Here is a 115,343-nt window from a genome sequence, read left to right as displayed (position 1 = left end):
CCAGTGCCAGCCGGCAGCTCTTTGGCAAGAACGGACATTTGTGGAGCTGCCTCGTCTGTGGCCGATTGGGGGATGCGCTGGTTTTAAACCTGCCAGGTCCGTTTGTCGAAGCCAGCGCAGCGATTGAAGCATTTGTGAAAAACGCCGCGTCAGACGATTTGGAAAGGATCAACGCAGCCATGGCGGAGGCTGTGAGAAAGCAGTACCCCTGATGAATGATTACAGGGTACGTCTGTATCAGACCTGTCTGTATCAGATGCCGGCAGCTGTTGGCATCTGGTGCAGGGCAGGGGACCTGGAGGGCCTTGATGAGCATTTCAGGCGGAAGCTGACAGCGTATAGAGGGAAAGACGTGCGGTGTATTACGGACCCGGTAGCACTCGATCAGTACCTGGCAGACTATGTAACCTGGCTCTGCCCCGTTTCCGTCGTGGCGGCGGCTGCTAATATAGCGGCCTGGCATAATGGACCGCGGACAGGCGGCATTATCGGATCGCTGGGAGGAGAAGTTCATGCCATTGACGAACATATGGTGGAAATCCTTCCTCAGGTCTGGTGCCTGTCGTATTCCGGAGGCCCGGGACTGCTGTTGCAGGGAAGCCGGCAGGCAGCCTGGAAAGTACGGGAATTTCTGGAATATCCGGGCAAGCAGTATACCTGCGATGAAATACGGGCGTATTTAAAACAGCAAAAAGTTGTTACTTATTTGTACGTTACCGATGGCAGTGGGGGAGAGGGAATCCTTGCCGGTGGCGATGGGCAAAAAGAAGAACGGATTTGTTTATCTAATAACAACAAATTATTCTAAATAAAAACTATATGATTTATAATTGGAACGTATGCAAGACAAATTGTTCGTGATGATCGTGAAGAAAGAGAGATGAAACGTGACATGTTAGATTTGAAAAAGCAGGAACTGCCTCATCTCATACGGGTACGGCAGCATTTTCCGACAGATTGCATCAGTGATATTCCGGCTGCTGTGCGGCAGGAACTGGATAAACTGACGCTGAATGATAAACTGCGCGATAAACAGATTGCCATTACGGCTGGCAGCCGGGGGATTGCCAATATTGCGACTATCATCCGCAGCATCGCTGACTATGTCAAGACAAAGGGAGGCCATCCCTTCATTGTTCCTGCCATGGGGAGCCACGGTGGTGCAACGGCCCAGGGGCAGATCGATGTATTGAAAGGATATGGCATTACGGAAGAAACGATGGACTGCCCTATCCGTTCATCCATGGAAACGGTATATCTGGGAGAAACGGAAAATGGTGCACCCGTATATTTTGACAAGAATGCCTATGAATCGGATGGCATCATTGTCTGCAACCGGGTTAAACCGCATACTGATTTTTCGGCACCCAATGAAAGCGGCATCGTAAAAATGATTGCCATCGGCCTGGGCAAGAAGGACGGCTGCTCGGCCATGCATGCCCATGGACTGGCCCAGTCTATTGCCCAGTCCTGCAAGGTATCGCTGGAGAAAGCCCCCATTCTCTGCGGTCTGGCTATCGTCGAAAATTCCAATGATCAGACATACCTCCTCCAGGGTGTGCCTGTAGAAACGTATATCGAAACCGATGCAAAACTCCAGCTTCTGGCCCGCAGCCTCGTGCCACATCTGCCGGGAAGTCAGTATGATCTGGTTGTCGTAAAGGAAATAGGCAAGATTTACAGCGGTACCGGGATGGATACTAAAGTCATCGGCCGCATCCGTGTTCGTGGCGTAGAAGAACCGACGAGTCCGGATATTCATATGCTCGTTGCTCTGCGCATGAATGAACATTCCTATGGAAATGCGTTAGGCATCGGCCTGGCCGATATTACGACGAAAGGTCTGGTCAGCCAGATTGACCGGGAGTCTATGTATTCCAACCTCATTCCTACGACGTATCTCGAACGGGGGAAGATTCCTGTATACTTCGACACGGAAGAAGAAGCAATCAGCCAGGCTTATGCGCTGGCCAATCCCGGACCGGATGGACGCATTGCAATCATAGAAAACACGCTTCACGTACAGGAGTTGTTGGTCTCGGCTCAGGTAGTGAAAGAAAATCCGGAACTGGAAGTTTTGGAACAAGATGTGCCTGTTGCATACACACCGGACGGCATACTCGATGTGTAACGAATGTAGAGTGACCTGATTCATCTATTCACTGGAGGTGTCATATCATGAATGATGGGAAACAGATTTCGAAAGTTAATGTCGTAGGGGCGTTATCCATTGCGGCACTCATGTTCAGTAGTTATGTAGGGCCGGGGTTTGCCGCAGGGACGCAGACCGTTGCCTATTATCTGAAAGCCGGTTCGGCAGGCGTCATCTGGGGACCACTCCTCGTCGGAATCCTTACTTTTGTCTGGTGCTGGCTGACCTTTGAATTCAACCGGATATACAAACCAAAAGATTATCGCGAACAATCCGATATGATTTATAAAAATCCGGCTGTACGGCAGGTACTGGGAATATTTAAAGATATTTTCTCCATGGTTCAGATTTTCCTCGTAGCCGCCGGCATGATTTCTGGTGCCGCTATTATTCTGGAACAGACTTTTGGTATTCCTAATATGATCGGAACCCTTCTCTTTGGCGTTTTCATGATTGGTTTTACGTTGAAAGGCGCGAATCTGGTCATGAAACTGGGCAATACCCTGACTATTTTGATCATTGCCATCATTATTTTCATTTTCTTCATCAGTATCGGCATCTGTTGGCCGGCTGCAGACCAATTCATCGAATCGGGTTCGACTGCTGCTGATTATGGTCTTACGACGGGTTATGCCTGGGTCATCGTTTTCTCGTCGATCATTCTCTTTACTTGTGGTGCCAATGCGGCTGTTCCGTCCTGCCTGGTAACCATCCGGAGCAAGAAAGATACCTTCCTGGCTGCTCTCGGTACGGCTGTTCTCTGCGGTGGCGGTACGATGCTCTGCACTATTTTGTTTGCCGCTGGTATGCCTCATATCACAAAAGAAAGCATCCCCATGCTGTATCTCCTTCACGATATCGTTCATTCTGCTGATTGGACACGGTATCTCTATGTAGCCATTGCCGTATCGGCTATGCTCAGTACCGGTGTTGGACTGTTGTTTGGTATCAGTGAACGGTATCAGCTCCTGGCAGCACGTCACAATATCATGGCCAATAAGACAGCTTTTTATCGCCGTGCTGTCATCGGCGTCATCGTTACTCTCATCAGTGTTGCATTCAGCCGCCTGGGTATCCTGACCATCGTTGCTAAAGGCTATGTCGCTTTTACGCTTATTTCGGCACCGTTCCTGATTTACATTCTTTTCCTGGCCGTTCCCTGGAGAATCTACAAAGACAAACAGGATGGCACCTATCCGGAACAGAAATAACTTCGTGTGGCTATAATTTATACTATCATATCAGTTAAGGGAGGAAGTCACTATGCCGTCACTTCACATTGAATTTTACTCAGATGTTCTACGTATTGATACGGGAATCGAGGTTATTTATCCACAAAATTGTACCCGGACGCCGGAACCGCTGCGAGATGTCATCAAACCGCCGTTCCCCGTACTGTATCTCCTCCATGGCATCATGCGTGACCAGACGGGATGGATCCGCTTTACCAACGTGGAACAGTATGTCATGGATATGGGTCTGGTCGTCGTCATGCCTACGACAGGCCGCGGCCATTATATCAACCAGCCGCATGGTTACCGGTATTTTGATTATATTACGCAGGAACTGCCAAAAGTCATCGGCAATATGTTCCAGGTATCGCAGAAACGGGAAGATACGTTCATTGCCGGCCTCTCCATGGGTGGCTATGGCGCTCTCCATGCCGCTGCCCTCTGCCCGGATCAGTATGCGGCTGCAGCCAGCCTGTCCGGTGTCGTAGATATCGGAGTCATGTATGAATCAAAGGAACTCTATTCTGATGCAGAACGACTCATGACTTTTGATAATAAAGATCCCCGGGGCGGTGAAAATGATCTGGTCGTAGAATTCCAGAATGCCGTCAAAGCTGGTAAAAAACTGCCGAAAATGGTTTGCGCCGTAGGCAATCAGGATTTCCTCCATGATTATAATATTGCCTTCTACAATAAAGTCAAAGACCTGACAGATATTGAACTGTGGACGGAAGACGGCGACCATACGTGGGATTTCTGGGACCGCAACATCAAGCGCGTTCTTCAGTGGCTGCCCATTAAACAGCGTCTGGATGACTATAAACCGCAGTTTGTCGTAAAATAAGAGGAAGGGGTGAGCAGCATGGGCCGGAATGATGACAACAAAAAAGGAATTGTCCTGTTTGGTGGGACATTCAATCCCATTCATCAGGGTCATATCCGGCTCTGCTGCAGTGCCTGGAATGCGGTGCATCCCCGTCTGGTGATTCTTATGCCGACCCAGCCTTTTTATAAAGAACTGGATACGGATGCGGCGCAGTGCATTGAAATGTGTCAGAAAGCGGTGGAAGACCTGCCTTTTCCCGTAGCTGTCGATGGCTATGAGATTCAGCAGGGGAGTACATGCCGCACCTATGATACGCTTTGTGCAATGAAAGAGAAGTTTCCTGACGATCCGCTTTACCTGCTCATGGGATCTGATACATTCCTTTCCTTCAGTTACTGGTATCGTTGGCAGGAATGTGGACGGATGGCGAGCATTCTCGTCGGGATGCGCAAAGGGGATGACCGGGAACAGATAGAAATGGTAAAATGCCGGGTGGAAGAAGAAGGCCTCACGGTAAAGCTGATGGATCATCAGGCCGATGCTATTTCCTCTCACGACATCCGCCAACATCAGGAAAAACAGAAGGATGAACTGGCACCGGCTGTCTATGCGTACATCCGGGAACATCATCTCTATGGAAATGATGGGTAACGTTAAATACAAAGAAACGAGAGCTGTCACAATAGGTGAGGGCTCTCGTTTTTTGATAGTAGAGGATAGACGGGAATGAAAAAACCTGCTGCATCGCAGCAGGCTTTTGATATATTTCTATGCAGCTTATTTTGCGAAATAACGGGCGAGGAGGCCATCGAATACACGGCCATGACGAGCTTCGTCTTTTGCCATTTCATGAACTGTATCATGGATAGCATCATAGCCGAGCTGTTTAGCCAGCGTTGCAATTTCTTTCTTGCCAGCGCAGGCACCCTGTTCAGCGAGGGCACGCATTTCGAGGTTTTCTTTTGTATCAGCTGTTACAACTTCGCCGAGGAGTTCAGCAAATTTAGCAGCGTGTTCAGCTTCTTCAAAAGCGATGCGTTTGTAAGCTTCGGCAACTTCCGGATAACCCTGGCGGTCAGCAACACGGCTCATAGCGAGGTACATGCCGACTTCAGAACATTCACCGGTGAAGTTGAGGCGGAGACCTTCTACAACTTTTTCATCGAGGCCTTTGGCAACGCCTACCTGATGTTCGTCAGCATAGGTTTTCGGTCCTTCCGGAACGAGAGTGAATTTTTCTTTCGGAGCACCGCACTGAGGACATTTTTCCGGAGCATCATTGCCTTCAAAAACGTAACCGCAAACGCCACATACAAATTTTTTCATAATTGTTACCTCCTGATCATATCAAACATAATTATATAATGGGAATATCTTAAATATCTCGTAACAAATAACTATTATTTATTACGAACACATTATAACAGGTTACCGGGATAAATGCAAGAGTTAATCTTCTTTTGTGCTCCAAGTTTTCCATTCTTCCATCCAGTTTTTCAAGGCTTTCTGGGGAAGGGTATAATCACAAAGTGTTGATTTAAGAGCTTTTCTCAATTCGTCTTCCTTATCACCTAAGGGATAAATGGATTTATATTCATCATATACATCCCAGAAGTCGCGCATGTGGAGATTGGCATACGTACTGCCATAGATTTTGAAACACGTATCGCACAAGGTGATAAAAACGGCTTCTTCATCGTGCTGATTTGCATCGTCAAGACCGCAGCAGCGGGTATAGAGACGAATCTTGTTGCCAAAGAGACGGCGCAGGTAATCATACACATCAGAAACCATTGTAGGCTGTAACTGCAGGAGCTGACAGCCGGGAGCAAAATAAATTGGGTACTGGGCAATGTTGTCAAACGTATCCATAATTGACACCTCTTTTTAATTAATATTTTTTATTTGTTATTTACAAATATTATAACACGAATCACTGGGATTTGCAATAAGCGTTCTGTGTTTCTCCGTAAAATTTAGGGTAAAAAGTCAGGAATACATTATTTTAAAGAAAATTTGTATGTTATTAATAGCATTTTTTTGATGGGACAGAGGGCTATTTTTATTTGGTTGCTATGAATTCTATGAATATATCCTTGGTGGTATCTAAAAATAGATTTGGCACAAAATATTTTTTTTATAATTTCAATGTGTATAAAACAGTATATAGACAGTTGTAATAATATGGACAAAATTGAACAAGTTCATTTCAAAATGATATTCAACACAGAGGATTTACGTTTAACGTATATTTTTGTCAATGCATGATAAACGATAAACAATAATAAATAATGATGAACAATATTGAACACAGTAAACATAAATGAACAATGAACAAATGGGATAGGATTTTACAAAAAAGCATGTTAGACATAGAATACAGGCATGAAACGGCACGACATTCATGTAACATTTGCGAAGTTCTGTGCCATATTTTTTAGAAAAGAGGTTATTCATAATGGGTAAAGGTATTTTGGATGGAATTGTAGTTCTGGATTTGACCCGTGTATTAGCTGGTCCGTATTGTGGTATGTTCCTGGCTGATATGGGAGCCACCGTCATTAAGGTTGAACGTCCCGGGAAAGGTGATGACAGCCGGGCCTTTGGACCGTTCCTTAACGAACAGAGCTGTTACTATATGAATCTGAATCGTAATAAATATGGCGTCACCTTGAATTTAAAAGCTCCGGAAGGCAAGGAAATCTTTAAGAAGATGGTTGCTAAAGCCGATGTAGTCATTGAAAACTATCGTCCCGGCACTATGAAAAAACTGGGCCTTGATTATGAAGTCTTAAAGAAAATTAATCCTCGTATTGTTTACGGCGCCTGCTCCGGTTTCGGTCAATATGGTCCTTATAGCCAGCGTCCCGGATACGATATCATAGGACAGGCTATGGGTGGCCTTATGAGCGTAACTGGATGGCCCGGAGGTGAACCGACACGCTGTGGTACGGCTATGGGTGATGTCCTTGGTGGCCTGAGCTTGACAGTAGGTGTACTTGGCGCAATTGTTCATCAGATTAAGACGGGAGAAGGACAGATGGTCGATGTTTCCCTTGTTGACTCTGTTGTTTCTTCCTTGGAAATCATTACACAGATTTACCTGGCTACAGGCCGTATTCCAGAACGTATCGGGAATCGTTATGAATCTACATATCCTTATGATTCTTTCAAAGCAAAAGATGGCAGTGTAATTATAGGCTGTGGCAATGATAAACTTTGGAAATTGATGGCTACTGAAATGGGTCAGCCTGAACTCATTGATGATCCTGATTATAAAGCTGTTAAAGACCGTGTAGCTCATCATGAACAGTTGAAGGTAATCGTAGAAAACTGGACAAAAGACCAAACTGTTGACCAGGTCGCAGATCGTCTGACAAAAGCTGGCGTTCCTTCCTGCCCGATTATGACGATTGACAAGATTGTTAAAGATCCGCATATCGTAGGAGCACGTAAAATGTTCGTCGATGTGGAACATCCTGTAGCAGGTCACACGACATTAACCGGTGATCAGATTAAATTCAGCGATTGGGAACAACAAGTTCGTATGCCTGCACCTGTTCTGGGACAACACAACGAAGAAGTATATAGCAAATTCATTGGTTTGACAGAAGATCAGATTGAAAATCTCAAGGAAAAGAAAGTACTTTAAAAATCGGTGTATCCGGGGCTGCTGTTTTGATACGGTAGCCCAATGGATACTACAATATGCAGAAAGAAGGTTTATTCATGTCCAAAGTAAGAATTTGTGAAGTCGGTCCCCGCGATGGCTTCCAAAATATCAAAGAGTATATCTCTGTAGGAGATAAATTACATATTATTGATGGGCTGATTCAGTCTGGCGTCACGTATATGGAAGTAACATCCTTCGTTTCTCCTAAAGCTATTCCTCAGTTGAAGGATGCCAAAGAAATCGTCGGAACCTGTTTGAAAAAATATCCAGACGTTGAATTTATGGCATTAATTCCTAACCTGAGAGGGGCTCAGACAGCTGTTGAAACGGGAATTAAAAAGGTTGCTTATGTTGTTTCGCTGAGTGCTAGTCATAATAAGGCAAATATTAACCGGACTCATGAACAGTCCTATAATTCATTAAAAGAAATTATGGAAACATATCCTCAACTCGATATCTGCCTTGATCTTGCTACTGCATTTGGCTGCCCGTTTGAAGGAAAATTCCCGACAAGCCGTGTCGTTGAATTTTTGAAAGACTATGTTGATCTCGGCGTCAAAGAAGTATGCCTCTGTGATACTATCGGTATTGCAAATCCGGCTCAGGTGCGGGAAATCTTAAAAGCATTACAAACCTCTTATCCGCAGCTTAAATTAGCTGTTCATATTCATGACACGCGTGGTATGGGACTGGCTTGCACATTGGCAGCTATTGAAATGGGCGTAACTGACGTTCAGTCTACACTTGGTGGTCTTGGTGGTTGTCCTTTTGCTCCGGGCGCTTCGGGTAATCTGGCAACGGAAGATCTGGTTTATATGCTTAATGAAATGGGCTTTGACACAGGAATCGATTTTGAAAAAATTCTGAATCTGGCAAAGGAAGAAATAAAATTGATTCCGTCTGGCGTTTATAGTGGACATCATATTCATATCGATAAAACGTCTAAATGTTTCCGATAGGAGGGAGAATCCACTATGGATTTAAAAGTGGCATTGCTGCTGGTTCTGGTTGCTGTTATCGTTATTGGCTTCATTAGAAAGATTAATGTCGGCTTGTTGGCCATTGCAGCTGCTTCAATAGTAGCTTATGCTTCTGGTGCTTTTAAGGCAAAAGCCGTTATTTCTGGATTCAACTCATCATTATTCGTTACTTTGATGGGTGTTACGTTGTTATTTGGAGTCATTCAGTCTAATGGATGTCTGGATCTTCTTTTAAAAAAATTAGCATATCTGTTTCGTAAACAGGTTTGGTTTATTCCCATTTTATTATTGATAATCGGCTTGGCTTTCGCTGCTGTTGGACCAGGCTGCGTACCTGCATTAGCTGTCGTTGTAGCGTTGGCAATTCCATTGGCAAAACATACAGGGTATAATCCACTGATGCTCATGCTGATTGGGGAAATGGGAACGTTCTGCGGCCGTTTTACGGCCATCACGCCGGAAGGTATCCTCATTTCATCCATTATGACTCCTCAGGGATATCCCGATATAGCCTGGCCAATGATTAAAATCGTTTTATTGGGTGTGTCCATCCTTTCTGTCATAGTATATATTTATTATGGCGGTTATAAAATCAAGACGGCAAAGAATGTAGAACAAATGACGAAAGGCGATTCTTTTACGTCTAAACAGTTAATCGCTTTGGTCAGCATCCTTGTCATGCTTGTCGGTGTCATTGGATTAAAGATGAATGTAGGGCTCGCGTCATTTATTGTAGCCGTTTTTCTTCTCCTCATCGGCATTGGCGATTCCAAGGCAGTTATGAAAGAGTTGCCTTGGAATACAATGGTCATGGTTTGTGGTGTTGGCGTACTCATTACGTTGATTATCAGTTCCGGTGGCGTTGATTTGGTAGTCGATGTTTTGTCTTCTGCGATGACTGCTTCTACAGCTGCGCCGATTATTGGCTTTGTGTCGGGATGCCTTTCCTGGTTTTCGTCGGCATTGGGTGTCGTATTCCCGACAGTAATGCCGCTCATTGGCGGGATTGCTCAGAATGTTCCCGGTTCTTCCGTTGAAGAAATGGTTTCAGCTGTTGGGATTGCCGCTTCCGTTGCAGGACTTAGCCCGGCGTCTACCGGCGGTGGCTTGATTATGGGCGCTTTCCAGGGGGATCCTGAATTAGCAAAAACAAAAAGTGCGGACCGTTTATTTATTGAAGTGTTTGCCTGGTCGGTTTTCTGCGTTGTATTCCTGTCAATCCTGGCATTTACAGGCATTTATGGTCTCTTGATTTAATGATATGGCAAGTGCATAAATGGAACGGGTTCATCATATGTTGCTGAACCCGTTTTTTATTGCTTGCAGTGTACATGAAGGGATGTTTCGATTACTGAAGTCGGTGCTGCTTAATTATATTCCTTTTATTGTCCTTCTATATGGATTGTTCGTCGTAGCTGGTGGTATTCGTTGTCAAAGGTACTTTGGCAGGCATGCCGAAAATCAATTCTTTGCTTATTGGGACGGCACTTGCCAGCTGGATTGGCACGACGGGGGCTGCTATGCTGCTTATACGCACGGTCATTCGTGCCAATGAATGGCGTAAAAAAATTCAAAAGGTACATGGTGTTGAATTGGGAATCAATCAACCTTGGCAAATATTCTGGGCAGCAGATGCCTTATCATCGTTCCTGGATAATACGCCGACATATCTGGTGTTTTTGTAGACGGCCGGTACACTCGGCGCAGTGCAGGGAATTTCCACATCCGTTGGGACAGTTTCTCAGATCATGTTGGAAGTCATTTCGGCTGGCGCCGTTTTTATGGGGGGCAATACTTATATTGGATATGCACCTAATTTTATGGTTAAATCTATTGTAGAAGAAAACAATATTAAAATGCCGAGTTTCTTCGGCTATATGGGATGGTCCTGTGCTATTTTGATTCCTGCATTTCTTATCGATGTGATGTTGTTTTTCTTTAAAGAAATAGGGAATCACAATGATATCAGGGTAGTAAAAAGGAGATGCCGATAAAGACATCTCCTCTTCAATATATTTTGATATATGTTTGTTTCTACCTATGTTACAATAAGCTATGGGGTCGAACACGGATGAATCTCTATATAGGAGTGTGAAACATTGTACTATGAACCAAATATTATTTATCTCTCCTTCAGAACAAGGCGCAAATAAAGCACGGGATATCATATTCAGACACCATATGAAAGTTGATGTATGGGTTGGTTCTTGGGAGAATGCAAGAAATTATGCAGAACAGGCTATTAAACAAGGAGTAAAAGTTATTATTAGTCGTGGTGGTACGGCTGCTTTATTGCGCCATTCTTTAGATACAGCAATCATTAAAGTGCGTTTTACTAGTGCTGCTTATCTGGAAGCGTTTGAACGCCTGCGTAGTGTAGAAGGAAAGATTGCTTTTTTTGTGCTGGATACGATGCCTGGCTTTATTTCTCATTTTTGCAAGCTTCTTAATATTGATGCTTGTTACTATTCATATACAGGAGATCAGGATGTAGAAGAAGCTGTAAAAAAAGCAAAAGCAGATGGCTGCCATTTTGGTGTAGGGGGTGTTTTAGCAAAAAATTATGCCCGTATATATGATTTCAGTTACTATACACTGGAAAATACAGAAGATGAAATCGAATTAGCCCTTGACTCTGCCCAACAAACGTTATCATCTATTATTCAAGAAGAAAAACACCACCGGGAACTACAATTGAAACTGGAACAGTACGAAGCGGTATTAAATTATACTCATGATGGTATTTTGGCTATTAATAAGGAAGGCAATATTGTTGTCGTCAATAAACAGGCTGAAGAAATACTTCCATTAAAAAATAAACCATATGAGGGTAAATATATTGAAGAAGTCTTCCCAGCATCTAAACTTTCGTCTGTTTTACGAACTGGGGAAAAAGAAATGGACGAATTGATGAAGGCTGGAAATGTTATTATTAATACAAATCGTATTCCTATTATGATTGATGGAAAAATAGAAGGAGTTGTAGCGACATTTAAAGATGTCGATTCTATTCGCAATAGTGAGCAGAAAATACGCTCTAATCTTCATAAACGAGGAATGGTAGCACGCTATCGCTTTTCAGATATTGTTGGCGAATCTAAAGCCATGAAACGGGCTGTTTATATGGCCAAAAGCTTCGCTAAATATGATGCTAATATTCTGATCCAGGGAGAAATCGGTACAGGAAAGGAAATGTTTGCTCATGCTATTCATCATGAAAGCCAAAGACGCAACCACCCATTTCTGGCGGTGAATTGTTCTAATATCTCAGCAGATCGGTTAACTAGGCAACTCTTGGGTCGGGAAAAAGAAGGCAAATTATTTGGATCTCCTGAATCTCAGGAAGGTGTTTTTGAATTAGCTCATGGTGGTACTCTGTTTTTAGATAAAATTGATGAAGCACCATTGGAAGCACAGTCAGTAATCCTGCGTATTCTGGAAGATAATGAAGTTTGCCGTATTAATGGACGTCATGCCATATCTGTTGATGTGCGGATTATTGTTTCTGCCGGGAATAGCCTGCAGAAAAAAATGAATGAAGGAGAATTTTTGGAAGAATTATACTATAAAATCAGCGTTCTTTCTTTGGAAATTCCGCCGCTTCGTAATAGAGAAGCTGATTATTTGCTCCTCAGTGAAGATTTATTTCACCGGTATTTTGGTTCCGAATATTATATGTATGAAAGTAAAATAAGAAAAATTGAAGAATACATGCGAAATTATATCTGGAAGGGAAATATCCGGGAGTTACAAAATTTTGTCCAGCGTGTAAGTGTTTTATTAAAAAATGCGATGCCTGTTGATGAAATTATGCTGACTATGCCAGAAAACAGCACGATGAATGATACCAGCATAGACGTTAAAATGAATAAGTGGTCCCGGGCTCATGTAGTTGATGCGTTGACTGCCAGCAAATTGAATATTTCAAAAGCTGCACGTATGTTAGGCTGCAGCCGGGGGACTCTGTACAAAAAAATGAATGAATTAAATATCAAAATATCAAATATTGAATAAATAAAGCTATATATCTCTGTCATAAGTTATTTTTCATTTTTATATCAAAATTTACATTGTAGACTGGGAAGAAATACTATAAAATGAAAGAGCTTGTAATTGTAACCGTATTTTATAAGGAGATATAGCGTGAAGAAAATAGGGCTGAGTACACAGATTTTTTTGGGATTGGCACTGGGTGCGCTCATGGGGTATGTGGTTCCTGATCTGGCAGGTCATTTAAAGCCGTTTGGCGATGCGTTCCTGCGGATGATCAAGATGATTGTCGTACCGCTTATTTTCAGCACCCTCGTTATGGGGATTGCCGGGACTGGCGATTTTAAGAAACTGGGACGTCTGGGCGGAAAGGCTATTATTTGGTTTGAATTTGCGACGACCATTGCCCTGGCTATTGGTTTATTTGTCATGAATGTGACTGAACCGGGTGTAGGCGTGCCTATATCGGCGGCGGTTGGAACGGAAGAAGCAGCTGCTGCCGGCCAGCACAGCATCGATATGGTGCAGTATGTACTTCACATTATCCCCACGAATGTTGTCGATGCAGCGGCACGGCAGGATATGCTCCAGATTATTTTCTTTGCCTGTTTCTTCGGCGTTGCCGTCGCTCATATTGGAGAAAAGGGGACGCTCATTGTCAATTTCTGTCAGAGTGTAGCAGAGGCTATGTTCAAAGTGACTAACTATGTCATGCATTTTGCCCCTCTGGGGGTCTTTGCCATGATTGCGTATACTGTAGGCAGTTATGGTATAACTATGCTGATCCCACTGGGAAAACTGATTCTTTCCGTCGCCGGGGCCACGGCGTTGTTTATTGCCGTTGTAGCCACGATTGCCAGTGTATTTACAAAAATTAATTTTTTCCACCTGATTCTGGCCCTGAAAGATATTCTTTTCCTTGCCTTTTCTACTGCCAGCAGTGAAGCGGCTTTGCCCGGCGCGATGAAACGTCTCCACCGTCTTGGCGTACCCGAAGCGACGGTGACTTTCGTCATGCCGACGGGATACTCTTTCAATCTCGATGGCTCGACACTGTACAGCTCGGCCGGAATCTTGTTTATCGCCCAGCTTTATGGCATCGCCATGCCTATCGAGCAACAACTTCTGGTCATGGTGACGCTCATGCTTTCCACCAAAGGCATTGCCGGTGTCCCCGGTGCCGGCATTATCGTCGTCGCCGCGACAGCTGCCGCCTTCAACCTGCCCACAGAAGGAGTAGCCATTCTCCTGGGAATTGACCGCATCCTCGATATGATCCGGACCATCTGTAACGTATGTGGCAACTGCATGGCAACGGTTGTCGTATCCTGCTGGGAAAAAGAACTGAATAAAGATAAGTTTAATAGATTATATAAAGAATTTAGAGAAGAAAAATTGTAAAATAATAGAAATATAGGCTGTCGCATCGTTGCAAAACCAACAGACAAGAATTTGTGCATCTGATATACTACGCATTAGAGGTGATATATCATGAATTTGCAGTATAGTCCCAATAAGATCTGGATAGAGAATGAAGAAGGAAAGACCGTCGGGGAAGTTGATTTTTTCCAGGACGAACAGGGCGATTATGACATCGTCCATACGGAAGTCGATGATAGTATGCGCGGTCAGGGAGCGGCTGGCCGTCTGGTTCAGGCAGCGGCTGATTATATCCGCAGTACGGGGCATCAGACCAAGGCTTCGTGCTCCTATGCATCCCGCTGGTTCATGCGTCATAAAGACTACAGTGACGTATATCTTCCCTGATTTTTATTGACAGCCCTGCGGAGTACGTGTAAAATAATGTTCGTTAAGCCATATCGACAGTTCGCTTGTACCATCCTGTCGTAAAACAAAACCAGGACTGTTTATTTGTGTGAGACAGCTCTGCTCTGGCAGGGCTGTTTTTTTATAGGAGTACAGCCATGTATTATTTAAAGACAGAACAATCATTTGATGCGGCTCATTTTCTTAAAGGGTATGCAGGAAAATGCCATAATCTGCACGGTCACCGCTGGCGGGTCATCGTAGAAATCCGGTCGGACAAGTTGCGGACTGATGCACAATGCCGCAGTATGGTAGTGGATTTTTCTGACTTGAAAAAGAGTCTGAAAGATATTTGTGATTTCTATGACCATAGCCTGATATATGAAACGGGGTCTCTGAAGGAAACGACTGTAGCCGCCTTGAAGGAAGAAGATTTCTGTCTCCATGAAGTGCCTTTCCGGCCGACGGCAGAGGAGTTTTCCCGCCATATTTATGAAACGATGCAACAGCAGGGATATGATGTTTCCCGCGTAGATGTATACGAAACGCCTAATAATTGTGCGTCTTATGGAGGCTGACATGAAGGTAGCAGAGAAATTTATCAGTATCAACGGGGAAGGGAACCGGGCAGGTGAGTTGTCTGTATTTGTGCGTTTTCAGGGATGTAATCTCCGCTGCAGTTACTGTGATACGTCATGGGCCTATGAAGCGGATTGTCCCTATGAAGAACTGACACCCGATGAAATCGTGGAGTACGTCCTGTCTACGGGCGTGCATAATGTTACGCTCACTGGTGGGGAACCGCTGCTGTCTCAGGGAATCGCTGAATTAATAGAAAAACTCCTGGCACAGCCAAAAATCCGCGTAGAAATTGAAACGAACGGCGCTGTAGACCTGCGTCCATTCTGTATGCCTGCGCGGCCTGTCTTTACGATGGATTACAAATTGCCTTCCAGCGGCTGGGAACGGGCTATGAAAGTGGAGAATTTTTCTGTCCTGGAAAAGCAGGATACGGTGAAGTTTGTCTGCGGCAGCCAGGAAGACCTGCAGCGGGCGTGGGAAGTCATACAAGAGTACAGGCTGACAGAACGATGCCATGTGTATCTCAGTCCAGTATTCGGTTCGATTGAACCGGTCGATATGGTTGCTTTCATGGAAACACATAAAATGAACGATGTGCGTTTACAAATCCAGATACATAAGGTTATCTGGGATCCAGAGAAACGGGGTGTCTGATATGATTGATACCAAAGCGATAGAAGAACATGTACGGGGGATTCTCATTGCTCTCGGAGAAAATCCCGACCGGGAGGGCTTGGTGGAAACGCCGAAACGGGTAGCCAAAATGTACCAGGAAGTCTTTGACGGCATGAATTACACGAATCATGAACTGGCACAGATGCTGGATAAGACCTTTGCAGAAGATACGACCAGTGCAGGCAGCAATCAGGTCGTCGTCATGAAAGATATTGACCTTTTTTCGTACTGTGAACATCATATGGCCCTCATGTACGATATGAAAGCGACCGTTGCCTATATTCCCAAAGGCAAGGTCATTGGTCTTTCTAAGATTGCCCGCATCTGTGACATGGCCGGGCGGCGGCTGCAGCTTCAGGAACGGCTGGGCCGTGATATTGCCGATATTCTGGGAGAAATCACAGGCAGTACGGATATTGCTGTCCTCCTGGAAGGACGGCACAGTTGTGTCAGTGCCCGGGGAATCAAGAAAACGGATGCGAAAACGCGTACGGTCGAACTGCGGGGCCGTTTCAAGGAAGAACCGGCATTGCAACTCTACCTGCGATAACAAATGAGGCAGTGGCAAATGAGCATTAAAAGCTATGTTTGCCGCGGCCTCTCTTTTGTATACGTGAACCAGAGACGATTCCTACAGGAAATTTTCCCGGAATAAGACTAAAAATTTCCTATAGGATAGTCGTGTTTAATGGTATACTAAAAGAAAAGAATGGTTACGAAATAACATGTAATTTTAGCTTGTAAGGAGTGATTGATAATGAAATGGAAAGAACCGCTGTCGATTCATCATCTTATGCTGACGAACCGTATCGTCATGCCGCCTATGGCTACCCGGGCTGCTTCTCATGGCTACATTGATGAAGAAATATGTAAGTATTATCAGAAACGGGCAGAAAAGGGCTATCTGGGTCTGATCATTACGGAGCATATGTATATTGATAAGCAAGGAAAAGCCGATCCGAATCAGATTTCCATTTCCCGCAATGGCGATATTGGCGGCCTGCGGCAGCTGACCCGGTGTATCCACCGCGAAGGGAGTACGCGTGTGTTTGCTCAGATTAATCATGCCGGTTCTATTGCCGATCCCATTGTGACGCGGCAGCAGGCTGTGGGCCCGTCTCCTGTACTACATCCCCGTCAGAAACAGAGCCAGGTCCTGCCACGGGAGTTATCTGTCGAAGAAATACAGGTACTCGTAGCAGAATATGCCGCCGCTGCCGGCAGAGCCAAAGCGTCCGGATATGACGGCGTGGAAATCCATGCGGCTCATGGATATCTGCTGAACCAATTTTATTCACCACTTACCAACCACCGTAACGACGCCTATGGCTGTGACACGCTGGAAAAACGTGTTCATTTCCATTTGCAGGTCATCCATGCTATCCGTATGGTCGTCGGTACGGCGTATCCGCTGGCTATCCGGTTTGGCGGATGTGACTATCAGCCGGGCGGCAGTACAATCAATGATGCCGTGGAAGCAGCTAAATTGTTTGCAACGGCTGGGGTTGATCTGATTGATGTATCAGGCGGCATGAATTTCTTTGTCCGCCAGGATCATACAGAACCGGGTTATTTCCGCGATATGTCTTCCGCTATCCGTCATCATGTTTCCGTACCGGTCATCCTGACTGGTGGGGTACAGACAGTGGAACAGGCAGAAGACCTTCTTGTCACGGGAGCGGCTGATATGATCGGGGTTGGCCGGGCCATATTACAAGATGCGGAATGGCCGAAACGTGAATTAGGAAAATAGTATAATATAGATAACATGACAGGCTGTCCGATGAGGGCAGCCTGTTATATTATCTATATTATATTGTTGCTTTTTTAATGGATAAGGCAATGCGTTTCCGTTCTGTATCTACAGAAAGAATCATACAGTCTACGATATCGCCGACGTGTACGATATCTGTCGGGTGATGGAAGGGATGATTGCATAATTCTGACCGGTGGACGAGGCCGGGCGTTTTAAGGCCGATATCGACAAAGGCACCGAAATCGACGACGTTGTGGACCGTACCGCGCACGATAGAACCGATTTCCAGTTCATCCAGGGACAGGACGTGGCGTCGTGTCAGCGGTTTGGGGAAGTCGCTGCGCACATCCCGGCCGGGTTTCCGCAATTCTTCCAATATGTCACGGACTGTTGGTTCGCCGGCATTGAGGGCCGATGCCAGTTTAGGGGCGGCGTTCATTTGCAGACGGCTCTGCAAATCCTGCAGGCGGGCCGGGTTCTTCAGATCTTTCAGAGTAAATCCGTACTGACGCACGATTTTAGCGGCCAGATCATACGATTCCGGATGGACAGACGTATTATCCAGTGGCTGGGTACTGTCTTTGATGCGTAAAAATCCGGCACACTGGGTAAATGTCGCCGGACCCAGCCGGTTGACATTCATCAGTTCCTGGCGGTTGTGGAACGGGCCGTTTTCATTGCGATAGGTGACGATGTTTGCAGCCGTAGCTGAGGTCAGGCCCGATACGTGCTGCAACAGAGCAGCTGAAGCCGTATTGAGATCGACGCCGACATAATTGACAACCGATTCGACGACTGCATCCAGTGCTGCCGTCAGGGATTTTTGATTGACATCATGCTGATACTGGCCGACACCGATGGACTGGGGGTCGATTTTGACCGATTCTGCCAGCGGGTCCTGGATGCGGCGGGCGATAGAAACGGCTCCGCGTATCGTGACATCCAGATCCGGTAATTCCTCACGGGCCAGTTCCGATGCCGAATAAACCGAGGCGCCGGCTTCGTTGGTAATGAGATAGCGGCATTTCAAATGCTGTTCATGGATTAAGCGGGAAACGAACTGTTCCGTCTCATATGAGGCCGTTCCGTTACCGATGGAAATGAGGGTAACTTCGTGCTCCCTGATCATGTGGGTCAGAGCATCGGCGCTTTCATGACGCTGTTTTTCCGAGCCCGTAAGGTGATAGGTCCCGTAGGCCAGCACGGCACCGGTAGAGTCGATGACAGCAGCTTTGCAGCCTGTGCGGTACCCCGGATCGAGACCGAGAATGGTCTGACCGGTAAAAGGAGGCTGCAGGAGCAGACTGCGCAGATTAGAGGCAAAGACCTGAATAGCCTGTTTTTCTGCCTTTTCTGTAAGTTCATTGCGGATTTCCCGTTCTATCTGGGGACAGATGAGACGTTTATAGCTGTCGGTGGCGGCGCTTTCCAGTATATCTTTATATGGAGAGGGGCCTTTGATGATCATCTGGCACAACCGGCTGATATATGCGTCGGTACGGACTTCCAGATTGACTTTCAGCGCTTTCTGGTTTTCCCCGCGGTTAATAGCCAGGATACGATGACTGGGCAGGCGCCGGATGGCTTCGTGAAAATCTCTATAGGCGAGATAAATCCGTGATTTTTCCTCTTCTTCCTGTAGCGAGCAGGTGAGTTTGCCGTCATGCCAGAAGGCGTTACGTAAAAAACGGCGGTATGGGGCGAGTTCGGAGCAGCGTTCGGCAATAATATTAGCAGCGCCCTGGATGGCATCCTCTACGGTAGGCACATCTTTGGTCAGATAAGCTTCTGCTGCTTTTTCCGGAGCTGGCCCGTGTATATCCTGATTCCAGAATAAATCAGCCAGAGGTGTCAGGCCTGCGTCGCGGGCCATCGATGCTTTCGTACGCTTTTTAGGCTTAAAGGGCAGATATATATCTTCTACGTCCTGTAACAGCCGGGCTTTTTCCAGCTGGCTTTTGATTTCATTGCTCCATAATCCCTGATCCATGATGGATTGGCGTACCGTGTCCTTGCGGTTGCTGAGTGTTTCTTCGTATTCATACTGTTCCTTGATCTGGCGCAGCTGTTGTTCATCCAGGGTCCCCGTTGCCTCTTTGCGGTACCGGGCGATAAACGGGATGGTATTGCCACTGGCAAACAGGTCTAATGCGGTCCGGACCTGTCCCGGGCGGATATGCAGGTCAGAAGCTATCTGATGGATAATCATTTCTTCATTCATGCCGGTCTCCTTTCTTCCTAGTACTATATTATGAGTGGAAATAGCTGTTCCGTCAACGTCTGATTTGACAAAGGGGCGAATATAATGTATATTTTTCGTATTATTTAGAATCTTTGTATTGCCATTTCAACAAATAACGGTTACAATATAGTAGAAGCGCAATTTAAAAATCATACTCATTTAATAGCATTCACAGGTGAAAAATCCTTGTTAATGGAGAAAGGAGGATTATGTCTATGGATATTGCTGCAGTATTACGGGAAAACGGCTATAAAGTCACGCCACAGCGTCTGGCCGTGTATGAAGTAGTCAACAATAATACGACACATCCCAATGCAGAAGCCATTTATAAAGAATTACAGCCCAAATATCCGTTCATGAGTCTGGCGACGGTATATAAAACGATGGAAATTTTTGCAAAAATCGGTGTCGTACAGGTGCTGCAGTGCGAAGAAGATGCGCACCGCTATGATTTTAACACCAAGCCCCATGCCCATATCCGCTGCACCCGCTGCAACCGCGTCATGGATGTAGATGTGGAACGGGATAAGCTCGCTGATCTGGCTCAGACACAAACGGGCTATCGGGTAGATTCTGTCAATGTATCCTTTACGGGAATTTGTGCAGAATGCCAGAATGAAGAAACGGGATGCCAGAACGAAAAAGAAAATTAATAGGATAAGCAGGCAGGCTGGGACGAATTGGTTTCGTTGCAGCCTGTTTTTGCATAAAAGGAGAAAAGGCTATGCTTCATATAGGATGTCATTTATCTGTTTCCCAGGGATTCCTGCATATGGGTGAAGAAGCCCTGTCGATCGGTGCCGATACATTTCAGTTTTTTACACGCAATCCCCGCGGCGGTAGCGTCCGGCCTCTCGATACGGACGATATGGCAGCGTTGAACCGGCTGATGGCGGAGCATCATTTTGCTCCTATACTGGCTCATGCACCGTATACGCTGAATGGCTGTTCGAAGACGGAAAAGACGCGGATTTTTGCCAGAGAAGCTATGGCTGATGACCTGCGCCGTCTGGAATATCTTGATCATTGCCGCTACAACTTCCATCCAGGCAGCCACGTCGGACAGGGGGCGGAAACAGGAATAGATTTTATTGCTGATATGCTCAATACGTGCATGTTCAAAGGCCAGAAAACGACGGTCCTGCTGGAAACGATGGCCGGCAAGGGGACAGAAGTAGGCCGCAATTTTGAGGAAATTGCCGCTATCATTGAAAAGGTGGAACTGCAGGACAACATCGGGGTCTGCCTCGATACCTGCCATGTCTTTGACGGCGGATATGATATCGTTCATCATCTCGATGACGTGCTGACTCAGTTTGATACGCGTATTGGCCTGTCCAGACTGAAAGCCATCCATATCAATGACAGTAAAAATGAACTGGGAAGCCATAAAGACCGCCATGAAAAGATTGGTGAAGGCCATATCGGCATCGAAGCGTTTACGCAAATTATCAATCATCCGGCATTACGGCAGCTCCCCTTTTATCTGGAAACACCGAATGAACTGCCGGGATATGCTCATGAAATTTCACTTCTGCGAAGTTTGTACAAGGAATAAGAGGTGACGACATGCGCATTTTACATACGGCGGACTGGCACCTGGGAAAGATGTTTTATGGCGATTATCTGACGGATGAACAGGAATACGTGCTAAAAGAACAATTTCTGCCACTGTTGAAAGACGAAGGCATAGAGGCCGTCGTCCTTTCCGGGGATGTCTATGACCGCAGCCTGCCGCCGGCTGCTGCTGTGGAATTGTTTGATGAAATTGCGACAAAGGTGACGGCGGAACTTCATATTCCTTTTCTGGTCATCAGCGGCAATCATGATAGTGCGTCCCGCCTTTCCTTTGGCAGTGCCCTTCTGGCCCGGCAGGGACTGTATATTGCTGGTGATCTGGACAAGCTGACGGGGCCGGTCATCCTCCGCGATGATGCGGGACCAGTTGCCTTTGTGCTGCTTCCCTATGCCGAACCGGCTGATGTCCGCCATTTTCTGAGTGATGAAACCATCCACGATCATCAAAAGGCATTGGAAGCACTCTGTGCATTTCAGTCCAGAGGATGTGATGACATGCGGGCTGTCTGCGTCAGTCATGTCTTTGCCTCTGGCGGGGTAAGCAGCGATTCCGAACGGCCTCTTTCTATCGGTGGTACCGATATGATCGACAGTGCAGTTTTTGACCGCTTCCAGTATACCGCACTGGGGCATCTTCACGGGCCGCAGCAGGTGGGACGGCCGGAGGTGCGGTATGCCGGGAGCCTGCTTAAGTATTCCTTTAGCGAAGCAACACAAAAAAAAGGGGCTGTCCTCGTCGACCTGGCTGATAATGGACAGGTCAGCAGCCGGTTTATTTCCTTTACGCCACGCCATGATGTGCGTATTCTGAAAGGTTCATTCCACGATATTATGGAACGAGAAGATGACCGGACCGGTGATTATGTATTGGCACGTATCGATGACACCGAACCGGTCCTCGATGGCATGGCCAGACTGCGCAAGAAATATCCTAATGCCATGGCACTGGAGGCCCCGCGGCGCCGTATTTCAGACCATGCCGGTGACCGGGATTTCAATATCCGCGGGACGACAGAAGAAGAACTCTTTTCCAGTTTTGCCGGTGCCATGAGGCCGGAACAGCCTTTGTCGGAAAAGGAAACAGACTGTCTGCATCAGCTTTGGGACGCATTGCGCAAAGAAGAAGGAGGAGGGATTTTATGAAGCCCGTTTATCTGGATATGACTGCCTTTGGCCCGTATGCAGGCCGGCAGGTCATCGACTTCCGCCTTCTGGGAGACCGGCAGTTGTTTCTCATTTACGGACCGACTGGCTCAGGGAAAACGACGATTCTTGATGCCATGTGTTATGCCCTGTACGGAGAACTGAGTGGCGGTACAGAAGGACGCAACGGAGCGCATATGCGCAGTGAATATGCGACACCAGAAGAAGTGACGCAGGTAGCGTTTACCTTTACGATTGGACAAAAATTATATCGCGTCGAACGGAGCCCGGACCAGGAAATCGCGAAAAAAAGAGGAACGGGTACGCGGCATGTATCTATGAAAGCTGCCCTTTACGAGCTGAATACACCGGATGGGGACATATTGGTGACCAGTAAGAATGTCTCCCAGAAAATTGAAAAACTCCTGGGATTTAAATCGGACCAGTTCCGTCAGGTCGTCCTCCTGCCCCAGGGGGATTTCCGGAAATTGCTCCTGGCCAATTCATCAGACCGGCAGCGCATCATGCAGGTGCTGTTCCATACCCAGCGCTATGACCGGCTGCAGGCACTGGCCAAAACCATGCATGATGATGTCAGCCATGCCTATGAAGACCTGAAGAAAAAGATTGAGCAATATTTGTCACTGACGGGAGCCGCTGATGAAGCAATACTGATGCAGACCATTGCAGATAAAACAGCGCAGGCAGGGGAAGCAAAGGAAAAATCTGGCCGGGCTGTCCGCCAGCGCGATGATTTCCAGAAGGAAGTCCAGCAGGCCGAGGCTGTTGCCAGCCACTGGAAAGCATGGGAAGATGCCAAGGTACGGCTGCAGCAGCTTGAAACGCAAAAAGAGACTATGGCCGCGGAAGAAAAGAAGCTGGATTTATTGGAAAAAGCCCGCCTGCTCAGTGAACCCTGCCGTACTCTCGATGATATCCAGAAGCAGGGCGTAGAGGCTTCGAAAGAATGGGAAACGCTTCAGACAAAGGCGACGGCTGCTGATACAGAACTGAAACGGCTCAATGGGCAGGAAGAGGATATGAAGGCCGGTCATGATCAATGTGAAACAGATAAAGCGGAAGCCATCCGCCTGGAAAATCTCGTGACAGAAGCCGATTCGTATGCCGCATTGAAAGAAGAACAGCATAAAGCGTCCCTGCAGGCAGCGGCTTGTGAAAAGGCATGGCATACAGCCGACCAGACACGGGAAATGGCTCAGAAAAAATTGGATATGGTCCGCAAGACACGGGATGCCCTGTCGGGCCGGGAAGGCGAGTATGAAAAGGTAAGGGCAAGGACTAAACAGTGGAAGCTCCGTGCCAATCAGGAAAAACAGATAGAGAATCTGAAGAACAACTGGCAGGATACGGCAAAGAAACAAGAAGCAGCTGCCAGCCACCTGAAAAACGTATTGCAGAAGGCCGTTCAGGACAAAACGGATTTTGACGCCGTGAGTGCCATGTTCCTTCAGGGGCAGGCCTTTGTCCTGGCGGAAAATCTGCACGATGGAGATGTCTGCCCCGTATGCGGGGCCGTATCCCACCCCAAACTGGCAGTCAAACCAGCTGATTTCCCGGAAAAGGCCGATGTCGAACGCTGCCGGAAACGGGCGGAAGCAAGCGAACAGCAGCGCCAGCAGGCGGAACAGGACGAACAGGTCCTGTCTGCGCAGGCGCAGGAACAGCAGCGCCAGTATGAATTGCTGCGGCAGCAGTATCCCGAAGACGGGACGAGTGCCGACTGGTCCCGCCGGGCAGAACAGTCGGCTGCAGAAGAAGCTGTTCTTCTGAAAGAAATCGAACAGGCACGGCAGCTTGCACAACAGCTGGAAGAGAAAGAAAAAACGGTGACGCAGCAGACGGCAGTGACAGAACAGGCCCGCAAGGATTATGAGGAAGCACGGCTGTACCGGACGAAGGCGGAAGAAGCCCTGGCCAGAGCAGAACGGACACTTCCTGAAGAATATCGCAATCCTACTGTGTTGAAAGGGAAAATACAGACTCTCCGTCAGCAGCTCGCTGCCTTTGAAAAGAAAGAAAAAGACTGGAATGCGGCCAGACAAAAGCAGGAACAGGAAAAGGCCCACTGGAGCGGACAGGCCCGGATGAAAGAAGCCCAACGGGATGAGCTGCGCCAGAAATATAAGAAAGCGCTGGAAGAATTAAAGGCACAGGCTGGTCAGTGCGGATTCCGTGATATGAATGAATGCCGGGCTCTGCAGAAAGAGTTGCAGCAGATTGAACCGTTAAAAGAAAAACTGACTTCCTATGGAGCATCTCTCCAGCAGACACGGGGACAGGTCCTGCAGGAAGAAAAGATGATTCAGGGCAAGACAAAACCGGATATGGAAACATACCGCAAGAAGCTGGATGCTTTGAATCAGGCCTGCCAGGACTTGTCCCGGCAGCAGGCCGCACTGGCTGCAGAACTCCGCCAGCTTACGAACTGTGCCAGTCAGATTGATGCCTGGCACAAGAAACAGACTGAGTTGAGTGAACACTATAAGACAGTGGGAGCTCTCTATGATCTTATCAGCGGCAGGACGACGGGAATTAATTTTGAACGGTACGTCTTAGGAGCGCTCCTCGATGAAGTGCTCCAGGCGGCGAATCAGCGGCTGCAGAAAATGAGCCGCAACCGCTATGAACTGCAGCGTTCCCACTCTTGGGATGACCGCCGGGTGCGTCAGATCGGCCTCGATATTGAAGTCTTCGATGCCTATACGGGATATGCCCGTCCGGCCAATACGCTGTCCGGCGGAGAAACCTTTCTGGCCTCCCTGTCTCTGGCACTGGGGCTGGCCGACGTAGTGCAGGCTTATTCCGGGGGCATTCACCTGGATACCATCTTCATCGACGAAGGATTCGGGACGCTGGACCCGGAAACGCTTGATTTTGCCCTGAAAGCGCTATTGGAACTGCGTCAGGGCGGACGCCTGGTAGGGATTATCTCCCACGTAGGTGAACTGCGGGAACGCATTGATACCCGCCTGGCTGTCAAAAAGACCGATTGCGGCAGTGTTGCCTCCTTTGAACTCCTCTAGACTATCTTGAATGGCAGACTCTTTTGGTATATAATTCTTTATATCCGCAAAAGAGGTAGTATTTAGCCGTTATTGGGGGATGGGGGATTTATACAATGTCATTAGAAAAAGTAAAGGCTTATTTTGCACAATATGGTATGGAAGACCGGGTGCAGGTATTACATGAATCAAGTGCTACTGTCGATCTGGCCGCAGCAGCCCTGCACACGGAAGGGAAACGTATTGCCAAATCCATGTCGTTTTATGGCGACGATGATTCGGCGTTTCTCGTTATTTTTGCCGGCGATGCCCGGGTAGACAACCGCAAATTCAAAGACACATTTCACCGCAAGGCGTCTATGGTCAAACACGATGACGTAGAACGTCTCATCGGCCATCCCGTCGGCGGTGTGTGTCCCTTTGCCGTCAATCCCGGTGTAGATGTATATCTGGATGAATCATTGAAACGGTTCCAGACGGTATTTCCCGCCTGTGGTACCGGAAATAGTGCCATCGAACTGACACTGCCGGAATTAGAAACCTACTCTCATGCCAAAGGCTGGGTCAATGTAGGTAAAGGCTGGGAAGAAGCGTAAGGAGGGAATATCATGACATTTAAATTTGCTCATACTAATTTCAATGTTCTCGATTTGGACAGAAGCCTGAAATTTTATAAAGAAGCCCTGGGACTGGTAGAACAACGGCGCATCGAAAATCCTAACTTCACCATTGTCTATGTCGGCAATGATGCCAGTGATTTCCAGTTGGAACTGACCTGGCTCAAAGACCGGAAAGAACCGTATAATCTGGGTGAAAATGAATTCCATACGGCGTTCCGGGTACAGGATTTTGATGCGGCTCATAAGAAACATGAAGACATGGGCTGTATCGTCTTTGAAAATAAGGCCATGGGGATTTACTTCATTGCCGATCCGGACGGATACTGGCTGGAAGTCATCCCTGTACGCTAAAAACGTAACAGGATAATCGAATGCGACAGCGAGAAAGACAACCTCTGGCAGCAGCCAGAGGTTGTTAGCGTTTATGAAAGGGGAATAAGATGTATAGACCGGAGCTTTTTATTTTTGATATGGATGGTCTTATGTTCGATACGGAGCGGATTTCCGTACCGTGCTGGCGGGCCATTGGCCGTAAATATGGTATAGATATGGAGGATTCATTTTTTGATACCATATTTGGCATGAATAATGCGAAAATAAAAGAAATATTTTTGCAGACCTATGGGGCGGACTTTCCCTATGATGCATTCCACGATGAGAAGAAGGCCATGCAGCTGGCAATCTATCATGAAAAGGGTGCCCCGGCAGAACCGGGCCTGCAGGAATGCCTGGATTACGCGCGACAGGAAGGTATCCGCTGCGCAGTCGCTTCTTCCTCTGCAGAAGAAACGGTACGGCTGCTGCTTCATAAAGCCGGATTGGAGTCCTATTTCTGCCATATCCAGAGCGGTGATGCCATGGCTCACAGTAAACCCGCCCCGGATATTTTCCTGGCAGTCTGCCGGGCTCTGGGCATACGACCGGAGCGGGCTCTTGTCCTTGAAGACTCGGGAAATGGCCTGAAAGCCGCGGCGGCAGCTCATATCCCGTCTATCTGGGTACCCGATCTGGTCCGTGTGGAACCCGCTGTGGCTGCAACGGCCTGGCATACCTGCCAGACACTGGCAGACGTGCCGCCGCTGATTCAGAATCTGCCTGTGTGGAAAGAGAGTGCGAACTAAATGAGTGAACAACGTCAACATCTGATGATAGGGCTGACCGTATTTCTGGGGATGCTGGCAGCCATTGCCCCACTTTCAACAGATATGTACTTGCCGGGACTTCCGGCCATGATGGCCGATTTCGGTGTCGTACCATCTATGATACAGCTGACGCTGACGGCGTCCATGGCCGGCATGGCTGCCGGTCAGATCATAGCCGGTCCTGTCAGCGACGATGCAGGGCGGCGGAAGCCGCTGTTTCTGGGCATGGCCGTCTTTTCCCTTTCGTCCGTCGCCTGTATTTTCTCTCCGACAATCTGGCTGCTCTTAGTGTCCCGGTTTATCCAGGGGTTTGCCGGCGGTGCCGGCATCGTCATTGCCCGGGCCATTGCCCGTGATGTCTGCCGTGGAACGGCTCTGACCCGGCTCTTTTCCATGCTCATGCTGGTCAATGGCATCGCCCCTATCCTGGCTCCGGTCATAGGCGGACAGATTTTACGGTTTTCCAGCTGGCGCGGCATATTCTGGCTGCTCGTCATCATTGGCCTGGCGCTGGCAGTCTGTGCTCTCTTCATGCCGGAAACGCTTCCCATCCGTAAGCGGATCCATGGCGGACCGCTGGCAGGCGTCCGGAGCTTCGGCAAGTTATTCCGCGATACGTATTTTATGGGACACTGTGTCATGCAGTGTTTTGCCTTCGCGGCGTTTTTCGGATATATATCGGCTTCTTCTTTCGTTTTCCAGAATATCTATGATGTGACGCCTCAGACATTCAGTCTGATTTTCGGCATCAACGGCATCGGTCTCATGATCAGCGGCGGCCTGACAGGACGGCTGGCCGGTCGCATTCCCGACTGGAAGATGCTGCGCTTTGTCCTATTGGTGGCGGTGGTAGGCAGTATGGCCCTGCTGACAGGATTCTTCCTGCACTGGTCTGTCTATGCTATTCTGGTCATTCTTTTCTTCACGGTGGCGACACTGGCCTCCTTATCGACTAGCAGCTTTTCTATGGCTATGCAGGCACAGGGAAAAAATGCCGGCAGCGCTGCGGCACTCATCGGCTTTTTCTCCATGATTTCCGGGGCAGTCATGGCTCCTGTCGTAGGAATCGCCGGCAGCTATACGGCAATCCCCATGGGCATTGTCATGGCTATAGGAGAAATAGGGGCTCTCGTATCGTTTTATCTCTTTATTTATCCAAGCCATAAGAATAGAAGAGATACAAAAGATGTGATACAATAAATGTATCAAGTTGTTTGAGGTGATAACATGAATACAAAAGCAGAAAAATTTAAAGCCTATATCGACAAGGTGGATCCCAAAGCCTTTACCGTGAACGAAATGAAAGACGACGAACGCCATTCCGTTGCTTTCCAATCGGGTATTGAAGTCAAAGGCCAACGGCTGCCGTTCCTGGTACTTATTGACGACAGTATCTATGTCATGCTGCGCATTTTCGTCGCAACCGGAGTCGTCAATGATGGGAATAAGGCTGCCATTTATGATTTCATCAATCAGGGTAACAAAGAATACAAAGTATTCAAATTCTACATATCGGATAACGGCGATATCGTGCTCGATATCTGTCTGCCTGCTACCGATGATGCCTTTAATCCGCAGCTCGTCGATGCCATGATTCGTCAGGTCGCCTATCCCTATCTGAATGATAACCTGACCAGTATTCTGGAAAAAGTATAACAGTGAAATAGAAAAAGGAATGCCCCATGATAACCTACGTTTTCATGGGGCATTCCCTTTTTAACATCAAACGTCAAACATCAAACATCAAACATCTTTTATCTCAGCTGCGGAGTGAATCCATATATGCCAGATATTGTTCTTTTGTCATGCGTGGCTTATAGTCTTTCAGGATGTCTTCCAGGCCAGCAGCGTTGTCATAGAGAAGGTCGATGACGGTCATTGCCATTACTTTGGTCGTCTTGATATACGCGGCCTGTTTCTGGAACAGTTCAAATTCGGCACTGTGAAGGGCTCCGTGGACACAGCCTACATGAGGGTGGATACAGGGCATGAGGTTGCAGATATCGCCGACATCGGTACTGCCGGCATTGAACGGCGGGTTCGTATCGACGTGGTCCTTGCCGAAAATAGCGTCGGCGTTGGCTTCGCAGATTTTGCCCAGAGCTTTATCCTGTTCCATGGGAAGGTAACCCGGCATATCCTTGATTTCACAGGTAGCACCGATGGCGTCGGCACCGGCACGAAGGGCGCGGTTGATGCGGTCGTTGTAGAATTTCATGGCGTCGGCCGATGCGGCGCGGACGTAGCTTTCCATGCGTACCAGATCGGGCACGACGTTGACCAGATCGCCGCCGGAGGTGATAATCGGATGGAAGCGGACGTGGTCTTTTTCCTGGAATGTTTCTCTCAGGGCATTGACGCCCATGATGCCCAGCATGCAGGCATTGAGTGCATTGATACCCAGATGAGGCTGTCCGGCTGCGTGCGCTGCCTTGCCGTGGTATTCAATGAGTTTGGTGATGAAACCGCTCATGCCGCCGTTGAGGATGATATTGCCTTCCGGGTCATCCGTCGAGTAGGCATGCATTTCCATGGCGGCATCTATATCATCGAATCCGCCCTGAAGAATGATTTCCTGCTTGCCGCCGAAGAAATGGATTTTCCCTTCATCCATGAGCTTCTTGCGGTATTCGATTTCAATACATTCTTCACTCGGCACGGCAAAGAAGACGACATCGCCACCGAGATAATCCATGGCTCCGGCATCTTTCAGCGCCATGGCGACGCCGAGCATATCGGAAATCTGGATGAAATGACCGCAGCAGTGAGCCGCGCCGGTTACTGGATCGGCTGACGGATGGCGGCGGCAGACGATAGAATCGAGTTCCCCCATGACGGCGACAGTACGCTTGGAGTTTTTGCCCTTCAGCCGGCCTTTGACACCGGTGATGGCCCAGCCTGTCGTATAAGGAATACCCAGTTTATCCATGGCTTCCTGGACTTTGGCTGATGTCTTTGTTTCTTTGTAACCCAGTTCAGGTTCATCGAATACAGACGTTCCGAACGACATGATATCTTCGGCGCGTTTATCAATGGCATCGCAGACTTTCTGTTTTAATTCTTCTTTGGTCATAGTAAAGCCTCCTTTTTAAACCTAAATGACACCTTCAAGATGGAGCATGATTTCTGCCATAATCGTCGCGCAGATAAATGTGCCCGACGATACCATCAGGGCAACGGGGACGATGCGCCAGGACAGTCTCTTGAATGCGGGGATATCTTTACCGAGGGACAGACCGCCATACGCCAGGATAGGCGTGCAGGCTGCCAGGAAGTTGACATTCTTGGTGATGGTCGTAATCCATTCGGCACCGGGGATGCCCGGAATAGAAATGACGACGGCGACAATGGAGACCCAGAATACATTGGGCAGCTTGTTCAGTACCGGGACGTGGGCGATGAGGATGCCGACAAAGCAGATGGCAATGATGATCAGGATACCGAGCCAGTCGTCGAGAGGATTGACTTTGAAACCGACGAAGTTAGCTACGAGGGTGAGGACGCCGGTGATGAAGAGGATGAGCAGGTCATCGCCCAGGGTAGATCCTTTTTTTGCTTCCTGTTCTTCCGTTTCTTCTTTTTTGATGTCTGCTGCGACGGCTTCTTCATTCTGTGCCATCGTTTCTTTTGTCTTGGCATCGGCCTGTTCTTCTTCGGTTACTTCATCTTTCCGTTTCCGGCCTGTAACGAGTTCATATACCTTGATGGTGACTGGCAGGGAAATGAACAGAGAGAAATAAATCCCGATGACCGATGTCATGAGGTTGGCAGCCCCGGCAAAGGCAGTGATTTTCTGTACTTCATCGGGAAATACGGCGACGATGGAACCAACAGAGGCGGCCATCATGCTGGCTGAACCGATGCCGCCGCCCATGGCAAGTGCATAGGGATGGAAGATTCCCGTGCGGGATACGATGCCGGCGAGAATGGAAATCCAGAGAGCCCCAAAGAGAGTTCCGCAGATGTACATACCCATGACGCCACGGCCTTCAGGGGAGAAGATGCCGAATTTTTCGGCGATGATAGCCACATTGGCTTCCCGGTCGATGGAGTAGCAGGCACCGATGGCTTCCCGGCCCATTTTCAATAAAATAGCCGTAGGAAGGCCGAAAATCAATGTGCCGAAGAAATGGCCGAATTCCTGCATGATCAGGGCCAGACCGGAATTCAGGAGCAGATGAAGGTTCGGGCCGATGCCCAGACCGATTTTGGCAATCAGGAAGAGCATGGTGATGCCCATGAGATTGCCTGCACGGGTCATCTGTTTTTCATTCAGGATGTGGAAGGATGGATAGGAAATGATACCGCCCAGTACCAGTGCATAGAGCATTGGCAGGAAGATGACGAGTCCATGTTTCTGGATGCCGATAAATTCTGCCACGATGACGAGCAGCAAGGCAAACACATGGATTTTCCAGTTTTTAATAAGGTCCAATTTAGTGCCTCCTAAAACATAAGATAAAAACATGAAAACATATATATAAATAATAACGGCTGCCTTGTCGCAACCGCCATTATTCTACAATATAATGTACCAGAATGCAATTGTATTTTTACGATAGACAGCATGCATGTCATACATTCCGCGCGGCCAGTGTATCTAACGGTTCATTCGTGCGGATGAATGATGTTTGTGGGTTTTCTTTTAAAAATGCCAGTGCATAGGATATACAGGCCGTTGTGCCGTAGACGAGAGCGTCTTCATCGAGGTCGAATTCCGGTGTATGATGATTGCCACCAGTACCTTTTGACGGGTTAGCAATGCCTGTAAAGGTGAGAACTCCCGGATAGAGCCGGGTGAGGATAGCGAATGTTTCCGATGCCATCCACGGTTCGCACTTTGTCAGTATATCATTTCCCAGGGAGGCCGTTATGGCTTTTTCTGCCAGGGCCGCGCAGGTTTTGTCGTTGTGGACCTCATATAATGGTTTGGGTACGGGACCGCTGGTCCAGCTGCAATGGTAGCTGGCACAGGTGTGGTCCAGGAGATGATAAAATTCATCATAAAAGGGTTTGCCAGCTTTATCGTAATCAAAATAACGGCAGGTACCGCCAAAGGTCAGCTCCTGGGGGACGACATTCTGCAATTCACCGCTGTGGAGGCTGCCGATAGAGACGGCCAGGCACTGGCGTGGCGGGACAGCGCGCAGGCGCAGTCCCTGTAATTCCTGATTAAAGGCGGAAAAGCAGTCGATGGGACTGTGGCACAGGTCCGGACGGGATCCGTGACCTCCCTGTCCGTGAATGGTAATATCGAAACGGAACCCTCCCGCCATGGGGGCATCGGGACAGATGGCGATTTTACCCGTCGGGATATCCCAACGCAGATGAGTGGCGTAGCATCCATCGATGTGATAGCCGCTCTTTGTTTCCAGCCAGGGAACGATGTATTCCATAGCGTGTGAGTCTTCTTCTCCTTGTTCGAACAAGCAAATGATGGTGCCGGACCAGGTATCTTTACATTCATGCAATATCTTTGCCGCTACCAGAAGCATGGCGATGTGACCATCATGACCGCAGGCATGCATGACACCGGGAATCTGGGAGATACATGTCCTTTTTTGAGAAAGATTCATTGCTCCTTCCTGTACGGGCAGGGCATCAATATCGGCGCGGAGCAGCAAGGTGGGGCCCGGCTGTCCGCTTTCCAGGATGGCGGCGATTCCCCCTTTTTCAATGGACTGGGAGGGAATATGCCAGCCGCTCAGTTTTTCTTTTATATATGCCAGAGTCTTCGTTTCCTGCCAGGAAAGTTCCGGGTATTCATGACAGTGGCGACGGATTTCGACGAGCAGGGGGAATTGCGTTTCTACTAATTTTTTTATATCCAGAGACATGGAATAACCTCCTTATAGTATAATTTTTCTACATTATAGCATATTTAAACAGTAATACAAGACGGAACATGAGATTTCCTTATAATGGACCTGCAATGCGGTCTGGGATAACCTTGTAATTTTCAGGCATATCATAGTATAATTAAGTATTCTGATAATATATTACAGAATTATAAGCCGGGAAATGAACTGGAATCCTTCTGTTGTAGGAAATGGGGTGTAGCTGTTGAATCCAATTGTACGGCGCGTTCTGCGTGCTTTTCGTGATGCCGGTTTTGAAGCGTATATCGTAGGCGGGGCTGTGCGGGACCTGTTGATGAAGCGGCAGCCTCATGACTATGATGTGACGACATCGGCGAGGCCGGAGGAAATCCGTGCCATAGCAGAAAAAGAACACTGGCACACCGTAGAAATCAACGGAGAAGCCTTTGGCATCGTCGTCCTGGTCGTCGATGGACTGACTATCGAGACGGCTACATTCCGGGGAGAACGGTATGGAACGGACAGTCACCGGCCAGAAACAGTCTGGTACGCTTCCACGCTTCGTGAAGATGTGATGCGCCGCGATTTTACCATCAATGCCCTGGCTATGGATGACGAAGACCATATTTATGATTATACAGGTGGTCAGAAAGATATCCGTAAGAAACGTCTGGTTACCGTAGGCGACCCGCGGCGCCGGTTCAGTGAAGATGCCCTGCGCCTGTTCCGGGCCTGCCGGTTTACGGGACAGCTTGATTTCCTGCCGGTAAAAGAGCTGCTGCGTGCTATGCCGGCGGCATACGACCGTGTACGGGGATTGTCGCTGGAACGGGTCGTGTCTGAAATTGACCGGCTCATGGTAACGCCGGCTGCTTATAAAGGTCTTGATGTCCTCGTCCGCAGCGGCCTCGGTCAGTGCAGCTGCCGGCAGAAAGAAAATGGCATCTACCATGAAATCCCCATTCTGCCGGAACTGGCCCATCTGCCGGATACACCACAGTCGCTGCCGTTTCATGCGTTTGATGCCTGGTTCCATACCCTGGCCGTCGTCGCCCATACGCCGGCTGATCCGGTTATCCGCTATGCTGCGCTGTTTCATGATGTGGCGAAGGGACTGCCGGGAATCCGTGGCGTACACAAAGGCCGTCTGACCGATTATGGGCACGATGACAAAGGCGCCGAAATGGCTGCGGATATCCTGACCCGGTGGCATAAGAACCCGGCCTTTGTCCGGCGTATAGCCTGGCTGGTCCGGACGCATATGAAATTCCATTATTTTGCCAATACGGGCGAAGGGGATATCAATAAATGGCTGCGCCGGGAGGCATTATATGGCCCGTTCCGGCGCAGTGAAGAAATGGCAAAAGCCATCCGCCAGGCGACGGCTCTGGCTGTCGGTGATATCTGGGGATGCGGCCATGAACATACCGATACGAGCGGTACCGAATCATTTGGTGCCTTTATGGAAGAACTGGCGCGGGAAATGCCCGTCAGTACGAAAGACCTGCATTACGACCGCCGCCTGCCTGGTGCATGTGGCCGCCGTACGGGGGACTGCCTGCGCAATCTCCTGAAACGCGTCCAGAATAAACAGCTGGAAAATGACCCGGCTGCGCTGCTCGATGCGGCAGAAAAATGGCTGAAACGCCATGAAGAGGCTGAAACTCAATGAATACAGAGGATAAAAAAAGACAACAATTCATGAAACGGCGTATTGCTGCATGCATCGTCGTTATGTTTACTGTATGTGCCGTCGTTTTTGGCCGGTTGTTCTGGCTGCAGGTCGTGAAGGGACCCAGCCTGTCCCGCCGGGCCGACGCCCAGACGGAAGAAAGCCGGAAAATTCAATCTCCGCGCGGTACGATTCTGGACCGGGATGGCCGGGTATTGGCTATCAGTGAAATGGCAAAGTCGCTGTATGCCGATCCTACTATGATCAACCGAAGTCCCAGTGAAATGGCCCATATTCTCGCCCCATATCTGAAAATAAAGGAAAGCGAGATACAGGAGCGGCTCCAGCGGGATACGGCCTTTGTCTGGCTGGAACGGACGATGGATCATGACCACTATGAAGCACTGCAGCAGGTGATAAAAGATGAAAAGCTGCAGGGGCTGCGGTTTAATGATGAAAACCACCGGTACTATCCCAATGGCAAAATGGCGGCCCAACTCATCGGATTTGTAGGAGAAAACGACCAGGGGCTGGATGGCATTGAAATGGTACTGGACAAAGAAATAAAAGGGGATGTGCAGAAGTTCCATATTACGACAGACCGTAATAACGTTCCTATTCTCGAATCGGCGCTGGAAAAGATACTGCCAGACCAGGAACGGTCGGTCCAGCTGACCATAGACAGCACGATTCAATATGTCGTGGAAAAAGGGCTGGACGGCATCATGCAGCGCAATCATCCGTCAGGGGCCGCCATCATCGTCATGAATCCCAAGACAGGGGAAATCCTGGCGATGGGAAGCCGTCCGAATTTCGATCCCAACGAATACGGTAAGGGTAATGCGGAAGCGTATAAGAACCGGGCCGTGGTCAATTTGTATGAACCGGGCTCGACCTTTAAGCCGATTATGGCAGCTTCTGCCCTCGATTCGGGGAAATGGGATGTCAACCGCGTATACCATGACGTAGGATATATCGACGTCGATGACCGGACCATCCACAACTGGGATGATGCCGGCATGGGCAATGTCACCATTAAGGAAATATTGAAATTTTCCATTAATACCGGCATGGCATATATTGGCATGCAGATGGGCGGCCGCATAGAAACGGAATATGCCCGGCGTTTTGGCTTCGGCCAGCCGACGGGAATCGAACTGCCCGGCGAAGGGGCCGGCATCCTGTTTGATGCTTCTTCTATGAGCCGTGTCGATGAAGCGATTATGGGCATCGGCCAGGGCAATGCCGTGACGCCGCTCCAGATGGTCCAGGCTTTCGGGGCTATTGCCAATGGCGGCCATATGATGAAGCCCTATGTAATCAAAGAAATCGATAATCCCGATGGTTCCATTTATAAAAAGGCCGAACCGACAGAAGTCGGTCAGCCTGTCTCGGCCGACGTAAGCAAGACCATCAGTAAAATCATGGCAGAAGAAATTTCTTCCGGCGGCGGACAGAATGCCCACATTGCCGGGTATGATTTCTGCGGTAAGACTGGGACGGCTCAGAGGCTCAACGCCGAGGGAACCGGCTATGCGGAAGGACAGTATATTGGTTCCTTTGTCGGCTTTGGGCCGTTGGAAGATCCGCAGTTTGTCGTCCTCATCGTCGTCGATAATCCATCAGGCGTCTATTATGGCGCCCAGGTAGCGGCACCTGTATTCAAAGAGATTATGGAAGAAATTGTACGATTTAAGGGAATTCGTCCATCTCATGGGCAGGAAAATCTGCTGCCACGTCGAAAACAGGAAGAGAAGGGGCAGCGGCGCCATATGCCGGAAATTCACCGCAGTGACGACGGCATCCTCATGCCATCTTTCATTGGCTGGGATAACCGGGAAGTCAATGACTGGCTGGACAAAGCCGGGCTTGGCTTTGTGCCGAACGGAGCCGGACGCGCCGTATATCAGAGTCCGAAAGCAGGTACATATGTCAGGGATGGCGATGATGTCCACGTGACATTCCTGCGTTAAAAGGGGGAGTTTTTGTGTTATTGTTAGATGGGAAGGCTGTAGCAGCCTTTCATCGTGAGAGGGTAGAGAGCAAAATTTACGATTTCCAGGAACAACATATCCGGCCGGAACTGGCTATCGTCCTGGCCGGTCAGGATAAGCCCTCGGCGATGTATGCCTCTTCGATGCAGCGCGTAGCCCGCAACGTCGGATTATCCGCTGAAATTTACCGTTTGTCCGAATCGGTAAGCGAACGGGACATCATTTCCATGCTCGAACATTTCAATGAGCAGAAACATATTTTTGGCATTCTCATGATGATGCCCCTGCCGCATCATCTCAACGCTTCACGGATCATCAACTGCATCAGTCCCGATAAAGACGTAGATGGACTGACCGATACGAATATTGCCCGCCTGTTTTCCGGGAGGTCCGGATTTGTACCGTGTACACCCCGTGCCGTTATGGCCATTCTGGATTATTATCACATTTCACTGACGGGGAAGGATGTCGTTATCATTGGCCGGAGCAATGTCGTCGGCAAGCCACTGGCCCAGCTCTGCCTGAACCGCAATGCGACCGTTACTCATTGCCATACGCGCACCCATGATCTGAAAGCCGCGGCACGGCGGGCGGATATTCTGATCAGTGCCGCCGGGGCGCCGGGACTCATAACGGCCGATATGGTCAAACCGGGAGCTGTCGTTATTGACGTAGGAATCAACCGCGTCGATGGCAAGACTGTCGGCGATGTAGATTTCGAAGGCGTTTCCCAGGTTGCAGGGGCACTGACACCCGTGCCGGGTGGCGTAGGTGCCGTTACGACTATGATGGTTTTGGAAAACGTAGTCTGCCGGGGTGCATGGACGGACTAGGTTTATTATAAATAATATGATGAGAATGGAAGGTGTTTAGTCATGCATATTATGGATAATTTCCTCATTTATTACCTGCAACGGTTTGACAAGTACTGCTTTGAAGTAGTACTGCACGGCCATACCTATACCATAGGGACGGGCAAACCCCTGTTCCGCGTATTGGTGCATAAGGATATTCCTAAAAAAGAACTCCTTACGTCTACCTCGCTGGCATTGGGCGAAGCCTATATGAAAGGCGATATCGAAGTGGAAGGAGATTTGTTCGTCGTCTTAAAATGCATTCTCGAACAAATCGACCAGTTTTCCCTGGACCGGTCAGCTGTCAACAATCTTCTTTATCCGTCAGAAGATAAATCGACACAGCGCGAAGAAGTATGCTCTCATTACGACCTGGGGAATGATTTCTACAAACTCTGGCTGGATCCGACCCTGAGCTATTCCTGTGCCTATTTCAAACATGATGACGACACGCTGGAACAGGCACAGCGCAATAAAGTAGATTATATTTTATCCAAACTCCATCTGGAAAAGGGCATGAGTCTCCTCGATATCGGCTGTGGCTGGGGCTTCCTGCTCATAGAAGCAGCCAAAAAATACGGCGTAACCGGTTATGGCTGCACCCTGAGTCACGAACAATGGGCCATGGGGCAGGAACGCATCAAAAAACTGGGACTGGAAGGACAGATCCATATTGACCTTATGGATTACCGGGATCTGCCCAAAAAGGGACTGAAATATGACCGGCTGGTCAGCGTCGGTATGCTGGAACACGTAGGCCGTTCCCAGTACGAACGCTATATGTCCATTGCCAATCAGATTTTGAAGCCGGGCGGACTGTTCCTTCTCCATTATATTGATGGCCGGGACGAAAAAAACAGCAATCCCTGGATGCGCAAGTATATCTTCCCCGGCGGCACACTGCCGACAGTCTATGAAATCCTGAAGCTGGCTTATGATGGCGATTTCCAGATCCTCGATGTGGAAAGTCTGCGCCGTCATTATTATCGCACTCTAAGCTGTTGGTATCACAATTTCCAGAAGGTACGTGACCAGGTAGCTGCCGATAAGGGAATGGAATTCGTCCGCATGTGGGACTTATACCTCTGTGGTTGTGCCGTAGCATTTTATATCGGCTATATCGACGTCCATCAGCTGCTCTTTACCAAAGGGACGAACAACGATCTGCCTATGACACGTTGGTATTAATCTGGAATATAAATTTTAATGTATTTTGTTCAATCCTCTATATGGCAGGAGACAAAGGGGAACTGAGTATGCTATACTAATAGTATGATTTACTTTTTCATGTCAACAAAGCTTTTTTCTAGAAGGAGGTATGAACATGGCAGTAGAATTTTATAAATGTGAATTATGCGGCAATATCATTGCCGTCATCAAAAACGGCGGTGGCAAGAATCTCGTCTGTTGCGGCCAGCCGATGACCCATCTTGTGGCAAATACCGTAGATGCATCGGCTGAAAAGCATACACCGGCAATTGCTAAAGAAGGGGCTATGCTGCAGGTGACCGTAGGTTCGATAGAACATCCCATGCTGGACAACCATTACATCGAATGGATTGCCCTGGAATGCGATGGCAAATTGACCTTTAAGTACCTGAAACCGGGTGAAGCTCCCAAAGCTGATTTCCATGCCGTGGATAAGGGTACTGTATATGCATACTGCAACCTTCATGGCTTATGGAAGGCTGATATTTAGAAAGTATAGGCACGAGCCTGAGGCGGAAGTCTCTGGCGTTATGTAACAGGTGGGGCTGTCTTACGGGGCAGCTCCTGTTTTTTTAGGAGGGAAAGGGCTTGAAAAAAATATGGTTTGTCCGTCATGGAGAAAGTGCTGCTAATGCGGGTGAAGCAACCCGGGATCATCGTACGATACCGCTTTCCTCTCTGGGGGAAGAGCAGGCCCGGGCTGTCAGCATTATTATCCCCAAACCGAAGCTTATCATTACATCCCCTTACCTGAGGGCCCGGCAGACGGCAGCTCCGCTCATGCGGCTCTATCCCGATGTACCTGTAGAAACGTGGGATTGTGTCCATGAATTTGTCTATCTGTCACCCCGCACCTGTACCGGTACGACATCGGCCCAGCGCCGGCCCCGGGTCATTGCCTACTGGCGTCATCTGGATCCGGACTATGTGGACGGCGACGATGCCGAATCATACAAGCATCTCCTGCAGCGTATCCACCAGACCATAGACCGGCTTCGCGGCCGTCCCGAGTCGTTCATCGTCGTTTTCAGCCATGCTCAGTTTATGCGCAACCTCCTTCTGGTCATGCAGGAACCGGATCTTTCTCCCCGTGACTATATGAAACGGTTCCGGAAAAGCGCGACTATCCGCAACGGTCAGATCGTAGAAATCCGGCTGTAACGGAATTTGACAGAACTGTCCTTTCATGGTAAAATACTATCACTGCATTGTGTGCAGCCTATTTTATTTTAAACTATGAGGTGATGTAGAAAATGGCAACGAGGAGAGACCCGCGTTTTAAAGAATGTCGCCGGTTCGGACTGAATGTGTACGGACATCCTAAGGCATTAAAACGCGTCAAAAAAGAACAACGTCAGAAAAAAATGTCTGAATACGGTACACAGTTACTGGAAAAACAGAAGCTCCGTGCATATTACAACCTGCTGGAACGTCAGTTTGTCCGGTATTATGATAGAGCAAAGAAGATGGAAGGTGTTACGGGCGAAAACATGCTGAAACTGCTGGAATGCCGTCTTGATAACATCGTTTATCGCATCGGTTTTGCTAATTCCATCCGCCAGGCACGTCAGATGGTCAACCATGGCCATATCCTCGTCGATGGCAAACGCTGCGACATTCCGTCCGCCCGCGTAAACGTTGGTTCCGTCGTATCCCTGAAAGAAGCTTCCCGTTCGAACGAAATGTTCAAGAAATCCTTCCAGGAACTCAAATCCTTCGATGTAGCTTACATCGACAAAGATTTCGACAACTTTGCTGGTACCCTTACCCGCATGCCGGAACGTGACGAACTCCCAATCGAAATCAACGAAACACTGATCGTCGAATTGTACTCCAAATAATAGACAATATATCTGGATTACAACAACCTATGCAGAAAACAGGAAATCCTATGGATTTCCTGTTTTTTTTATTCCAGATCAGGTTTTATCGATGAGCCACTTATTACATAGCAACATGAATCTTTTTCCCACAGAATACAATACCGTATTTCAAGACAGATGGTATCTGCTTCTGCTTGAATTCAGCTATATAATGCTGTTTTTCGATTATAAATCAGACACATCGCCTGAATCCGCACAGAATCGGTTGAGAATTTCGCTTTGGAAAACATGGGTCAGTTCAGCATTGGGAATCATGAGCTGGCAAAGGCGCCCATTGGGAGCCGGCGTATTTTTTACAGCTGTCAGATAACCGGTCATCAATAAGAGCGTGTAAAGTCCGTCTTTATTTTGGGAAATATCCTTGTATATTAAACCTTCACGGATTATGGCGGCAACAGTACCGCCGTGCAAAAGAGTCAGTAGTTTTTTTTCCTGGTTTCTTGTGTTCCTTTGCAGCATATGCTGGATGATAGCATTCGAAGACGTATTTTCGTTCTAATGAGAAGAAATAGAACTGGATACTAGGGAAAATTTATGATATAATAGTCTGTCACTATAGAGATAGAAAGGAACTTGTTATTATGTTGGGACGTTTTTCCAGAACGGAATTATTGCTGGGTCATGTTGCCATGGAAAAGCTGGCACAGACGACGGTAGCTATTTTTGGGATTGGCGGTGTCGGTTCTTATGTGGCTGAAGGTCTGGCTCGTTCCGGTATCGGTCATTTTGTTCTCGTCGATAATGATCTGGTCTGTCTGACCAATATCAACCGGCAGATTCATGCGACATCGAAGACGGTTGGCAAAAAGAAGACGCAAATGATGAAGCAGCGGATTCTGGATATCAATCCCCAGGCTGTTGTCGATACGATAGAAGAATTTTTTATGCCTGATGTAGCGGACAAGTTTTTCCAGCAGCACTACGATTATATCGTCGATGCTATCGATACGATGACCGGAAAAATCGCCCTCGTCGTGGAAGCAGATAAGAGACATATCCCTATTATCAGCTGCATGGGGGCCGGCAACAAGCTGGATCCTACGAAATTTGAAGTAGCCGATATTTATAAGACCAGCGTAGATCCTCTGGCACGGGTCATGCGCCGTGAACTGAAGAAGCGGCATATAAAAAAATTAAAAGTCGTGTACTCCAAAGAACAGCCGTTGAAACGCCGTCAGAGCGGCTGCGGTGCCAACTGCATCTGTCCGCCCGGGAGCTCTCACAGCTGTGACTTCCGTCGTTCTGTACCGGGGAGTATTTCCTTTGTACCGTCGGTAGCAGGGCTGATTATTGCCGGGACTATTGTCAATGACCTGGTAAAAGACTGTATTGAAGACGATACGAAAGCAGAAGGACCGGGAACGGGCGTACTGAATCGCTGAGTTATCGAATATAATAATTTTGAAATCATGAGGATAGACTGAACGGGAATTGTCATCAAAGCTGTGATGGCAGTTCCTGTTTTTTTGCCAGATGCAGTATCGCAGCGCCATCAGAGGCTGTGGTATACTATAGTATATATTTAATAATAGATTAGGAGACCCGGATAGATGAGAGATGCTTCGTTTTTAGGAACCCAGCCGGTCAGCAGGCTGCTCTGGAAATTTTCAGTCCCGGCCATTACCGGTACGGTCATTACGGCCTTGTACAATGTAGTTGACAGTATCTTTGTTGGCCAGGGCATTGGTGAACTGGCACTGACAGCTGTCACCGTTGCCTTCCCGGTTCAGACCCTGCTCATGGCGTTTGGCATGCTCATCGGTGTCGGTTCAGCCAATATCATTTCTATCCGCCTGGGACAGGGGCGGACAGACCGGGCAGAAGGTATACTGGGGAATGCCTTTACCCTGATGTTTGCCATCATGGTTGTAACGACCGGATTGTTCCTGTGGTATCTCGATTCCCTGCTGCAGGATTTCATGGGAGTGGATCCGGCTGTCCTGCCCTATGCCCACGATTTCATCAGCATTATTCTCGTAGGCAGTGTATTCCAGCACATCGGTTTTGGCATCAACAATGTCATCCGCGCCCAGGGAGATCCACGGACGGCCCTGGCGACACAAATCATAGCAGGTATCATTAACGTCATACTGAATTACTTGTTTGTGTTCACGTTCCAGTGGGGAATCAGCGGGTCGGCACTGGCAACGGTACTGGCACAAGCCGTAGCGGCTGTCTGGGTCACCTGGTATTTTATCTGGGGCCCGGCTGTGCTGAAGCTGCGGTGGAAATATCTCCGTCCCCGGCTGCATAGTATACTGGATATCGTCAAAATAGGCTGTTCTCCCTTTATGATGCAGCTGGCTGCCACAGCTGTCATGGTCGTCTTCAATGTACAAATCCAGTTTTATGGCGGCGTGACGGCAGTAGCTGCCTACGGCATCATAAACCGGCTTATGATGCTCATTTTTATGCCTGTCGTCGGCATCAGCATGGGGGCCCAGCCTATTTTAGGATTCAATTTTGGGGCCAGAAAGTATGACCGCGTCCTGCATACACTCCGACTGGCTCTGTTGGCGGCAACGGGGGTCAGCATTCTGGGATTTATCATCGCCGAAGTGTTTCCCCAGGAAATCATCCGTATTTTTAACGATTCACCGGACCTGCTCCGCGTCGGGGTGAGAGCGATGCGTATATATCTGGTGATGACGCCCGTCGTCGGCTCTTCCATCATAGCGGGAAATTATTTCCAGGCCGTCAATAAACCCCTCTTTTCCCTGTTCTTTACGATCAACCGCCAGGTCTTTTTCCTCATTCCCTGTGTCTATCTGTTTTCCTCGTTCCTGGGTCTGGATGGCATCTGGCTGGCCGGAGCCGTCAGTGACGGGGCGGCGTTCATCGTTACGACAGCGGCATTAGTCTATAATGTACGACAAATGAAAAAACGGATACCGGCCTAAACCGATGGGTGGTATGTATTGTCCTGTTATCATCAAGGAGACTGTCCTGTCGTGCAGTCTCCTTTTTCTGTACATATGTTCGCCAATATGCTATACTGGGATAACGGAAAATTGCTATTCCTTTGTTCTGATTCGAGGTCTGCTATGGATATACAATCGCATTTAAATAAAGATTATGATACGTCTCATCCGTTCCGGGTCGTTGCGCCATATGAACCGATGGGAGACCAGCCGGAAGCCATTGCATCACTGGCTGAAGGGGTAAAGTCTGGTCAGTGGGCGCAGGTCCTGCTGGGGGCTACGGGGACAGGCAAGACGTTTACCATGGCCAAAGTCATTGAAGCCGTGCAGAAACCGACGCTGGTCATTGCCCACAACAAGACGCTGGCTGCCCAGCTTTGCAGTGAATTCAAGGCGTTTTTCCCCGATAATGAAGTAGCATACTTTGTCAGTTACTACGATTACTATCAGCCGGAAGCGTATATTGCTTCGACCGATACGTATATTGAAAAAGATGCGTCTATAAATGATGAAATCGATAAACTGCGCCATTCGGCGACGATGAGCCTCTTTGAACGGCGTGATGTCATTATCGTCGCGTCCGTGTCCTGTATCTATGGCCTGGGCGATCCGGAAGATTACAGCGAACTCGTCGTTTCTCTGCGGCTGGGGCAGGAAAAGCCACAGGAAGAAATCCTGCACAAGCTGGTCGATATCCAGTATACACGCAATGATGTGAGTTTGGAACGGGGGACATTCCGCGTCCACGGTGACACCATCGAAGTATTTCCAGCGGCTTTTGATAATTCCGTCATCCGCATCGAAATGTTCGGCGATGAAATCGACAGGCTGACCGAAGTGGACGTACTGACCGGGGAAGTGATTGCCGAACGGAAACACGTGGCGATTTATCCGGCCAGTCATTATGTTACGACGAAAGACAAGATGGAACGGGCACTGGGAACCATCCGGAAAGAACTGGATGAACGGCTCAGGGAGCTAAAAGATGGAGGCCCTCTTCTGGAAGCACAGCGGCTGGAACAGCGGACCCGTTACGACATGGAAATGATGGAAGAAATGGGGTATTGTTCAGGGATTGAAAACTACTCCCGCCACCTGGCAGGACGGAAAGCCGGGCAGGCACCATATACGCTGCTCGACTATTTCCCTGACGATTTCCTCATCATGGTCGATGAATCCCACGTGACACTGCCACAGCTGCGGGCCATGTATGCCGGTGACCGTTCACGCAAGAAGTCGCTCATCGAATACGGATTCCGCCTGCCGTCGGCCCTGGATAACCGGCCCCTGACTTTTGATGAATTTACGGAACGGATCAATCAGATTATTTTTGTCAGCGCCACACCGGGAGATTATGAAATGGAAGTGCAGACTAATCTGGCCCAGCAGATTATCCGGCCGACGGGACTGCTCGATCCGGAAGTGGAAGTCCGCCCCATTGCCGGCCAGATGGACGACCTCCTGGGTGAAATACGCAAACGCCGTGAGCGCCATGAACGGGTGCTGGTCACGACGCTGACGAAAAAGATGGCAGAAGACCTGACGGATTACTTGAAAGAAATGGGAGTGCTCGTGCGCTATCTCCATTCCGATATTGCTACCATCGAACGGGCCGATATCATCCGGGACCTGCGGGCCGGCGTGTTTGATGTCCTGGTTGGTATCAACCTGCTGCGTGAAGGTCTCGACATGCCGGAAGTGTCGCTGGTGGCTATTCTCGATGCCGATAAAGAAGGGTTCCTGCGGTCCGATACGGCTCTCATCCAGACTATGGGCCGGGCAGCCCGTAATGTCCATGGCAAGGTCATCATGTATGCCGATAAGATTACCGATTCCATGGCCCGTGCCATAGATGAAACGAAACGGCGTCGGAAAGTGCAGGATGCCTATAATAAAGCACACCATATTACGCCCAAGTCGGTCAAAAAAGAGGTAGTCGATCTGATAGAACTGACGAAAGTAGCAGAGGACCAGAAAGAGTATGGTCATAGTACGGATAAACCGCTGACCCGGGATGCGCTGCACAAGGTCATCCAGACGGTAACATTGCAGATGAAGCAGGCTGCCAAGAGTCTGGAATTTGAAAAAGCGGCAGAATTGCGGGACCGCCTGGGACAATTACGGCAGAAACTGGCCGATATGAGCCAGGACGATACGCTGCCTAAAGAGATGCAGGGAAGTGACATGCCGAAGCGGCGGTACCGGCGCAAAATCAAGCGGCCCGATGCGAAGAAGAGATAAATCGCAGGCCGCAGTTTGCAGGCCGTAACGGCCCGTTTTTCATTAAACCTCAAACATCAAACATCAGACGTCAAACTTCAAACGGGAGGCACAAAGTGCAAGATAAGTATATTGTCATCAAAGGTGCCAGACAGCACAATCTGAAGAATATAGATGTAAAAATACCCAGGGATAAACTAGTCGTATTTACCGGCCTGTCCGGGTCGGGGAAGTCATCCCTGGCTTTCGATACGATTTATGCCGAAGGACAGCGGAGATATGTCGAATCGCTGTCAGCGTATGCCCGCCAGTTCCTGGGACAGATGGATAAGCCCGATGTCGATTACATTGAAGGGCTGTCGCCGGCTATTTCTATCGATCAGAAGACGACGAGCCGGAATCCCCGGTCTACTGTAGGGACGGTCACAGAAATCTACGATTACCTGCGACTGCTGTATGCCCGTGCCGGGGAAGCGTTCTGCCCGAAGTGCGGCAAGCCCATCCGCCAGCAGACAATCCAGCAGATGGCCGATTCCATCATGGCTCTGGGTGACGGAGAAAAAGTCATGATTATGGCACCCGTCGTCGATGGGCGAAAGGGGACTCATCAGAAAGTATTGTCCCGTCTGGTCAAAGATGGATATGTCCGGGTGCGCGTCGATGGAGAAGTCTATCTTTTGTCGGACGATATTCCTCTGGAAAAGAATAAGAAGCATACTATCGAAGTCATTGTCGATCGCCTGGTCATCAAGGACAGTATCCTGACTCGGCTGACTGACTCTCTGGAAACGGCAGCGAAATTAGGCGAAGGCATCGTCCATGTCTTCCGCATGAGCACGAAAGAAACTGTGACGTACAGCCAGCATTTTGCCTGCCCCGATTGTCATGTGAGCCTGCCGGAAATCGAGCCTCACCTGTTTTCGTTCAACAGTCCCTTTGGTGCCTGTCCGGCCTGCTCAGGCATCGGCAGTACCATGGAAGTTGATCCCCATCTGTGTCTGCCTCATGGTGATGTATCCTTTGCCGACGGCTGTATTGCTGCCCTCAGCAGTAATCCCGATTCATGGTTCATGCGTCAGCTGGGAGGCCTTTTGAAACCGTATGGATTTACGATACAGAATTGCTATAATGACCTGCCGGAAGAACTGCAGCAGAAATTGCTCTACGGTTCGGATGATGAATGTGTCTTTGAATATGAAAATCTGCGCGGTGAAGTTAAGACATTCTCGACGCCCTTTGAAGGGGTTATACCGATGGTGCGCCGCCGTTACCGCGAAGCTTCATCAGATATGATGCGCGACCAGTTTGGCCAGTTTATGTCGGTCAAGCCGTGTACGGCCTGTCATGGGGCCCGGTTGCGGCCGGAAGCGCTGGCTATTAAAATCGGCGGACTGGACATCCATGAGCTGACAGATTTATCCGTGACGGATATGATTCACTTTTTTGATACGTTGGAACTTAGCCATCGGCAGCAGCTGATTGCCAAACAGATTCTCAAAGAAATCAGGGCCCGCCTCGATTTCCTGCGGACCGTAGGGCTGGAATATCTCACATTGTCCCGGACAGCCGGTACACTGTCAGGCGGGGAAGCCCAGCGCATCCGCCTGGCTACGCAGATAGGTTCTGGTCTGGTCGGCGTCCTGTATATTCTCGATGAACCGTCTATCGGCCTTCATCAGCGGGACAACGACAAACTGCTCGGTGCCCTGAAGCATCTCCGCGACCTGGGAAATACCCTGATTGTCGTAGAACACGACGAAGATACCATGCGGGCGGCCGATTATATTCTCGATATCGGGCCGGCAGCCGGAGAACATGGGGGACGGATTGTTGCCCAGGGGACGGCGGAAGATATCATGGCATGCCCGGAATCCCTGACTGGACAGTATCTGAAAGGGACGAAATTCATCCCTGTTCCGGCACAGCGCCGTCCGGGAAATGGAACGCAGATTGAAATCGTCGGTGCGGCAGAACATAATTTAAAAAATATCGATGTAGCCTTTCCTCTGGGAACACTTACGGTAGTGACCGGTGTATCTGGTTCAGGAAAATCGACACTGGTCAATGAAATCCTTTATAAAGGGATGGCAGAAGCCGTGTATGGTACGCCCCACCGGCCGGGAAAATTTAAAGAATTGCGCGGCACAGAATACATCGATAAAATCATCAATATCGACCAGTCGCCTATCGGACGGACTCCCCGATCCAACCCGGCTACCTATACGGGTGTCTTTGATTTCATCCGCCAGCTGTTCAGCCAGACGCCGGAAGCCAAGGTCCGTGGCTATAAAGCCGGCCGGTTTAGTTTCAACATCAAAGGCGGGCGCTGTGAAGCCTGCCGGGGCGACGGCATCATCCGCATCGAAATGAATTTCCTGCCCGATGTCTACGTGCCCTGTGAAGTATGCCATGGTACGCGGTACAACAGGGAAACGCTGGAAGTAAAGTATAAAGGCAAGACGATTTCCGATGTCCTGAACATGACCGTAGATGAAGCCTGCGATTTCTTTGCCCAGATTCCGCGCATCCTCAATAAACTGAAAACGCTCCAGCAGGTCGGTCTCGGGTATATCCGACTGGGACAGCCTGCGACGACCTTATCCGGCGGGGAAGCCCAGCGGGTAAAATTGGCGACAGAGCTTTCCAAGAGAAGTACCGGGCGCACGTTGTATATCCTCGACGAACCGACGACTGGGCTGCATACGGCGGATATCCACAAGCTGATGGATGTCCTGCAGCTCCTCGTCGATGGCGGAGATACGGTTGTTGTCATTGAACATAATCTCGATGTCATCAAGGCGGCTGATTATCTCATCGATCTGGGACCTGAAGGCGGCGACGGAGGCGGCACGGTCGTTGCGACGGGGACGCCGGAAGATATCTGCGCTGTCCCGCAGTCGTATACGGGGCAATTCCTGAAACCCGTACTGGAACGGACGCGGAAACTCATGGAAGAACGAGGTGACCAATAGTGGCATTTTCACAGGCCGTGCTCGAAAAAGTGAATAATCTGACGACCCAGCCCGGCGTGTATTTATGGAAAGATGCCAAAGGTCATATTATTTATGTGGGCAAGGCAGTCAATCTGCGCAACCGCGTCAAAAGTTACGTCCGCAACGATGCCAACCGGGCCGTCAAAGTGGCGGCTATGATCAGTCATGCTGTCGATCTGGAAACCATCGTCGTAGCCAATGAAATGGAAGCGCTGATTCTGGAAAATACGCTCATCAAGAAGCATCATCCCCGGTATAATATCATGCTTCGCGATGACAAGACCTATCCTTATATCAAGGTGACGCTGCAGGACGACTATCCGCGGGTCTGCATGACCCGGCGGGTCCTGCGTGATGGTGCCCGGTATTTCGGCCCCTTTGCCGATGCCGGGGCAGTGCACCGCGTCCTGAAACTGATGCAGCGTGCCTTCCACATCCGGACCTGCCGCAATCTCAAAGCAGACCGGCCGTGCCTGCAGTATCATATGGGACATTGCGATGCGCCCTGTGTGCACTATATTACAAAAGCTGATTATCAGGAATTGGTCCGGCAGGCCGTGGATCTGCTGGAAGGAAGGAATACGCCGCTCATACGGGATTTACAGCAAAAAATGGAAACAGCATCGGATGAGCTGGAATTTGAAAAAGCAGCTGTGTACCGGGACCAGATAGAAGCCATCCGGGTCATTCAGTCCCAGCAGAACATCGTTACCCAGGGCGGCGATATGGATGTATTGGGACTGGCCAGTGACGCCGGACAGTCCTGCGTCCAGATTTATACCATCCGCAGCGGCAGGCTTATGGGACGGGAGACATTCAGTCTGGATCACAGCGATGATGAGTCAGCCGCCGATATGACGGAAGCTGTCATTGACCAGTATTATACGGCCCAGTCGTTTATCCCGCGGGATATTGTCGTAGCCGCTGTGGCAGAACAGGAAGATTGTGAACGGCGGCTGAGCCAGCTGAAAGGCCAGCAGGTCAACCTAATCATTCCCCAGCGGGGCAGTAAAAAGAAACTCCTCGCCATGGCGGAAGAAAACGCCCGCGTCCTGCTCGAACAGAGACGGCTCCAGTGGCAGCATGATACGGATAAGACGAGCGGTGCCGTCCAGGCTCTGGCCCGGGTGCTGGACCTGCCGTCCCTGCCGGAACGGATGGAATGTTTTGATATTTCCCATACCCAGGGTATCGAAACGGTTGCGTCTATGGTAGTTTTTGAAAATGGTCAGCCGGCACGCAGTGAGTACCGGAGGTTTAAATTAAAAACCGTACAGGGAAAGCCCGATGATTTTAAATCTATGGCGGAAATCATGGAACGGCGGTATAATGAAAAAGACTGGCCCGTTCCTGATTTAATAGTCATCGATGGCGGCAAGGGACAACTCCATGCCGCTCTGCCAATCATACGGCAGGCCGGGTGTGAGGCGCCGGTCATCAGTCTGGCCAAGCGCATAGAAGAAGTCTTTGTCGAAGGGCGCAGCGATTCAATTATCCTCAGCCATCATACGCCGGAGCTGCAGCTGCTGCAGGCTATCCGCGATGAGGCGCATCGTTTTGCTATTACCTACCACCGGCATCTGCGGGGAAAGCGCAGTCTCGTTTCTATTCTGGACCATATCGAAGGCATCGGTCCGGCACGGCGCAAGGCGCTGTGGCAGCACTTTAAAACGATCGATGACATGAAACAGGCAGAAATTGATGAATTGGCGGCTGTACCGGGAATGACTCGTCAGACAGCTGAAAATGTATATTATTTTTTCCGCCTGGGAACAGATGAAAAACGGAAACAAACTCAATTGAAGTAATATTACGAAGTATCAGAGGAGGGATTTTCGATGAAACAAAAAATATTAGCTATGCTCAGCGCTGCTCTGTTGACAGCATCAGTCGCGCTGGCGGCGCCGCCTGCCGATGTTCAGATGGTACAGATGCCGCGGTCAGAAGATGGAGACAGTTATCTGGAAATGTCCTATCCCGACGTCACGGTCATGGGAAATGCGGCAGCGACGGCACAAATCCGTCAGTATTATGCAGATGAACAGAAAGAAACGCAGGATTTTTTCAATAAGCAGAAAGATAAAGCCGGCAATCATAGTTTTGTCACGGAAACGAAATCTTATGAAGTAACGCATAATGATGGTACCTATTTATCCATCGTCGAATCGGGACAAATCTATTTTGGCCGGGATGCTCACCCGACCCATTGGAAAAAAGGGACAACGTTTGATTTGACGACGGGGAAAAAAGTAACCTGGCAGGAAATTATCAAGCCGGGCGATGAAAAATATTTTACGATCAAAAAAATCAATCAGGCGTTGCTCTCCAGCAAGTATCAGCTTTCTTCTTATTTTACCGGCCTGACACAGCTTCCGGAAAACTATTATCTCGATAAAGCGGGGAATATCCATTTCCTGTTCGGGCTCTATGAAGTAGCTCCCTATTCTACGGGCATCGTCGATTTGAATATGATGAAACGGGCAAAGTAAATTCGCATGTACCTTTGGCCTTATGGTAGTGTGTCCATTAGGAACACTACCATATATACATTTTTCAGTTGCAAATTTTATAGGACCATGATATGATGTGATGAGTGAAACATAATTATTTACTAAGATTTAGTATGATTTTGGAGGTAGAATCATGGACAAATACGAATGCACTATTTGTGGTTATATTTATGATGAAGCAGAAGGCGACGCTGACAACGGCGTAGCAGCAGGCACAAAATTTGCTGACCTGGCTGATGACTGGGTTTGTCCTACCTGCGGCGCTGGTAAAGACGCTTTTGTAAAAATGGACTAAGTCTGTCTCTACAGGCGGATTCGACGGGATTGTCTTCGGGCAGTCCCGTTTTTGTTTTATGATAGATGCATTTTTCTATAGCGTAACAGGATGCATTGCAGTACAATATAAATAAAGTGTCATACATGTATACAACTTAAGGAGGTATGTCAAATGGATTTGAAAGAAGTACGTGACATTGCGCGTCAGAAAATGAAAGGCTGTCATGTCTGTCCCGAATGTAATGGGAAAGCCTGCGTCGGCATGATTCCCGGTTTTGGCGGCCTGCGCACGGCCCGTTCATTTATGCGCAATATGGAAGCATTGCAGGAATACGGCCTGGTCATGCGCAGCATGTCCGGACAGGATGAACCGGATACGAGCTGTCAGATATTGGGACGCAAACTGAGTATGCCTGTACTCATTGCACCTGTCGGTGGGATTGTTCTGAATGCCAAGGTAGACGGTGATCCGGCTACAGTAGAACAGGAATATGATGAAGCCGTGACACAGGGCGCCATGGACGCAGGTACGCTGTGCTTTACTGGAGACAGTGGAGCTCCTTATATGTATGCTTCGGGTATTGCTTCCTGTAAGAAACGCCCGGGCGTAGTCATCCCGACGATCAAACCCCGCAGCAATGACAAAATCATAGAAAAAGCCCATGAAGCGGAAGCTGCTGGCGCCTTCGCCGTTGCCAGCGATATTGATGCGGCGACATTGATCAATATGCGCATCTTTGGCCAGCCAGTAGGACCTAAGAGCGCCAGTGATATTACAGAAATCGTGAAATCCATCCAGCTGCCGTTCATCGTAAAAGGCATCATGTCGCCGGAAGAAGCCGTTGCCTGTGCCGATGCCGGAGCAAAAGGCATTGTCGTCAGCAATCACGGCGGCCGTGTCCTCGACGGCATGGCAGGTACGGCGGATGTGCTGCCGGGCATAGCTGATGCCGTTAAAGGCCGGCTGACGATTTTCGTCGATGGCGGTGTCCGTCACGGCGAAGACGTACTGAAGATGCTGGCTCTCGGTGCTGATGCGGTCCTTTTGGGACGTCCGGCTGCCGTAGCCGCTATCGGTGGCGGGGCGGAAGGTGTCAAACTGCTTCTGGATACATTGAAGCGGGAACTCATGGATGCCATGATGATTACCGGTGTCCGCGACTTGTCCCACGTCCCGTCAAATGTTGTTAGAAAATTATAACGATTGGCAGCCAGTCACCAGCCACTAATCCTACATTGACAGCCCGCTTGTCTTGCCCGTATAATAGTACTATTGCAATTATTGCAGTTGTACTCGATAGGAGGTATTTCATGCACAGCATTTCCTATTTCTGGCACTTATCGCGCCTTATATACGGACCACGGAATTTCCAGGAAAACAAGCGGGCTGTCGTTTTTTTTGCCCGTGCCATATCTAACCGGACCTTGTTTGAAGAATTGTACGATTTCTTCAATCACTATGAACCCATGAAAGGATTCTTTGACCAGCATGATCCTGATTTCCAGGAAGTCATGACCCGCGTCTTCTTATTCAAGAATTCGACCATGCGCCAGCGCCTCGATGCCTTGAAGCACCATTTCACTATCTTGCGGACGTTCTTTTCCGATGACGTCATTCACGAACTGTACTGGGGAAATGGCTATACCCTGTGGACCTCGCCGGATGAATCGCTGCCCTTGGAAGCACGGCTCATCTTTGATACGGGCCAGCGCAAGGAAGGCTTCCTGTCACTCTATCTCTATCACGAAGGCCAGATGATTTACCATTTTAATTTCCGCTTTGACTACAATGCTGATGGCACACCGTCCATGTATATCGGTACTATCCAGGGATCAAAACACGGCCTGGAAACGACGAAAGTCCTGACTAAAAAGCTTTTTGGATACCGTCCGAAGAATTTTATTCTTTACTTGATGCGCATTTTCGTCCAGACACTGGGCATTCACGATATGTACGTCATAACCGACGAAGGCTTCTATACTAACAGCCACATGCTGCGCGGCAACCGCTCGAAGAAGACCAATTTCAATGACTTCTGGGTTGGTGAAGGTGCCGTACCTGATAGTAAGGAACAGTGGTATTTCCGCCTGCCTATCGAAGAAAAACGACGCAAATACGGCGAAATCAAGTCCCAGAAGCGCAATCTTTTCCGCAAGCGCTATCTCCTTATGGACACCATCGTTCCTCCCTATATCGCTGCCATCAAGTCTCTCTTCCGGCAGGGATTTAATCCCATACCGTCGGCCATCGACGAAGCGGCTATCACCGATAAACCGGCTGACTACGATCCCATCGAAGCACCGGTGAAATAGCCTGTAGTACAAAGTTTATAGTTTGCAGCAAAAAAGAACCCTTCAGACGCATGCAACAGATGCTCTCTTTTATAGTGCATCTGCTGCATGACGGTGAGGGTTCTTTTTTTTGTGCGACCGGCAGCCATCAGCTAGCGACCTGCGATTCCTACGGATCTCCGATGACGATGCGCCGGCCTCCCTGGGATTCGTAAAGACGATGAGAAATAGAGAGGACGGTCCGGTTCTGGGCAACTGCCTGCAGAGCCTGAAGAACTTGGGATTCTGTGAGGGAATCGAGGTTGGCTGTGATTTCGTCGAACAAGAGGATTTGCGGGTCCATGACGACGGCCCGGGCGATGGACAGGAGCTGGCTCTGGCCACGGGAAAAGAACTCTGGCTTGTAAGGCGTAGCCAATCCCTGGGGCAGGGCGTGGCATGTATCCCAAAGGCCGACGAGATGCAGTGCCTTTTCTATTGCTTCCGGTGTAACTCTCGGGTCTTTCAGGCTGATTTGATCGGCAACGGTGCCATGGATAGCGTGGAACTGCTGTTCGACATAGCCGAAGACCTGACGGCGGAGGGGAGCAGCCATGCGGGACGGATCGCAGCCGAAGACGCGGACCTGGCCCTGCCGGGGCCGGTAGAGGCCGAGGATGAGCTTAAAGAGGGTGCTTTTGCCGGCTCCCGTGCGGCCGGTGATAGTAACCATTTCCCCGGCTTCTACGATAAGAGTGAAGTGATGGAAAATGTCGGCTTCCTTGCCGTAGCCAAAGGCGGCATCTCCGATGACAAGCGGTGTTGCAGCCGGGTCGGGTTCCATCGTGCCGTTCTTTTCCTGGACGGGTTCGGCGAAGAAATCTTTCAGGCGGCCAATGCCGGCGACGGCAGACTGGATATTCTGGATTTCCATGCCGATGCTTTCCAAGGGCGAGAAGATACGGCGTACATAGGCGATGAGAGCGACAACACTGCCGACGGTCATGCCGAATAGTTCCTGCAGGGACGGACTGCTGACAGACAGAGACATCATCAGGCAGATGATGTCTGTGCAACTGGTGATGATGATGGGCGAATAGATGGAATCGCAGAAATTGCTCCGTTCCATGGCCTCGAAACTATCGCGGATCGTACGGCCATAGCGCTGGCGCATATAGCGTTCCTGCTGGCAGGTATGGATCGTGCGGATATTGTGAACCGTTTCTGGTATGAGTTCATTTGTCCGGCTGACAGCGATGCGGTTGTCCCGCTGGGCCTGGAGCATGCGTTTTTGGAAGTAGCGGGTCAGGAGAAAGAGCAGGGGAAGGCAGATACAGATCAGTGCGCCCAGCCCCGGGCTCAGATGGAATACGACGGCGAGGATACTGAAAATCGTGAATACGTCGGCAATCATACTGACCACGCCGGAATCAAAGAGGTTTTCCAGCGTATCGACGTCATTGACGAAAAGTGATGTGACGGCACCGGCTTCGTGGTTGACAAAGTATGATGCCGGAAGGTCGTCAAGACGCCGGCACATGGCCGAGCGCAGATCATGTGTGATTTTCTGGCCGAATATGGTAATCAGCGTTTCTTTGAAGGCATCGACGAGACCACTTCCGGCATTGAGAGTGAAATAGAGTACACCGGCTGCCATCAGGGGGTAGGTGCTGAAAGCGCCGCTGACAAGGCTGTCAATGATATACTGCAGGATGAGCGGCGGTGTAATGCTCACGGCGATGGACGCGATGATAGCCAGGATGAGGATCAGCAGGAGCAGGCTGTTCTTCCGTAAGGTCTGTAAAAAGACATTACCCATGGGAACCACCTCCCTGGGCATGCTGCAGGTCATAGAGTTTCCGATAGGCCTGGCACGATACATACAATTCTTCGTGGGTGGCGGCGATGCTGCTCCCGTCACCATTCAGCCAGATGATTTGGTCGAGCATTGGGAAAAGAGTCAGACGATGCGAGATGAGAAGGATGATGCGGTCTTTGCAGTCTCGGCGCAGGTGGCTGTAAATAGCTCGTTCTGTCGCCATATCGATGGCGGCGAAGGGGTCGTCGAGAATCAGTAGCGGCCGTGGATGAAATAGAGTCCGGGCCAGGGCGATGCGGGCCTGCTGGCCACCGGACAGGCGCTGTCCCCCCTCGCCGATGAGGGTCCGGATTCCGTCAGGAAAGGACGCGCAATCCTGATCCATACAGACTGCATTCAGAACGGGGATGATGTCGCCGCCTTTGCCAAGACGGATATTTTCTTCAATCGTGCCGGCAAAGAGCTCTGCGTCGTGGCCGCAATAACCGGCGATGCCCTTGGGAGATGTATGGCCATTGCCCAGCTCCTGCGTTCCAAAAAGAATCTGGCCGCCATGCGGATTTTCGCAGAGAAAAGCCAGTCCCAGTGTCGATTTGCCAGAGGCCACGGGACCGGTGATTCCGATAATGTCTCCGGGACGGGCTGAAAAGGAAAGGTCCTGAAAAATGGGCACGTCACTGCCGGGGTAGGTAAAGGAAAGATGTCGGACGGTGAGATAAGCCGGTGCCGCCGGCGGCACTGTCCGGGGAAGTGTACTGGCGGCCCGCAGGTGGGGCTGGATGCGCAGCCAGGAAACCTGGGCCTTCTGGATAGCGTTGAACAGTTTGGCCGCATGGGACGATTTTGTCGCCAGTCTGATGAAGCAGGCCAGATACGTCGAGAAGGCGGCAATATCCCACGTTTCCCAGCCCGTTCCCAGGACATTGTGGCCACCGGACCAGATGACCAGTATCGTGCCAATCATAGCGATGACTTTGTAAATCGGCTGGAGTGCGTTTTCCCAGAGATTGGCCAGAATCATTTTCTTTTCATAATCAGTCAGATAATCTTCATAGCGCTGGTCCTGCACGGCTTCTTCGCCGTAGACGCGGTATGTCATGGCATTGCTGATGCGGTCCAGTGTTATTCCTGACAAAGCGCCGCTGCTCTCTTTACTCCTGGCTGCCGTCATAGCGACCGTGCGGCGCAGACTATTGGCCAGGGCGTAAGCGATGGGCGGGAAGACCAGGACGCATAGGGTCAGGCGCCAGTCATACCAGGCGATCATGACCACATAGGTCACCATGACAATGCCCGTATCAAAGATTTCTGTCGTGAATTTGCGCATTCCTTCGACACACGTATCGATATCAGAAATGACCTTAGTCATTAATGCTCCCGTATCGGCCCGTTCCATATCCCTCTTTGGTGTCTGGACCAGGTGCTGGTAGAGTATATCTTTCATGGACAGACTGATATTGTTGGCAAATTTCCGGACGTACAGGCGCTTGACATAGCGCGAACTCTGGACGCCGAGAATGACAAGGGCGTAGGACAGACAGAGAACGTACATATCTGCTGCCGTCCTGCTGCCGGCAAAAATATCATAGAGGCATTGTGCCAGCTGCCCGTCGAACCAGGGAGCGGCAATCATGCCGACATTATACAAAATGCCACTGAGCGTGACGATGAGCAGTAATTTTTTTTCATGATAAAAATAATAGCGGACTGAACCCGGTCCTAAGCGTTTCAAAGCGAACACCTCACAGTTTCTGCTTCCTGTATCTTTTCACTATACACTAATACAGGCAGTCGTACAACTGGAATCGCAGTTCGCAGTCCGCAGGAAGTGTTGTTAGTTTTTTGTCGAAAGGACGATGTCAGGGTCTTTTGCCATTAATTCACCTCTTGCAAAAAGTCAAAAAGACGAATATAATAAGAATGTAATAAAGTCAAAAGGTGAAAAATAACCATTTGATGTATATTGTATTTTCATAAGCAGGTGATACGATGAGTGTGTTAGCTGATAAAATCGAACAATTTATATTACATAAGCTCCTCGAAGAGGATGAAGAGAATATCGTTCTCCGCCGCAATGAACTGGCGGATGAACTGGATTGTGCCCCTTCACAGATTAGTTATGTCCTAAGTACACGCTTTTCTAATGACAAGGGCTATCTAGTAGAATCACGACGGGGCTCAGGCGGTTTCGTGCGCATTATCCGCCTGACTCCGAAAAAACAGGACCGGACACCGGCACCGCTGAAAGAAACGCTGCCTGCTGTCAATATTACGATGGAAGATCTCGACGTGCTATTATATCGTCTGATTAAAAGCAAGTCGCTGACGAACAGGGAGGCCATTTTGCTGCATCATACGTTTGAAGCGTTGTTTGATGAAGTCGATGAACCGCAGCGGATGGCAGTTATAGGGCGGATTCTCCGGTCCCTGAATCTGCACTAGTGTAAGAAAGGAGGCGCACGCCATGCTTTGCGATCAATGCAAAAAAAGAGAAGCCGTCGTCCATATCGCGAAGATTGAAAACGGCCGCCGCACGGAGCTGCACCTGTGTGCAGAATGTGCGCGTAAACAGGGAAGTTTACCTGATTATTCTAATTTCAATATTATCGATAATGATTTCTTCCGTAAAATGGCTTACCCCGATTATTCCGGCCAGGCCGAAGAAGAACCGCGCTGCAATAGTTGTGGTATGACGTATAGTGAATTTAACCGTCTTGGTAAATTTGGCTGTCCCGATTGTTATGAAGCATTCCGGGAAGAAATCACGCCTCTGGTCCGGCGGATACACGGTCACACTAAACATGTGGGCAAGGTGCCGAACCGGGGAACCGGTGTGTTCCGTACAGCCAATCAGATTAAACGCCTGCGCCAGCGTCTGAAAAAACTCGTTCAGGATGAACGGTATGAAGAAGCTGCCCGCGTACGCGATGAAATCCGCATGCTGGAACGGCAGCTGCCACCGCGGCAGAATGGGAAGGAGGAATAACGGATGCTGCAGGATATATTGAAAACGCCGTTGATTCCCTGGCAGGATGGATCAGGAGATTTGACGGATGTCGTGCTGGACAGCCGTATCCGTCTTTCCCGGAACTTAAAAAAATACGTATTTCCTGATAAGGCGACTGATGCAGAACTGGCTGCCGTCCTGGCGGAAGGGGAACGGTACATGCCAAGTCTGAATACGCTGGGAGGAGGGACTTATGAAAGTATCCATCTTTACGATCTGACTTCGTGGGAACGGGAAGTGCTGGCAGAACGCCACCTGGTTTCGGCAAGCCATATTCAGAAACCGCAGAACAGGGGATTGCTGTTACGGCAGGACGGTGCCGTTTCCATTATGATCAATGAAGACGATCATTTCTGTATTCAGACCGGTGCGGCAGGTCTCCAGCTCGATAAGGCATGGGAAGATGCGACACAGGTAGACGATGCGCTGGAGGCAAAACTGAATTTTGCCTTCCGGGATGATTTCGGTTATCTGACTGCCAGTCCCTCCCTTACCGGGACCGGCCTTATTGCCGGCGTCATCCTCCATCTGCCCGGACTGGTGCTGATGAAGCGCCTTAACCGTATTGTCCAGGGGATTACTAAATTGGGCTTTACCATGTGTGGCATGTATACGGAACGGAACGAATATATTGGCAATGTGTTCCAAGTGACGAATCAAATTACGCTGGGCGTATCAGAAGAAGATATTATAGGGCAATTGAAGAAGCTTGCCACACAGATTGTCCAGGAAGAACGGAACTGCCGGAACCTGCTCTGGACGCATAATCAGAATGCCATGAAAGACCGGTTTTTCCGGAACTATGGCGTATTATCCCATGCCTGGATGCTCGATTTTTATGAAACCATCGATTTTCTAAGCGATTTCCGCATGGGGATAGATTTTGGTATCATTCAGGAACGGCCACAGGCGTATCATGCCCTGCTGACGGCAGCGGGGCCGGCATATCTGCAATGGCAGGCCGGTAAGGAACTGAATGATGAAGAGCAGGACTTGCAGCGGGCTAAGGTAATCCGTCAGCTTCTGCAGGATTATGCCATTTAAAATGTGTACGATGGCTGAATGGCAGTACGGAAAGTCTGCCCGGACCAGCGTATAAGGATGTGAAAGAATATGTATAACAGATTTACAAATAATGCAAAACGGGTGCTGCAGTATGCCCAGCAGACAGCGCAGCGCTTGGGTCATGACTATGTAGGAACCGAACACATTTTGCTCGGTCTCGTTCTCAATAAAGAAGGGGTGGCAGGTCAGGTACTGGCTCAATTGGGGCTTACGCCGGAAAACATACTGCGGGCCATCGAAAAATTGACGGCATCCCGCGACATGATCCAGGATGAACCGGGGCTGACCCCGCGCACAAAGCGGACAATGGAACTGGCTGTCAGTGAAGCCAACCGGCTGGGACAAAACTATGTTGGTACAGAACATATTCTGGCCGGACTGATTCTGGAAGGGAGCGGCCGTGCCAGCCAGATCCTGGAATCTATGGATGTCGATCCGGAACAAATTTTGCACCGTTTGGCAGAAGTAACAGGTACAGATGCCGAAGACGTGCCGGAAGAAGGCGGAGCTGCTGGCAGCATGGATCTCAATGCCTATGGCCGTGATCTGAATGAACTGGCACGGAAAGGTAAAATTGATCCCGTCATCGGCAGGGAAAAGGAAATCGACCGGGTCATCCAGATCCTTAGCCGCAGGACGAAAAACAACCCCGTCCTCATCGGAGCTCCCGGAGTAGGGAAAACAGCCATTGCCGAAGGTCTGGCCCAGCGCATTGTAAGCGGTGTCGTACCGGATATTTTAGCCGACAAACATATATTTTCCCTGGACCTTACGAGTCTGGTGGCTGGTACAAAATATCGTGGGGAATTTGAAGAACGAATTAAAAAGGTGATCGAGGCCATACAGAATGATTCCCATATGATCCTCTTTATCGATGAACTGCATCAGCTCATCGGTGCAGGGGCTGTAGAAGGCTCCATGGATGCCGCTAATATCCTTAAACCGGCCCTGGCACGGGGCGAACTGCAGTGCATCGGTGCGACGACGCTGGATGAATATAAGAAACATATAGAAAAGGATACGGCTCTGGCCCGCCGGTTCCAGCCAGTACTGGTTGGTGAACCGACGGAAGATGATGCAATACAGATTCTGTTCGGTTTGCGTGACCGTTATGAAGCATTCCATAAAGCGCGCATTACCGATGAAGCCGTGCGCAGTGCCGTTACCCTTTCCGCGCGGTATATCAGTGACCGCTACCTGCCGGATAAGGCCATCGATGTCATGGATGAAGCGGCATCACGGGTGCGTATGAAAGTATATTCTCCGTCTGATGAAGTCAAGAGCCTGGAACAGAAACTGGCCGATATCCGCAAGGAAAAAGAGGCGGCTCTGGCCAGTGAGGACTTTGAACGCTGTGCGTCCCTGCGTGATGAAGGAAAGGAGTTGTCACGGCAGCTGGAAACGATGCAAAAAGAACGGAAACAGCACGATGATGCCCGGCTGGTCGTGACAGAAGATGATATTGCCGATGTCGTGTCCCAGTGGACGGGAATCCCCGTACGGCAGTTGACGGAAACGGAATCGCACCGTCTGCTCCATCTGGAAGAAGAATTACATAAGAGGGTCATCAGTCAGGATGAGGCCGTGACGGCTGTTTCCAAGGCAATACGCCGGGCACGGGCGGGCCTGAAGGATGCAAACCGCCCAATTGGTTCGTTCCTGTTCCTCGGCCCCAGTGGCGTCGGCAAGACCGAACTGGCCCGGACACTGGCCCGGCAGCTCTTTGGCAGTGAGGAATCAATGATTCGCATCGACATGAGCGAATACATGGAAAAATACAGCGTATCCCGCCTGGTAGGGGCACCTCCCGGTTATGTGGGGTATGAAGAAGGCGGCCAGCTGACCGATGCCGTACGGGAAAAACCGTACAGTGTCGTATTATTTGATGAAGTAGAAAAGGCTTCGTCTGATTTCTTCAATCTGCTCCTGCAGGTCCTCGATGACGGACGCCTGACTGATTCCAAGGGACGTACGGTTGATTTCCGCAATACGGTCATCATCATGACCAGTAATCTGGGAGCCTCTCATTTGAAACCCGATGCCCCGGTCATGGGATTTTCGACGGGCAGTCAGGAAGAAAACCGGGAACAGGCTTTCAAAACGGCGAAAAAAGAAATCATGGATGACGTCCGGCGGTTCTTCCGTCCGGAATTTTTGAACCGGATTGATGAAATCATCGTATTTAAGCCGCTGCAGCGGGATGATTTGCGCCGCATCGTCTCTCTTATGCTGAAAGATCTGACGAAAAGGCTCGACGAAAAAGGCATTGCTATGGACTGGACAGAAAATGCCGACGATGTATTGGTCCGGGAAGGAACCGATTTCGCTTATGGCGCCCGTCCGCTGAAACGGGCTATCCAGAAACTGGTGGAAGATCCTATTTCGGAAATGATGCTCGGTGGCAGCCTGAAAAAGGGGAACCATCTCCATGTAGACAGCCCGGATAAGAAAGAGTTACTATTTACGACAGAATGATGAGAGAAGCCAGCGGTTCCGGGACGGGGACTTCTTTCAGAAGAGGAGCGGATTCATGGCTAAAGTAAAGACGCGCTATGTATGCGCTAATTGCGGCAGCGTTTCCAGCCGCTGGCTCGGACGCTGCCCCCAGTGCGGGGAATGGAACACAATGACAGAAGAAACATTGCAGCCGGAGGCTCCCCGTAAAGCTGGCAGCATGCAGCGGACGGGGACGGAAACCCGTCCGGCTGCCCTGACGGACATTACCATGGAAGACATGTCCCGTCTGGAAACGGGAATTGGCGAACTGGACCGCGTGCTGGGAGGCGGATTGGTGCCCGGCGCCCTGATTCTGCTCAGTGGGGATCCGGGTATCGGCAAATCGACGCTGGTGCTGCAGATGGCGGCAGCGGTCTGTAAAAAACAAGGTGCCGTCCTGTACGGTTCCGGTGAAGAATCACAGGGACAGATTAAGCTGCGGGCCGAAAGACTGGGAATTGTGGCTCCGGACCTGTTCATACAGGCGGACACATCACTGGATGCTGTATTGCATGAGGCTGAACGGCGGAAACCACGGCTGCTCATCGTCGATTCCATCCAGACGATGTACTGCCAGGATGCAGACGGTACACCGGGGAGCATGGGGCAGATACGGGAAGGTACGGCACGGCTCATGACTTTTGCCAAGACGACCAACATACCCGTTGTGGTCATCGGCCATGTGACCAAAGAAGGGGCCATTGCCGGCCCGCGCATGATGGAACATATGGTGGATGTCGTGTTGTATTTTGAAGGTGACCGGCAGTATCAGTTCCGCATCCTCAGGGGGATAAAGAACCGTTTTGGCTCGACAAATGAATCCGGCATGTTTACCATGACCGAAGAGGGCCTTTCGGAACTGGCCAATCCGTCCCAGCTGCTCCTGGCTGAACGATCGGCTCATCAGGCCGGTTCGGTTATCGCGGCCGTTATGGACGGCCAGCGGCCTATGCTGGGAGAAATACAGGCGCTGACATCGCATTCCGTATTTGCCGTACCACGGCGGACTGCTTCCGGAATGGATTACAACCGCCTGATTATTTTGCTGGCCGTCCTGGAAAAACGAATCGGCCTGAATCTGGGAACACAGGATGTCTATATCAATGTCGTAGGCGGGTTGCGGCTCACCGGGACAGCTGCCGATCTTCCGGTTATTCTGGCCGTCGTTTCCAGCTTTAAGGATATTCCTATGGATGAGCATACGGTAGTCATGGGCGAAGTGGGACTGACTGGAGATATACGGCGTGTCCCTCAGGCTGACCGCCGGTTGAAGGAAGCCGCCAAAATGGGATTTACCCGGTTTATCGTTCCCCGGGGGAATATGTCAGAGCTGAAACGGGATGACTTTCCCGATTGCCGGATCATTCCTGTGGTGTCTATCAGAGATGCCATAACGGCTGCTTTTTCTTCCTGATTTTTTGACAATTTAAATAAAATTTATTTTTTTCACTGGCTGGTATGGTATACTGGTAGTAGAATATAAAATTTAAAAAGAAAGTACAAGGGAGGTTGGACAATTATGCAGAAACGAGTGAAGAAGCTGGCCGTATTATGTACGGCAGTGGCCCTTTTATGTGGCGGAAGTGCTCTGGCATATTATCATAACAGTACTGCTGGTCTGGCAGGAAGATCGACTGTATATGACTGCAACAGCCCTGTTACCTATTATCAGGGACGCCGTGTTATGGCAGATGGTCATATGGAACCGGTTATCCAGCACCGTGGCTACGTAGTCAATGAAAATGGTGCCGTCGAAATGACAGGCCCCTGCTACGGGGACGGTAATGGGTACGGACATCACGGCAATGGCTATGGACATCACGGTAACGGTGGTTACTATGGCGGGTGCCATCGCTGAATAGAGAAAAACGAGCAGTTTTGCTGTATAGAAAGGCAGAGCTGCTCGTGTTTTTTCCCTGACGTGTTCTTTTTTGTGGAGTCTTATCAAAAAATATGGTATGATAAGAAATTGTAAAAAGATGCTTTTTACAGGTATAATGAATGAAAATGTTGATTAATATGAGAAGGGGGTGACATACTATGGCTGATGTACATACGACAGAAAATAAAGAAAAAAGAAAACCGGAACGCAAGAAACTCAATGGCCGTAAAATTGCTGATAATATCATGAAAGGTGCGGTTATGCTGATCATGGCCGTCATCTTTGTCATGTTGGCAGACCAGCTGGTGACGACGCCTTTTTTCAGTGCAGAAATCGAGGGTCGTTTTTCCCGGATTGGTATTTTTGGTACGACACTGATGACTATGATTACCTATATCGTGGGAGCCCTTCTGGGTGTCGTTCTGGGATATATCTTGTCACCGCTCGTGCTGCGGCTGATATGGAAGGTTATTCAGCGCATGGAAACGGGCCTGAGTGACTTTTCTACGCAGGATCTGCTTATTGGAACGCTGGGATTGCTTTTTGGACTCATTATTGCTAATTTAATAGGACTGGCGTTTTCCAAATTGCCGATTATCGGAGCGTATGGGCCAATTGTATTCAGCATTATTTTCGGGTATGCCGGCATGAGTATAGCTGTACGCAAGAAGACAGAAATCGTCAGCTGGGCCGGTATTTTCCGCTTGCCCAAAAATAGGGAAAAAGAACGGAAAAAAGAAGAATTTTCAGGGAAACTCCTGGATACAAGTTCTATCATCGACGGGCGGATTGCGGAAATATGCAGTACCGGTTTCCTCGAAGGGCCTCTTCTGGTGCCTGTTTTCGTCCTGGAGGAACTGCAGCTTATTGCCGATTCCTCTGATGTCCTGAAGAGAAACAAAGGGCGCCGCGGGTTGGATATACTGAAGCAGATGCAGGAAGACAACTATGTAGAAGTCCGTATCATCAATGATGATTTTGATGATGTGCAGGGCGTTGATTCCAAACTGATCCGGCTGGGCCGGAAAATCAACGCCAAAGTCGTGACTAATGACTATAATCTGAATAAGGTAGCGGCGCTGCAGGGTGTCGTTGTCCTGAATATCAATGATCTGGCCAATGCACTGAAGCCGGCCCGGATTCCGGGAGAGCATATGGAAGTACTGGTCGTCAAGGCCGGTAAAGAAAATAATCAAGGTGTAGGGTACCTCGACGATGGTACTATGATTGTCGTCGAAAATGGCCAGAAATATATTGGTTCTACCGTCCCCGTCGTAGTTACTTCTGTTTTGCAGACTTCGGCAGGGCGTATGATATTTGTAAAAGTCGAACACGAGTAGGTGAAAGGTTTGAAAGTATCTGTCATCATAGTAGCGGCCGGTTCAGGCCGGCGTTTTGGCTATGAGCGCAATAAGCTGTTTTTTCCTTTGTGCGGAAAACCTGTACTGACTCATACGCTGCAGCACGTTTTTGCTGCAGCCTGTGTCAGTGAAGTCGTCATTGTAGTAGCGGAACGGGACCGGAGGGATATAGAAGATATGGTTGCCGGCCTGCATCCGTCTGTACCGGTCCGTTTTGCTCTGGGAGGAGCGGAACGGGAAGATTCTGTTTATAATGGCCTCGTGGCAGCAGATGAGTCAGCCGACATCGTTATGGTCCACGATGGGTCACGCCCCATGGCCGGTCCGGAGTGGTTTGATAATGCCGTGCCGGTTATGGAAAAAGCAAATGTAGCTGTATATGCTATTCCTGTCAAAGATACGGTCAAGGAACGGGAAGAAGCTGGAGCCTGGGGGCTGCAGCGTGTCCGCACACTGGACCGGAGCCGCCTGATTGCTGTACAAACGCCTCAAATCTTCCGGCGCCAGACACTGCTGGAAGCCCACCGGTACGCCAAAGAGCATCACCTGACGGGGACAGACGATGCCTCACTGGCAGAGGCAATGGGGGAAAAGGTTGTTATTCTCCAGGGGGATGAACGGAATCATAAAGTGACTACGATGGACGATGTGCCGGTCCTTGAATTTTATATGACCGGACCGTCAGAGCACCGTGTCGGCAGCGGCTATGATGTCCATCCGCTCGTATCAGGAAGGAAACTGATTCTGGGCGGCGTGGAGATTCCCTATGAAAAAGGACTGGATGGCCATTCTGATGCGGATGTACTCGTCCATGCCGTCATGGATGCGCTCCTGGGAGCGGCAGGGCTGAAAGACATCGGTACGTATTTTCCCGATACGGATGCGGCATTTAAGAATATTTCCAGCCTTATTTTACTGCGTAAAGTACGGCAGATACTGATAGAGAACAGCTGCCGCGTCATTAACGTCGATGTGACGCTCCTGGCCCAGCAGCCGAAAATCAAGCCATATGTGGCTCAGATGACAGCCAATCTGGCAGATGCCCTGCAGATTGATCCGTCTGCCGTCTGTGTCAAAGCGACTACGACAGAACACCTGGGTTTTGTAGGCCGGCAGGAAGGCATGGCCGCCCAGGCCGCTGCCATGGTTATTAAATACAGAAATTAATAGTAATAGATAGTAGGAGGAGTTTGTTATGTCTAATACAGTACGCGTACGTTTTGCACCCAGCCCGACTGGCCCGTTCCATATTGGCGGTGCCCGCTCGGCTCTTTTCAATTACCTGGAAGCCAAACATACCGGTGGTACCTTTGTCGTCCGCATTGAAGATACGGACCAGAAGCGTTCTACCCGTGAATCGGAAGAAAATATCAAGGAAGCGCTGCGCTGGCTGGGTATCAACTGGGATGAAGGTATTGATGTAGGCGGCCCGGACGGACCGTACCGTCAGATGGAACGCCTGGATATCTACAAAAAATATACCGATAAATTACTAGCAGAAGGTAAAGCATACTATTGTTTCTGTACTCCCGAAGAACTGGAAGCCGAAAAAGAAGCACAGATGGCAAAGGGAGAAACACCGGTTTATTCCGGCAAGTGTTCCCATCTGTCGCCGGAACAGGTGCAGCAGTACCTGAAAGAAGGCCGGCCTTATGTCATCCGAGTCAAGACCCCGAAGAATGAAACTCTCGAATTCGACGATCTCGTACGGGGACATGTCGCTTTTGACTCCAATAAAGTAGGCGATTTTGTCATTGTCAAATCAGACGGAATTCCTGTATATAATTATTGTGTCGTCATGGATGATGCTCTCATGCATATTACCCATGTCATCCGTGCGGAAGAACATCTGTCCAATACACCGCGCCAGCTCGTCCTCTATAAAGCACTGGGCTTTCCCGTACCGACCTTTGCCCATGTATCGCTTATCCTGGGCAAAGATAAGAAGAAAATGAGCAAACGCCACGGCGCAACCAGCGTCCAGCAGTATCGCGACCTGGGATACCTGCCCCAGGCTATTGACAATTTCCTGGCTCTTCTGGGATGGACGCCTGACAGCGATCAGGAAATTTTCTCCATGGAAGAACTCTGCCAGCAGTTCAGCCTGGACCGGGTAGCGAAGAATCCCGCTGTCTTCGATATTGAAAAATTGAACTGGATTAATTTCCATTACATGAAAGAACTGGATGAAGACCAGTTGCTGGAAATCTGCCTGCCTCATTTGCAGAAAGCAGGCTATGCATCGGATCAGCCTTCCGATGATGAACGGACCTGGCTGAAACAAATGTGCTCTGCCATGCGCGAACACGTCCAGTACGGCGCCCAGATTGTCGATGCGGCCAAAGTATTCTTCACGGAAGACTACCAGCCGGAAAACGAAGAAACAGCTGCTGTCCTCAAAGAAGAAACGGCTCCGGCTGTTCTCAAAATGTTCCGCGATGAACTGGAAGCTCTCGACGAAGTGACGGCGGAAACGGTACAGCCCCTGTTCAAAAAAATCCAGAAAGGCCTGAAAGTAAAAGGTAAATTCGTCTACATGCCTATCCGCGTAGCTGTTACAGGTGTCATGCACGGACCGGACCTGAACGTCATCGTCGCCCTCATGGGACGGGACAAAGTCATCAGCCGGCTCAATGCCAGCGGCCTCATAGCTGACTGAATGCCGGGATGGTGAACGTTGATGGATACGTCTGACAAGACGCCTTCTTCCCGGTGGGAAGTACTCAGCCGCAACCGGGCGGCCCGCATGATTGCCGGCCGTCTGGTGCTGGATGGAGAAATAGAACTTTCCGAGGGAAACGGGAGGTATACGTATATTCATTGTACAAATCTGAACGACATATATACGTTCCGTGTGGCCGGAACCAGCATTCTCGATGACGTAGAGGACCGGGAATTTTCCCCCGTATTCGGCATTCCTCTGCCACCGTATGAACGGCTCCTGGAAGAATATCCCTGCCGGGAAACATACCGGGGACTGGAAGCAGGCCGTACTTCGCCGTACTATCCTTATTTCTGCCAGCTGGCTTTTCAGATGGATGAAATGCTGGCAGGCGAGAAGGAAGATGAAGAGGAGACGCCCGTCGATACATGGGACCGCCCGGATATGACCGATACATAAAATGTTCTTGACAGAATAGAAAATATTGAGTATCATGTAATATACAATACAGTATATTTAATAATTAATATCAATTTAGAAATGCGATGATCAAAATGATCTGCAAGGGAACGCTACAGAGAAGTCCGGCAGCTGCTGAGAGCCGGGCCAGCAGATGAAATTGCAGAGTTGCCTTTGGGAGCAGGCCGGATGAAATGACAGTATTCCGGTCCGGAGACAGCCGTTACCTGTAGTTGAGATTATGGTGCTTGCCATAAAGCAGAGTGGAACCACGGGCCACCGTCTCTGTCAGGGGACGGCGGTCTTTTTATTTACCTGAAGGAGGTTTATTATGAGAGAATTAAAAGTTTACAATACACTCACACGTCGTAAAGAAACGTTTGTGCCGGTAACGCCGGGACAGGTCAAGATGTACGTCTGCGGGATTACGCCGTACAATCATTCTCATATGGGCAATGCCCGCCCGTTCGTTACATGGGATGTCATCAAACGCTATCTGGAACATCTGGGTTATGAAGTCACACACATCCAGAACTTTACCGATGTCGATGATAAAATCATTAATGCCGCCAATGGGGAAGGTGTTACATGGGATACTATTTCCAACCGGTATATTGCTTCTTATTTTGAAGTCATGGATGCCCTGCATATCCACCGGGCTGATAAATATCCCCGGGTTTCGGAACACATGCCGGAAATCATCCATATGGTACAGACCCTGATCGATAAAGGATATGCCTATGTCATTGACCACGATGTATATTACAGCGTAGAAAAATTTGCCGATTATGGCAAATTGAGCGGCCGCAGCCTCGACGACATGATGGCTGGCGCCCGTATCGAAGTCGATGACCGCAAACATAATCCCATGGATTTCGCTCTCTGGAAGGGAGCAAAGCCGGGTGAACCTTCGTGGGACAGCCCGTGGGGACCAGGCCGTCCGGGATGGCATATCGAATGCTCGGCCATGAGCAACAAATATCTTGGTGATACCTTTGATTTCCACGGCGGCGGAAGCGATTTGATCTTCCCCCATCATGAAAATGAAATCGCCCAGTCTGAAGCCTATACAGGCAAAAAACCGATGGTCAAGTACTGGCTGCACAACGGGTTCATTACCATAAATTCTGAAAAGATGAGCAAATCTCTGAATAATTTCTTCCTCGTCAAAGACGTATTGGAACATTACAGCCCCGATGCCCTGCGGTATTTCCTCATCTCCAACCATTACCGCAGCCCGCTCGATTTCAGTGACGAACGGCTGGAAGAAATGACCCGCAGCCTGGAACGCCTGGGCACATCGATTGACAACGTTCTGGAATTGCTGGCTATGCCCGCCGGTGCTAAATCGGATACATCAGCCCAGCTTCTGGCCGATGCGAAAAAGATTGAAGAAGACTTTGAAGAAGCTATGTGCGACGATTTCAACACCGCTCTTGCCAGCGCAGCCATGTTTGAACTGGCCCGCAAAGTCAATATTTATAAAGATGCGGTCCTCAATAAGAACGTTCCTGTCGATTCGTCCGTCGTTTCTGAAGTCAAACGGATTTTTAAGACTATGACCGACATCCTCGGTATTTTGGAAGACCGCTGGAATGGCAATAAAGGCGAAGCCAGCAATAAGGACTACAACGACCTCATGGACCTCATCCTGGAAGTCCGTCAGGAATGCCGGGCCCAGAAACAGTATGCTCTGGCCGATGCTATCCGCGATAAGCTGGCGGCTCTGGGTATTACCGTAGAAGATTCTCCTCAGGGAGCGCGCTGGAAAAAGTGAAATTCAGACAACTGCAGGCATTAAAAAAGAAATCTTACGCCGCTTTTGCTTCAGGAGTCCGTCTGGATGTCCCCGAAGCAGAACCGGCGCAGCTGGACCCCATTTCCCTGGCTTTTGTTGGTGATGCTTACTATGCGTTATATATGCGTCGTCATCTCGTCGGGACGGGGATACCCAACGTGCAGGTACTGCATACACTGGCAGCCGAGTTCGTGTCAGCCAAAGTGCAGGCCATCATATACCGTCAGATAAAAGAAAACCTGAATGAAGAGGAGCAGTCCGTCTGTCAGCGGGCACGTAATGCCTATTCCCAGACACCGAAAAGTGCTTCCGTTGCGGAATATCATGACAGCACGGCTTTGGAAGCACTCGTCGGGTTCCTGGTCCTGTCTGACCAGAAGGAACGGCTGCAGGCCGTCATGGAACAGATCTATACACATACACAGGAGTATTGCCGCATGGCACATCCCTGATGAGGAGATACTATGAGTAAGGAAAGTATGATTATCGGCCGCAACAGCGTGACAGAGGCGCTGCGGGCAGGCCGGTCTATTTCAAAAATCTATCTGGCGGCAGGCAATCAGGCACCGGCTCTGGAACGCATCCGGGAGCTGGCTGGTGAACGGGGGATTCTCATCGAAAACGTTCCTCCGAAAGTATTGCACCGCCTGGCTCCGGATGAACGCCATCAAGGCGTCGTAGCTATGGCAGCGGCCATTGACTTTGCTGATCTGACCGATGTACTGGCCGATGTTGAAGCGAAAGAAGAAGTTCCCTTTCTGGTGCTACTCGATGGCATCGAAGATGTCCATAATCTGGGGGCTATCATCCGGACTGCCGAATGTGCCGGTGTCCATGCCGTCCTGGTACCGAAGCGGCGCAGTGCTCCCCTGAATGAAACGGTGGGAAAAACGAGTGCCGGTGCTATCGAATACATGCCTATCGTACCAGTTGGAAACAGCACGCAGCTCCTGAAGAAGCTGAAAAAGCGGGGCTTCTGGATTATCGGTGCCGATATGGATGGCACGGTGGATTATTTCCACAGCTCATTGACGGAGCCCATTGTACTGGTCATCGGCAGTGAAGGCAGAGGTATGTCGCGGCTGGTCAAAGAAACGTGTGATGTGCTGGTACAGATTCCCATGTTCGGTCATGTCAACTCTCTTAACGCGTCTGTGGCGGCGGCTTTGCTCATATACGAAGCCGTGCGGCAGCGGCAGGCGGTGACACAGCCGTGAAAGATTTATTGGTAGTAGATGGATATAACATTATTTTTGCCTGGCCATCTTTACAGCCCCTGGCCCGGGAATCGCTGGAACATGCCAGGGAAAAACTGATCGACATACTGGCCAGTTATGGCAAATCCAAGGGATATATGCTGGTACTTGTCTTTGATGCCATGTATACGGAAGAGACAGAAAAGAGCATGAAACTGGGCCGCGATTGCGAGATCATTTTTACGGACAAGGAAGAAACGGCGGACAGCCGTATTGAAAAACTGGTCTATGAACACCGGAATGAACGACGCAGTATTTACGTTGCGACGTCCGATGGTCCGGAACAGAACCAGATCCTTGGCACTGGCGCTTACCGCGTGACTGCGCGGGAACTGGCAGAAGATGTACAGCGCAGCCGGCAGGAAATGAAGCAATATGAGCATACGAATGTTCTCACAGAGGGCAGCAGCCGCAACGAAGTCGTATATCATGTAAAGAACGGTGATGTCCTCGAAAAACTGGAGAAAATCCGCAGATCAAAATAAGAAAGCAGGTACATGCGGTCAATGAAACAAGCGATGATGAAAAAAATGGACAGATTCAAAGATCTGACTGATGAAGAAATTGTCCGCATGGCACAGGAAGAGCATGATGCCGGAGCGACCGATTATATTGTCCACAAGTACAGAAATTTTGTAAAAGCCAAGGCACGCTCGTATTTCCTCATCGGAGCAGATAAAGAAGATATTATTCAGGAAGGCATGATTGGCCTGTATAAGGCAACCCGCGATTTCCGCGGCGATAAACAGGCGTCGTTCCGGGCCTTTGCCGACCTCTGCGTGACAAGGCAGATTATAACAGCTATCAAAACGGCGACGCGGCAGAAACATATTCCCCTCAATTCGTATGTATCCCTGAATAAACCGATTTACACAGATGAGTCGGAACGGACACTGATGGATGTCGTTTCGGCAGCTCCCGTTTCAGATCCGGAAGAACTCATTATCAGCCGGGAAAATTTTGCAGATATTGAACTGAAAATGAACGAAGTCCTGAGTGATCTGGAATGGCAGGTGCTGATTGCCTATCTGGAAGGCAAGTCGTATAATGAAATGTCCCAGGAGCTTCACCGCCATGTCAAATCCATTGATAATGCGTTGCAACGGGTCAAACGGAAACTGGAACGGTATCTGGAAATGCGGGATAAGGAAAATAATGGGAAAGAACCTATTGATAGAAAAGAGAAATGAGTGTACAATAGTACCGTTAAGTGTGTTATGTGAGGAGGATTATTGTGATTACCGCATTAGAAATTATAGTAGTCATTTTGGCATTGCTGATTATCGGTGTCGTTGTCGCTCAGAAAAGTAAGACACAGGGGATGGGTGCCGGCTTTGGCGGTGGTGCTGAAGACTTATTTGGCAGCAGAGCCCGTGGTATGGATGCGTTATTGTCCAAGCTTACGATTATCTTGTCAGTTGCCTTTACGATTTTTACCCTTGTTCTGGGAAGACTGCTGAACACATATTGAGCCGGATACAGGAGAAGCGGCGTGATGACGGATGTGTCTCACGCAGGTTTTCCTTTGCTTTAAACTTCAAACGTAACAGAGGCTGTCTTACCGGGCAGCCTCTTTTTTCTACACACGATGATCCTTCACGATGACGCAATACGGAAATTTTGTATCATCATTCCCTTTTTACTGGAGAAGATAATGGATAAACAACTCGCTCATGATATAATAAATATATGTAGTAAGACTGAAGAAGGTGCCACTGTTGAAGATTGTGCCGAGCAACTGGATTTGAAAGGCGGACAACTGGCACAGCTGTTTACGGTTTTTGATGAACTGGCAAGGAGTGGTGTGCTTATGAGAATCGCTGGCGAGCGGTACCTGGCAGCACAAAAAAGTGCGGAAATTACAGGTATTTATAAAGGATATACGAAAAATTTCGGGTTCGTCATCACTAATGACCTGAAAGAAGATGTTTACATCACCGAATCGAACCGTCATACGGCCATGAATAATGATAAAGTGCAGGTCCGGCTGTTGCAGAGCAGCCGCGGACACAGGCAGGAAGGGGAAATCATCCGCATTATCGAACGGGCCAATACGACCGTCGTCGGGACCTATGACCGGCAGCAGAACTGTGGGTTTGTCATCCCCGACGATGAACGGCTGCGGGAAGACATTTATGTCCCTCTGGATAAGACTCTGAATGCGAGAAGCAGCGCCAGAGTGCTGGTCAGGATTACCCGCTGGCCCGAAGAAAACCGGAAAGCGGAAGGTGAAATTGCGGAAGTCCTGGGATATGACGGAGATAAAGACCTGGATATCAAGGTCATTATGGCCCGGCACGGACTGCCTTTTGATTTTCCGGAAGCCGTCAAGAAAGAAGCCGAAGCCATCAATCAGACGGTCGTACCGACAGCGGACAGACGGGATTACCGGGACCGGAATCTGATTACCATAGATAGCGAAGATGCCAAGGACCTCGACGATGCCATCGATGTCGTCCGCCTTCCCAACGGGAATTACCGTCTGGGCGTCTATATTGCTGATGTCAGCTGGTATGTCCGGCCCCAGTCGGCGATAGACCAGGAAGCGTACAACCGCGGTACTAGTGTCTATCTCGTAGACCGGGTCATTCCCATGCTGCCGACCGTACTTTCCAATGGCATCTGCAGTCTCAATGCCGGCCAGGACCGCTATTCCATGACCTGCGTCATGGAAATCGATTCCCAGGGACAGGTCGTCCATGCCGACATCGGTCCGGCTGTCATTCAGGTTAAACGGCGCTGCAATTATCACGAAGTAAAAAAAGCACTCCTCGAAGGCATCGTTCCCGATGATCTGCGGCCTTTTATGCCGATGCTCCGGGAGCTTCGGGAATTATCAGATATTTTAAAAGCCATGCGCCTGCGCCGCGGGGCTATTGATTTTGATTTCCCGGAATACAAAGTCATACTCGATCCCGATGGCAAACCACTGCGGTTGGAACGCCGGGACCGTTCCATTGCCGAACAGATTGTCGAAGAAAGTATGCTGATTGCCAATGAAACCGTTGCGTCCTATCTTCGTGACAGTGGCAATCCCAGTGTGTACCGTATCCATGAAATACCGGAACCGGAACGGCTGGAAATGATGCGGACCGTCCTTTCCAGTTTTGACCTGCCTGTACCCGATGCCGATGAGGTGAAACCGGCCGATTTCCAGCAGCTCATCGAAAAATCGAAGGGTACCGATGCTGAAGCGGTCGTGCAGACGATTGCCCTGCGCTCCATGCAGCAGGCGCGTTATTCGACGGTCAATGCCGGTCATTTCGGCCTGGCCTCGAAATGTTACACTCATTTCACGTCACCTATCCGGCGGTACCCGGACCTGATGGTGCACCGCCTCATCCGCCAGTTCCAGAGCGAAGGGAAGCTGACAGAAAAAGAAGCCAGTCTATCCCTGTCTTTCCATACACAGGCCGCTGACCAGGCCAGTACGCGGGAACGGGTCGCTGTGGAAGCGGAACGGGAGACGGATGACCTCAAAAAGGCAGAATACATGGTGCCTTTTGTCGGTGAAGCCTTCGATGCCCACATAACGGGTATTACGTCATTCGGGTTGTTTGTCGGTCTGGAAAATGGTATTGAAGGATTGATTCATATATCGCTGCTGACTGATGACGATTATGAATTCGATGAAGCGTCCTATACGATGCGCGGCCGTCTCGGAGGTCATGTGTACCGTCTGGGCGATTCCATAGAAGTTACTCTGGCAAAAGTGAATACCGACCGGTGTGAAATCGATTTTGTACCGGGCCGGGTCGATTCACTGGAAGATTTGCAGCAGCGCATGGCGGCCAGTATGGAAAAGAGACATCATCGCAGTAAGGAAACGACGAAACGGGACTGGATGAATGATGCCGGTCATAAACCGGGCAAGAAAGATAAAAAGGGAAAGAAAAACAAGAAAAACAGCAGAGTAAAGAAGAGCGGCCGCAAGACAAAGAAGAAGAAAGCCCGCAAAGGCCGCAAGACGGGCAGAAAGTAGAGGAACCACGCGTTGGCAAAAGGAACGAGCGGGGTAAAATATATTGCGGAAAACCGCAAGGCCCGTCATGATTATTTTATACATGAAACGTACGAAGCCGGTATTGCCCTGACAGGGACGGAAGTTAAGTCCCTGCGTCAGGGAAAGGCAAACCTGAAGGATAGTTTCTGCCGCATTGAGCATGGGGAATTACTCCTGCTGGGAATGCATATCAGTCCGTATGAACAGGGGAACCGGTTTAATCATGATCCCCTGCGGACACGGCGTCTTCTCATGCATAAGTATGAAATACTGAAATTGTTTGGCAAGACAAAAGAAAAGGGATATACTCTGATTCCGCTGAATCTGTATTTCAAAAAGGGAAAGGTAAAGGTAACAGTGGCCCTGGTCAGTGGTAAAAAACTGTATGATAAGCGTCAGGCCCTGGCCGAAAAAGAAGCAAAACGCGATATAGAACGGCGCATGAAAGAACGGCGCTGATGAGGAGGAATACCATGAAATGCCGCTATTGTGATAATGAAGCAGTCTATCCGGACGGACTTTGCGAACGCTGCCACCAGGCAGAGGTAGAAAACCGCGGAGCTTCTGTCTTGTCTGATGACGAACGTGATAATTTCAAAGGACAGACCATTAACGAAGACGGCACTGTCTATGAAGAAAAAAAGGAACAGGAAGAAAGTCAGTCCAATGTCCATATTTATATGACTCACGGCCTGCCCCTGCGCATCAAGCTGGCCATCGGCTTTATCATTTTCTGTGTCCTGGCTATTATCATCAGCGCACTGGGCTTCTTGATACTGGCATTGCCGTATCTGCTGGGAGGTGCGGTCATCGTCTTAGTGTATCAGATTGTAAAAACGCTGCTGCGCCACCGTTAGGGGACGCTTACGCAGAAGATAGAAGAGGTTAGTATGAAAGATAAAATTGCCATCATCGATGGAAACAGCCTGCTATACCGTGCATTTTATGCGATTCCCGTACTGACAGACAGTCAGGGGAACTATACAAATGCCGTCTATGGCTTTTTGAACATGCTTTTGAAGCTGTATGAACAACTGGACCCGAAATATGTAGCCGTAGCATTCGATAAGGATAAACATACTTTCCGCAATGAATTGTACAGCGAGTACAAAGGGACGCGGAAACCGGCACCCGATGAACTGCGCCCACAGTTTGCCCTGATCCGCGAAGTGCTCCAGTGCCTTGGAATATGCATCCTGGAACAGGAAGGATATGAAGGGGACGACATCATCGGCACACTGGCACGGGGACTGGAAAAAGAGAATCTCGATATTGCCGTCGTCACAGGAGACCGTGACGCATTGCAGCTTGTCGATGACAGTGTGACCGTTCATCTGACGAAAAAGGGGATCACCAATATGCTGGCCGTGACGCCGCAGGTCATGGAAGAAGAATATGGCTATACGCCGGCTCAGGTCATCGATATGAAGGCACTTATGGGAGATACGGCAGATAATATCCCCGGCGTGCCCGGCGTAGGAGAAAAAACGGCATTAAAGCTGATTTCCCAGTTTCACAGTGTAGAAGGCGTCTATGATCATATCGACGATGTAAGCGGCAAAAAGCTGAAAGAAAAGCTGAGCATGAATAAGAACTCGGCGTTTCTTTCCAAACAGTTGGCTACCATCCGCTGTGATGTGCCATTGACCTATTCCCTGGATGATTTTGTACCACAGCCGAGGGAAGAAGATGTGGCTAGTCTGTTCCGTCAGCTCGGATTCAAGAATCTTCTGGAACGGTTTGCCTCGTTTGACCGGTTTTCCCATATTGCTCCTAAGGCGGACGCGGTGACGCTGTCATATCTCGATCGTTCCCAATGGCAGCCGGAAAAGCTTTCCGGCATGACTGTAGCCGTGGAAGCCCTGTATGATGCGGCACTTCCCGTGCCTCATGTGACCTACCTGTCTCTGGCAACAGCTGATGGCATCCTGCAGATTCCCGGTGAAGACGCTGCTAAATGGCTGGCTGCTCTTTCAAAAGCAGGCCTGGTCATTACATCGGATGGCAAGAGGCTTTCGAAAACCGTATGGGCTGCCACGGGGAAAAAACTTCCCCTGGCCGATGTCACTCTGGCGGCATATCTGCTTGATCCGACGCGGACTGCGTATGGCCTGACCTATTTATCGGAAAAGTTTGCCGTGCCGCTGGCTGAAAATCCGGAAGCACCGGATACGGTGCGCTGTGATGAAGGAGCTGCATTTGTGTATGCTCTCTGGCCAAAAGAAAAACAGTCTCTGGAAGAATTTAAGCTGGATGAGTTATATCAATCCATCGAAGAACCGCTCATCCATACGCTGGCTGTCATGGAAATGAATGGCTTTGCTGTCGATGAAACGCGCCTGCAGGAAATGGAACGGGAACTGTCACTGAAAGCTGATGAACTGGAACAGTCTATTTATGACGATGCGGGTGAAGTGTTTAATATCAATTCCCCCAAGCAACTGGGGCAGATTCTGTTCGAAAAGCTGCAGCTTCCGGTCATTAAAAAGACGAAGACGGGATATTCAACCGATTCTTCCGTACTGGAAGAACTCCGGGACAAGCATCCCATGATTGATAAGATTTTACAATTCCGGGCGTTAAAGAAGCTGATTTCCACGTATCTCGAAGGATTGGAACCTCTTATTTCCCGGGAAACAGGCCGGATTTATACGTCCTTTAACCAGATGGTCACGGCGACGGGACGCCTTAGCAGTTCCGATCCCAATCTCCAGAATATTCCCATCCGCACGGAACAGGGGCGGAAAATACGGTCCCTGTTCATACCGGGAGAAGGATATGACTACATTGTCTCTGGCGATTATTCGCAGATTGAACTGCGCCTGCTGGCTCATTTGTCACAGGATCCGACGATGATAGACGGTTTTAAAAAGGGACAGGATATCCACCGGCGGACGGCGTCGGAAGTGTTTGGCATTCCTCTCGACGACGTGACATCGGAACAGCGGTCCCATGCCAAAGCCGTCAACTTCGGTATCATCTATGGAATCAGCGACTTTGGCCTGGCCCGCAATATTTCCATCTCCCGCAAGCAGGCCAAAGAATATATTGAATCCTATTTTGCCCGCTACAACTGTGTCCATGGATATATGGAAAAACTGGTCTCCGAAGCCCGGGAAAGCGGTATGACTCATACCATGTTTGGACGCATCCGGGCATTGCCGGAAATCAACAGCAAGAATTTCACCCGCCGTTCCTTTGCCGAACGAACGGCCATGAATACGCCTATCCAGGGAAGTGCCGCCGACATTATCAAGCTGGCTATGAATGCCGTACAGGATGAATTGGAACAGCGCGGCCTCAGAAGCCGGATCCTCGTACAGGTTCACGACGAACTAGTTCTGGAAGTGCCGGAGGCGGAAAAAGCAGAAGTAGAACGACTGCTGAAAGACACGATGGAACACATCGTCGAACTGTCTGTCCCCCTCGTAGTCGATATCCACAGTGGTTCTAACTGGGAAGAAGCAAAGTAGGTGAACCTATATGCCTGAATTGCCGGAAGTAGAAACCATACGGGCTTTCATCGATGACCATATCAGAGGGCAGATGATTACTCAGGTAGAGACGGATTTGCCACGTCTTATCCGGAACACGACGGCGGACCGCTTTGCCACTGCTTTAACAGGACAGACCATTGAAGGCGTGAGTCGTAAGGGAAAGTATCTATTTATCCACTGTAGCGGCCCCTGGTCGTTTCTGGCCCATATGCGCATGACGGGTAGTCTGCTCTATGAAGACCATCCCGGTAAGTATGCCGGCCGGGCTGTCCATATCACGTTTACTCTCAGCCAGGGATGGCTGTTATACCGGGATATCCGTACGCTCGGCTGTCTCTGGCTCGTTCCCTCCCAGGGACCGACGGGTATCAAAGGCTATGACAGCCTGGGGCCGGATGCAATTAGTACCGAATTTACAGAAGCATACCTGTACGGCCTGTTGAAACAGACCAGCCGGCCTGTCAAAACGGTCCTCATGGATCAATCGAAGATAGCCGGACTTGGTAATATTTACGTAGATGAAGCCCTGTTCCGGGCGGGCATCCGGCCCATGCGTCATAGCGATAAAGTCACGAAAAAAGAAGCGGTCCGTCTTCATGAAGCCATCGTCGCCGTCCTCCGGGAAGGCCTGGAACACGGTGGCACGACAATCCGCAACTTTATCAGTGGCAATGGCAAAGAAGGACAGAACCAGGACAACCTCCGCGTCTACGGCCGGGAAGGCACGCCGTGTACGGTCTGCGGCACGACTATCGAATACACGAAACTGAACGGCCGCGGTACCCACTACTGCCCGAAGTGTCAAACGTAGGGGCTTGTCGCACGATTGAGGCGATAATCCAACGTAATGAAGAAACGGCTCAGGATATCTACCGCCACATCAAAAAAGATTACATCGGCCTGTTACAGGTACTGGATCAGGAAGTATGTTCGGGACTCGATATTTGACCTTACCTTTTTTGGCGAACATCTCAGAGATAGCTCTTTAGAGTACTGATTTTTTCAAGCGATTACAGAAAATTTGAAGATAGATTCATCTGCTATCAAGCCAGAGTAAATTAAATAAATAACAAAACGACCCCCTAATCGTTAGAGTTTTGGTCTAACAATTGGGGGTCAGTATACTTTTCAGCTGCTTAAAGCAGTTTTGATTTTACCATTGAATCCCGTTGCCATAGTATTCGCTGGGAGCATTGCTGGTCTGGACATTCAGAATGACAGGCATGTTTACCTGACCTTTGATCCAATCATGCAGACGCTGCGCGTCATCGGCACTAAGGGGAGTTCTGACGGTAACTTCGGCCATGAAACGGTCGTAGCCAAATGTACCGTCTTTCGTATCGTTATCTCGATGCAAGGCTGTTAGCGTGCCACCCCGGACAGACTGGATTTCCGGGAATAATAAAGGAGCCTGGCTGTTTAGAATCTGGATGACCTGCTGGTCTGCTGCAGCACGTTCGTAAGCTGGGTAATATTTACTGGTCAGCATCTTGTACGAAGCTTCTTTTTCGGCTTTGCCTTGTTTTTCTATACGTGAATTGATCAATCGCTGCACTTCCTCAGTGTTCAGATTCCTGTTTCCCTGGATAATAGAAAGAGATATGCCTTGAAGACGTGGATAGTTATTTATGTTCGATTTAAGCTGGTCTATTTGTTCTTCCGTCAGGACAGCCCCGACAAGATCAATTGTCAAGGTCTTATCTTTTAGTGTGTAAGAAACGACACTAGTTTTTTCAAAATTCATGTTTGTTTCTATAAAAGATTTGACCTGGACTTCCTGGAGCGCATCTTTTACCGTTAGATGAGCCATATAGATGCTTGGAATCGTAATTAATAGGCCGAGGATAACTAAAATGAGACGCTGTTTGCGAAAATGAGCTTCAGCGACATTGCCGTGAGGCGGGACTTTCAGAATCTTAAATACCAAGAACGAAGACAAGGCAATGAAAAAGGCATTGATGAAAAATAGATACAAGGCTCCTAGAAAAAATGTATAGTTTCCTGAAGCAAAACCATATCCAGCCGTGCAGAGAGGCGGCATCAGTGCCGTAGCAATGGCGACGCCTGGGATGACATTGCTTTTTTCTTTCCGTGTATTTCCGACGGCACCAGCAATTCCACCGCATAAGGCTACGAGAACATCCCAAATAGTGGGAGTGGTCCGTGCCAGCATTTCATCTGTAGGAGTGGTCAAAGGTGAAATGAGAAAATAAATTGAGGCTGTTAATACGGCAAGGCCTACCTGGAAAGATAATTTAATCAGGGACTTGCGGATAAAGGGGACGTCGTATGTTGCCATGCCATAGCCTGTTGCTACGATACCGCCCATCAGGGGGGAAATGAGCATGGCCCCGATGATGACGGCAACGCTATTCATGTTCAGCCCGATACAGGCAATCATGATGGCCATGACTAAGACAACCAAGTTTGTGCCTTCTATGGTTGCGTCAGCCAGAATGCGCTGATTGATGATTTCTATCGAGGCCGAGTCGCCTTTTAAATCGATTAGATTATTCCATCGGTTCATCGTTTTTCTCCTTGTTCTAGATGTACTTTATCAGACAAATACAGGTCGTGTTTGCCTGTTGCCAACATTTTGACATAGCGTTCATATTGACGGAGAACGTCTGTGATCAATTCATCTTTCTGCATATATTTAATGCTGTATCCACGGCGTCCGTCAGCAAAATAACAAATAGGCTCGTAATTTTCTTCTTCCGTTATGGTCGGGAAGGACAGGGAGCCAACGACTGTATCTGACACATCATTGGCCCGATAGTGGATACCGTATATAAAATTGCGGAGGCTCCCACTTTCGACAACTAGCTCACGATATGCCTGATGACTATCATTACACACCTGAATCTGGACGGAAATGCCGTTGCGTAAGAATTCCTGGCGCAGTTCTTTGAAAGCTGGATCTACGGTTTGCTTCAGAAAACGTTGAAAATCATCCAGCGTTCCTACGGATATGATTTTTTTCAGACAGTCCTGCCAATGAGAGCCGTCCCAATAAACCGTGCTTTCAGACAATTTCCTGCTGAAATAGGCATTATCGATCATCAAACCGCGTAATAAACAGAAAACCATCAGGATCATGATGATGGCAAAAGGAAGGGCAATGATGACGGTCATCGTCTGTAAGGCCTGGAGGCCACCGGAATAGAGCAGACCGATGGATAGTAGTGCCAGCAAGGAGCCCCATAAGACCGTCTGCCATTTGGGAAAGGTGTTTTTTCCTTGTGAGGCGATACTGTTGATGACAAAGATTCCTGAATTGGCTGAAGTGATGAAAAAAATAGCAATGACCAGTAACGCAATCAGGTATGTGACCAGAGCGAAGGGGAATTGGTCCAGAAACAGGAACAAGAGTTTTTCTGTTTCAGCGGCTGCATTGGTCAGTATGCCGCCGGTTTGTGCATCAACCCAGATAGCCCCGTTGCCAAATACAGTCATCCAGAAGATATTGAAAAGGGTCGGTACTAAAAGAACACAGACAACAAATTCGCGTATCGTGCGTCCTTTGGAAATCTTAGCGATAAAGAGACCGACGAATGGTGCCCAGGAAATCCACCATGCCCAATAGGTGATGGTCCAGTTAGTAAACCATTCCTCTTTTGTGCTTTCGTAGGCAAATGTACGGAAAGATAATTCGATGATGTGGGTCAGATAGTATCCCACGTTTTCCGTAAAGGAAGATAAAATATATACAGTCGGGCCGGCGACGAGAATGAATAACAGAAGGGAGATGGCCAGAATCAGATTTCCCTGGCTCATGTAGCGGATGCCCTTACTTACGCCAGAAATGGCTGACAAGATGGCAAGACCGACGGCGATGACAATCAAGAGAATAATGTGGGAAAAAGATGGTGTTGAGAAAATGCCGACAGCACTCAGACCAGCGTTGAGCTGCATGGCTCCGAAGCCCAGCGTCGTCGTCAGGCCAAAGATAGTTGCACAGAGGGCGACGATATCAATCAAATTGCCCCAGAAACCATTCAATTTATTTTTAAGAAGGGGATAAAAACCGGAACGCAGGGTTACGGGAAGCTGATATCGGAATCCAAAATAGGCCAGGGCAAGACCGATGATACTATAAATAGCCCAGGCATGGATACCCCAGTGAAAAAGAGTGTTCAGCATGGCTTCTTTCGTTTGTACCAGGGGAGAGGCTGACCCGTGCAAAGGAGCTGATAAGTGGACAATCGGTTCGGCTACGCCGAAGAACATCAAACCAATGCCCATGCCGGCCGAAAACAACATGCATAACCAGGAAAAAAAAGAAAATTCCGGTTCTTCATCTTCGTTTCCCAAGCGGATATCACCGAGTTTTCCAAGGCACAAGATGACCAGGAAAAGAAAGAAAAAGGCGACACAAAGGATGTACACCCAACTGCAGGAACTGAATATATATTCTTTTATGCTGCTTAAAACTGTATCTGTCCGAATGGGGAAAAAGATACAGCTTATGACGACAATTCCAATGAACAAAATACTGGGAAAGACAATGCTTGGTTGTAAGTTATTTTTTGGAAATTTCACTAACAAACCACCTTTCAACATAATTGATCAAGAAGAGTCTATAAACAATATAAGATATTAAATATATTAACTTTATTGTATCATATTTCTTTTTGTATCAACAAGCCATTGCAGCCGCTGCCTTTCCCGTTCGATAGCCTGTTCCAGGATGAGGGAATGGCCGAAATGCTTTAGCCGGTCTTCCTGTGTGCGGAACAGGGCTTCCCAGCGGGAACGCAGATAGTCGTACTTTTTCTGATGACGGGCAATTTCTTCCCGGAAAAGCTGGGCGAGAAGCGGGTCCCGGGGATCATCGATGAGGTAGAGTTTCATCGTGAATTCATCGCGGCTGGGGACAAGGCTGCTCAGGGGTTCATGCATCCAGGCGGAAAGGATTTCCTGCCCGGCCGGGGTGATGCGGTAGTATTTTTTTTCCAGTTTCGTGCCGACCGTTTCGCTGTGGCTGGTAATGAGTCCCTTTTCTTCCATACGCCGCAGTTCCGGGTAAATCTGGCTGTGGTTGGAAGACCAAAAGTCGCCTACTTCGCCTTCAAAAAGTTTTTTCAGGTCGTAACCGGCCAGTTCTTTGTGATTCAGCAGGCCGAGGATGATGTATTTTAAGATATTTTTTTGGGCCATAAAACTCTTCCTTCCCTATGTGTTTTGTCTCAGTATAGCATATTTTCTGACAAAAATCATGAAATTTAAAACATGTAATAATTGACATAAATAGAGAAGAGATGTACAATAAAACGTGTCAAAAATATGTCATTATTTACATGATTTGGAGGGGCGATTATGAAATTCAAAGAATTAGAAGACTTCTTGGGGACGCATTTTATCTATACATATGATAATGGCTGGGAATACGAATGGTATGCCAAGAATGACCATACGGTCGATTACCGTATCCATGGAGGCATGGTTGCAGGACGCTGGGTCAAAAATCAGGAAGCAAACATTGTAAAACTGACGGATGGAGTCTTTAAAGTAACCTGGACGGAACCGACAGGTACTGACGTAGCCCTTGACTTCATGCCTGATGAATATCGTATGCATGGCACTATCTTTTTCCCGAAATGGGTTCAGGAACATCCGGATATCACGGTCTGCTTCCAGAATGAACATATTCCCCTGATGGAAGAATCACGGGAAAAGTATGAAACGTATCCTAAGTATCTGGTACCGGAATTTGCCAAAATTACTTATATCGGTAAAGCCGGTCAGGATAATGAAGATGTCATTTCAGAAGCTCCCTATCCGGGAATGACCGATGACATCCGGGCCGGGAAATACTTTGATGCTCCTTATCATCGTCTTCATAAATAAAAAAACTGTGCCAACAGCGCCACCCGATACGTTATAGATTTAGTTCCCTGTACCGGGCCGGTGACACGCCGTAAACCCGTCGGAATGACGCATAAAACGAAGATATACTACCAAAACCAGCAGCCATGGCGATATCCAACACCGATTGACTGCTGGTTTTCAGCATAGAGGCTGCTTTTTCCAGACGCCTGTTCAAGACATATGCATGGGGAGTCTGACCATAATGGTCCTTGAACAGCTGATTGAAATGATGGGACGTCATAGGAATCTGTCTCAGTACTTCCTGCAGTTTCTGCGGGTTGCAGGCGTTATGATCTAATATTTCTTTTATGTGGCGGATCAGAAGCCGGTTTGGGTCATAGGACTGCAGGTCGGGACGGCACCGTTTGCAGACCCGGTAGCCCGCATCTATGGCTTCCCGGGGAGAATCAAAATAAACGATATTATCTTTTTTGGGGCGGCGGGATTTACAGGACGGGTTACAGAAAATACCTGTACTTTTCACACCGTACCAGAATATTCCATCGTAGTTTACATCACAGCGGCAGACCGCCTGCCACTTTTCTTCTGCGTTCATGGTTTTATCCACCTCCTGGTTCTATTATATAAAATAGCCAGGCCTTGCCAACCTGTTTTTTACATTGTCATTGTAAATTAGAAATCCATTTTTGAGAAGATAGCAGCTTCGTTTTTCGATAAAATAAAGTGTATTCTATTTTATGTGAAATGAGGTGGAATTATGAATACATCTATGATACAGGAAAACAAGGGAAATAAGATATATGGTTATATGACATCCCCCATAGGCATTCTGAAAATCACCGCTTCGGATACGGCTGTTACGGCTGTAGAACGGATTTCTGCAGAAGAAAGGCCGGCAGGAATGGAAGATAAGACGGTAGAGAATCGGTTCATCCGGCAATGCCGTGAAGAATTACAGGAATATTTTGCTGGCCGCCAGCGGTCTTTTGATGTGCCGCTGGCGCCGTCAGGTACTCCCTTCCAGCAGCGCGTATGGAATGCCTTATGCCAGATTCCGTATGGCCAGACCCGGACCTATGGCGAAATTGCCCAAATGGCAGGGAATCCCAAAGCAAGCCGGGCCGTAGGAATGGCCAATCACCGTAATCCCATTCTGATTCTCATTCCGTGTCACCGTATCATCGGAGCTGATGGCAGCCTGACCGGTTATGCGGCAGGGCTGGAAACAAAAAAATATCTGCTGCAGCTGGAGAAGGAGAATAGACATGGCTGACAGGTACTTTCCCTATGGAGAAAGGGAAATTGCTTATCTCTGAATATCCCGCGAATTCGTGTCAGGGCGGATCCAGGCAGAGACCGTATCAGCTATGCCGGATAACCTGTTTTGCCAGACTCTTTGCCAGCTGCCGGGTATTGGCCGATGGATGGCGGAAATGCTGCTCATTCATTGCCTGGAGCGGACCGCTGTGATGAGCTATGGGGACCTTGCCATATTACGGGGCCTGCGCATGATATACCGGCACCGGAACATCACCAAAGACCTGTTCTGCCGGTATCAGAAACGGTATTCCCCTTATGGTACGGTGGCCAGTATATATATCTGGGCCGTTTCTGCCGGGCCGTTCCCGGGCTTACCGATCCGGCAGAAGCTGTGAAAAAGACAGTTGGAAAAATGGACAAATCATAGTAGAATAATGCCAGAAAACATAAACGCAGGGAGACGGCATTATGGCTATTGATTTGAATTCGATTGTATCACTGCTCACCGATGATGGATCACCGGAGCATTGGGAAATACAGATTCCCCGGCAGGGAGATCATATACGCGTACGCCGGCTGGGCGGATTGTATTATCATCACGGGATTTATGTCAGCGATGAGGAAGTCATCGCTTTTGCCGGAGATGATGACTATAATCCCATTGACTGGTGGGACACGGAAATCAGGGCGATTTCTCTGGAAGAGTTTCGTCAGGGTGGCATCATTGAAGTGCGGCAGTATACGGAGAAAGAACAGGAACAACTTTGCCCGGTCCCTGAAACCATTGCCTTTGCCAGGGCCTGTATTGGCAATAAAAAATATGACCTGCTGTTTCATAATTGCGAACATTTTGCCAATGCCTGCAAGCTCGGCGTGTACCGCAGTTATCAGACGGAACAGATCCTTTTTGGCAAGGCCATTCCAAAAGCGCTGGAATGTCTGGGTGATGAAACACAGCGTGAGACGTGGCTGAAAGAAGCTGTGCAGGATTTAAAAGCCCAGGTCCTGGATAAGCTGCGACGCGATTCAGAAAAATCAGATTCATGAGGCGTGGGGGATTTTACTGAAGAAGGTGTTTTACGTGGCGTGGCTGGTACTGGGACTATTTGTAGTATCCCTGATTTTTTGTGTAATATTTCATTTTTCTGTTGTCTGGGCACTGGCGGCAGGATATATATTCTTTTTTTCCTATGGCCTATGGCGTCATATCCCTGCCGGAGAGTTGTGGCAAAATTCCTTACGCGGCTTGAAAACGGTCAGTACCATTCTGATGGTTATGGTACTGATTGGCATGCTGACGACGGTCTGGCGGGCCGGTGGCACGATTCCCATGATTGTATCGCTGGCAGGAAATATGATCCGGCCGGAAGTGTTCTTCGTCATGACCTTTGTGCTGAACTGCTGTATTTCCTGTCTCACCGGGACGGCATTTGGCACGGCCGCTACCATGGGGGTCATCTGTATGTCTGTAGCCAATTTCCTGGGAGCCAGTCCGGTATGGACCGGGGGCGCCATCATGAGCGGGGCTTTTTTTGGCGACCGCTGTTCGCCCCTTTCGACGAGTGCCCTTTTGGTAGCTGCCGTGACGAATACGGACTTCTTTCATAATCTCGTGCTCATGGCACGCCGTGCTATAATACCGTTTGTCCTGTCCTGCGTCATCTATGGACTGGCAGGATGGCATTCCGGAAGCAGTGCAGGGATGGGGCTGGACGTATGGCATTTATTTTCTTCATCGTTCCAGCTGCACTGGCTGACGCTCATACCGGCGATACTGATTATTGTGTGTTCCCTGTTGCAGATGGATGTGCGCAAAACGATGGGACTGAGTATTTTCGTCGCCTTTGTCCTGACCGTGACGCTTCAGCATATGGCGGTGGCTGATCTCCTCCCTATGCTCCTTACGGGATATCGTTGTCCCGAACCGGCACTGGCAGCGCTTCTCGACGGAGGTGGCGTATTGTCGATGCTTCCTTCCATTGCCATTATTGGCCTGTCGGCAACCTACGCCGGTTTGTTTGAACGTACGGGACTGCTCCTGGGAATCCGGCACGGTGTGATGGTGCTGAAAAAATGGCTCAATCCCTTTGGATGCATCTGGATTGTGTCCTTTTTTATCAGTATGGTTTCCTGCGCCCAGACGCTGGCCGTCATCCTGACTGAGCAAATCTGTCAGGACCTGGTACAGGATAAGGAAGACATGATGCTGGCTTTGGAAGATACGGTCATTGTCAGTGCAGCCCTCATTCCCTGGTGCATAGCCGCAGCGGTACCACTGGCAGCTGTATCGGCTCCCGTATCCAGTCTGGCTGCTGCGGTCTATCTGTATCTTCAGCCTCTGTGGAGCTGGAGACAGTGGAAATGATCCTTGACCTGCAATGATAATGTATATAGAAAATCCGAACAAAAAACGGAGCTTGCCATGATGGTACTTTTTTCATGGTAAGCTCCGTTTTTGCTATTGTTTCAAAATAAATCGTTCGATGGCTTCTGCGACGGCACCTTCGTTATTGGTAGCTTCTGTGACGACGTTGCAGTACGGCCGGATGGCTTCGTTCAGATTGTGGACGCCGACGCTGAAAGACGCGGCTTTCAGCATTTCCGTGTCGTTGATATTATCGCCAATAGCCAGCGTCTGGCTGATGGGAATATGAAGCAGTCCTGCCAGTTTCCGCAGGGCCGTTCCTTTCGTGACGTTTTTATGGTTGAATTCGATGTACCGGTCGCTGGAGTAACTGACTGTCACGTCATCGAGGAGGGAGCCGAGCTGCTGGCGGTATCGGTTGAGTGTTGGAAGATCCGGATCCATATAGACGATTTTATAGACTGTCTGCCCTTTGAGAAAATCGAGGGATGGTTCAAATGTTTCTATGTTGGGCATGCGCCCTTCGAGGAATGCCCGTTCAAAGGGAACGTAATTATACAAATATACCTTGCCATAGGGGTAGATATGCATGGTGATATGGTGAGCTACGCCAAAGTCGTAAAGAGCGCTGGCAATATCCCAGGGAAGCCCGTCTTCATAGAGAATGTCATTATGACTGTTTTCCGTAATAAGGGCCCCGTTATAGGAAATGACATATTCTCCCGGTTTTTGGTAAATGCCCAGTGTTTCCTGGATATGATTCAACGATTCAAAGCCCCGGCCCGTGCAGGGAACGAAATGAAGCCCTGCTCCGATAGCCTGGCGTATTGTCTGGATATTGCGCGTACAGATGGTGGCATCGTCACTGAGAAGAGTGCCATCCATATCACAGGTCATGAGAGTATAAGATAACATGGTGTGTCCTTTCACAAAAAAATTAGTATTCCTGTTCCTTACTTACTATACCTTTCATGACGGCCGCTGACAAGAGGGGAAGAAAAAAGACTGGACAGACCGGGCGTTTATCCGTATAATATAGTTGTTTCGTTTACATTTGGAAAGGCATTGAACAAATGAAAAAGTTAGTAGATGATCCACGTCTGATATATAAATGTTGTGATTTGTATTACCGTCAGGAAAAGAGTCAGCAGGAAATTTGTGACATCTTCGGCGTATCCCGGCCATCGGTATCGCGGATGCTGAAATCAGGACGGGAACTGGGCATTGTACGCATTGAAATAGTCAATCCCGATGCTACGGCCTATGGACAACTGGAACGGCAGCTCGAAGAGGCTTTTTCCCTGAAAGAAGCCATCGTGGTTTGTGACAGTCCAGCACAGAGCGGAGCGGAAGTTGGCTGCAGCGCCCTGGGAAGTGCGGCTTTATCCTATCTGGCACGGGTGCTGCACAACGGCGATTACGTTGGGATTTCTATGGGATGGACACTGCTGCAGACGATAAAAGCAGAGTGCGGGAATTTGGAACCGGTCCATTGTACCTTTGTTCCCCTGGTGGGAGGTATCGGCGAAGGGAGTGAAACCCATGCCAATTTTCTCACGGGTGAATTCGCACGGCGTTTTGGCGGGGAGCGGCTGCAGCTCTATTCGCCGGCTATCTTTACTGATCCGGCAGTTCTGGCCGGGTTCCGCAAAGAAAGGGCCGTGCGTCCCGTATTTGATTTATACGACCGCCTGGAAGCCGCCGTTTTTGGTATCGGCACTCTGGATAGCAGCCGGTCTACGGCAGTACGCCTGAATTATGTAGATATCCATACACTGGAAGCGTTTTCTGCTGCTGGTGCCGTAGGGGATATTTCTCTGCAGTATTTCGACCAGGATGGACAGACGGCACCGTATGAATCATATAATGAACGAGTGGCCGGACTGCAGCTGCAGGATTTGAAGCACGTACCACGGCGCATTGCCATTGCCGGCGGCAGGAGTAAGATAAAAGCCGTACTGGGAGCGTTGCGTGGCGGATTTATAAATGTACTGATTACCGATGAATCCTGCGCCAGAGGAATAGCAGCATTCATACATGAAGAGGAGGAACAGTGAGTGGAAACGATAGCAGCTATAGCTAATGGATTTATGGCTCTTTTTAAGGCGGGCGGAGACACGTTTACGGCTTTTGTCACAGGTATTATTCCGTTGATCATCGTCCTCATGACGGCCGTTAATTCATTAATCAAGATTATCGGGGAGGAACGGTTTTATCACGTGGCCAAAAAGGCGACAAAATATACGCTGACCCGTTATACCGTCGTCCCGGTCCTGGCTATTATCTTTATGGGCAGTCCTATGTGTTTTACCTTCGGGCAATTTGTTGAAGAAAAGTATAAACCGGCCTTTTATGATGCGGCTGTCAGTTTTGTTCATCCGGTGACAGGGCTGTTTCCTCACGCAAATGGCAGTGAACTGTTTGTCTATATGGGGATTGCCGCCGGTGTACAGGCCCTGGGCTATGAATTGGGCGAACTGGCCGTGCGCTATTTTCTGGTCGGGATTATCATCATCTTTTTACGCGGCCTGATTACGGAAAAGATATACCTGTATTTGAAAGCACGCGATGGACGACGGAAAACACAGGAGGCAGATCATGTATAAACCAGTCATTGTACGCCGTGGCAGTGGCGGCTGGGGAGGCCCGCTGACGCTGGTACCGACAGAAGAAAAGCATAAAATCGTCAGCATTACCGGGGGAGGGATTCATCCTCTGGCTGTCAAAATTGCCGATATGTGTGGTGGCGAAGCCGTAGATGGATTTTCCCATGCCATACCGGAAAGTGAAATACTGGCCGTCGTCATCGACTGCGGTGGCACGGCGAGATGCGGTGTCTATCCCCGCAAAAATATCCTGACTATCAATGTCCTTCCTGTCGGAAAATCAGGAGCATTGGCACGATTCATGACACCGGAACTGTATGTATCGGATGTCAAGGAAACAAATCTGGATTATGCCGATGAATCGTCGGTTCAGGCGGCCCTGCTCCGTACGGAAGATGTCGATGCCGTCCACAAGAGAGAAGATCTGAAGCGGAAAATTGATGCGGCCCGGGCAGGTCAGAAGCGGAATATCATCACCCGTATCGGAATCAGCATCGGTCAGATTGTCAATAAATTTTACGCTGCCGGCAGGGAAACCATCGATGTGGTCATCAAAAATATCCTGCCGTTCATGGCCTTTGTCAGCATGATCCTGGGCATCATCAATGCCAGCGGAATCGGAACGGTCATTGCCAATACGATTTCCCCCGTCGCCGGTACCCTGCCGGGGATGCTGGTCATTTCCTTTATCTGTGCCATCCCTTTTATTTCCCCGATTCTTGGACCCGGTGCCGTCATTGCCCAGGTGGTGGGGACACTCGTCGGGGCTCAGATCGCACTGGGCAACATCCCCGTGCAATATGCACTGCCAGCATTGTTTGCCATTGATGCCCAGGTAGGGGCAGATTTTGTGCCCGTCGGCCTCAGTCTGGGAGAAGCCGATCCCGACACGATTGAACTGGGGGTGCCGGCTGTTCTTTATTCACGGGTCATTACGGGCCCGCTTTCCGTCCTGATTGCTTATGCAGCCAGTATCGGCTTGTATTAGATTCTGAAGTGGGCTATAATGAAATGTCTGTTTTACAGGACTAAGATATTCATACCAGGGAGGAACTTACTTGAAATATCACAGCGTTATAACGCATGTCGGCAGTGATGCGCTTCACTTTTTAAAAGAAGATGTGCCATTCATCATTCTTTTCGATGAAACCGTACCGGCAGAACTGGCAGAAATAGCCGTCCTGCACCAGTCACAAAAACTGCTGGCACCTATCGGGCCGGGCGATACGGTCCTTTTGGGAGAAAAAGTATATGATGTGACCGCCGTAGGGGACAGCGTCAATCAGACTATGGAAGAACTGGGACACTGCACGCTTTGTTTCAAAGCTTCGGATGTGCCTGACCGGCCGGGCTGTATCATGCTTGGGGGAGATGAAGCTCCCGAAGCCGATGATTTTCAGGACGGCGTCATATTGGAAATCCATTGATGGACAGTATAGATAAAACAATGATTTATACTAGCCCTGATAGCCGTTTGATGATAGAATAATATATACAGCTACTATTATATTTACGATAGGAGAGTAATTCATATGAAAAATGAAGAACTGGCGCAGCATGCGTGCCATGTGCGCAAAAACATCGTCAAGATGCTGACAGAAGCCGGCTCGGGTCATCCCGGCGGATCTCTTTCTATTACAGATATGTTACAGGTCCTCTATTTCGAAGTCATGCACATCGATCCTAAAAATCCGAAAATGGCAGACCGGGACCGGTTTGTCCTTTCAGAAGGCCATTGTGCACCTGCCTTATATGGGACACTGGTAGAACGGGGATATTTCCCGGAAGAAGAACTGTGGCATCTGCGCAAGTGCGGCGCCATGCTCCAGGGGCATCCTGATATGAAACATACTCCCGGCGTAGATATGTCTACCGGTTCTTTGGGACAGGGACTTTCTGCAGCTAATGGCATGGCTCTGACAGCCAAACTGGACCAGGCGGACTGGCGCGTCTATGTCATGTGTGGCGACGGGGAAATCCAGGAAGGTATGATCTGGGAAGCCGCCATGTCTTCGGCCCAGTATAAGCTGGACAATCTGACACTCTTCGTCAACCACAACGGGCTGCAGATCGATGGCAGCAACGATGAAGTCATGAATGTCAATCCGATTGATGCCAAATTCCGTGCATTCGGCTGGAATGTCATCGCTATTGACGGCCATGACTATGATTCCATCCGGGCTGCTATTACCCTGGCAAAAGAAACGAAAGGCCGTCCGACGGCAATCATTGCCGAAACCATTAAGGGCAAAGGCGTATCGTTCATGGAAAATCAGGTTGGCTGGCACGGTAAGGCTCCGAATCAGGAACAGTGTGCGCAGGCATTAAACGAACTGGGAGGCGAAGCATAATGGGGACAGCTACTCGTGCCGCATATGGCAATATTCTCAAGACTGAAATCTACAAAAACCCGAAAGTCGTCGTCCTGGAAGCCGATTTGGGCGCTGCGACAAAATCGAATAATTTTAAGACCGTTGCTCCGGAACGGTATTTTGATATGGGGATTTCCGAACAGGATCTGATGGGGACGGCTGCTGGATTTGCTGCCGCCGGCCGGATTCCTATTGCCAGTACCTTTGCAGTATTTGCTACGGGCCGGGCATTTGAAATCATCCGCAATTCCATCTGCTACCCGAATCTGAACGTTAAAATCTGTGCTACCCATGCCGGTCTTACTGTCGGGGAAGATGGCGGTACCCATCAGGCCATAGAGGATATTTCCCTCATGCGGACGCTGCCGAACATGACGGTCATCAATCCGGCCGATGCCAAAGAAGCGGAAGAAGCAGTCAAAGCCGCTGTAGAATACGTCGGCCCTGTATATATCCGCCTCGGCCGTGCTGCCGTCGATGACATCCACGGTGATGATTACAAATTCCAGTGGGGAAAAGGTGAAGTCCTGCGCGATGGCAGCGATGTAGCCATCATTGCAACGGGCATCATGGTTGGCAAGGCGCTGGAAGCGGCAGAAACATTGGCTAAGGAAGGCATCCAGGCGACAGTTGTCAATATCCATACGATTAAACCGCTCGATGAACAGCTTATCATTGATGTAGCCAGGAAGACAGGCAAAGTCGTTACGGCAGAAGAAGCGACCGTCATGGGTGGTCTCGGTTCGGCCGTTGCAGAAACTCTGGCCAGAAACTGCCCGACAAAACAAGCCTTTGTCGGCATCCAGGATACGTTTGGCGAATCGGGATCTCCCGCAGACCTGCTCAAGAAATATGGCCTTACCGCTGACGATATCGTAAAGGCTGCAAAGAGCTTATAAGAACGAACAGATACACGGATAGATATACGAAAGGACATAGCGTGATGGCAGAAACCGTCATGCTATGCCCTTTTTTATGGGTGAGTACAACAGATAGTTCTCAGTCGATGAATTGTTCGAGATGATAGATACGGGCGGCATTTTTCCAGAATACGTTTTCCCAGTACGGTTCCGGTACGATGGCTTTGGTAAGGGTGATGTATTCATCCAGGTTGGGCAGGGGCCAGTCTGTACCGAAAAGTACGCGGTCCCAGGCATGAAGATAGACGAGCCAGCCTTTGAGCGTATCGATGTACCAGTGATTTTCCTTCAGGAAACGGTCCATATCGCCGATTCGTCCTTCCAGAAGGCCGGAAAGATCGACGGCGACGTTCTGGTTCTTTTCCAATACGGCAATGGCACTTTCCAGCAGCGGATTGCCGATGTGGCACATGACGAGCTGTACATCGGGATGACGGACAGCCGCCTCGTCCAGTGTAAAGGGATGGCTGTATTTTAAAAGAGCGTCATTTGTCGCCGTGAGGCCCGTGTGGATTGCGACGGGTTTATGGTATTTGGCAGCCAGTGCAAAAAACGGGTCCATTTTTTTATCATAGACATAAAAGTGGTTATATCCCGGATACAGTTTAAGGCCGACACAGTCGGAGCGTTTCAGGTGTGCTTCAACGAGCGATAACTGTCTTTCGTGATCTTCTTCAATGGCAAAGCGGTCCAGACCGATGCAATAACGCATAAAGGACGGATAGTGATGTCCCTCTAATGACAACGTTTTATTACCCATGACGATACCGCAGATGATGCCCAGGCGTTTGTATTCTTTTTCCAGATGTTCTGCCGTGTTTTCATGACCGGCGGCGATGGCCAGTTCATTAAAACCGGGAAAATCAGCAAAATGGAAATGGGCGTCAATTATTTTCATCCTATTCAACTTCTTTCTCATGTCTTTTCAAACCATTATATCATAAAGCATCTGTTTTGCCCTGCTGATTCTGCAGACTGCATGTGAATTTTTCCGGACAAACAGTCGATGCTATGGAAGAGAGGCTGAGCCAGAAGAGAGAATCGGCATCGGCAATTTGCCCGTACAGGCGAATTGCCTCGTGTCAGGATACTAATATGTATTATAAAAACGCATATTGGATATAAAAAATACATATAGAAAATACATATAGAAAATACCATGAGAAAAATGGAAATAACCGATTGTCTTAATTCTTTGATTTTTTCCGTTTTCTCCTTTTTTCATCGTGGCATTATTGATGTGCCAAATAATAGCCGGTTTATTTTAAAGTATAGAAATTATAAATAGATTATGATAAAAATCGACTATTTTCCTGTTTACAATTTACGGTATATACTGAGTGTGTCGTAATTTGTAACGTTTTTCGGTAATTCATGAAGGAGCTATTATAAAATGGTAAAAAAAGGTATGCAGATTGGTCTGCTGATTTTTGGCATGACCTTTGGGGCAGGTAATCTGATATTCCCCCCGTCCCTTGGATTTCAGGCCGGGCCTTTATTCTGGCCGGCAATTATCGGATTTATTATTTCTGGTGTCGGCATGCCCGTCGTGTCCCTCATCATGGGGACGTTCAACCCCGGCGGTTTCCGTGCGGAAATGAATAAAAAGATATCTCCATTGTTTTCCCTGGTGCTGCTGACTCTCATTTATCTGGCTATCGGACCACTGATGGCTATTCCCCGTACGGCAGCTACCTCTTTTTCTGTGGGCATTCTGCCTCTGGCCGGTGATGGCACGCTGCAGCTGGCGGTATATACGGCATTGTATTTTGCTCTGGCCTGGTGGCTTTCTATTACGCCATCAAAACTTCTCTCCCGCATTGGCAAGATACTGACGCCTCTCTTTGCCGTTATGATTGTTGCGCTCTTTGTGCTGGGCCTTTCTGCTTTTACGACGACAGAACTGACCGCACCGGCCGGAAATTATGCCATTTCTGCTTTTGGCAGTGGTTTTATAGAAGGGTATAATACAGTCGATACGATTGCTGCTTTTGCTTTTTGTATCATTGCCCTGCAGACACTGCGTCAGATGGGATTTTCCTCCCAGCGTGAATATTATATCAGTGTGTGGGCGGCAGGAGCTTCGGTTGCTATCCTTATGGCGGCCCTTTATCTGGGGCTGGGGCTTCTGGGAAATCATTTTCCTATTCCGGAATCGGTGTATCAGAATCCGGCAGTCAACCTTGGGGCGTATGTGCTGACCCAGGCTTCCTACAGCGTGTTCGGCCCTGTAGGCGTCTGGTTCCTGGCGGTCATGGTCGCCATTACTTGTTTTACTACGTCGGTCGGCCTCATTGCCGCTGTGTCAGAATTTTTTGCCAGCGAGTTTCCCCGGTTATCTTATAAGGCGTATGTCACGATTATTACACTATTCAGCTTTGCAGCAGCCAATCTGGGGCTGAACCAGATTATTCAGGTGACATTGCCGCTCCTGCTGTTTGTGTATCCTATGGCGATTACGGTCGTCCTTCTGATTATCGTCAATAAATTTGTCAGCCTTTCCCGTATTGGCATGCGTCTGGCTGTCGCAGCGGCGGCTGTCTGTGCCGTCATTGACATTCTCCATCAGTTTGCCCATCTGGAAATGGCCGGCCAGATGCTTTCGTATCTGCCCCTGGGTACGAGTGGACTGGGATGGATCGTGCCGGTCGGCGTCGCCATTGCCTTGTCGTTTATCCTTCCAGAAAAAGTGACAGGGTCTGTCGATGTCGCAGAAGACCTGCATGGGTGATGAGCTTACATTTTAAATCCTATAGAAAACACAAACCTCCAACTCGACACATGAGCGGTCACATTAAGCACGTTTGGCTTAATGTGACCGTTTTTTGGCTTTTAAGAGCTTGTATGTTTTTTATGTATCCCTACACGAGAAATACCGGTATACCGGTATTTTAAACGTTTAACTATATAAATTAGCTATATGTATATATAACCAGTATGCATAAATGTTGCAATGCGATATCTATTGTGCAAGGTACAAACCTTTATATTGAACTTTCCCAGTGGATATACTATACTTGAACCAAGTTCTACATTTATTAGTAATTTGAGAATGGGGGTTTTTATGATGGGTAAGAAAATGATGACCATGGACGGCAACACGGCTGCCGCCTATGTGTCCTATGTATTTACCGATGTAGCAGCCATTTATCCGATTACGCCGAGCTCGACTATGGCAGAAAAAATGGATGAATGGGCAACCCAGGGCGTCAAGAACATGTTCGGCCAGGTTGTTAAGATCCAGGAAATGCAGGCCGAAGGCGGCGCTGCCGGTGCTGTACACGGGTCTCTCGTGTCCGGTGCCCTGACCACGACTTATACGGCTTCCCAGGGCCTGCTGCTTATGATTCCGAATATGTACAAGATTGCCGGCGAACTCCTGCCGGGCGTCTTCCACGTCGCAGCACGTGCTCTGGCCACCAATACCATGTCTATCTTCGGTGACCAGCGCGATGTCATGGCCTGCCGTCAGACCGGCTTTGCCATGCTCGCAGAAGCCAGCGTACAGGAAGTCATGGACCTGGCTGCTGTTGCTCATCTTTCGGCTATCAAAGGCAGCGTGCCGTTCCTCAACTTCTTCGACGGCTTCCGTACATCCCATGAAATCCAGAAGATCGAAGCCTGGGATTACGACGACCTGGCAAAACTCGTAGACCAGGATGCCTTGAAGAAATTCCGCGACCGCGGCTCGTCCCCGGACCATCCGACGCTGAAAGGCTCCCTGGAAAACAGCGATATCTATTTCCAGCAGCAGGAAGTACAGAACCGCTACTACCAGGCCCTGCCGGACATCGTAGAAGAATACATGGAAAAAGTATCGGAACTGACCGGCCGGGAATACCACCCCTTCACCTACTATGGTGCGCCTGATGCCGACCGCATGATCATCGCCATGGGCTCCCTGTGCGATGCGACGAAGGAAACGGTGGATTACCTCAACGCCCACGGAGAAAAGACAGGCCTCCTTTCGGTCCATCTCTATCGTCCGTTCTCGCTCAAATACTTCTTCAAATATATCCCGGAAACGGTCCGGAAGATTGCAGTCCTGGACCGCACGAAGGAACAGGGCTCCCTGGCAGAACCGCTCTATCTCGATGTCACCCAGGCCTACAGCGGCGTAGAAAACGCACCGCTCATCGTAGGCGGCCGTGCCGGCCTCGGCGGCAAGGATACGACACCGACCCATATCCTCAGCGTTTTCGAAAACCTGAAACAGGATACGCCGAAAGACCATTTCACCGTTGCCATTACCGATGACGTGACCAATACGTCCCTGCCGGTCACCAAGGACATCGATACGACACCGGCTGGTACGACGGCCTGCAAGTTCTGGGGCCTCGGCAGTGATGGTACGGTCGGCGCCAACAAGTCGGCTGTCAAGATCATCGGCAACCACACCAACATGTATGCCCAGGCATACTTTGCCTACGACTCGAAGAAATCCGGCGGTATCACCGTATCCCACCTGCGCTTTGGCAAGACACCGATTACGTCTTCCTATCTGATTAATAAAGCCAACTTCGTATCGTGCTCGCAGCAGACGTATGTACACAAATACGATGTACTGGCCGGTATCAAAGACGGCGGCACGTTCCTGCTGAACACCATCTGGGATGCAGCCGAACTGGAACAGAACCTGCCGGCATCGATGAAACGGACCCTGGCACAGAAACATATCCAGTTCTACACGATCAATGCTGTCAAGATTGCCCAGGACATCGGATTGGGCGGCCGGTTCAACATGATCATGCAGTCGGCATTCTTCAAACTGGCCGATATCATCCCCGTTGAAGATGCCGTGAAATATCTGAAAGACGCTGTCGTCACCAACTATGGCAAGAAAGGCCAGAAAGTCGTCGATATGAACAACGCCGCTATCGACCAGGGCGTATCGCAGATCGTGAAAATCGATATCCCTGCAGCCTGGGCCGATGCGACCGATGCACCGGAAGCGCAGAAAGACGTACCGGAATTCATCACGAAACTGCAGAAGCCGATCAATGCCCAGGAAGGGGACAGCCTGCCTGTCAGCGCCTTCCTCGGACTGGAAGACGGTGCCTTCCCGCAGGGAACGGCAGCCTATGAAAAACGCGGTGTAGCTATCAATGTACCGGAATGGCAGGTAGAAAACTGCCTGCAGTGCAACCAGTGCGCCATGGTATGTCCTCATGCCGCTATCCGTCCGGTCCTGACAACGGACGAAGAACTGGCAGCCGCACCGGAAGGGTTCCAGGCTAAACCAGCTGTAGGCATGAAAAACATGAATTTCACCATGCAGGTATCCGTCATGGACTGCCTCGGCTGCGGCAGCTGTGCCCAGGTATGCCCGGCAAAAGAAAAGGCCCTGGTCATGAAACCGTTCAGCACACAGGAACAGAAAGCTCCTCTGTGGGATTATGCTATGAGTGTCAGCCGGAAAGCCAATCCGATGAACAAGTTTACCGTCAAAGGCAGCCAGTTCGAACAGCCGCTGCTGGAATTCTCCGGTGCCTGTGCCGGCTGCGGGGAAACACCCTATGCCAAACTGGTCACCCAGCTTTTCGGCGACCGCATGATGATTGCCAACGCGACGGGCTGCTCCTGCGTATGGGCCGACAGTGTACCGTCTACACCGTACACGACCAATGCCGACGGCCACGGCCCGGCATGGGGCAACAGCCTCTTTGAAGATAATGCCGAATACGGCCTGGGCATGTACCTCGGCGTCCGCCAGGTACGGGAAAAGGTAGCCATGGACGTAGCGGAAGTACTGGCCAACGACCAGACACCGGCTGATGTGAAAGCGGTCCTGCAGGACTGGTATGATCACCGCGATGACACAGAAGGTACACGGGAACGGGCCGACAAGGTTACGGCCGCACTGGAAGGCGTAAAGGACAGCTGCCCGGTATGCAGACGGATTTATGACCGCCGCGACTATCTGGTAAAACGCAGTCAGTGGATCTTCGGCGGCGACGGCTGGGCTTACGATATCGGCTACGGCGGCCTGGACCACGTCCTGGCCCAGGATGAAGACGTCAATGTCCTGGTCATGGATACAGAAGTCTACTCCAATACAGGCGGCCAGTCGTCGAAAGCGACACCGACCAGTGCCATTGCGAAATTCGCAGCTGGCGGCAAACGGACGAAGAAGAAGGACTTAGGCCGCATGGCTATGACCTATGGCTATGTCTATGTAGCCCAGGTAGCCCTCGGTGCTGACATGAACCAGTGCATCAAGGCCATCAAAGAAGCCGAAGCCTATAAAGGACCGAGCCTGATTATCGCCTATGCACCGTGTATCAACCACGGCATCAAGAAGGGCATGGGCTTCAGCCAGATAGAAGCAAAGAAAGCCGTACAGAACGGATACTGGCATCTCTACCGGTATAACCCGGATGTAGAAGCAGCCGGCAAGAACGGCTTCACCCTGGATTCGAAAGATCCCAAGGGCGATCTGAAGGACTTCCTCCTGGGAGAAGTACGGTATGCATCGTTGCAGAAAGTCTTCCCGGAACAGGCGGAACAGTTCTACGAACGTACGGAAAAAGATATGAAAGACCGACTCGATTCCTACAAGGAATTGACAGACAGAAAGTAATACGCAGCAGCATATACGCTCCCGGCATGCAGCCCTGATACGTCAGGGCTGCATGTTTTTTTGCAATCAGATCATAGAGTCATATTCTTAAAAAGTTCTTGACAATTCACGAAATTTGATTCTAGAATATAATAAATATCAGGAGAGCGGGAAAGGATATCTATGACAGTTAAACACATTACAAAACGACAATTGCAGACGGAAGCGAATCGCCAGTATATTATGAACGTAGCCCAGAACCTGTTTTCTCACAACGGTTATGAAAAGACCTCCATGAAAGAAATCAGTACGGCGGCCAAGCTCCCCATCGGGTCTTTATATTATCATTTTAAAAATAAAGAAGACCTGCTGCTGCAGATATGTATTTCCATTGCCCGGACACCCATGCCGAATCTGTCGCAGGATGTGGTGCAGAAGGCCAGGAAACCCTATCAGCATCTGTTCAAGGAAATCGACATGTATGGGGATTTGTGGGCCAATGCCGGTGAAGCTTTCGCTTATAATGTATACCGGACCTTTGAATATATCTACGATACGGAACACAGCTATTTATCCATCGATTTTTACAATAATATGCTCAATTTCATTAAAGTGGCCCAGAGCATTGGCACATTCGACGATACGATTTCGGCAGAAGAAGCGACGGAGTATCTGTTTATGATTATCCGCACCCTGATTTATGAATGGTCTCAGACACGGCATCATCATGAAGATATCTGGCTGTGTGGAAAATACCTGCCACGGATTTTAAAAACATTCGTCAAAGAGTAAAACGCCCGGCCGGGCGTTTTTTCTGATAAAAGGAGATTTTATGATATGAGACCTTTTGTACATCTCCATGTACATACACAGTACAGCCTATTTGATGGCATGTGCCGCATCCCTGACATGGTTTCCCGGGCTAAAGAACTGGATATGCCGGCCGTGGCAATTACCGACCATGGCAATATGTACGGCGTCATCCACCTGTATAAAGAAGCGCTGACCCAGGGAATCAAACCTATCCTGGGGTGTGAAGTCTACATGACACGGGGCAGCCGCATGGACCATCCTGCAAAGGAACGGCTTTGCCACCTGATTCTGCTGGCTAAAAATAATGAAGGCTATCATAATTTAATAAAAATTGTATCTAAAGGGTTTATCGACGGGGAAAATAATTATCACCGTCCCCGCGTGGACTATGACTTGCTGAAAACCTATCATAGGGGACTCATCGCTCTCAGCGCATGTATTGAAGGCCAGATCCAGCAGGATCTCATCAATCGCAACGAAGCGGGGGCGCGGCGTGCGCTGGAAGAACTGGTGTCCATATTCGGGAAAGAGGACTTCTATCTGGAAGTGCAGAATCACGGACTGCCGGAAGAAAAGCTGGTGCGCCATGTTTTCAAAGACTGGGCCCGGGAGTACGGTTTGAAACTGGTGGCGACGAACGACTATCATTATATTTACAAAACCGATGCTCCGGCACAGGAAGTCAAACTCTGCATTTCTACCGGATCTACGCTGGATGATCCCAGCCATTTCCGTTTTTCCAACGATGAATTTTACATGAAAGACGGCGACGAAATGGCGGCTTTGTTTGCCGATATGCCGGAAGCACTCGATACGACCCTGGAAATTGCCGATAAATGTAATGTGACGATTTCTTTCGATGAACGGCACCTGCCCAAATTTCCCGTACCGGAAGGCGAAACCGATACCTCCTATTTGCGCAAACTTTGTGAAGAGGCATTGCCCGGTCGCTACCATCCCGTGACAGATGAAGTGCGGAAACGGCTCGATTACGAACTGGGCGTTATTGAAACCATGGGGTTTCCCTCGTATTTTCTAATCGTCTGGGACTATGTCAAGTTCGCCAGGGATCATAACATTCCCGTCGGTCCCGGCCGTGGTTCAGCTGCCGGTTCTGTCGTAGCCTATCTTCTGGGAATTACCGGGCTGGATCCGCTCAAATATCATCTCCTTTTTGAACGATTCCTTAATCCGGAACGGGTCACCATGCCCGATATCGATATGGATTTCTGCTATGAAAACCGCAGCAAGGTCATCGATTACGTTACGCAGAAATACGGTCAGGACCATGTTGCCCAGATCATCACCTTTGGTACACTGGCAGCCCGTGCCGTCCTGCGCGATGTAGGTCGGGTCATGGATATGCCTCTCAGTGAGGTAAACCGCATCGTCAAAATGGTGCCGGCCGAACTGGGCATTACCCTCGATAAAGCACTCGATGAAAGCAAGGAATTCCGCAGTGAATACGAAACGGACGAACAGGTGCATCAGCTCGTAACGTATGGGAAGATCCTCGAAGGACTGCCCCGTCATTCGTCTACCCACGCAGCCGGGGTCGTCATTTCCGCTGCTCCTGTCGATGACTATGTACCGGTCCAGTTCTCAAAAGAACACTATCTGACAACCCAGTATGATAAAGACCTCGTCGAAGAACTGGGACTACTGAAAATGGACTTTCTCGGCCTGCGTACGCTGACCGTTATCGGCGATACGATCAAGCTCATCAAGGCTAACCGCGGTATCGATCTCGATATCAATGCCATTCCCCTCGACGACCCGGAAACAGGGAAACTGCTCACCGAAGGAGATACGGCCGGCGTATTCCAGATGGAATCAGAAGGCATAACCAACCTGGTAAAGGAACTGGCGCCGACGCATTTTGAAGACATGATCCCCACCGTGGCCCTGTACCGGCCAGGACCTCTGGGAAGCGGCATGGTAACGGATTTTATCAAACGAAGTCACGGTGAAACGAAGGTGACCTATCTCCATCCACTGCTGGAACCCATCCTGAAAGATACGTACGGTGTCATCCTGTATCAGGAACAGGTCATGCAGATTGCTTCCGCTATGGGCGGATTCACCCTGGGACAGGCCGACCTCTTGCGCCGTGCCATGGGCAAGAAAAAAGAAAAAATTCTGGTGGCACAGCGCAAGAATTTCCTGACGGGCACACAGAAAAATCATATCCCTGATGATATTGCCAATAAAGTATTCGACCTCATGGTCTATTTTGCCGGCTATGGCTTCAACAAATCCCATTCGGCTGCCTATGCCTATATTGCCTGGCAGACAGCCTATTTGAAAGTTCATTACCGCCCGGAATTCATGGCGGCCACCATGACCAGTGTCATCAATGATATCAGCAAAATCAGTTATTATATCCAGGAATGCAAACGTCATGGCGTGCCTGTTTTGTCTCCTGACGTCAATGCCAGCGTCTATATGTTTTCCGTACAGGGAGACAGCATCCGTTTTGGCCTTTCCGGCGTCAAGAGCGTAGGCCAGAACGCCATCACGGAAATCGTGAATAAGCGGGAGCAGGACGGTCCTTATCAGTCACTAGAAGATTTTTGCAGCCGTGTTGATTTCCACGTGGTCAATAAACGGGCCATGGAAAGTCTCATCAAATGCGGGGCAATGGATTCGTTTGGCAAGCGCCGGTCCCAGCTCATGGCCGTCCTCGACCAGGCCATGGCCCTTGGTTCGCTCTATCAGAAAGAACGCGATTCAGGGCAGATGGGTCTGTTTGATATGGAAGAAGAAAAACAGGTATCGTCACTGACTTATCCGGATGTACCGGAATATCCCATCGAAATGCGGCTGGCTATGGAAAAAGAGTATGATGGCTTTTACTTTTCCGGTCATCCCCTCGATGCCTTTCACGATGTCATGGATAAACTGACGCCCTTATCGGCCCTGTACGGGGAACATAAGGAGCAGTACGACGGACGGGTCATGGAAATTGGCGGTCTGATTACGGCCCGGCGGCAGGTCCTGACCAAGCGGAAAGACACGATGGCCATCCTGACCCTGGAAGATTATACCCATACGGTCAGCGTCGTCGTATTTCCCAAGACGTACGGGCGTTATGGCAGTCTGACGGCGGCCGATCTGGCTGTGCGCATCACCGGGCGGGCGGATATTAACGATGAAAGTACTCAGGTCATTGCCGAAAGTATTGCGCCACTAGGAGAAGCGAAGGAAGGTGCCCCCGTGGCCAGTCCCCGTGCAGCCGTTCATGCCGGTGCTATGTGGCAGCCGGGGGGAGGGACGAAATTGTTCATTAAAATCCCGGCCCATCTGGAACGGACCGACCTGAGCTCGACCATTGCCGCCGTCCTGAAAAAATATCCGGGACCGGTCAAGGTCTATTTCCATCTCATGGGAAGCCGCAAGACCATACTGACCAACGAACAATACTGGATTACCCCTGACGAAACGCTGCATCAGGAACTCCAGGCACTTCTCGAACCGGGATCGCTCGTACTGAAGTAAAGAGGAATGATACATTCACCTCTTGACAAACGGGGTACAACCTATTAAAATGTCGGATATATGGAAAAGCGATGAACAAGACGGTCTGCAGATACTTCTTGGCAGCGAACCGGGGATAGTGTGAGCCCGGGAAAGAGAGTCTGCAGGCGGATCACTTGGGAGCCGCAGCCGCGTTCCGGCTGACGGGTAGCGCCGTTATCGTGCTATGAGAGTGGCTGCACAGCAGTCAATAGGGTGGTACCACGGTGATTACGTCTTCGTCCCTTTGGGATGGAGACGTTATTTTTTTACTTTTGAAGGAGGATATATAATGGATTACGGTAAAACGCTTCATTTACCAGAAACCGATTTCCCTATGCGCGGCAATCTGCCGAAACGCGAACCAGATATGATCAAATTCTGGCAGGAAAACAAAATCTATGAAAAACGTTTGAAGAAGAGACAGGGCTGCAAGAAGTTTATCCTGCACGATGGCCCTCCCTATGCCAATGGCAAACTCCACATCGGCCATGCGTTAAATAAATGCCTGAAAGATTTCATCCTGAAATACAAGACCCAGACTGGTCATTATACGAAATATATTCCCGGCTGGGATACACACGGCCTGCCTATCGAACACGCCGTCATCAAGGATACAGGACTCAATCGTCATGAAATCGCGCCGCTCGACCTGCGTGCCAAATGCCGTGAATACGCTCTTCAGAACGTCGATATGCAGCGTAAAGATTTCATCCGTTTTGGCGTCCTCGGTGACTGGGAACATCCGTACCTGACATTGCAGAAGCCGGTCGAAGTCGCCCAGATCGGTGTGTTTGGAGAAATGGCCAAGAAAGGCTATATCTACAAAGGCCTGAAGACCGTATACTGGTGCCCTCATTGTGAAACGGCACTGGCTGAAGCGGAAATTGAATATAAAGACGATAAATCCTTCTCCATTTATGTAAAATTTAAGTCGGTAGATCTCAATTGCCATATGCCGAAAGGTGCCGATCCGGAAAAGGTATTTGCCCTTATCTGGACGACAACGCCCTGGACTATTCCCTGTAACGTTGCCATCAGCGCCAACGAAGAATTCGACTACGTCTGGGTCCGGATTGGCGATGAATATCTGCTTATGGCCAAAGATCTGGTAGAACCGACCATGAAGGCCGGGAAAGTAGAAGACTACGAAGTGCTGCCGGATGTCATGAAAGGAAAACAACTGGAAGGTCTCGTATTCCAGCATCCTCTCTATGCAGATCGCAAAGTGCCGATTATCCTGGGTGATCATGTCACGCTGGAAGCCGGCACCGGCCTCGTCCATACGGCTCCGGACCACGGCGAAGACGACTTCAATGTCTGCATGAAATATGCAGCCTGGGGCCTGAAGCCGCTGGGCACGGTTGATGGGACCGGTCGTTACACCGATAAGGTTCCCGGTTTTGAAGGCCAGTTCGTATTTGATTCCAATGTGCCGGTCATCAAAAAACTGGCGGAAATCAATGCCCTCTTTGCCAAGAGCACGTTCCGTCACCAGTATCCGCACTGCTGGCGCTGCAAACAACCGATCATTTATCGTGCAACAGAACAGTGGTTTGCTTCTGTTGATGGATTCCGTCAGGAAGCTCTCGATGCTATCGATAAAGTCCGCTGGATTCCGTCCTGGGGCCACGACCGCATCTACAATATGATCCGTGACCGCGGTGACTGGTGCATTTCCCGTCAGCGTGTCTGGGGCGTGCCTATCCCTATCTTCTATTGCAAGGACTGTGGCGAACACATCATCAACGATGAAACCATCACTCACCTGCAGAAAATGTTTGCTGAAGAAGGCTCCAACACATGGTGGATGCATGATGTCAAAGAACTTCTTCCCGAAGGCTATAAGTGCCCGCACTGTGGCGGTACAGAATTCCGCAAGGAAGAAGACACGATGGATGTCTGGTTCGATTCGGGCTGCACTCATCAGGGAGTCATGAAAAATGACCCCGATTCCGGTTATCCCGTCGATATGTACCTTGAAGGGTCTGACCAGCATCGCGGCTGGTTCAACAGCTCCCTGCTGACTTCCGTTGCCATCAATGGCATCGCTCCTTATCGTCAGGTCCTGACTCATGGCTTTACCGTCGATGGCGAAGGCCGTAAGATGAGTAAATCTGTGGGCAATACGGTTGCTCCGCAGGAAGTCATCGAAAAATACGGTGCCGATGTCATGCGCCTCTGGGTTGCATCAGCTGACTATCAGGGTGATATCCGCCTCTCGCCGAAAATCCTGAAGCAGCTTTCCGATGTGTATCGTAAAATCCGCAATACTTTCCGCTATCTCCTGGGCAATCTGGCTGATTACAATCCGGCAACGGATGCTGTTGCTTATGAAAACATGTCCGAACTGGATAAGTGGGCACTCCTGCGCATGGAACAGGTACTGGAAACGGTAACCGATGCCTATGAAAATTATCAGTTCCACGTCATGTATCACGCCATCCATAATTTCTGCACGGTCGATCTGAGTGCTATCTATCTGGATATCATCAAAGACCGTCTCTACACGGAAAAAGCCGATGCTAAGATCCGCCGCAGTGCCCAGACTGCTATGTATCATATCCTCGATACGCTGGTTAAAATCCTGGCACCGGTCCTGTCCTTTACGACGGAAGAAGTATGGCAGAATATGCCCGCTGTAGAAGGCAAAGAAGAAAGCGTACTTCTCACGGACTGGCCGGAAAAACATCCGGAATATCTCGATGCAGATATGGAAAAACGGTGGAACACACTTCTGTCCTATCGCAGCGACTTCATGCGTGCTCTGGAAGTCGCTCGTAAAGACCATAAGATCGGCCATCCTCTCGATGCAGCCGTTACGATTTATGCCGATGGCGAAGACTACGACTTCCTCAGCCAGTGGCAGAAACGCCTGGCAACGCTGCTCATCGTCAGTGAAGTCAACCTCGTAAAAGGTGATGCTCCGGCTGATGCTATGGCTGGTGAACACCATGCAGATACGAAGGTTGTCGTAGAACCGTCGTCTCACGAAAAATGCGAACGCTGCTGGAAACATGATGCCAGTGTCGGTTCGGATCCGGATCACCCGACATTATGTGCCCGCTGCGCCGCTGTATTAAAAGAATAATATTTCTCCGGAAATGCCGGAAACAAAAGGACTTGTCGCTGACGACAAGTCCTTTTTGCAACGGTACGGCCATCCGGAGCTGGTACTTATGTGGAGACAATTTAGCATACCCATGTTTGAAAGTTTAGAATTATGCAATGAGAATAACAATTTTATATAACATATATGGATACGAGTATTGACACAGATGCAAGAGAGTAGTATGCTACATACAAGTAAAGACGATGAGGAGGTGATTCATATGGTGATAACTAAGATTTCCATAAAGGAACAGGTCTATGAATATCTGAAGTCATCGATCGTCCGGGGAACTCTTGTCCCGGACACAATTTATTCTGAACAGATGATTGCCGACGAATTGCAAGTATCGCGGACACCCGTACGGGAAGCGATACAACTCCTGAAGCATGAAAATCTGGTCGAAATCTACAGCAATCGCGGCTTTGGCGTCAAAGCTATTTCCTCAGCAGATATTGAAGAAATCATCGAGGCCCGCCTGGCTATTGAAGAATTCGGCATACGAAAACTCGTGCGTGATTACCGCTCTGAAAAAGGGCAGGAAGCATTGCATCAGCTGGAACGGTGCATCGAACAGACGAAGGAAGCGGCGGATTCACATCACCAGTATGAATTTTCCGAATCGGACGTAGCGTTTCACCGGCTGCTGGTCGCCTTTACAGAAAATCCGTACCTGATGCAGGTTTCTGACATGATCCATACGAAGCAGGAACAGGCAACGGTCCATTCGCTCCATGATGCCGACCGTATGGCGAAGGCCATCAGGGAACATGAACGTATTCTGACCTATCTGCATGCCGGAGATGAACCAGGTGCAGTCAGAGCGTTCGAAGAGCATATGCAGGTTACCAGGGAAATTCTGCATGCCGCTGAAACAGTAGCAGACAATTAAAATTTTAGTTATTATATTTGCTGGTCAAGGAGGTCATTATTATGTTAAAAGTAGGGTTTGTAGGTCTGGGAATCATGGGGAAACCGATGGTCATGAATATGTTGAAGGCCGGTATTGATGTCACCGTATCCGACTTGAAACAGGAACTGGTCGATGAAGTCGTCGCAGCCGGCGGCAAATCGGCCGCATCGGTCAAAGAACTGGCAAAAGGCAAAGATGCCGTATTTACCATTCTGCCGACGGCAGCTATCGTACAGGACGTCCTTACGAAAGAAGACGGCATTCTGGCCGGTGTCGATGCAGGTACGGTCGTCGTCGATTGCAGCTCCGTTTCTCCCATCGAATCGAAACAGTGCCGTGACCTGGCAGCTGCCAAGGACTGCCCCTTCCTCGATGCTCCCGTAAGTGGCGGCGAAGAAGGCGCTATCAACGGGACACTGGCATTTATGATTGGCGGAGATGAAAAAGCTGCTGAAAAAATCAAAGATGCCTTCGAAGCCATGGGCTCCAGCTGGATTGTCGTCGGTCCGACCGGCAGCGGTTCTGTCACGAAACTGGCTAATCAGATTATGGTCAATGTCAATATCTGCGCCGTCGCAGAAGCCCTGGTACTGGCCCAGAAAGCCGGCGCTGACCCGAAAAAAGTGTTCGAAGCTGTCCGTTGCGGCCTGGCTGGCAGTACCGTTCTGGAAACAAAAGCGCCGAAGATGTTCAACCGCGATTTTAAAGCCGGCGGTACAATTAAAGTCAACCTGAAAGATATTACCAACGTCATGAATACAGCCCGCGATCTGCAGGTACCGCTCTTCCTGTCCGGAATCGTACAGCAGATCCAGCTCAGCCTTAAACAATCTGGCCACATCATGGACGATCATGCCGGTTACGTTCAGTTCTATGAACAGATTTCCGGTGTTACCGTTAAAACAGAAGAAAAATAAGGCGTGCAGAAGAGGAGACAATCATGGCAAAAGTATTAAAAGAAGAAGTATTCCGTACCCTTCCGGCCGTACAGGTAAATGAAGAAGAAATCACGAAAGAACTGCTGAAAGAATTACAGGAATTCCATAAAAAAATCGTCGTTCTCGATGATGATCCTACGGGAACACAGACAGTGCACGATATTTCCGTATATACGGAATGGACGGAAGATGCCCTGACCCAGGGGTTTGACGAAGCCAATTCGGAATTTTATGTACTGACTAACTCCCGGGCTTTCTCCCGCCAGCACACGACAGAAGTACATCAGACGATAGCACAGCGGGTATCGGCTATTGCCAAGAAGACCGGTAAGGATTTTATCGTCATCAGCCGCAGTGATTCTACGCTGCGCGGCCATTATCCACTGGAAACGCAGGTCCTCAAGGATACACTGGAAGCCAATGGCGCCCCGGTTATTGATGGGGAAGTCCTGATGCCCTTCTTTAAAGAAGGTGGCCGCTTCACTATTGGCAACGTTCATTACGTACAGGAAGGGGAATATCTGGTCCCGGCTAACGAAACGGAATTTGCCCAGGACAGCACCTTTGGCTATACGGCGGCGACCATGCCGGAATACATCGAAGAAAAAACGGGCGGTGCGTATAAGGCAGACAGCGTTACCTGCATTGCTCTGGAAGACCTGCGGGCCGGCAACATAGATAAAGTGGCGGCCCAGCTCGAAGCAGTCCATGATTTCAACAAAGTCATCGTCAACTGCACCGACTATATCGATGTCAAAGTATTTGCCCTGGCATTGCTTAAAGCGATGAAAGCGGGACGCCATTTCATGTTCCGTTCTGCGGCGGCTCTGACAAAGGTACTGGGCGGCGTGTCGGATAAACCGCTTCTGACGAAAGAAGAACTGGTCGTAGCCGGCAATACGAATGGCGGTCTCATCGTCATCGGCTCCCACGTCAAAAAGACGACCCAGCAATTGGAAAAATTGAAAGAGCTGGATAATATTGATTTCATCGAATTCAATCATCTCATGGTTCTGGAAAGCGATGAAAAGCTGGAAGCAGAAATCCAGCGCGTCATCGATAAGACGGAAGATAACCTGAAAAAAGGTATTACGACAGCCGTCATGACCGGGCGAAAATTGCTGAAAATGGACACGAAAGAAGAATCTCTACGCGTATCGGTCAAGATTTCTGACGCTCTGGTCAGCATCGTGACCCGCCTGTCCGTCCAGCCGAAATTCATCATTGCCAAAGGCGGCATTACGTCCAGTGATGTGGCAACCAAAGGCCTGTCCATCAAGAAAGCCCTGGTTCTCGGTCAGGTAGCTCCTGGTATCCCGGCATGGAAAGCAGGACAGGAAAGCAAATTCCCTGGCATGAGCTATGTCGTATTTCCGGGCAATGTCGGGGCTGTGACCACCCTGCGTGATGTCGTGGCCATGATGAACGCCTGAGATAGGAGCCTGTTATGCTTATCAATCTTCAGGACATGTTGCGTTATGCCGCAGAAAAAAATGTGGCTGTCCCTTCCTTTAATGTCTATAATGTAGAATCCGTCCAGGCTGTCTGGCAGGCGGCACAGAAAAAAGAGTCTCCCATCATCATTGCATTTGGCGAATCCTATGATAGTCATATGCCGATTGAGTCGGCAGCAGCTCTGATACAGTCGTATGTCCGCGATGCCCGGCTGCCGGTAGTACTTCATCTGGACCATTGCCGGAGTCAGCGGAATATCCTGCGTGCCTTACGGGCAGGATTTACGTCTGTCATGTTCGACGCGTCAGCAAAACCGCTGGCTGAGAATATTGAAGATACGAAGGCCATTGTTCGCCTGGCTCATGATCTCCATGTCAGTGTCGAAGGTGAATTAGGCTATATGAATGAAGAAGATGGCACAGGCAGTGTCGTCCCTGGTACAGGATATACGACGGTCACTGCAGCCCGCCAGTATGCGGAAGAAAGTGGTGTCGATGCCCTGGCCATAGCCATCGGGAATGCCCATGGCATTTATAAAGGGACGCCCAGTCTGGATTTGGACCGCCTCGATGATATCCGGAAGGCTGTTGCGGTGCCTCTGGTTCTCCATGGCAGTTCGGGAATTCCTGTACCGTTGTTGCAGGAAGCTATCCGACGGGGCATCCGCAAAATCAATGTGAATACGGAAGTATCGACGACAGGTATCCAGGCCGCCCGGGATTTCCTCGCCAGTCATATGGATCCCAATACACGCTTCGAAAAAATGACTAAAGCTGCTGAAACGGCGATGAGTCAGGTCGTAGAGACGTATATGGATATTTGTGCGTTGAAAAAATAATTACAGTACACGAACAGGCGCTGTCTTCATGGGACAGCGCCTGTTAACTATGAAATCTTCCGTCCGGGCATTCTTCCGTGCTCCATTTTCCATTTCTCTGCCCAGGGTATTCACCTCCTCAGAAGTATTTTTTGTTAACGATTGCGCGCGAAATCTAGCACGAATTAAGTATATCATAAAAGCAGAACAAATGTTTTATCTATGATGCTGTAATGGAGAAGATGAAAGTCAGGCATACTGGGCTGAATTGATTATTGCATGCTTGCATAGCATAACTCGTCTTGTTTTTATATAGTTTACTCATACTTTACATTACTGATTGACAATTTTTTTCTAAGGTTTATAATGAATTTATGAAAAGAAAGAAATCATATATTTAGTTATCTTATTTATCAATCAGTATCCTAGTACTGTAGAATTGATTCCCAGAAATGCTATGTTTCTATTGTCAGAACAGGAGACAGCTTCTTTAGATTCCGCCCCCCGTTTTCAACGTATCAAACAGAAAACATCCTGAGAACCAAAGGAGAGGAAGTGTAATCATGAACGCACTGAAAAAAGCTGTGCCACTGCTGACAACGGTTGTTATTATCGGACTGGCTGCTGCAGTTATTTATTTTGAATAAGCAATAAAACGGACTGTCTGTAAAGATGGTCCGTTTTTTGATTTTAGATGCAGTAGCATACTGGCTTTGATTCTTTTATTTCCATCGATACTTTCAATTTACATCCATATAACATACCATGCGCCGGAGAGGGGAAGCTCCGGCGCATGGTATGTCTACATGAAAAAACGCGGCATGGGACGTATCCTATGCCGCGTTTTTTTACTTATTTATTGCTGTCAGCGATGCATTCGTTCAGATCTGCAATCAGAGCGTCTACATCAATGCCGTGTGCGCCGGCACCTTCGCCGATTGTTTCGAAGTGAGCGGCCATGCAGCCGATGCATCCGAGACCATAAGCCTGGAATATCTGCACGATCTGCGGATATTTCTGGACAGCTTCGATGATACCTGTGTCTTTGGTAATAACTGGCATGTGAATTCCTCCTTAAAAATTCTATTCCGAACGTTTTGAAAGAACTCCGGACTGGATTCATTATATCATACTTTATCTCCTTTGACAGGTGGTAAATGCAACGAAAGTAGAGAAAATTTTGACTTTTTATAACGATGATGATGTAGAGATAGTAGATTTCGTAACAGCGTATGTGCATTGTATATTATAATTATTTATCTATGTATAATATTTTTATAAGAACATATCATTTTATAACAACGTTAAACGTAAAACGTAAACATAGAGGATAGAGTTAAATATCTATTAGTTATTATTAAAACAAAATAGTATAGTAGTATTGTTCGTATATTTTTATTATTTATACGACTATTAGAAAAAACACAAGTGTATATTGAATATTTGTCCTGCTGAAATACTACTTATTCATGGATTATGATTATTATATCATTATTATTTTATATTTATATTATATTTAGTTTATCAATAAAACAAACAAAATGATATTTGACCCTAACCTCAGATTGAGGTCTAAAATAATAATGATTTTTTTACAATAATATGACAAATATATTGTAAGCGTAAACGATAAAGAATTTTATATCACAAATTTATAAATAAGGTGGGAAGCTTTATGAACAAAATTTACAAGGTCATTTGGAGTAAAGTACGGAATTGTTATATCGTCGTATCAGAACTGGCGAAAAGCCATGATTCGGCTCATGGTACGCGCAGCCGAAGTGAGTGCGCCCGCAAAGCCGCCGTTCTGGCAGCTTTTGTCCTGACGACATCGCTCCTTGTTGCTCCGGACTGGGCTCAGGCAGCGACAGCCACGAATAGTGGGAATCCGTCTGCTGGACACGCTGTCAACATTGAAACAAATGAATCAACTAAAGATGTTACAGATAATTCAGGTCCATTAGCACTAGGTTCAGGTGCCTATGCTACTTACGATTCCCAGGGCAATTTGATTATGGGCAAGGACAATACGATTACAGGCAATGATAGTTTTGCTGCTGGCGACAAGAATAGTATTGATAAAATTTCCGGCATGGCCGTAGGTTTCAGCAATAAGATTTCCATGGACAATAATCAAGGAAACCCCAGCCCAATCAATTTAGAAACTAAGAGCGGAGATTACAGCATAGCCGTAGGCCTCGGAAATAAATCTGAAAAGAATGCCCTAGTTATTGGCAAATACAGCAATGCCCTTCATGACGGCAGCATCGCTATCGGCAACTCGGTCAATGCACAGTCTAACAATAACAATGGTGCCACTGATTCCATTGCTATTGGTACGGGTTCGAAGGCCATGACAAAGGATTCTATCGCCTTTGGTCATGAGGCCAGGATTGGCAATAATAATTCTCAAGGGATAAATGGAGCCATTGCCATCGGTAAAGGCGCTAATGCAGAAGACGGCCAGAGCCTTGCTATCGGCTATGATGCCTATACGGGGAATAATAGCGATGTAGCAACGAGTCAAAATGGCAGTATTATCGCCATCGGTACGAATGCG

The 115,343-nt window shown here is 49.1% G+C and carries 99 protein-coding genes and 1 pseudogene (2 of these 100 running past the window's edge); 85 read left to right on the top strand and 15 right to left on the bottom strand.

Features of this window, described 5'->3' with window-relative positions; translation table 11 throughout:
* From ACGTIC_RS11275 to nadD, 6 genes are all read left to right on the top strand, one after another.
* On the top strand, positions 1 to 212 hold the 3' end of the coding sequence (locus ACGTIC_RS11275) for a molybdopterin-binding protein (protein ID WP_059075428.1). It extends 292 nt beyond the left edge of the window; only the last 212 of its 504 coding nucleotides appear in the window; the start codon falls outside the window, past its left edge; the stop codon is at positions 210 to 212.
* Complete coding sequence (locus ACGTIC_RS11270) at positions 212 to 808, top strand: hypothetical protein (protein ID WP_113855608.1); 597 nt, start codon at positions 212 to 214, stop codon at positions 806 to 808. Before ACGTIC_RS11275 ends, ACGTIC_RS11270 begins: the two co-directional genes overlap by 1 nt.
* Positions 809 to 892: 84 nt before the next feature.
* Entirely contained in the window at positions 893 to 2,131 is a 1,239-nt protein-coding gene (locus ACGTIC_RS11265; protein WP_070807711.1) for a lactate racemase domain-containing protein, read from the top strand.
* 47 nt (positions 2,132 to 2,178) lie between these two features.
* Positions 2,179 to 3,363: an amino acid permease gene (locus tag ACGTIC_RS11260; RefSeq protein ID WP_059075425.1), complete on the top strand. Its 1,185-nt coding sequence runs from the start codon at positions 2,179 to 2,181 to the stop codon at positions 3,361 to 3,363.
* Between the two features lie 52 nt (positions 3,364 to 3,415).
* Positions 3,416 to 4,228, top strand: a complete 813-nt coding sequence (locus ACGTIC_RS11255) for an alpha/beta hydrolase family protein (RefSeq protein ID WP_075581335.1) — start codon at positions 3,416 to 3,418, stop codon at positions 4,226 to 4,228.
* Between the two features lie 18 nt (positions 4,229 to 4,246).
* The gene (nadD, locus tag ACGTIC_RS11250; RefSeq protein ID WP_113855609.1) at positions 4,247 to 4,861 is read left to right on the top strand and encodes a nicotinate (nicotinamide) nucleotide adenylyltransferase; all 615 of its coding nucleotides are present in this window, start codon (positions 4,247 to 4,249) and stop codon (positions 4,859 to 4,861) included.
* Positions 4,862 to 4,987: 126 nt separating this feature from the next.
* On the opposite strand, the gene ACGTIC_RS11245 is transcribed toward nadD, so the two are convergent.
* Positions 4,988 to 5,536: an NADH peroxidase gene (locus ACGTIC_RS11245; RefSeq protein WP_059075422.1), complete on the bottom strand. Its 549-nt coding sequence runs from the start codon at positions 5,534 to 5,536 to the stop codon at positions 4,988 to 4,990.
* A 123-nt stretch (positions 5,537 to 5,659) separates the two neighbouring features.
* A complete protein-coding gene (locus ACGTIC_RS11240) occupies positions 5,660 to 6,082 on the bottom strand; it encodes a hypothetical protein (protein WP_059075421.1) in 423 nt (140 codons plus the stop codon).
* Positions 6,083 to 6,668: 586 nt separating this feature from the next.
* On the opposite strand from ACGTIC_RS11240, the gene ACGTIC_RS11235 reads away from it, so the two are divergent.
* The 12 genes and pseudogenes from ACGTIC_RS11235 to ACGTIC_RS11180 all read left to right on the top strand — a co-directional run bounded on the left by ACGTIC_RS11235 (position 6,669) and on the right by ACGTIC_RS11180 (position 17,630).
* On the top strand, positions 6,669 to 7,862 hold the full coding sequence (locus ACGTIC_RS11235; protein WP_113855610.1) for a CaiB/BaiF CoA-transferase family protein: 1,194 nt from the start codon (positions 6,669 to 6,671) through the stop codon (positions 7,860 to 7,862).
* Between the two features lie 77 nt (positions 7,863 to 7,939).
* Positions 7,940 to 8,842, top strand: coding sequence for a hydroxymethylglutaryl-CoA lyase (locus ACGTIC_RS11230; protein ID WP_113855611.1), 903 nt, complete (start codon positions 7,940 to 7,942; stop codon positions 8,840 to 8,842).
* Positions 8,843 to 8,857: 15 nt separating this feature from the next.
* On the top strand, positions 8,858 to 10,120 hold the full coding sequence (locus ACGTIC_RS11225) for an SLC13 family permease (protein WP_113855612.1): 1,263 nt from the start codon (positions 8,858 to 8,860) through the stop codon (positions 10,118 to 10,120).
* 19 nt (positions 10,121 to 10,139) lie between these two features.
* Entirely contained in the window at positions 10,140 to 10,418 is a 279-nt protein-coding gene (locus ACGTIC_RS11220; RefSeq protein WP_394522650.1) for a sodium:proton antiporter, read from the top strand.
* Positions 10,315 to 10,857 (top strand): annotated as a pseudogene (locus ACGTIC_RS11215) (sodium:proton antiporter). Before ACGTIC_RS11220 ends, ACGTIC_RS11215 begins: the two are co-directional and overlap by 104 nt.
* Positions 10,858 to 10,969: 112 nt before the next feature.
* Complete coding sequence (locus tag ACGTIC_RS11210; protein WP_162816227.1) at positions 10,970 to 12,877, top strand: sigma 54-interacting transcriptional regulator; 1,908 nt, start codon at positions 10,970 to 10,972, stop codon at positions 12,875 to 12,877.
* Between the two features lie 129 nt (positions 12,878 to 13,006).
* Positions 13,007 to 14,254: a dicarboxylate/amino acid:cation symporter gene (locus tag ACGTIC_RS11205; RefSeq protein ID WP_113855614.1), complete on the top strand. Its 1,248-nt coding sequence runs from the start codon at positions 13,007 to 13,009 to the stop codon at positions 14,252 to 14,254.
* Between the two features lie 90 nt (positions 14,255 to 14,344).
* Entirely contained in the window at positions 14,345 to 14,620 is a 276-nt protein-coding gene (locus ACGTIC_RS11200) for a GNAT family N-acetyltransferase (RefSeq protein WP_059075415.1), read from the top strand.
* Positions 14,621 to 14,778: 158 nt separating this feature from the next.
* Complete coding sequence (gene queD / locus ACGTIC_RS11195; protein WP_113855615.1) at positions 14,779 to 15,198, top strand: 6-carboxytetrahydropterin synthase QueD; 420 nt, start codon at positions 14,779 to 14,781, stop codon at positions 15,196 to 15,198.
* Between the two features lies 1 nt (position 15,199).
* Positions 15,200 to 15,856, top strand: coding sequence for a putative 7-carboxy-7-deazaguanine synthase QueE (queE, locus tag ACGTIC_RS11190; protein WP_113855616.1), 657 nt, complete (start codon positions 15,200 to 15,202; stop codon positions 15,854 to 15,856).
* Between the two features lie 4 nt (positions 15,857 to 15,860).
* Positions 15,861 to 16,427 carry a GTP cyclohydrolase I FolE gene (gene folE, locus ACGTIC_RS11185; protein WP_257536669.1) on the top strand — a complete coding sequence of 189 codons (567 nt, stop codon included), beginning with the start codon at positions 15,861 to 15,863 and terminating at the stop codon, positions 16,425 to 16,427.
* 207 nt (positions 16,428 to 16,634) lie between these two features.
* Positions 16,635 to 17,630, top strand: a complete 996-nt coding sequence (locus ACGTIC_RS11180) for an NADH:flavin oxidoreductase (protein ID WP_113855618.1) — start codon at positions 16,635 to 16,637, stop codon at positions 17,628 to 17,630.
* A gap of 58 nt (positions 17,631 to 17,688) precedes the next feature.
* On the opposite strand, the gene ACGTIC_RS11175 is transcribed toward ACGTIC_RS11180, so the two are convergent.
* Positions 17,689 to 19,854: a Tex family protein gene (locus ACGTIC_RS11175; RefSeq protein ID WP_113855619.1), complete on the bottom strand. Its 2,166-nt coding sequence runs from the start codon at positions 19,852 to 19,854 to the stop codon at positions 17,689 to 17,691.
* 236 nt (positions 19,855 to 20,090) lie between these two features.
* On the opposite strand from ACGTIC_RS11175, the gene ACGTIC_RS11170 reads away from it, so the two are divergent.
* From ACGTIC_RS11170 to ACGTIC_RS11130, 9 genes are all read left to right on the top strand, one after another.
* On the top strand, positions 20,091 to 20,528 hold the full coding sequence (locus ACGTIC_RS11170; RefSeq protein WP_059075409.1) for a Fur family transcriptional regulator: 438 nt from the start codon (positions 20,091 to 20,093) through the stop codon (positions 20,526 to 20,528).
* Between the two features lie 71 nt (positions 20,529 to 20,599).
* Positions 20,600 to 21,433: a deoxyribonuclease IV gene (locus ACGTIC_RS11165; RefSeq protein ID WP_075581328.1), complete on the top strand. Its 834-nt coding sequence runs from the start codon at positions 20,600 to 20,602 to the stop codon at positions 21,431 to 21,433.
* Between the two features lie 11 nt (positions 21,434 to 21,444).
* Positions 21,445 to 22,596 carry an exonuclease SbcCD subunit D gene (locus ACGTIC_RS11160; protein WP_113855620.1) on the top strand — a complete coding sequence of 384 codons (1,152 nt, stop codon included), beginning with the start codon at positions 21,445 to 21,447 and terminating at the stop codon, positions 22,594 to 22,596.
* Positions 22,593 to 25,640 (top strand): AAA family ATPase, encoded by a 3,048-nt coding sequence (locus ACGTIC_RS11155; protein WP_113855621.1) that lies wholly within the window; start codon positions 22,593 to 22,595, stop codon positions 25,638 to 25,640. Before ACGTIC_RS11160 ends, ACGTIC_RS11155 begins: the two co-directional genes overlap by 4 nt.
* A 95-nt stretch (positions 25,641 to 25,735) precedes the next feature.
* Positions 25,736 to 26,215: a YbaK/EbsC family protein gene (locus ACGTIC_RS11150; RefSeq protein WP_113855622.1), complete on the top strand. Its 480-nt coding sequence runs from the start codon at positions 25,736 to 25,738 to the stop codon at positions 26,213 to 26,215.
* 12 nt (positions 26,216 to 26,227) lie between these two features.
* The gene (locus ACGTIC_RS11145; RefSeq protein ID WP_075581324.1) at positions 26,228 to 26,590 is read left to right on the top strand and encodes a VOC family protein; all 363 of its coding nucleotides are present in this window, start codon (positions 26,228 to 26,230) and stop codon (positions 26,588 to 26,590) included.
* A gap of 89 nt (positions 26,591 to 26,679) precedes the next feature.
* The gene (locus ACGTIC_RS11140) at positions 26,680 to 27,360 is read left to right on the top strand and encodes an HAD family phosphatase (protein WP_113855623.1); all 681 of its coding nucleotides are present in this window, start codon (positions 26,680 to 26,682) and stop codon (positions 27,358 to 27,360) included.
* Positions 27,361 to 28,581, top strand: a complete 1,221-nt coding sequence (locus ACGTIC_RS11135) for a multidrug effflux MFS transporter (RefSeq protein ID WP_113855624.1) — start codon at positions 27,361 to 27,363, stop codon at positions 28,579 to 28,581.
* A gap of 27 nt (positions 28,582 to 28,608) precedes the next feature.
* Positions 28,609 to 29,037 carry a YbjN domain-containing protein gene (locus ACGTIC_RS11130; RefSeq protein WP_113855625.1) on the top strand — a complete coding sequence of 143 codons (429 nt, stop codon included), beginning with the start codon at positions 28,609 to 28,611 and terminating at the stop codon, positions 29,035 to 29,037.
* Between the two features lie 103 nt (positions 29,038 to 29,140).
* Here the strand turns inward: ACGTIC_RS11130 and ACGTIC_RS11125 are convergent, their stop codons facing one another.
* The 3 genes from ACGTIC_RS11125 to ACGTIC_RS11115 form a co-directional block, all read right to left on the bottom strand.
* A complete protein-coding gene (locus tag ACGTIC_RS11125; RefSeq protein ID WP_113855626.1) occupies positions 29,141 to 30,454 on the bottom strand; it encodes an amidohydrolase in 1,314 nt (437 codons plus the stop codon).
* Between the two features lie 21 nt (positions 30,455 to 30,475).
* Entirely contained in the window at positions 30,476 to 31,816 is a 1,341-nt protein-coding gene (locus ACGTIC_RS11120; protein ID WP_083237041.1) for a DUF3100 domain-containing protein, read from the bottom strand.
* A gap of 139 nt (positions 31,817 to 31,955) precedes the next feature.
* Positions 31,956 to 33,218: a M20 family metallopeptidase gene (locus ACGTIC_RS11115; RefSeq protein ID WP_075581320.1), complete on the bottom strand. Its 1,263-nt coding sequence runs from the start codon at positions 33,216 to 33,218 to the stop codon at positions 31,956 to 31,958.
* A 226-nt stretch (positions 33,219 to 33,444) separates the two neighbouring features.
* Between ACGTIC_RS11115 and ACGTIC_RS11110 the strand changes: the two genes are divergently transcribed.
* The 16 genes from ACGTIC_RS11110 (at position 33,445) to ACGTIC_RS11035 (ending at position 54,045) form a co-directional block, all read left to right on the top strand.
* Positions 33,445 to 34,872: a CCA tRNA nucleotidyltransferase gene (locus ACGTIC_RS11110; protein WP_113855627.1), complete on the top strand. Its 1,428-nt coding sequence runs from the start codon at positions 33,445 to 33,447 to the stop codon at positions 34,870 to 34,872.
* Complete coding sequence (locus ACGTIC_RS11105) at positions 34,869 to 36,845, top strand: penicillin-binding protein (RefSeq protein WP_113855628.1); 1,977 nt, start codon at positions 34,869 to 34,871, stop codon at positions 36,843 to 36,845. The genes ACGTIC_RS11110 and ACGTIC_RS11105 overlap by 4 nt, the downstream gene beginning before the upstream one ends.
* 14 nt (positions 36,846 to 36,859) lie before the next feature.
* Complete coding sequence (locus tag ACGTIC_RS11100) at positions 36,860 to 37,699, top strand: bifunctional 5,10-methylenetetrahydrofolate dehydrogenase/5,10-methenyltetrahydrofolate cyclohydrolase (protein WP_059075396.1); 840 nt, start codon at positions 36,860 to 36,862, stop codon at positions 37,697 to 37,699.
* Between the two features lie 42 nt (positions 37,700 to 37,741).
* Positions 37,742 to 38,908: a cyclopropane-fatty-acyl-phospholipid synthase family protein gene (locus ACGTIC_RS11095; protein ID WP_059075395.1), complete on the top strand. Its 1,167-nt coding sequence runs from the start codon at positions 37,742 to 37,744 to the stop codon at positions 38,906 to 38,908.
* A 136-nt stretch (positions 38,909 to 39,044) separates the two neighbouring features.
* Positions 39,045 to 39,419 carry a desulfoferrodoxin family protein gene (locus tag ACGTIC_RS11090; RefSeq protein ID WP_200817493.1) on the top strand — a complete coding sequence of 125 codons (375 nt, stop codon included), beginning with the start codon at positions 39,045 to 39,047 and terminating at the stop codon, positions 39,417 to 39,419.
* Between the two features lie 98 nt (positions 39,420 to 39,517).
* Entirely contained in the window at positions 39,518 to 40,090 is a 573-nt protein-coding gene (locus tag ACGTIC_RS11085; RefSeq protein ID WP_075581316.1) for a histidine phosphatase family protein, read from the top strand.
* Between the two features lie 92 nt (positions 40,091 to 40,182).
* Entirely contained in the window at positions 40,183 to 40,770 is a 588-nt protein-coding gene (rpsD, locus tag ACGTIC_RS11080; protein ID WP_059075392.1) for a 30S ribosomal protein S4, read from the top strand.
* A gap of 623 nt (positions 40,771 to 41,393) precedes the next feature.
* The gene (locus tag ACGTIC_RS11075; protein WP_059075390.1) at positions 41,394 to 42,194 is read left to right on the top strand and encodes a ThiF family adenylyltransferase; all 801 of its coding nucleotides are present in this window, start codon (positions 41,394 to 41,396) and stop codon (positions 42,192 to 42,194) included.
* A 168-nt stretch (positions 42,195 to 42,362) separates the two neighbouring features.
* Positions 42,363 to 43,712 (top strand): MATE family efflux transporter, encoded by a 1,350-nt coding sequence (locus tag ACGTIC_RS11070; RefSeq protein WP_113855629.1) that lies wholly within the window; start codon positions 42,363 to 42,365, stop codon positions 43,710 to 43,712.
* A 144-nt stretch (positions 43,713 to 43,856) separates the two neighbouring features.
* Positions 43,857 to 45,974, top strand: a complete 2,118-nt coding sequence (gene uvrB / locus ACGTIC_RS11065; RefSeq protein ID WP_113856531.1) for an excinuclease ABC subunit UvrB — start codon at positions 43,857 to 43,859, stop codon at positions 45,972 to 45,974.
* 95 nt (positions 45,975 to 46,069) lie between these two features.
* Positions 46,070 to 48,925: an excinuclease ABC subunit UvrA gene (gene uvrA / locus ACGTIC_RS11060; RefSeq protein WP_113855630.1), complete on the top strand. Its 2,856-nt coding sequence runs from the start codon at positions 46,070 to 46,072 to the stop codon at positions 48,923 to 48,925.
* Positions 48,925 to 50,754, top strand: a complete 1,830-nt coding sequence (gene uvrC, locus ACGTIC_RS11055) for an excinuclease ABC subunit UvrC (RefSeq protein WP_113855631.1) — start codon at positions 48,925 to 48,927, stop codon at positions 50,752 to 50,754. The genes uvrA and uvrC overlap by 1 nt, the downstream gene beginning before the upstream one ends.
* Positions 50,755 to 50,784: 30 nt before the next feature.
* Positions 50,785 to 51,435, top strand: coding sequence for an RsiV family protein (locus tag ACGTIC_RS11050; protein ID WP_075581310.1), 651 nt, complete (start codon positions 50,785 to 50,787; stop codon positions 51,433 to 51,435).
* 154 nt (positions 51,436 to 51,589) lie between these two features.
* Positions 51,590 to 51,751, top strand: coding sequence for a rubredoxin (locus ACGTIC_RS11045; protein WP_059075385.1), 162 nt, complete (start codon positions 51,590 to 51,592; stop codon positions 51,749 to 51,751).
* Positions 51,752 to 51,904: 153 nt separating this feature from the next.
* Entirely contained in the window at positions 51,905 to 52,933 is a 1,029-nt protein-coding gene (locus ACGTIC_RS11040; RefSeq protein WP_059075384.1) for an alpha-hydroxy-acid oxidizing protein, read from the top strand.
* Positions 52,934 to 53,043: 110 nt separating this feature from the next.
* Positions 53,044 to 54,045, top strand: a complete 1,002-nt coding sequence (locus ACGTIC_RS11035; RefSeq protein ID WP_113855632.1) for a VirK/YbjX family protein — start codon at positions 53,044 to 53,046, stop codon at positions 54,043 to 54,045.
* Positions 54,046 to 54,193: 148 nt separating this feature from the next.
* Here ACGTIC_RS11035 and ACGTIC_RS11030 read toward each other — a convergent pair whose 3' ends face one another.
* The gene (locus tag ACGTIC_RS11030) at positions 54,194 to 55,822 is read right to left on the bottom strand and encodes an ABC transporter ATP-binding protein (RefSeq protein WP_113855633.1); all 1,629 of its coding nucleotides are present in this window, start codon (positions 55,820 to 55,822) and stop codon (positions 54,194 to 54,196) included.
* Positions 55,815 to 57,554 carry an ABC transporter ATP-binding protein gene (locus tag ACGTIC_RS11025; protein ID WP_113856532.1) on the bottom strand — a complete coding sequence of 580 codons (1,740 nt, stop codon included), beginning with the start codon at positions 57,552 to 57,554 and terminating at the stop codon, positions 55,815 to 55,817. Before ACGTIC_RS11025 ends, ACGTIC_RS11030 begins: the two co-directional genes overlap by 8 nt.
* 257 nt (positions 57,555 to 57,811) lie before the next feature.
* On the opposite strand from ACGTIC_RS11025, the gene ACGTIC_RS11020 reads away from it, so the two are divergent.
* The 21 genes from ACGTIC_RS11020 to mutM all read left to right on the top strand — a co-directional run bounded on the left by ACGTIC_RS11020 (position 57,812) and on the right by mutM (position 80,119).
* Positions 57,812 to 58,264, top strand: a complete 453-nt coding sequence (locus ACGTIC_RS11020; protein WP_075581305.1) for a CtsR family transcriptional regulator — start codon at positions 57,812 to 57,814, stop codon at positions 58,262 to 58,264.
* Positions 58,265 to 58,286: 22 nt separating this feature from the next.
* Positions 58,287 to 58,808 carry a UvrB/UvrC motif-containing protein gene (locus tag ACGTIC_RS11015; protein ID WP_059075380.1) on the top strand — a complete coding sequence of 174 codons (522 nt, stop codon included), beginning with the start codon at positions 58,287 to 58,289 and terminating at the stop codon, positions 58,806 to 58,808.
* Positions 58,809 to 58,811: 3 nt separating this feature from the next.
* Positions 58,812 to 59,873, top strand: coding sequence for a protein arginine kinase (locus tag ACGTIC_RS11010; RefSeq protein WP_059075379.1), 1,062 nt, complete (start codon positions 58,812 to 58,814; stop codon positions 59,871 to 59,873).
* A gap of 69 nt (positions 59,874 to 59,942) precedes the next feature.
* Positions 59,943 to 62,369 carry an ATP-dependent Clp protease ATP-binding subunit gene (locus ACGTIC_RS11005; protein ID WP_059075378.1) on the top strand — a complete coding sequence of 809 codons (2,427 nt, stop codon included), beginning with the start codon at positions 59,943 to 59,945 and terminating at the stop codon, positions 62,367 to 62,369.
* Between the two features lie 55 nt (positions 62,370 to 62,424).
* Positions 62,425 to 63,804, top strand: a complete 1,380-nt coding sequence (gene radA / locus ACGTIC_RS11000) for a DNA repair protein RadA (protein WP_113855634.1) — start codon at positions 62,425 to 62,427, stop codon at positions 63,802 to 63,804.
* Between the two features lie 105 nt (positions 63,805 to 63,909).
* Positions 63,910 to 64,248, top strand: coding sequence for a hypothetical protein (locus ACGTIC_RS10995; RefSeq protein WP_113855635.1), 339 nt, complete (start codon positions 63,910 to 63,912; stop codon positions 64,246 to 64,248).
* A gap of 182 nt (positions 64,249 to 64,430) precedes the next feature.
* A complete protein-coding gene (locus tag ACGTIC_RS10990; RefSeq protein WP_113855636.1) occupies positions 64,431 to 65,612 on the top strand; it encodes a PIN/TRAM domain-containing protein in 1,182 nt (393 codons plus the stop codon).
* Positions 65,613 to 66,800: a 2-C-methyl-D-erythritol 4-phosphate cytidylyltransferase gene (ispD, locus tag ACGTIC_RS10985; RefSeq protein WP_257536657.1), complete on the top strand. Its 1,188-nt coding sequence runs from the start codon at positions 65,613 to 65,615 to the stop codon at positions 66,798 to 66,800.
* 28 nt (positions 66,801 to 66,828) lie between these two features.
* Positions 66,829 to 68,292, top strand: a complete 1,464-nt coding sequence (gene gltX / locus ACGTIC_RS10980; protein WP_113855638.1) for a glutamate--tRNA ligase — start codon at positions 66,829 to 66,831, stop codon at positions 68,290 to 68,292.
* Between the two features lie 18 nt (positions 68,293 to 68,310).
* Positions 68,311 to 68,754: a hypothetical protein gene (locus ACGTIC_RS10975; protein ID WP_150824970.1), complete on the top strand. Its 444-nt coding sequence runs from the start codon at positions 68,311 to 68,313 to the stop codon at positions 68,752 to 68,754.
* A gap of 331 nt (positions 68,755 to 69,085) precedes the next feature.
* Positions 69,086 to 70,531: a cysteine--tRNA ligase gene (gene cysS / locus ACGTIC_RS10970; protein ID WP_113855640.1), complete on the top strand. Its 1,446-nt coding sequence runs from the start codon at positions 69,086 to 69,088 to the stop codon at positions 70,529 to 70,531.
* Positions 70,528 to 71,004, top strand: coding sequence for a Mini-ribonuclease 3 (locus tag ACGTIC_RS10965; RefSeq protein WP_113855641.1), 477 nt, complete (start codon positions 70,528 to 70,530; stop codon positions 71,002 to 71,004). Before cysS ends, ACGTIC_RS10965 begins: the two co-directional genes overlap by 4 nt.
* Before the next feature lie 12 nt (positions 71,005 to 71,016).
* Complete coding sequence (gene rlmB / locus ACGTIC_RS10960; RefSeq protein WP_113855642.1) at positions 71,017 to 71,769, top strand: 23S rRNA (guanosine(2251)-2'-O)-methyltransferase RlmB; 753 nt, start codon at positions 71,017 to 71,019, stop codon at positions 71,767 to 71,769.
* Positions 71,766 to 72,293: an NYN domain-containing protein gene (locus ACGTIC_RS10955; protein ID WP_113855643.1), complete on the top strand. Its 528-nt coding sequence runs from the start codon at positions 71,766 to 71,768 to the stop codon at positions 72,291 to 72,293. The genes rlmB and ACGTIC_RS10955 overlap by 4 nt, the downstream gene beginning before the upstream one ends.
* A 12-nt stretch (positions 72,294 to 72,305) precedes the next feature.
* Positions 72,306 to 72,998 (top strand): RNA polymerase sporulation sigma factor SigH, encoded by a 693-nt coding sequence (gene sigH / locus ACGTIC_RS10950; protein ID WP_059075367.1) that lies wholly within the window; start codon positions 72,306 to 72,308, stop codon positions 72,996 to 72,998.
* Positions 72,999 to 73,042: 44 nt separating this feature from the next.
* Positions 73,043 to 73,279 (top strand): preprotein translocase subunit SecG, encoded by a 237-nt coding sequence (gene secG / locus ACGTIC_RS10945; RefSeq protein WP_059075366.1) that lies wholly within the window; start codon positions 73,043 to 73,045, stop codon positions 73,277 to 73,279.
* A 183-nt stretch (positions 73,280 to 73,462) separates the two neighbouring features.
* Entirely contained in the window at positions 73,463 to 75,790 is a 2,328-nt protein-coding gene (gene rnr, locus ACGTIC_RS10940; RefSeq protein WP_075581296.1) for a ribonuclease R, read from the top strand.
* 12 nt (positions 75,791 to 75,802) lie between these two features.
* A complete protein-coding gene (smpB, locus tag ACGTIC_RS10935; protein ID WP_059075364.1) occupies positions 75,803 to 76,270 on the top strand; it encodes an SsrA-binding protein SmpB in 468 nt (155 codons plus the stop codon).
* Positions 76,271 to 76,284: 14 nt separating this feature from the next.
* Positions 76,285 to 76,668 (top strand): hypothetical protein, encoded by a 384-nt coding sequence (locus ACGTIC_RS10930; RefSeq protein WP_200817462.1) that lies wholly within the window; start codon positions 76,285 to 76,287, stop codon positions 76,666 to 76,668.
* A gap of 33 nt (positions 76,669 to 76,701) precedes the next feature.
* A complete protein-coding gene (gene polA, locus ACGTIC_RS10925) occupies positions 76,702 to 79,284 on the top strand; it encodes a DNA polymerase I (protein ID WP_113855644.1) in 2,583 nt (860 codons plus the stop codon).
* Positions 79,285 to 79,294: 10 nt separating this feature from the next.
* Entirely contained in the window at positions 79,295 to 80,119 is an 825-nt protein-coding gene (mutM, locus tag ACGTIC_RS10920; RefSeq protein WP_113855645.1) for a bifunctional DNA-formamidopyrimidine glycosylase/DNA-(apurinic or apyrimidinic site) lyase, read from the top strand.
* 342 nt (positions 80,120 to 80,461) lie between these two features.
* Here the strand turns inward: mutM and ACGTIC_RS10915 are convergent, their stop codons facing one another.
* Genes ACGTIC_RS10915 through ACGTIC_RS10905 form a run of 3 tightly spaced genes read right to left on the bottom strand, consistent with a single transcriptional unit; the run spans position 80,462 to position 84,468 of the window.
* A complete protein-coding gene (locus ACGTIC_RS10915) occupies positions 80,462 to 81,835 on the bottom strand; it encodes a DUF389 domain-containing protein (RefSeq protein WP_113855646.1) in 1,374 nt (457 codons plus the stop codon).
* The gene (locus ACGTIC_RS10910; protein WP_394522631.1) at positions 81,832 to 83,871 is read right to left on the bottom strand and encodes a BCCT family transporter; all 2,040 of its coding nucleotides are present in this window, start codon (positions 83,869 to 83,871) and stop codon (positions 81,832 to 81,834) included. The genes ACGTIC_RS10915 and ACGTIC_RS10910 overlap by 4 nt, the downstream gene beginning before the upstream one ends.
* A 51-nt stretch (positions 83,872 to 83,922) precedes the next feature.
* Complete coding sequence (locus ACGTIC_RS10905) at positions 83,923 to 84,468, bottom strand: PadR family transcriptional regulator (RefSeq protein ID WP_059075360.1); 546 nt, start codon at positions 84,466 to 84,468, stop codon at positions 83,923 to 83,925.
* A 159-nt stretch (positions 84,469 to 84,627) separates the two neighbouring features.
* On the opposite strand from ACGTIC_RS10905, the gene ACGTIC_RS10900 reads away from it, so the two are divergent.
* The gene (locus ACGTIC_RS10900) at positions 84,628 to 85,158 is read left to right on the top strand and encodes a phenolic acid decarboxylase (RefSeq protein ID WP_113855647.1); all 531 of its coding nucleotides are present in this window, start codon (positions 84,628 to 84,630) and stop codon (positions 85,156 to 85,158) included.
* 31 nt (positions 85,159 to 85,189) lie between these two features.
* Here ACGTIC_RS10900 and ACGTIC_RS10895 read toward each other — a convergent pair whose 3' ends face one another.
* Positions 85,190 to 85,735 carry a bifunctional transcriptional activator/DNA repair enzyme AdaA gene (locus ACGTIC_RS10895; RefSeq protein ID WP_113855648.1) on the bottom strand — a complete coding sequence of 182 codons (546 nt, stop codon included), beginning with the start codon at positions 85,733 to 85,735 and terminating at the stop codon, positions 85,190 to 85,192.
* A gap of 162 nt (positions 85,736 to 85,897) precedes the next feature.
* Between ACGTIC_RS10895 and ACGTIC_RS10890 the strand changes: the two genes are divergently transcribed.
* From ACGTIC_RS10890 to ACGTIC_RS10875, 4 genes are all read left to right on the top strand, one after another.
* Positions 85,898 to 86,413, top strand: a complete 516-nt coding sequence (locus tag ACGTIC_RS10890; protein ID WP_113855649.1) for a methylated-DNA--[protein]-cysteine S-methyltransferase — start codon at positions 85,898 to 85,900, stop codon at positions 86,411 to 86,413.
* Between the two features lie 94 nt (positions 86,414 to 86,507).
* Complete coding sequence (locus tag ACGTIC_RS10885; protein WP_162816228.1) at positions 86,508 to 86,795, top strand: hypothetical protein; 288 nt, start codon at positions 86,508 to 86,510, stop codon at positions 86,793 to 86,795.
* Positions 86,796 to 86,868: 73 nt separating this feature from the next.
* Entirely contained in the window at positions 86,869 to 87,447 is a 579-nt protein-coding gene (locus ACGTIC_RS10880; protein WP_113855651.1) for a lecithin retinol acyltransferase family protein, read from the top strand.
* A gap of 25 nt (positions 87,448 to 87,472) precedes the next feature.
* Positions 87,473 to 88,765 carry a Na+/H+ antiporter NhaC family protein gene (locus tag ACGTIC_RS10875; RefSeq protein WP_113855652.1) on the top strand — a complete coding sequence of 431 codons (1,293 nt, stop codon included), beginning with the start codon at positions 87,473 to 87,475 and terminating at the stop codon, positions 88,763 to 88,765.
* 93 nt (positions 88,766 to 88,858) lie between these two features.
* Here ACGTIC_RS10875 and ACGTIC_RS10870 read toward each other — a convergent pair whose 3' ends face one another.
* Positions 88,859 to 89,680: a Cof-type HAD-IIB family hydrolase gene (locus ACGTIC_RS10870; RefSeq protein WP_059075347.1), complete on the bottom strand. Its 822-nt coding sequence runs from the start codon at positions 89,678 to 89,680 to the stop codon at positions 88,859 to 88,861.
* A 158-nt stretch (positions 89,681 to 89,838) separates the two neighbouring features.
* On the opposite strand from ACGTIC_RS10870, the gene ACGTIC_RS10865 reads away from it, so the two are divergent.
* The 6 genes from ACGTIC_RS10865 (at position 89,839) to ACGTIC_RS10840 (ending at position 94,642) form a co-directional block, all read left to right on the top strand.
* Positions 89,839 to 90,822, top strand: a complete 984-nt coding sequence (locus tag ACGTIC_RS10865; RefSeq protein ID WP_075581277.1) for a sugar-binding transcriptional regulator — start codon at positions 89,839 to 89,841, stop codon at positions 90,820 to 90,822.
* Positions 90,823 to 91,371 carry a PTS glucitol/sorbitol transporter subunit IIC gene (locus ACGTIC_RS10860; protein ID WP_059075345.1) on the top strand — a complete coding sequence of 183 codons (549 nt, stop codon included), beginning with the start codon at positions 90,823 to 90,825 and terminating at the stop codon, positions 91,369 to 91,371.
* Positions 91,364 to 92,359 carry a PTS glucitol/sorbitol transporter subunit IIB gene (locus ACGTIC_RS10855; protein WP_059075344.1) on the top strand — a complete coding sequence of 332 codons (996 nt, stop codon included), beginning with the start codon at positions 91,364 to 91,366 and terminating at the stop codon, positions 92,357 to 92,359. Before ACGTIC_RS10860 ends, ACGTIC_RS10855 begins: the two co-directional genes overlap by 8 nt.
* A gap of 70 nt (positions 92,360 to 92,429) precedes the next feature.
* On the top strand, positions 92,430 to 92,798 hold the full coding sequence (locus ACGTIC_RS10850; RefSeq protein ID WP_113855653.1) for a PTS glucitol/sorbitol transporter subunit IIA: 369 nt from the start codon (positions 92,430 to 92,432) through the stop codon (positions 92,796 to 92,798).
* A 105-nt stretch (positions 92,799 to 92,903) separates the two neighbouring features.
* Positions 92,904 to 93,722: a transketolase gene (locus ACGTIC_RS10845; protein ID WP_059075342.1), complete on the top strand. Its 819-nt coding sequence runs from the start codon at positions 92,904 to 92,906 to the stop codon at positions 93,720 to 93,722.
* Positions 93,722 to 94,642, top strand: coding sequence for a transketolase family protein (locus tag ACGTIC_RS10840; RefSeq protein ID WP_059075341.1), 921 nt, complete (start codon positions 93,722 to 93,724; stop codon positions 94,640 to 94,642). The genes ACGTIC_RS10845 and ACGTIC_RS10840 overlap by 1 nt, the downstream gene beginning before the upstream one ends.
* 100 nt (positions 94,643 to 94,742) lie before the next feature.
* Here ACGTIC_RS10840 and ACGTIC_RS10835 read toward each other — a convergent pair whose 3' ends face one another.
* Positions 94,743 to 95,561: an amidohydrolase family protein gene (locus ACGTIC_RS10835; protein ID WP_059075340.1), complete on the bottom strand. Its 819-nt coding sequence runs from the start codon at positions 95,559 to 95,561 to the stop codon at positions 94,743 to 94,745.
* A gap of 495 nt (positions 95,562 to 96,056) precedes the next feature.
* Between ACGTIC_RS10835 and brnQ the strand changes: the two genes are divergently transcribed.
* The 9 genes from brnQ to ACGTIC_RS10790 all read left to right on the top strand — a co-directional run bounded on the left by brnQ (position 96,057) and on the right by ACGTIC_RS10790 (position 112,804).
* Positions 96,057 to 97,394, top strand: a complete 1,338-nt coding sequence (gene brnQ, locus ACGTIC_RS10830; RefSeq protein ID WP_113855654.1) for a branched-chain amino acid transport system II carrier protein — start codon at positions 96,057 to 96,059, stop codon at positions 97,392 to 97,394.
* 336 nt (positions 97,395 to 97,730) lie between these two features.
* Positions 97,731 to 101,243 carry a pyruvate:ferredoxin (flavodoxin) oxidoreductase gene (nifJ, locus tag ACGTIC_RS10825; protein ID WP_113855655.1) on the top strand — a complete coding sequence of 1,171 codons (3,513 nt, stop codon included), beginning with the start codon at positions 97,731 to 97,733 and terminating at the stop codon, positions 101,241 to 101,243.
* 162 nt (positions 101,244 to 101,405) lie between these two features.
* Positions 101,406 to 102,014 carry a TetR/AcrR family transcriptional regulator gene (locus ACGTIC_RS10820; protein ID WP_059075334.1) on the top strand — a complete coding sequence of 203 codons (609 nt, stop codon included), beginning with the start codon at positions 101,406 to 101,408 and terminating at the stop codon, positions 102,012 to 102,014.
* A gap of 45 nt (positions 102,015 to 102,059) precedes the next feature.
* Positions 102,060 to 105,533, top strand: coding sequence for a DNA polymerase III subunit alpha (locus ACGTIC_RS10815; RefSeq protein ID WP_075581273.1), 3,474 nt, complete (start codon positions 102,060 to 102,062; stop codon positions 105,531 to 105,533).
* A 310-nt stretch (positions 105,534 to 105,843) separates the two neighbouring features.
* The gene (gene ileS / locus ACGTIC_RS10810; RefSeq protein WP_113855656.1) at positions 105,844 to 108,642 is read left to right on the top strand and encodes an isoleucine--tRNA ligase; all 2,799 of its coding nucleotides are present in this window, start codon (positions 105,844 to 105,846) and stop codon (positions 108,640 to 108,642) included.
* Between the two features lie 241 nt (positions 108,643 to 108,883).
* Positions 108,884 to 109,552 (top strand): GntR family transcriptional regulator, encoded by a 669-nt coding sequence (locus tag ACGTIC_RS10805; RefSeq protein ID WP_159897780.1) that lies wholly within the window; start codon positions 108,884 to 108,886, stop codon positions 109,550 to 109,552.
* A 41-nt stretch (positions 109,553 to 109,593) separates the two neighbouring features.
* Complete coding sequence (locus tag ACGTIC_RS10800) at positions 109,594 to 110,490, top strand: NAD(P)-binding domain-containing protein (protein WP_075581271.1); 897 nt, start codon at positions 109,594 to 109,596, stop codon at positions 110,488 to 110,490.
* A gap of 23 nt (positions 110,491 to 110,513) precedes the next feature.
* Entirely contained in the window at positions 110,514 to 111,944 is a 1,431-nt protein-coding gene (locus tag ACGTIC_RS10795; protein WP_113855658.1) for a four-carbon acid sugar kinase family protein, read from the top strand.
* A 14-nt stretch (positions 111,945 to 111,958) separates the two neighbouring features.
* Positions 111,959 to 112,804, top strand: a complete 846-nt coding sequence (locus tag ACGTIC_RS10790; protein ID WP_113855659.1) for a class II fructose-bisphosphate aldolase — start codon at positions 111,959 to 111,961, stop codon at positions 112,802 to 112,804.
* Positions 112,805 to 113,635: 831 nt separating this feature from the next.
* On the opposite strand, the gene ACGTIC_RS10785 is transcribed toward ACGTIC_RS10790, so the two are convergent.
* On the bottom strand, positions 113,636 to 113,845 hold the full coding sequence (locus ACGTIC_RS10785; RefSeq protein WP_059075327.1) for a DUF1858 domain-containing protein: 210 nt from the start codon (positions 113,843 to 113,845) through the stop codon (positions 113,636 to 113,638).
* A gap of 613 nt (positions 113,846 to 114,458) precedes the next feature.
* Here ACGTIC_RS10785 and ACGTIC_RS10780 point away from each other — a divergent pair.
* On the top strand, positions 114,459 to 115,343 hold the 5' portion of the coding sequence (locus tag ACGTIC_RS10780; protein WP_113855660.1) for an ESPR-type extended signal peptide-containing protein. The gene runs 1,086 nt beyond the window's last position; the window shows 885 of its 1,971 coding nt (coding positions 1–885); the start codon lies at positions 114,459 to 114,461; its stop codon lies beyond the right edge, outside the window.

The organism is Megasphaera hexanoica (assembly GCF_043520715.1).
GTDB classification, from domain to species: domain Bacteria; phylum Bacillota; class Negativicutes; order Veillonellales; family Megasphaeraceae; genus Megasphaera; species Megasphaera hexanoica.
Note: the sequence above shows the minus strand (reverse complement) of the source record. Positions and strands in the feature narration are given on the sequence as shown.

Bases quoted from the DNA above. Each gene is read 5' to 3' on its own strand.
- ACGTIC_RS11270 (WP_113855608.1), top strand. From the start codon at position 212: ATGAATGATTACAGGGTACGTCTGTATCAGACCTGTCTGTATCAGATG.
- ACGTIC_RS11265 (WP_070807711.1), top strand. From the start codon at position 893: ATGTTAGATTTGAAAAAGCAGGAACTGCCTCATCTCATACGGGTACGG.
- ACGTIC_RS11260 (WP_059075425.1), top strand. From the start codon at position 2,179: ATGAATGATGGGAAACAGATTTCGAAAGTTAATGTCGTAGGGGCGTTA.
- ACGTIC_RS11255 (WP_075581335.1), top strand. From the start codon at position 3,416: ATGCCGTCACTTCACATTGAATTTTACTCAGATGTTCTACGTATTGAT.
- nadD (WP_113855609.1), top strand. From the start codon at position 4,247: ATGGGCCGGAATGATGACAACAAAAAAGGAATTGTCCTGTTTGGTGGG.
- ACGTIC_RS11245 (WP_059075422.1), bottom strand. From the start codon at position 5,536: ATGAAAAAATTTGTATGTGGCGTTTGCGGTTACGTTTTTGAAGGCAAT.
- ACGTIC_RS11240 (WP_059075421.1), bottom strand. From the start codon at position 6,082: ATGGATACGTTTGACAACATTGCCCAGTACCCAATTTATTTTGCTCCC.
- ACGTIC_RS11235 (WP_113855610.1), top strand. From the start codon at position 6,669: ATGGGTAAAGGTATTTTGGATGGAATTGTAGTTCTGGATTTGACCCGT.
- ACGTIC_RS11230 (WP_113855611.1), top strand. From the start codon at position 7,940: ATGTCCAAAGTAAGAATTTGTGAAGTCGGTCCCCGCGATGGCTTCCAA.
- ACGTIC_RS11225 (WP_113855612.1), top strand. From the start codon at position 8,858: ATGGATTTAAAAGTGGCATTGCTGCTGGTTCTGGTTGCTGTTATCGTT.
- ACGTIC_RS11220 (WP_394522650.1), top strand. From the start codon at position 10,140: ATGGAACGGGTTCATCATATGTTGCTGAACCCGTTTTTTATTGCTTGC.
- ACGTIC_RS11210 (WP_162816227.1), top strand. From the start codon at position 10,970: ATGAACCAAATATTATTTATCTCTCCTTCAGAACAAGGCGCAAATAAA.
- ACGTIC_RS11200 (WP_059075415.1), top strand. From the start codon at position 14,345: ATGAATTTGCAGTATAGTCCCAATAAGATCTGGATAGAGAATGAAGAA.
- queD (WP_113855615.1), top strand. From the start codon at position 14,779: ATGTATTATTTAAAGACAGAACAATCATTTGATGCGGCTCATTTTCTT.
- queE (WP_113855616.1), top strand. From the start codon at position 15,200: ATGAAGGTAGCAGAGAAATTTATCAGTATCAACGGGGAAGGGAACCGG.
- ACGTIC_RS11180 (WP_113855618.1), top strand. From the start codon at position 16,635: ATGAAATGGAAAGAACCGCTGTCGATTCATCATCTTATGCTGACGAAC.
- ACGTIC_RS11175 (WP_113855619.1), bottom strand. From the start codon at position 19,854: ATGAATGAAGAAATGATTATCCATCAGATAGCTTCTGACCTGCATATC.
- ACGTIC_RS11170 (WP_059075409.1), top strand. From the start codon at position 20,091: ATGGATATTGCTGCAGTATTACGGGAAAACGGCTATAAAGTCACGCCA.
- ACGTIC_RS11165 (WP_075581328.1), top strand. From the start codon at position 20,600: ATGCTTCATATAGGATGTCATTTATCTGTTTCCCAGGGATTCCTGCAT.
- ACGTIC_RS11160 (WP_113855620.1), top strand. From the start codon at position 21,445: ATGCGCATTTTACATACGGCGGACTGGCACCTGGGAAAGATGTTTTAT.
- ACGTIC_RS11155 (WP_113855621.1), top strand. From the start codon at position 22,593: ATGAAGCCCGTTTATCTGGATATGACTGCCTTTGGCCCGTATGCAGGC.
- ACGTIC_RS11150 (WP_113855622.1), top strand. From the start codon at position 25,736: ATGTCATTAGAAAAAGTAAAGGCTTATTTTGCACAATATGGTATGGAA.
- ACGTIC_RS11145 (WP_075581324.1), top strand. From the start codon at position 26,228: ATGACATTTAAATTTGCTCATACTAATTTCAATGTTCTCGATTTGGAC.
- ACGTIC_RS11140 (WP_113855623.1), top strand. From the start codon at position 26,680: ATGTATAGACCGGAGCTTTTTATTTTTGATATGGATGGTCTTATGTTC.
- ACGTIC_RS11135 (WP_113855624.1), top strand. From the start codon at position 27,361: ATGAGTGAACAACGTCAACATCTGATGATAGGGCTGACCGTATTTCTG.
- ACGTIC_RS11130 (WP_113855625.1), top strand. From the start codon at position 28,609: ATGAATACAAAAGCAGAAAAATTTAAAGCCTATATCGACAAGGTGGAT.
- ACGTIC_RS11125 (WP_113855626.1), bottom strand. From the start codon at position 30,454: ATGACCAAAGAAGAATTAAAACAGAAAGTCTGCGATGCCATTGATAAA.
- ACGTIC_RS11115 (WP_075581320.1), bottom strand. From the start codon at position 33,218: ATGTCTCTGGATATAAAAAAATTAGTAGAAACGCAATTCCCCCTGCTC.
- ACGTIC_RS11105 (WP_113855628.1), top strand. From the start codon at position 34,869: ATGAATACAGAGGATAAAAAAAGACAACAATTCATGAAACGGCGTATT.
- ACGTIC_RS11095 (WP_059075395.1), top strand. From the start codon at position 37,742: ATGCATATTATGGATAATTTCCTCATTTATTACCTGCAACGGTTTGAC.
- ACGTIC_RS11090 (WP_200817493.1), top strand. From the start codon at position 39,045: ATGGCAGTAGAATTTTATAAATGTGAATTATGCGGCAATATCATTGCC.
- rpsD (WP_059075392.1), top strand. From the start codon at position 40,183: ATGGCAACGAGGAGAGACCCGCGTTTTAAAGAATGTCGCCGGTTCGGA.
- ACGTIC_RS11075 (WP_059075390.1), top strand. From the start codon at position 41,394: ATGTTGGGACGTTTTTCCAGAACGGAATTATTGCTGGGTCATGTTGCC.
- ACGTIC_RS11070 (WP_113855629.1), top strand. From the start codon at position 42,363: ATGAGAGATGCTTCGTTTTTAGGAACCCAGCCGGTCAGCAGGCTGCTC.
- uvrB (WP_113856531.1), top strand. From the start codon at position 43,857: ATGGATATACAATCGCATTTAAATAAAGATTATGATACGTCTCATCCG.
- ACGTIC_RS11050 (WP_075581310.1), top strand. From the start codon at position 50,785: ATGAAACAAAAAATATTAGCTATGCTCAGCGCTGCTCTGTTGACAGCA.
- ACGTIC_RS11045 (WP_059075385.1), top strand. From the start codon at position 51,590: ATGGACAAATACGAATGCACTATTTGTGGTTATATTTATGATGAAGCA.
- ACGTIC_RS11040 (WP_059075384.1), top strand. From the start codon at position 51,905: ATGGATTTGAAAGAAGTACGTGACATTGCGCGTCAGAAAATGAAAGGC.
- ACGTIC_RS11035 (WP_113855632.1), top strand. From the start codon at position 53,044: ATGCACAGCATTTCCTATTTCTGGCACTTATCGCGCCTTATATACGGA.
- ACGTIC_RS11030 (WP_113855633.1), bottom strand. From the start codon at position 55,822: ATGGGTAATGTCTTTTTACAGACCTTACGGAAGAACAGCCTGCTCCTG.
- ACGTIC_RS11020 (WP_075581305.1), top strand. From the start codon at position 57,812: ATGAGTGTGTTAGCTGATAAAATCGAACAATTTATATTACATAAGCTC.
- ACGTIC_RS11015 (WP_059075380.1), top strand. From the start codon at position 58,287: ATGCTTTGCGATCAATGCAAAAAAAGAGAAGCCGTCGTCCATATCGCG.
- ACGTIC_RS11010 (WP_059075379.1), top strand. From the start codon at position 58,812: ATGCTGCAGGATATATTGAAAACGCCGTTGATTCCCTGGCAGGATGGA.
- ACGTIC_RS11005 (WP_059075378.1), top strand. From the start codon at position 59,943: ATGTATAACAGATTTACAAATAATGCAAAACGGGTGCTGCAGTATGCC.
- radA (WP_113855634.1), top strand. From the start codon at position 62,425: ATGGCTAAAGTAAAGACGCGCTATGTATGCGCTAATTGCGGCAGCGTT.
- ACGTIC_RS10995 (WP_113855635.1), top strand. From the start codon at position 63,910: ATGCAGAAACGAGTGAAGAAGCTGGCCGTATTATGTACGGCAGTGGCC.
- ACGTIC_RS10990 (WP_113855636.1), top strand. From the start codon at position 64,431: ATGGCTGATGTACATACGACAGAAAATAAAGAAAAAAGAAAACCGGAA.
- gltX (WP_113855638.1), top strand. From the start codon at position 66,829: ATGTCTAATACAGTACGCGTACGTTTTGCACCCAGCCCGACTGGCCCG.
- cysS (WP_113855640.1), top strand. From the start codon at position 69,086: ATGAGAGAATTAAAAGTTTACAATACACTCACACGTCGTAAAGAAACG.
- rlmB (WP_113855642.1), top strand. From the start codon at position 71,017: ATGAGTAAGGAAAGTATGATTATCGGCCGCAACAGCGTGACAGAGGCG.
- sigH (WP_059075367.1), top strand. From the start codon at position 72,306: ATGCGGTCAATGAAACAAGCGATGATGAAAAAAATGGACAGATTCAAA.
- rnr (WP_075581296.1), top strand. From the start codon at position 73,463: ATGGATAAACAACTCGCTCATGATATAATAAATATATGTAGTAAGACT.
- ACGTIC_RS10930 (WP_200817462.1), top strand. From the start codon at position 76,285: ATGAAATGCCGCTATTGTGATAATGAAGCAGTCTATCCGGACGGACTT.
- polA (WP_113855644.1), top strand. From the start codon at position 76,702: ATGAAAGATAAAATTGCCATCATCGATGGAAACAGCCTGCTATACCGT.
- mutM (WP_113855645.1), top strand. From the start codon at position 79,295: ATGCCTGAATTGCCGGAAGTAGAAACCATACGGGCTTTCATCGATGAC.
- ACGTIC_RS10915 (WP_113855646.1), bottom strand. From the start codon at position 81,835: ATGAACCGATGGAATAATCTAATCGATTTAAAAGGCGACTCGGCCTCG.
- ACGTIC_RS10910 (WP_394522631.1), bottom strand. From the start codon at position 83,871: ATGTTGAAAGGTGGTTTGTTAGTGAAATTTCCAAAAAATAACTTACAA.
- ACGTIC_RS10905 (WP_059075360.1), bottom strand. From the start codon at position 84,468: ATGGCCCAAAAAAATATCTTAAAATACATCATCCTCGGCCTGCTGAAT.
- ACGTIC_RS10900 (WP_113855647.1), top strand. From the start codon at position 84,628: ATGAAATTCAAAGAATTAGAAGACTTCTTGGGGACGCATTTTATCTAT.
- ACGTIC_RS10895 (WP_113855648.1), bottom strand. From the start codon at position 85,735: ATGAACGCAGAAGAAAAGTGGCAGGCGGTCTGCCGCTGTGATGTAAAC.
- ACGTIC_RS10890 (WP_113855649.1), top strand. From the start codon at position 85,898: ATGAATACATCTATGATACAGGAAAACAAGGGAAATAAGATATATGGT.
- ACGTIC_RS10885 (WP_162816228.1), top strand. From the start codon at position 86,508: ATGCCGGATAACCTGTTTTGCCAGACTCTTTGCCAGCTGCCGGGTATT.
- ACGTIC_RS10880 (WP_113855651.1), top strand. From the start codon at position 86,869: ATGGCTATTGATTTGAATTCGATTGTATCACTGCTCACCGATGATGGA.
- ACGTIC_RS10870 (WP_059075347.1), bottom strand. From the start codon at position 89,680: ATGTTATCTTATACTCTCATGACCTGTGATATGGATGGCACTCTTCTC.
- ACGTIC_RS10865 (WP_075581277.1), top strand. From the start codon at position 89,839: ATGAAAAAGTTAGTAGATGATCCACGTCTGATATATAAATGTTGTGAT.
- ACGTIC_RS10855 (WP_059075344.1), top strand. From the start codon at position 91,364: ATGTATAAACCAGTCATTGTACGCCGTGGCAGTGGCGGCTGGGGAGGC.
- ACGTIC_RS10845 (WP_059075342.1), top strand. From the start codon at position 92,904: ATGAAAAATGAAGAACTGGCGCAGCATGCGTGCCATGTGCGCAAAAAC.
- ACGTIC_RS10840 (WP_059075341.1), top strand. From the start codon at position 93,722: ATGGGGACAGCTACTCGTGCCGCATATGGCAATATTCTCAAGACTGAA.
- ACGTIC_RS10835 (WP_059075340.1), bottom strand. From the start codon at position 95,561: ATGAAAATAATTGACGCCCATTTCCATTTTGCTGATTTTCCCGGTTTT.
- brnQ (WP_113855654.1), top strand. From the start codon at position 96,057: ATGGTAAAAAAAGGTATGCAGATTGGTCTGCTGATTTTTGGCATGACC.
- nifJ (WP_113855655.1), top strand. From the start codon at position 97,731: ATGGGTAAGAAAATGATGACCATGGACGGCAACACGGCTGCCGCCTAT.
- ACGTIC_RS10820 (WP_059075334.1), top strand. From the start codon at position 101,406: ATGACAGTTAAACACATTACAAAACGACAATTGCAGACGGAAGCGAAT.
- ACGTIC_RS10815 (WP_075581273.1), top strand. From the start codon at position 102,060: ATGAGACCTTTTGTACATCTCCATGTACATACACAGTACAGCCTATTT.
- ileS (WP_113855656.1), top strand. From the start codon at position 105,844: ATGGATTACGGTAAAACGCTTCATTTACCAGAAACCGATTTCCCTATG.
- ACGTIC_RS10805 (WP_159897780.1), top strand. From the start codon at position 108,884: ATGGTGATAACTAAGATTTCCATAAAGGAACAGGTCTATGAATATCTG.
- ACGTIC_RS10800 (WP_075581271.1), top strand. From the start codon at position 109,594: ATGTTAAAAGTAGGGTTTGTAGGTCTGGGAATCATGGGGAAACCGATG.
- ACGTIC_RS10795 (WP_113855658.1), top strand. From the start codon at position 110,514: ATGGCAAAAGTATTAAAAGAAGAAGTATTCCGTACCCTTCCGGCCGTA.
- ACGTIC_RS10790 (WP_113855659.1), top strand. From the start codon at position 111,959: ATGCTTATCAATCTTCAGGACATGTTGCGTTATGCCGCAGAAAAAAAT.
- ACGTIC_RS10785 (WP_059075327.1), bottom strand. From the start codon at position 113,845: ATGCCAGTTATTACCAAAGACACAGGTATCATCGAAGCTGTCCAGAAA.